The 115343-nt window shown below is 31.9% G+C and carries 117 protein-coding genes, 1 tRNA gene and 1 other RNA gene (2 of these 119 running past the window's edge); 85 read left to right on the forward strand and 34 right to left on the reverse strand.

Annotated features, from left to right (window positions below; all coding sequences use genetic code 11):
- A protein-coding gene (locus C8N26_RS05770; RefSeq protein ID WP_120186436.1) for a RagB/SusD family nutrient uptake outer membrane protein crosses the window boundary here: on the forward strand, positions 1-229 show its final stretch. 1424 nt of this gene lie to the left of the window's left edge; only the last 229 of its 1653 coding nucleotides appear in the window; the start codon falls outside the window, past its left edge; the stop codon is at positions 227-229.
- Between the two features lie 117 nt (positions 230-346).
- On the opposite strand, the gene pyrF is transcribed toward C8N26_RS05770, so the two are convergent.
- Complete coding sequence (pyrF, locus tag C8N26_RS05775) at positions 347-1159, reverse strand: orotidine-5'-phosphate decarboxylase (RefSeq protein WP_120186437.1); 813 nt, start codon at positions 1157-1159, stop codon at positions 347-349.
- A 63-nt stretch (positions 1160-1222) separates the two neighbouring features.
- On the opposite strand from pyrF, the gene C8N26_RS05780 reads away from it, so the two are divergent.
- The 8 genes from C8N26_RS05780 to C8N26_RS05815 all read left to right on the forward strand — a co-directional run bounded on the left by C8N26_RS05780 (position 1223) and on the right by C8N26_RS05815 (position 6175).
- Complete coding sequence (locus C8N26_RS05780; RefSeq protein WP_120186438.1) at positions 1223-2299, forward strand: ABC transporter permease; 1077 nt, start codon at positions 1223-1225, stop codon at positions 2297-2299.
- On the forward strand, positions 2300-2773 hold the full coding sequence (locus C8N26_RS05785) for a TlpA family protein disulfide reductase (protein WP_120186439.1): 474 nt from the start codon (positions 2300-2302) through the stop codon (positions 2771-2773).
- A gap of 60 nt (positions 2774-2833) precedes the next feature.
- The gene (tpiA, locus tag C8N26_RS05790; RefSeq protein ID WP_120186440.1) at positions 2834-3592 is read left to right on the forward strand and encodes a triose-phosphate isomerase; all 759 of its coding nucleotides are present in this window, start codon (positions 2834-2836) and stop codon (positions 3590-3592) included.
- Positions 3592-4425: a 50S ribosomal protein L11 methyltransferase gene (gene prmA, locus C8N26_RS05795; RefSeq protein WP_120186441.1), complete on the forward strand. Its 834-nt coding sequence runs from the start codon at positions 3592-3594 to the stop codon at positions 4423-4425. Before tpiA ends, prmA begins: the two co-directional genes overlap by 1 nt.
- A 5-nt stretch (positions 4426-4430) precedes the next feature.
- Complete coding sequence (locus C8N26_RS05800; protein ID WP_120186442.1) at positions 4431-4706, forward strand: ATP-dependent Clp protease adaptor ClpS; 276 nt, start codon at positions 4431-4433, stop codon at positions 4704-4706.
- A gap of 2 nt (positions 4707-4708) precedes the next feature.
- Entirely contained in the window at positions 4709-4993 is a 285-nt protein-coding gene (locus C8N26_RS05805) for a hypothetical protein (protein ID WP_028890622.1), read from the forward strand.
- Between the two features lie 417 nt (positions 4994-5410).
- On the forward strand, positions 5411-5746 hold the full coding sequence (locus C8N26_RS05810; protein WP_120186443.1) for a hypothetical protein: 336 nt from the start codon (positions 5411-5413) through the stop codon (positions 5744-5746).
- A gap of 3 nt (positions 5747-5749) precedes the next feature.
- Positions 5750-6175, forward strand: a complete 426-nt coding sequence (locus C8N26_RS05815) for a tellurite resistance TerB family protein (RefSeq protein WP_120186444.1) — start codon at positions 5750-5752, stop codon at positions 6173-6175.
- Between the two features lie 40 nt (positions 6176-6215).
- On the opposite strand, the gene C8N26_RS05820 is transcribed toward C8N26_RS05815, so the two are convergent.
- The 8 genes from C8N26_RS05820 to C8N26_RS05855 form a co-directional block, all read right to left on the reverse strand.
- Positions 6216-6476, reverse strand: a complete 261-nt coding sequence (locus C8N26_RS05820; RefSeq protein WP_120186445.1) for a hypothetical protein — start codon at positions 6474-6476, stop codon at positions 6216-6218.
- A gap of 12 nt (positions 6477-6488) precedes the next feature.
- A complete protein-coding gene (locus C8N26_RS05825) occupies positions 6489-6902 on the reverse strand; it encodes a VOC family protein (protein WP_120186446.1) in 414 nt (137 codons plus the stop codon).
- A gap of 10 nt (positions 6903-6912) precedes the next feature.
- A complete protein-coding gene (locus tag C8N26_RS05830) occupies positions 6913-7206 on the reverse strand; it encodes a hypothetical protein (RefSeq protein ID WP_120186447.1) in 294 nt (97 codons plus the stop codon).
- A gap of 3 nt (positions 7207-7209) precedes the next feature.
- On the reverse strand, positions 7210-8178 hold the full coding sequence (locus tag C8N26_RS05835; protein ID WP_120186448.1) for a deoxyhypusine synthase family protein: 969 nt from the start codon (positions 8176-8178) through the stop codon (positions 7210-7212).
- A 75-nt stretch (positions 8179-8253) separates the two neighbouring features.
- A complete protein-coding gene (locus C8N26_RS05840; protein WP_120186449.1) occupies positions 8254-9114 on the reverse strand; it encodes an RMD1 family protein in 861 nt (286 codons plus the stop codon).
- On the reverse strand, positions 9035-9973 hold the full coding sequence (speB, locus tag C8N26_RS05845; RefSeq protein WP_120186450.1) for an agmatinase: 939 nt from the start codon (positions 9971-9973) through the stop codon (positions 9035-9037). Before speB ends, C8N26_RS05840 begins: the two co-directional genes overlap by 80 nt.
- A gap of 16 nt (positions 9974-9989) precedes the next feature.
- Positions 9990-11381 carry an arginine decarboxylase gene (locus tag C8N26_RS05850; RefSeq protein ID WP_120186451.1) on the reverse strand — a complete coding sequence of 464 codons (1392 nt, stop codon included), beginning with the start codon at positions 11379-11381 and terminating at the stop codon, positions 9990-9992.
- 405 nt (positions 11382-11786) lie between these two features.
- Positions 11787-12314 (reverse strand): mechanosensitive ion channel domain-containing protein, encoded by a 528-nt coding sequence (locus tag C8N26_RS05855; protein WP_038005148.1) that lies wholly within the window; start codon positions 12312-12314, stop codon positions 11787-11789.
- A gap of 97 nt (positions 12315-12411) precedes the next feature.
- Here C8N26_RS05855 and C8N26_RS05860 point away from each other — a divergent pair, with 97 nt between their 5' ends.
- From C8N26_RS05860 to C8N26_RS05900, 9 genes are all read left to right on the forward strand, one after another.
- Entirely contained in the window at positions 12412-13245 is an 834-nt protein-coding gene (locus C8N26_RS05860; protein WP_120186452.1) for a universal stress protein, read from the forward strand.
- A gap of 2 nt (positions 13246-13247) precedes the next feature.
- Positions 13248-13622 (forward strand): hypothetical protein, encoded by a 375-nt coding sequence (locus C8N26_RS05865; RefSeq protein ID WP_120186453.1) that lies wholly within the window; start codon positions 13248-13250, stop codon positions 13620-13622.
- Positions 13623-13631: 9 nt separating this feature from the next.
- Positions 13632-14696, forward strand: a complete 1065-nt coding sequence (corA, locus tag C8N26_RS05870) for a magnesium/cobalt transporter CorA (protein WP_120186454.1) — start codon at positions 13632-13634, stop codon at positions 14694-14696.
- A 50-nt stretch (positions 14697-14746) separates the two neighbouring features.
- The gene (locus C8N26_RS05875; protein ID WP_120186455.1) at positions 14747-15166 is read left to right on the forward strand and encodes an HYC_CC_PP family protein; all 420 of its coding nucleotides are present in this window, start codon (positions 14747-14749) and stop codon (positions 15164-15166) included.
- A 107-nt stretch (positions 15167-15273) separates the two neighbouring features.
- A complete protein-coding gene (locus C8N26_RS05880) occupies positions 15274-19035 on the forward strand; it encodes an efflux RND transporter permease subunit (protein WP_120186456.1) in 3762 nt (1253 codons plus the stop codon).
- Positions 19036-19087: 52 nt separating this feature from the next.
- On the forward strand, positions 19088-20257 hold the full coding sequence (locus C8N26_RS05885; protein ID WP_245962529.1) for a TolC family protein: 1170 nt from the start codon (positions 19088-19090) through the stop codon (positions 20255-20257).
- A 4-nt stretch (positions 20258-20261) separates the two neighbouring features.
- Complete coding sequence (locus C8N26_RS05890; RefSeq protein WP_120186458.1) at positions 20262-21965, forward strand: efflux RND transporter periplasmic adaptor subunit; 1704 nt, start codon at positions 20262-20264, stop codon at positions 21963-21965.
- A 13-nt stretch (positions 21966-21978) separates the two neighbouring features.
- Entirely contained in the window at positions 21979-22425 is a 447-nt protein-coding gene (locus C8N26_RS05895; RefSeq protein WP_120186459.1) for a heavy-metal-associated domain-containing protein, read from the forward strand.
- Between the two features lie 124 nt (positions 22426-22549).
- Positions 22550-23128 (forward strand): YdeI/OmpD-associated family protein, encoded by a 579-nt coding sequence (locus C8N26_RS05900; RefSeq protein ID WP_120186460.1) that lies wholly within the window; start codon positions 22550-22552, stop codon positions 23126-23128.
- Positions 23129-23192: 64 nt separating this feature from the next.
- On the opposite strand, the gene C8N26_RS05905 is transcribed toward C8N26_RS05900, so the two are convergent.
- From C8N26_RS05905 to C8N26_RS05920, 4 genes are all read right to left on the reverse strand, one after another.
- Positions 23193-23636, reverse strand: coding sequence for a carboxymuconolactone decarboxylase family protein (locus C8N26_RS05905; RefSeq protein WP_120186461.1), 444 nt, complete (start codon positions 23634-23636; stop codon positions 23193-23195).
- A gap of 198 nt (positions 23637-23834) precedes the next feature.
- Positions 23835-23908 (reverse strand) — tRNA-Arg (locus tag C8N26_RS05910).
- 75 nt (positions 23909-23983) lie between these two features.
- Positions 23984-24217 (reverse strand): putative signal transducing protein, encoded by a 234-nt coding sequence (locus C8N26_RS05915; protein ID WP_120186462.1) that lies wholly within the window; start codon positions 24215-24217, stop codon positions 23984-23986.
- A 12-nt stretch (positions 24218-24229) separates the two neighbouring features.
- Complete coding sequence (locus tag C8N26_RS05920; protein ID WP_028890656.1) at positions 24230-24382, reverse strand: hypothetical protein; 153 nt, start codon at positions 24380-24382, stop codon at positions 24230-24232.
- A 588-nt stretch (positions 24383-24970) separates the two neighbouring features.
- On the opposite strand from C8N26_RS05920, the gene C8N26_RS05925 reads away from it, so the two are divergent.
- The 3 genes from C8N26_RS05925 to C8N26_RS05935 all read left to right on the forward strand — a co-directional run bounded on the left by C8N26_RS05925 (position 24971) and on the right by C8N26_RS05935 (position 29549).
- A complete protein-coding gene (locus C8N26_RS05925) occupies positions 24971-27355 on the forward strand; it encodes a TonB-dependent receptor (protein WP_120186463.1) in 2385 nt (794 codons plus the stop codon).
- A gap of 90 nt (positions 27356-27445) precedes the next feature.
- Positions 27446-28528, forward strand: a complete 1083-nt coding sequence (locus C8N26_RS05930) for a PepSY-associated TM helix domain-containing protein (RefSeq protein ID WP_120186464.1) — start codon at positions 27446-27448, stop codon at positions 28526-28528.
- Positions 28529-28607: 79 nt separating this feature from the next.
- Positions 28608-29549 carry a calcium/sodium antiporter gene (locus C8N26_RS05935; protein ID WP_120186465.1) on the forward strand — a complete coding sequence of 314 codons (942 nt, stop codon included), beginning with the start codon at positions 28608-28610 and terminating at the stop codon, positions 29547-29549.
- 74 nt (positions 29550-29623) lie between these two features.
- Here C8N26_RS05935 and C8N26_RS05940 read toward each other — a convergent pair whose 3' ends face one another.
- Positions 29624-30634, reverse strand: a complete 1011-nt coding sequence (locus tag C8N26_RS05940; RefSeq protein WP_028890659.1) for a glutamine synthetase beta-grasp domain-containing protein — start codon at positions 30632-30634, stop codon at positions 29624-29626.
- Between the two features lie 197 nt (positions 30635-30831).
- On the opposite strand from C8N26_RS05940, the gene C8N26_RS05945 reads away from it, so the two are divergent.
- Genes C8N26_RS05945 through C8N26_RS05960 form a run of 4 tightly spaced genes read left to right on the forward strand, consistent with a single transcriptional unit; the run spans position 30832 to position 35213 of the window.
- A complete protein-coding gene (locus C8N26_RS05945; RefSeq protein WP_120186466.1) occupies positions 30832-33012 on the forward strand; it encodes a glutamine synthetase III family protein in 2181 nt (726 codons plus the stop codon).
- On the forward strand, positions 33012-33473 hold the full coding sequence (locus C8N26_RS05950; RefSeq protein WP_120186467.1) for a GNAT family N-acetyltransferase: 462 nt from the start codon (positions 33012-33014) through the stop codon (positions 33471-33473). The genes C8N26_RS05945 and C8N26_RS05950 overlap by 1 nt, the downstream gene beginning before the upstream one ends.
- 19 nt (positions 33474-33492) lie before the next feature.
- Positions 33493-33987, forward strand: coding sequence for a GNAT family N-acetyltransferase (locus C8N26_RS05955; RefSeq protein WP_120186468.1), 495 nt, complete (start codon positions 33493-33495; stop codon positions 33985-33987).
- Between the two features lie 47 nt (positions 33988-34034).
- The gene (locus C8N26_RS05960; protein ID WP_120186469.1) at positions 34035-35213 is read left to right on the forward strand and encodes an AIR synthase related protein; all 1179 of its coding nucleotides are present in this window, start codon (positions 34035-34037) and stop codon (positions 35211-35213) included.
- 51 nt (positions 35214-35264) lie between these two features.
- Here C8N26_RS05960 and C8N26_RS05965 read toward each other — a convergent pair whose 3' ends face one another.
- The gene (locus C8N26_RS05965; protein ID WP_120186470.1) at positions 35265-35696 is read right to left on the reverse strand and encodes a hypothetical protein; all 432 of its coding nucleotides are present in this window, start codon (positions 35694-35696) and stop codon (positions 35265-35267) included.
- Positions 35697-35774: 78 nt separating this feature from the next.
- On the opposite strand from C8N26_RS05965, the gene prfA reads away from it, so the two are divergent.
- The 7 genes from prfA (at position 35775) to C8N26_RS06000 (ending at position 43275) form a co-directional block, all read left to right on the forward strand.
- Positions 35775-36851 carry a peptide chain release factor 1 gene (gene prfA / locus C8N26_RS05970; protein WP_028890665.1) on the forward strand — a complete coding sequence of 359 codons (1077 nt, stop codon included), beginning with the start codon at positions 35775-35777 and terminating at the stop codon, positions 36849-36851.
- A gap of 366 nt (positions 36852-37217) precedes the next feature.
- Complete coding sequence (locus C8N26_RS05975) at positions 37218-39938, forward strand: tetratricopeptide repeat protein (protein ID WP_170141629.1); 2721 nt, start codon at positions 37218-37220, stop codon at positions 39936-39938.
- A gap of 288 nt (positions 39939-40226) precedes the next feature.
- Entirely contained in the window at positions 40227-40646 is a 420-nt protein-coding gene (locus tag C8N26_RS05980; protein ID WP_147418485.1) for a hypothetical protein, read from the forward strand.
- A gap of 189 nt (positions 40647-40835) precedes the next feature.
- On the forward strand, positions 40836-41456 hold the full coding sequence (locus C8N26_RS05985; protein WP_120186472.1) for a hypothetical protein: 621 nt from the start codon (positions 40836-40838) through the stop codon (positions 41454-41456).
- 115 nt (positions 41457-41571) lie between these two features.
- Entirely contained in the window at positions 41572-42093 is a 522-nt protein-coding gene (locus C8N26_RS05990; protein ID WP_120186473.1) for a hypothetical protein, read from the forward strand.
- A gap of 540 nt (positions 42094-42633) precedes the next feature.
- Positions 42634-42822 (forward strand): 30S ribosomal protein S21, encoded by a 189-nt coding sequence (rpsU, locus tag C8N26_RS05995; RefSeq protein ID WP_028890670.1) that lies wholly within the window; start codon positions 42634-42636, stop codon positions 42820-42822.
- A 183-nt stretch (positions 42823-43005) separates the two neighbouring features.
- Positions 43006-43275, forward strand: a complete 270-nt coding sequence (locus tag C8N26_RS06000; protein WP_120186474.1) for a hypothetical protein — start codon at positions 43006-43008, stop codon at positions 43273-43275.
- Positions 43276-43376: 101 nt separating this feature from the next.
- Here C8N26_RS06000 and C8N26_RS06005 read toward each other — a convergent pair whose 3' ends face one another.
- The gene (locus C8N26_RS06005) at positions 43377-45518 is read right to left on the reverse strand and encodes a S46 family peptidase (RefSeq protein WP_120186475.1); all 2142 of its coding nucleotides are present in this window, start codon (positions 45516-45518) and stop codon (positions 43377-43379) included.
- Positions 45519-45962: 444 nt separating this feature from the next.
- Between C8N26_RS06005 and C8N26_RS06010 the strand changes: the two genes are divergently transcribed.
- The 7 genes from C8N26_RS06010 to C8N26_RS06040 all read left to right on the forward strand — a co-directional run bounded on the left by C8N26_RS06010 (position 45963) and on the right by C8N26_RS06040 (position 54802).
- Positions 45963-47207, forward strand: a complete 1245-nt coding sequence (locus tag C8N26_RS06010; RefSeq protein WP_120186476.1) for a tyrosine-type recombinase/integrase — start codon at positions 45963-45965, stop codon at positions 47205-47207.
- Between the two features lie 14 nt (positions 47208-47221).
- Positions 47222-48064, forward strand: a complete 843-nt coding sequence (locus C8N26_RS06015) for a hypothetical protein (RefSeq protein ID WP_120186477.1) — start codon at positions 47222-47224, stop codon at positions 48062-48064.
- 227 nt (positions 48065-48291) lie between these two features.
- Positions 48292-48588 (forward strand): helix-turn-helix domain-containing protein, encoded by a 297-nt coding sequence (locus tag C8N26_RS06020; RefSeq protein ID WP_120186478.1) that lies wholly within the window; start codon positions 48292-48294, stop codon positions 48586-48588.
- Position 48589: 1 nt separating this feature from the next.
- Positions 48590-48910 (forward strand): hypothetical protein, encoded by a 321-nt coding sequence (locus C8N26_RS06025; RefSeq protein ID WP_120186479.1) that lies wholly within the window; start codon positions 48590-48592, stop codon positions 48908-48910.
- 6 nt (positions 48911-48916) lie between these two features.
- A complete protein-coding gene (locus C8N26_RS06030) occupies positions 48917-50125 on the forward strand; it encodes a primase-helicase family protein (RefSeq protein WP_120186480.1) in 1209 nt (402 codons plus the stop codon).
- Between the two features lie 428 nt (positions 50126-50553).
- Complete coding sequence (locus tag C8N26_RS06035; protein ID WP_120186481.1) at positions 50554-53856, forward strand: Eco57I restriction-modification methylase domain-containing protein; 3303 nt, start codon at positions 50554-50556, stop codon at positions 53854-53856.
- A gap of 25 nt (positions 53857-53881) precedes the next feature.
- The gene (locus tag C8N26_RS06040; protein ID WP_120186482.1) at positions 53882-54802 is read left to right on the forward strand and encodes a hypothetical protein; all 921 of its coding nucleotides are present in this window, start codon (positions 53882-53884) and stop codon (positions 54800-54802) included.
- 109 nt (positions 54803-54911) lie between these two features.
- Here the strand turns inward: C8N26_RS06040 and ssrA are convergent.
- Positions 54912-55307, reverse strand: a transfer-messenger RNA (tmRNA) gene (gene ssrA, locus C8N26_RS06045).
- Positions 55308-55519: 212 nt separating this feature from the next.
- Between ssrA and C8N26_RS06050 the strand changes: the two genes are divergently transcribed.
- Genes C8N26_RS06050 through C8N26_RS06060 form a run of 3 tightly spaced genes read left to right on the forward strand, consistent with a single transcriptional unit; the run spans position 55520 to position 57369 of the window.
- Complete coding sequence (locus tag C8N26_RS06050; protein ID WP_120186483.1) at positions 55520-56728, forward strand: NAD(P)-dependent oxidoreductase; 1209 nt, start codon at positions 55520-55522, stop codon at positions 56726-56728.
- 41 nt (positions 56729-56769) lie between these two features.
- Entirely contained in the window at positions 56770-56991 is a 222-nt protein-coding gene (locus tag C8N26_RS06055) for a DUF3820 family protein (protein ID WP_028890694.1), read from the forward strand.
- Positions 56992-57000: 9 nt separating this feature from the next.
- Positions 57001-57369, forward strand: a complete 369-nt coding sequence (locus C8N26_RS06060; RefSeq protein ID WP_120186484.1) for a DUF1801 domain-containing protein — start codon at positions 57001-57003, stop codon at positions 57367-57369.
- On the opposite strand, the gene C8N26_RS06065 is transcribed toward C8N26_RS06060, so the two are convergent.
- Positions 57370-58320, reverse strand: coding sequence for a transglutaminase domain-containing protein (locus C8N26_RS06065; RefSeq protein WP_120186485.1), 951 nt, complete (start codon positions 58318-58320; stop codon positions 57370-57372).
- Between the two features lie 40 nt (positions 58321-58360).
- Positions 58361-59179 (reverse strand): 3-deoxy-8-phosphooctulonate synthase, encoded by an 819-nt coding sequence (gene kdsA / locus C8N26_RS06070; RefSeq protein WP_120186486.1) that lies wholly within the window; start codon positions 59177-59179, stop codon positions 58361-58363.
- A gap of 67 nt (positions 59180-59246) precedes the next feature.
- Here kdsA and C8N26_RS06075 point away from each other — a divergent pair, with 67 nt between their 5' ends.
- The 3 genes from C8N26_RS06075 to C8N26_RS06085 all read left to right on the forward strand — a co-directional run bounded on the left by C8N26_RS06075 (position 59247) and on the right by C8N26_RS06085 (position 62521).
- Positions 59247-60254 (forward strand): M28 family peptidase, encoded by a 1008-nt coding sequence (locus tag C8N26_RS06075; RefSeq protein ID WP_120186487.1) that lies wholly within the window; start codon positions 59247-59249, stop codon positions 60252-60254.
- Positions 60255-60416: 162 nt separating this feature from the next.
- Positions 60417-61901, forward strand: coding sequence for a S8 family peptidase (locus C8N26_RS06080; RefSeq protein WP_120186488.1), 1485 nt, complete (start codon positions 60417-60419; stop codon positions 61899-61901).
- 101 nt (positions 61902-62002) lie between these two features.
- A complete protein-coding gene (locus tag C8N26_RS06085; protein WP_120186489.1) occupies positions 62003-62521 on the forward strand; it encodes a DUF4136 domain-containing protein in 519 nt (172 codons plus the stop codon).
- 70 nt (positions 62522-62591) lie between these two features.
- On the opposite strand, the gene C8N26_RS06090 is transcribed toward C8N26_RS06085, so the two are convergent.
- Together C8N26_RS06090 and C8N26_RS06095 are read right to left on the reverse strand one after the other, a co-directional pair.
- Positions 62592-63089: a hypothetical protein gene (locus C8N26_RS06090; RefSeq protein ID WP_120186490.1), complete on the reverse strand. Its 498-nt coding sequence runs from the start codon at positions 63087-63089 to the stop codon at positions 62592-62594.
- 40 nt (positions 63090-63129) lie between these two features.
- Positions 63130-69195 carry an alpha-2-macroglobulin family protein gene (locus C8N26_RS06095; protein WP_120186491.1) on the reverse strand — a complete coding sequence of 2022 codons (6066 nt, stop codon included), beginning with the start codon at positions 69193-69195 and terminating at the stop codon, positions 63130-63132.
- 185 nt (positions 69196-69380) lie between these two features.
- On the opposite strand from C8N26_RS06095, the gene C8N26_RS06100 reads away from it, so the two are divergent.
- Positions 69381-70733 carry a UDP-N-acetylmuramate--L-alanine ligase gene (locus C8N26_RS06100; protein WP_120186492.1) on the forward strand — a complete coding sequence of 451 codons (1353 nt, stop codon included), beginning with the start codon at positions 69381-69383 and terminating at the stop codon, positions 70731-70733.
- Here C8N26_RS06100 and C8N26_RS06105 read toward each other — a convergent pair.
- From C8N26_RS06105 to trkA, 7 genes are all read right to left on the reverse strand, one after another.
- Positions 70717-71802, reverse strand: a complete 1086-nt coding sequence (locus C8N26_RS06105) for a nucleotidyltransferase family protein (RefSeq protein WP_120186493.1) — start codon at positions 71800-71802, stop codon at positions 70717-70719. The two genes, C8N26_RS06100 and C8N26_RS06105, sit on opposite strands and share 17 nt — an antisense overlap.
- Positions 71792-72898, reverse strand: a complete 1107-nt coding sequence (locus C8N26_RS06110; protein WP_120186494.1) for a phosphoenolpyruvate carboxykinase (ATP) — start codon at positions 72896-72898, stop codon at positions 71792-71794. The genes C8N26_RS06105 and C8N26_RS06110 overlap by 11 nt, the downstream gene beginning before the upstream one ends.
- Positions 72899-72960: 62 nt before the next feature.
- The gene (locus tag C8N26_RS13485; protein ID WP_170141630.1) at positions 72961-73134 is read right to left on the reverse strand and encodes a hypothetical protein; all 174 of its coding nucleotides are present in this window, start codon (positions 73132-73134) and stop codon (positions 72961-72963) included.
- A 17-nt stretch (positions 73135-73151) separates the two neighbouring features.
- Entirely contained in the window at positions 73152-76232 is a 3081-nt protein-coding gene (locus tag C8N26_RS06115) for a T9SS type A sorting domain-containing protein (RefSeq protein ID WP_120186495.1), read from the reverse strand.
- A 151-nt stretch (positions 76233-76383) separates the two neighbouring features.
- Positions 76384-76950: a phage tail protein gene (locus C8N26_RS06120; RefSeq protein ID WP_028890707.1), complete on the reverse strand. Its 567-nt coding sequence runs from the start codon at positions 76948-76950 to the stop codon at positions 76384-76386.
- Between the two features lie 280 nt (positions 76951-77230).
- Positions 77231-78730 (reverse strand): TrkH family potassium uptake protein, encoded by a 1500-nt coding sequence (locus C8N26_RS06125; protein WP_120186496.1) that lies wholly within the window; start codon positions 78728-78730, stop codon positions 77231-77233.
- Positions 78730-80076, reverse strand: a complete 1347-nt coding sequence (gene trkA / locus C8N26_RS06130; RefSeq protein WP_120186497.1) for a Trk system potassium transporter TrkA — start codon at positions 80074-80076, stop codon at positions 78730-78732. Before trkA ends, C8N26_RS06125 begins: the two co-directional genes overlap by 1 nt.
- Positions 80077-80168: 92 nt before the next feature.
- Here trkA and radC point away from each other — a divergent pair, with 92 nt between their 5' ends.
- The 4 genes from radC to C8N26_RS06150 are packed head-to-tail and all read left to right on the forward strand — an operon-like array spanning position 80169 to position 83671.
- A complete protein-coding gene (gene radC, locus C8N26_RS06135) occupies positions 80169-80855 on the forward strand; it encodes a RadC family protein (protein ID WP_120186498.1) in 687 nt (228 codons plus the stop codon).
- A gap of 31 nt (positions 80856-80886) precedes the next feature.
- Complete coding sequence (locus C8N26_RS06140) at positions 80887-82194, forward strand: polysaccharide deacetylase family protein (RefSeq protein ID WP_120186499.1); 1308 nt, start codon at positions 80887-80889, stop codon at positions 82192-82194.
- Between the two features lie 5 nt (positions 82195-82199).
- A complete protein-coding gene (locus tag C8N26_RS06145; RefSeq protein WP_120186500.1) occupies positions 82200-82880 on the forward strand; it encodes a YjjG family noncanonical pyrimidine nucleotidase in 681 nt (226 codons plus the stop codon).
- A gap of 41 nt (positions 82881-82921) precedes the next feature.
- Positions 82922-83671, forward strand: coding sequence for a hypothetical protein (locus C8N26_RS06150; protein ID WP_120186501.1), 750 nt, complete (start codon positions 82922-82924; stop codon positions 83669-83671).
- Between the two features lie 173 nt (positions 83672-83844).
- On the opposite strand, the gene C8N26_RS06155 is transcribed toward C8N26_RS06150, so the two are convergent.
- Positions 83845-85116: a replication-associated recombination protein A gene (locus tag C8N26_RS06155; protein WP_120186502.1), complete on the reverse strand. Its 1272-nt coding sequence runs from the start codon at positions 85114-85116 to the stop codon at positions 83845-83847.
- Between the two features lie 76 nt (positions 85117-85192).
- Here C8N26_RS06155 and C8N26_RS06160 point away from each other — a divergent pair, with 76 nt between their 5' ends.
- Entirely contained in the window at positions 85193-85903 is a 711-nt protein-coding gene (locus C8N26_RS06160; RefSeq protein WP_028890715.1) for a rhomboid family intramembrane serine protease, read from the forward strand.
- Positions 85904-85940: 37 nt separating this feature from the next.
- Here the strand turns inward: C8N26_RS06160 and rlmB are convergent, their stop codons facing one another.
- From rlmB to C8N26_RS06185, 5 genes are all read right to left on the reverse strand, one after another.
- Positions 85941-86678, reverse strand: a complete 738-nt coding sequence (gene rlmB / locus C8N26_RS06165) for a 23S rRNA (guanosine(2251)-2'-O)-methyltransferase RlmB (RefSeq protein WP_120186503.1) — start codon at positions 86676-86678, stop codon at positions 85941-85943.
- Positions 86679-86759: 81 nt separating this feature from the next.
- Entirely contained in the window at positions 86760-88244 is a 1485-nt protein-coding gene (locus C8N26_RS06170) for a RagB/SusD family nutrient uptake outer membrane protein (RefSeq protein ID WP_120186504.1), read from the reverse strand.
- An 11-nt stretch (positions 88245-88255) separates the two neighbouring features.
- Positions 88256-91465 (reverse strand): SusC/RagA family TonB-linked outer membrane protein, encoded by a 3210-nt coding sequence (locus C8N26_RS06175; RefSeq protein WP_120186505.1) that lies wholly within the window; start codon positions 91463-91465, stop codon positions 88256-88258.
- Between the two features lie 191 nt (positions 91466-91656).
- On the reverse strand, positions 91657-93090 hold the full coding sequence (locus tag C8N26_RS06180; protein ID WP_120186506.1) for a SusD/RagB family nutrient-binding outer membrane lipoprotein: 1434 nt from the start codon (positions 93088-93090) through the stop codon (positions 91657-91659).
- A gap of 4 nt (positions 93091-93094) precedes the next feature.
- Positions 93095-96307, reverse strand: coding sequence for a SusC/RagA family TonB-linked outer membrane protein (locus tag C8N26_RS06185; protein WP_170141631.1), 3213 nt, complete (start codon positions 96305-96307; stop codon positions 93095-93097).
- A gap of 351 nt (positions 96308-96658) precedes the next feature.
- Between C8N26_RS06185 and rpsL the strand changes: the two genes are divergently transcribed.
- The 34 genes from rpsL to carA form a co-directional block, all read left to right on the forward strand.
- Complete coding sequence (rpsL, locus tag C8N26_RS06190) at positions 96659-97039, forward strand: 30S ribosomal protein S12 (protein WP_028890722.1); 381 nt, start codon at positions 96659-96661, stop codon at positions 97037-97039.
- A 31-nt stretch (positions 97040-97070) separates the two neighbouring features.
- Complete coding sequence (gene rpsG, locus C8N26_RS06195) at positions 97071-97547, forward strand: 30S ribosomal protein S7 (protein ID WP_028890723.1); 477 nt, start codon at positions 97071-97073, stop codon at positions 97545-97547.
- Positions 97548-97553: 6 nt separating this feature from the next.
- Complete coding sequence (gene fusA, locus C8N26_RS06200) at positions 97554-99671, forward strand: elongation factor G (protein WP_120186508.1); 2118 nt, start codon at positions 97554-97556, stop codon at positions 99669-99671.
- Between the two features lie 5 nt (positions 99672-99676).
- On the forward strand, positions 99677-99982 hold the full coding sequence (rpsJ, locus tag C8N26_RS06205; RefSeq protein WP_024740605.1) for a 30S ribosomal protein S10: 306 nt from the start codon (positions 99677-99679) through the stop codon (positions 99980-99982).
- Between the two features lie 287 nt (positions 99983-100269).
- Complete coding sequence (rplC, locus tag C8N26_RS06210) at positions 100270-100887, forward strand: 50S ribosomal protein L3 (protein ID WP_028890725.1); 618 nt, start codon at positions 100270-100272, stop codon at positions 100885-100887.
- Positions 100887-101516: a 50S ribosomal protein L4 gene (rplD, locus tag C8N26_RS06215; RefSeq protein WP_028890726.1), complete on the forward strand. Its 630-nt coding sequence runs from the start codon at positions 100887-100889 to the stop codon at positions 101514-101516. The genes rplC and rplD overlap by 1 nt, the downstream gene beginning before the upstream one ends.
- Before the next feature lie 8 nt (positions 101517-101524).
- On the forward strand, positions 101525-101815 hold the full coding sequence (gene rplW / locus C8N26_RS06220; protein ID WP_028890727.1) for a 50S ribosomal protein L23: 291 nt from the start codon (positions 101525-101527) through the stop codon (positions 101813-101815).
- Between the two features lie 11 nt (positions 101816-101826).
- A complete protein-coding gene (rplB, locus tag C8N26_RS06225; protein ID WP_028890728.1) occupies positions 101827-102651 on the forward strand; it encodes a 50S ribosomal protein L2 in 825 nt (274 codons plus the stop codon).
- 6 nt (positions 102652-102657) lie between these two features.
- A complete protein-coding gene (gene rpsS, locus C8N26_RS06230) occupies positions 102658-102936 on the forward strand; it encodes a 30S ribosomal protein S19 (RefSeq protein WP_028890729.1) in 279 nt (92 codons plus the stop codon).
- Positions 102937-102945: 9 nt separating this feature from the next.
- Positions 102946-103350: a 50S ribosomal protein L22 gene (rplV, locus tag C8N26_RS06235; protein ID WP_028890730.1), complete on the forward strand. Its 405-nt coding sequence runs from the start codon at positions 102946-102948 to the stop codon at positions 103348-103350.
- A gap of 11 nt (positions 103351-103361) precedes the next feature.
- Positions 103362-104084, forward strand: a complete 723-nt coding sequence (gene rpsC / locus C8N26_RS06240; RefSeq protein ID WP_028890731.1) for a 30S ribosomal protein S3 — start codon at positions 103362-103364, stop codon at positions 104082-104084.
- Between the two features lie 19 nt (positions 104085-104103).
- Positions 104104-104535, forward strand: a complete 432-nt coding sequence (gene rplP / locus C8N26_RS06245; protein ID WP_028890732.1) for a 50S ribosomal protein L16 — start codon at positions 104104-104106, stop codon at positions 104533-104535.
- 13 nt (positions 104536-104548) lie between these two features.
- Positions 104549-104740: a 50S ribosomal protein L29 gene (gene rpmC / locus C8N26_RS06250; RefSeq protein WP_028890733.1), complete on the forward strand. Its 192-nt coding sequence runs from the start codon at positions 104549-104551 to the stop codon at positions 104738-104740.
- 18 nt (positions 104741-104758) lie between these two features.
- Positions 104759-105016 (forward strand): 30S ribosomal protein S17, encoded by a 258-nt coding sequence (rpsQ, locus tag C8N26_RS06255; protein WP_028890734.1) that lies wholly within the window; start codon positions 104759-104761, stop codon positions 105014-105016.
- Position 105017: 1 nt separating this feature from the next.
- Positions 105018-105386, forward strand: a complete 369-nt coding sequence (gene rplN / locus C8N26_RS06260; RefSeq protein ID WP_028890735.1) for a 50S ribosomal protein L14 — start codon at positions 105018-105020, stop codon at positions 105384-105386.
- Between the two features lie 14 nt (positions 105387-105400).
- Positions 105401-105709 (forward strand): 50S ribosomal protein L24, encoded by a 309-nt coding sequence (rplX, locus tag C8N26_RS06265; protein ID WP_028890736.1) that lies wholly within the window; start codon positions 105401-105403, stop codon positions 105707-105709.
- Positions 105710-105711: 2 nt separating this feature from the next.
- A complete protein-coding gene (gene rplE, locus C8N26_RS06270) occupies positions 105712-106263 on the forward strand; it encodes a 50S ribosomal protein L5 (RefSeq protein ID WP_028890737.1) in 552 nt (183 codons plus the stop codon).
- A gap of 4 nt (positions 106264-106267) precedes the next feature.
- Positions 106268-106537 (forward strand): 30S ribosomal protein S14, encoded by a 270-nt coding sequence (gene rpsN / locus C8N26_RS06275; RefSeq protein WP_028890738.1) that lies wholly within the window; start codon positions 106268-106270, stop codon positions 106535-106537.
- Between the two features lie 387 nt (positions 106538-106924).
- Positions 106925-107323, forward strand: coding sequence for a 30S ribosomal protein S8 (gene rpsH, locus C8N26_RS06280; RefSeq protein WP_028890739.1), 399 nt, complete (start codon positions 106925-106927; stop codon positions 107321-107323).
- 16 nt (positions 107324-107339) lie between these two features.
- Positions 107340-107885 carry a 50S ribosomal protein L6 gene (gene rplF, locus C8N26_RS06285; protein WP_028890740.1) on the forward strand — a complete coding sequence of 182 codons (546 nt, stop codon included), beginning with the start codon at positions 107340-107342 and terminating at the stop codon, positions 107883-107885.
- A 19-nt stretch (positions 107886-107904) separates the two neighbouring features.
- A complete protein-coding gene (gene rplR, locus C8N26_RS06290; protein WP_120186509.1) occupies positions 107905-108255 on the forward strand; it encodes a 50S ribosomal protein L18 in 351 nt (116 codons plus the stop codon).
- Between the two features lie 11 nt (positions 108256-108266).
- Positions 108267-108788, forward strand: a complete 522-nt coding sequence (gene rpsE, locus C8N26_RS06295; RefSeq protein ID WP_028890742.1) for a 30S ribosomal protein S5 — start codon at positions 108267-108269, stop codon at positions 108786-108788.
- Positions 108789-108799: 11 nt separating this feature from the next.
- The gene (rpmD, locus tag C8N26_RS06300) at positions 108800-108982 is read left to right on the forward strand and encodes a 50S ribosomal protein L30 (RefSeq protein WP_028890743.1); all 183 of its coding nucleotides are present in this window, start codon (positions 108800-108802) and stop codon (positions 108980-108982) included.
- A gap of 11 nt (positions 108983-108993) precedes the next feature.
- Positions 108994-109446 (forward strand): 50S ribosomal protein L15, encoded by a 453-nt coding sequence (gene rplO, locus C8N26_RS06305; protein WP_028890744.1) that lies wholly within the window; start codon positions 108994-108996, stop codon positions 109444-109446.
- A 12-nt stretch (positions 109447-109458) separates the two neighbouring features.
- Complete coding sequence (gene secY / locus C8N26_RS06310; protein ID WP_028890745.1) at positions 109459-110778, forward strand: preprotein translocase subunit SecY; 1320 nt, start codon at positions 109459-109461, stop codon at positions 110776-110778.
- 1 nt (position 110779) lies between these two features.
- Positions 110780-110995: a translation initiation factor IF-1 gene (gene infA / locus C8N26_RS06315; protein ID WP_004568721.1), complete on the forward strand. Its 216-nt coding sequence runs from the start codon at positions 110780-110782 to the stop codon at positions 110993-110995.
- 12 nt (positions 110996-111007) lie between these two features.
- Complete coding sequence (gene ykgO / locus C8N26_RS06320; protein WP_010181906.1) at positions 111008-111124, forward strand: type B 50S ribosomal protein L36; 117 nt, start codon at positions 111008-111010, stop codon at positions 111122-111124.
- A 106-nt stretch (positions 111125-111230) separates the two neighbouring features.
- Complete coding sequence (rpsM, locus tag C8N26_RS06325) at positions 111231-111596, forward strand: 30S ribosomal protein S13 (RefSeq protein ID WP_028890746.1); 366 nt, start codon at positions 111231-111233, stop codon at positions 111594-111596.
- A gap of 33 nt (positions 111597-111629) precedes the next feature.
- On the forward strand, positions 111630-112016 hold the full coding sequence (gene rpsK / locus C8N26_RS06330) for a 30S ribosomal protein S11 (protein ID WP_028890747.1): 387 nt from the start codon (positions 111630-111632) through the stop codon (positions 112014-112016).
- Positions 112017-112150: 134 nt separating this feature from the next.
- On the forward strand, positions 112151-112756 hold the full coding sequence (rpsD, locus tag C8N26_RS06335; RefSeq protein WP_028890748.1) for a 30S ribosomal protein S4: 606 nt from the start codon (positions 112151-112153) through the stop codon (positions 112754-112756).
- 103 nt (positions 112757-112859) lie between these two features.
- Positions 112860-113852 (forward strand): DNA-directed RNA polymerase subunit alpha, encoded by a 993-nt coding sequence (locus C8N26_RS06340; RefSeq protein ID WP_028890749.1) that lies wholly within the window; start codon positions 112860-112862, stop codon positions 113850-113852.
- A 62-nt stretch (positions 113853-113914) separates the two neighbouring features.
- Positions 113915-114391 (forward strand): 50S ribosomal protein L17, encoded by a 477-nt coding sequence (rplQ, locus tag C8N26_RS06345; RefSeq protein ID WP_120186511.1) that lies wholly within the window; start codon positions 113915-113917, stop codon positions 114389-114391.
- A gap of 110 nt (positions 114392-114501) precedes the next feature.
- A complete protein-coding gene (locus C8N26_RS06350) occupies positions 114502-115179 on the forward strand; it encodes a hypothetical protein (protein ID WP_120186512.1) in 678 nt (225 codons plus the stop codon).
- A 78-nt stretch (positions 115180-115257) separates the two neighbouring features.
- A protein-coding gene (gene carA, locus C8N26_RS06355; protein WP_120186513.1) for a glutamine-hydrolyzing carbamoyl-phosphate synthase small subunit crosses the window boundary here: on the forward strand, positions 115258-115343 show its 5' portion. Its footprint extends 1024 nt past the window's final position; only the first 86 of its 1110 coding nucleotides appear in the window; its start codon is at positions 115258-115260; its stop codon lies off the right edge, out of view.

Raw genomic sequence — 115343 nt, forward strand, 5'->3', positions numbered from 1 at the left:
GTTTCAAAGAAAATTAGAGTTATGGGGAGAAGGATTTGGGTATACAGATAAAATTCGTTGGGATGAAGGAATAGATCATGGAGCTAATGGAGGCTCTGGTGCTTCAGCTGTACTTTACCAAGGAGCTTATCAAGTAGAAAAGCCTTCAGTGAATAATGATTGGATTTTTAAAATTCCTCAAAAAGAAATTGATGCGAATCCAAATATTACTCCAAATGATCAAAACTAAAAGTAAGAGGAGTTGTGATTTAGATTTAGAAGCTAATTACATTAAATCTTTGTTTTCATTTAATGTAGTTATTTAAATTAATTAAAAAGCCAAGGAGTCATTAACCTTGGCTTTCTTTTATTTTAAAATAGTTTCCATTTGCTTTTGTAGCTCTTCAGCTTTTCTTGCAGCAACTTTAGCAAAATCATTTCCGTTAGAAGCATAAATAATTCCACGAGAAGAATTAATTAGTAGACCTACAGTATCAGTCATTCCATATTTGCAAACTTCTTCTAGGCTTCCTCCTTGGGCGCCAATACCAGGAACTAATAAAAAGCTTTCAGGAATAACCTTTCTGATGTCAGCTAAATATTCAGCCTTGGTAGCCCCCACAACATACATCAGGTTTTGAGAATTTTTCCAAGATTTAGAAGTTTCAATAACCTGTTTGTATAACTCTTTACCATCAACTGTTTTTGTTTGAAAATCAAAGGCACCTTGGTTAGAAGTTAACGCCAACATAATGGTGTGTTTATCTTCAAAAGCTAAAAAAGGCTCCACAGAATCTTTACCCATATACGGGGCAACAGTTACAGAATCAAAAGCTAAATCCTCAAAAAAGGCTTTTGCATACATAGTTGAGGTGTTACCAATATCGCCACGTTTAGCATCAGCAATGGTGAAAATTTCAGGATGCTTTTTATTTAAGTAGTTAATCGTTTTTTCAAGAGATTTCCAACCTTTAATACTGTATGCTTCATAAAAAGCAGTATTTGGCTTGTAAGCTACACAAAGATGATGCGTTGCATCAATAATAGCTTTGTTAAAGGCAAAGATAGGGTCTTCCTCTTGAAGTAAATGTGCTGGAATTTTGTCTAAATCAACATCTAACCCAATGCATAAAAATGATTTCTTTTTTCGGATTTCAGATACAAGTTGTTGTGTTGTCATGTGTTGTTGTAAAAGTTAGGCAAAAGTACATAAATTTAGCAGTTTCTGTTATCTTTGTTACATATGTTTCAATATATCATTAACAAAATTTTTTACGGGTTCTTAACACTGTTTGGGGTAGTTACTGTAATATTTTTACTATTTAATATCTTACCTGGAGATCCAGCTCGTATGATGTTAGATCAACGAGAAGATACTGAGCAATTACAAAATATCCGAAAGAAATATGGGTTTGATAAACCTGTGTTTACACAATACTTATATTATTTAAATGATGTATCACCATTATCGTTCCATAGTAAAAACAAAGAGAATTATACTTTTTTATCTGAAGGAAAATACAACGCTCAATCCTTATTCTCTATAGGGAATACTGAAGTAGTAATAAAAACTCCGTATTTGCGTCAATCTTTCCAAAAAAATGGTAAAAATGTTTCTGAAGTAATTAAAGAAACCTTACCAAATACTACAATTTTAGCTATTGTAGCCATAACAATAGCACTGTTTTTAGGGATCATATTAGGAATTTTTTCAGCCTTATTTAAGGATACTTTTTTTGACAGATTCATAGCTGTCATAAGTACTTTAGGAATGAGTGTCCCCTCATTTTTCTCAGCTATATTGTTTGCTTGGTTTTTTGGGTTTGTGTTAAATAAATATACAAATTTAGAAATGACGGGAAGTTTATATGAAGTTGATAATTTTGGTGAAGGAATGCATATTCAATGGAAGAATTTAATATTACCAGCAATAGTGTTGGGAATTCGCCCGTTAGCGGTAGTAATACAGTTAATGCGTAATTCATTGTTAGAAACCTTAAGTCAAGATTATATTCGAACAGCAAAAGCAAAAGGACTAACAATGTATCAAGTAATAAAAAAACATGCATTGAAAAACTCATTAAACCCAGTAATAACAGCAATATCAGGATGGTTTGCTTCGATGCTGGCTGGAGCAGTTTTTGTAGAGTATATTTTTAACTGGAACGGATTAGGGAAAGAAATAGTAAACTCGCTAAATACACTCGATTTACCTGTAATTATGGGAGCTGTTTTAGTAGTTGCTACATTATTTATAATCATAAATATTTTAGTAGATATATTATATAGTTGGTTAGACCCTCGAATAAGATTACAATAGATGAGAACATTTTTTTTACTGATTACCATAGTTTTTTTATCAAGTTGTGCTGTATTTCAACCAAAAGAATTTACGTTGAAACCTCTAAATGAAGAATTACTGACTTTAGATAGAAAACCAATTTTATTCAAAGAAGTTTTAGAGAAAAATAAAGGCAAAAAGATATTTGTACAAATATTTGCAACTTACTGTCCTTACAGTCAACGTAGTTTTAAAGATGTACTCAATTTTCAGAAGAAAAATCCAGAGCTTTCGTATATTTTTCTATCAGTAGATCATTCATATCATGATTGGAAAAGAGGTTTAGAAAGTATTCCTGTAGAAGGTCAACACTATTACATTCAAAAAAAAGGAAAAGGAGCGCTTGGCGAGTTTTTAAAATTAAAAACGATTCCGAGATTTTTAGTGATTGATGAAGGTAGAAATATTAAAGTATTTAAGTCATCGAAGGTGTCGGATAAATTAATTCGTTAAAGCCTAGAAATAATGTAATTTTGCAAACAGAAAATCAATAACCAGAAAAATAGAATAAACGTGAGACAAAAAATAGTTGCAGGTAACTGGAAGATGAATAAAAACCTTGATGAAGCAAAAGAATTAATCAAGGGAATAAAGAAAGAAGTACAAGCTGGTTTAGAAGATGGTACTAGAGTAATAATTGCCCCTTGTTTTGTAAACCTGCACTATGCAGCTAAAAAGACAAAAAAATCTACTATAGAAGTTGCTGCTCAAAATATGCACCAAGCAAATAGTGGTGCTTATACAGGAGAGGTTTCTGCAGATATGTTAACGAATTTAGGAGTTAACATAGTAATTTTAGGACACTCTGAACGTAGAGAATATTTTGGTGAAACTGATGAGTTATTAGCTCAAAAGGTAGATGCTGCTTTAGAAAACAAATTAGAAGTTGTTTTTTGTTTTGGAGAATTGTTAGAAGATAGAAAGTCTGGAAATCACTTTAAAGTAGTTGAAAACCAACTTAAAAAAGCGTTGTTTCATCTTCAAGAAGCTGATTTTAAAAATATTATTTTAGCGTACGAACCAGTTTGGGCAATTGGTACAGGAGAAACAGCTTCGCCTGAGCAAGCGCAAGAAATACATGCTTTTGTAAGAGAGCTTTTAACAAAAAAGTATGGAGTAGAAACAGCCAATGCTATTTCAATTTTATACGGAGGAAGTGTAAAGCCTGCAAATGCTAAAGAAATTTTTTCTAAGCCAGATGTAGATGGAGGTTTAATAGGTGGAGCAGCATTAAAAGCTGAAGATTTTGCAGCAATAATTAAATCAATTTAATGGATAATATTTATATAGAATATACTTTTGAAGTAACACCAAAAGAACCAACTACAGAAATTTTAATAGCTGAATTGGGGTCTTTAGGGTTTGAAAGTTTTGTTGAAAACGAAAAAGGGGTAGTAGCGTATATTCAAAAAGATGATTGGAGCGAAACTATTTTAGAAGATGTTTTTGTGTTGAAATCAGAAGAGTTTTCAATTCAATACGAGCATAAAGAAATAGAACAAACTAATTGGAATGCGGAATGGGAAAAGAATTTCAATCCTATTCAGGTAGATGATTTGGTAAGTATTAGAGCGCCATTTCATGAAAATCCGAATTTATCATACGATATCGTTATCGAGCCAAAAATGAGTTTTGGTACTGGGCACCATGAAACTACACACATGATGGTACAGCATTTAATTAGTTTAGATGTTGAAGGTAAGAAAGTGCTAGATATGGGCTGTGGAACAGGAATTTTAGCAATTTTTGCTGAAATGAAAGGAGCACACCCTATTGATGCAATTGATATAGATCCTTGGTGCTATGAAAACTCGTTAGAGAATGTAGAAAGAAATAACTGTAAACACATTTCGGTATATGAAGGAGAAGCTGCGTTATTAGAAGGTAAAAATTACGATGTAATTATTGCAAATATTAATCGTAATATTTTATTAAACGATATGAAAGCATATACAAATTGTTTAAATGAAGAAGGAGTTTTATTATTAAGTGGATTTTATAGCGAAGATATTCCAGTGATTGATAATGAGGTTTCTAAGTATGGTTTAACATTAAAAAATACCATAAAAAGAAATAATTGGGTAGCTTTGCAGTATCAAAAATAAAACCAATGAGTACGATAGAAAAAATTCAAGAAGAACTTGATGTCTTATTGCAAGGAACAACAGAGCATGAAATTGTTTTGTATAATGATGATGTAAATACCTTTGATTTTGTAATTGATAGTTTGGTTACCGTATGTGATCATACATTAGAGCAAGCAGAGCAGTGTACTATTTTAGTGCATTACAAAGGTAAATGTGCTGTAAAAACAGGAGAGTACAAAGATTTAGAGCCTAGATGTTCTAAACTATTAGAATTAGGTTTATCAGCAGAGATTGTTTAAGAATGGAAAACGTTTTTAGGTATTACGAGTTTTCAGGTTTTTTTATAGATAATTCTGGAACGTTTCAAGAAAATGATATTTGTTTTTCAGAATTAAATGAGCAACATTTTTTAATTTTTGAAAAACAATATAAAGGTACAGAGTTAACTTATAATTTATACGTGTCTAAATTCAACTCAAAAAAAGAAATAGGGCAAAAGCCACCTGAGATACTTGAGCTACTGGTTGATAATTATGACAAATCTATTCCAGAACATAGAATAGTGTTAAGAAAATATTTGTATTAAATGTATTTTAGAAAAACTCAAAAAAACTTTTTTTGAGTTTTTTTTATACGCTTTATGTGACGAGATAAAAAAAAGAGTGTCTTATATAATGTAAGTACAAGAATAGAAAAAGTAAAAGATATTAAAAATAGTAGTAGTTAGTTTTTATACTAAGTTTGGTTAGACGAAAAAGGCCTTGAACTCTTGTTCTTGGTCTTTTTTAATTAAACGTTATTTTTTCTAAAAAGTTACTGAAGGTCTATTATTTCAATGAAAAATAACGTATCTTTAGTAAGCAAAAAATAGAAGCCTATGTAACATCATTTTCTTTATATCCACGAGTATAACCATAGAGGATTTATGCTAAAAGCAACTTGGGCTTGTTGTGGTTAATAACCAAGTTAATTTAAAAAGTATTAATTATAATTTATAAAGGAAATGAAACAAGGAATTTTAAAAGCAGTTTTTATATTATTCATAGGTGTAAACTTAGCATTAACAATAAACAAAGAGCACTCAATAGAACCAAAAAAAGTGGTTGCAACTTTTAATGGGTATGATGAAAATGGATATACCTTTTCGTTTTTAAACGAAGATGATTATGAAGAAGTAATTACTTTCGAAATAGTATCAGAAAAGATATTAAGTGCTTATAATTTAAAAGATAATAAATTTATAGATCAGGAGTTTGAGATTACTTATGACTATCAAATTACAGATAGTGATGATGAAGTTGAAGTTCCTGTATTACAAACAATAAAACTAATAGAATAATTTATGAGTATAGTAGATTTATACGAGTCAAGCAAACATAGAAATAACGTAGCTCATTTTAGTGCCATAGTTAATATAGCTATGGTTGATGGTGATTTAAATGAAAATGAAGAAGCATTAATAAATCGTTTTGCAAGAAAGTTAGATATTACAGAAGCAGAATATGAGGATATAGTAGAAAACTCAAAAAAATATCCAGTAGTACCGCAAGCACAAACGGATGATAGACTTGAGCGATTACTAGATTTGTTTAAAATAATTTATTCAGATCACGAAATAGATGAGCCTGAGCTAAAATTAGTGTTGAAGTATGCTATCCAGCTTGGTTTTTCTCAAGAAAGAGCTGAGGAAATAATTAAGAAAACTACTAAAATATTTAGTGGTAAAATAGATCTTGATCAGTATAAATTGATACTAAACATCTTATAAAAAAGTAAAATCCCATTCTGAATAGAATGGGATTTGTTTTTTAAAGTAATTGTAGATCGTGTAATTTAAAAATAACCAAATCCTCGTCATCTACATCGTCAAAAATTTCTTTATAGGTTATTTCAAATTTTTTGTTTTTAAAGGTTGATGATTTTAAATCAAAATGTTCAAGGTTCTTTTTGTTAATTTGTTCAAAATCGATAATATCACCATTTTCCAATTCAAAAACATAGTAGCCGTTTGTATATCCTTGATACACGCCAACTAAAGTAACTGTTTGTTGTGAGTTGTAATAAGCCATTATTATTAGCGTTTACATCATAAACATTTCGTCGTCTTCTATAAAGGTTTTAAGTTCTAAAGTGTATCCATTTGGGTCTTTTATAAAGAAGGATACATGTTCTCCGTGTTTATCTTTTAAAAACGTTTTTTTTACACTATGATCTGATAACCAATAATTAACTCTATCATACATTTCTTCCCATATATCACTACTTACAATTATGCCAAAATGGAAAGTAGGTAAAGCATGGTTTTCAAACTGGTACTTAGGATAATCGAATTTAAATTGATCAACTAACACAAAAGTAAGCTGATTATTAAAAAGATTAATATCTACCCATTCGTTTGTTGTTCTCCCAACACTAAAACCTAATTCATCAGTGTAAAACTTTATCGTTTCCTCAATACTTAAACAAGGAAGTGACATGTGAAATGTTGGGTTCATAATTTGTTAATTATTCATTATCGAAATTATCAGATACTTCAATTTCATCAAACTCATCATCTCTATTATCATCATCATCATCGTCATCAGAATCATAGTCTTCCATGGTTTGCTGTAATTGAGAACTGATTTTTACCAAAAATAAGGTGTCGTCAGTGCGTACTTCTACAGCTTTTACGGTTTCTCCTTTACTGTTTTTAAAAGAGATAATGTCTGAATGATCGTATCCGTCAGGATACTTTTCTACCAATAAATCCAAGATATCGGTAGTTAACTTTGAGTAGTCTACAATAACTCGTTTCATGTTTTACATGTTTAAAAGATACGCAAAAATTAACGGAGCAACAATAGTTGCATCACTTTCTATAATATATTTTGGAGTATCAATGTCTAATTTACCCCAAGTAATCTTCTCGTTAGGTACTGCACCGGAATAAGAACCATAACTAGTTGTCGAATCAGAGATTTGACAGAAATAGCTCCAGAAAGGAGTGTCTTCTCTTTCTAAATCTTGATATAACATTGGTACTACACAAATAGGGAAGTCTCCAGCAATTCCACCTCCAATTTGGAAGAATCCGATTCCTTTTTCTGAGTTGTCAGTATACCAATCAGCTAAAAAAGTCATGTATTCAATTCCAGACTTCATAGTTGATGCTTTTAATTCTCCTTTTACCACATACGAAGCAAATATGTTACCCATTGTGCTATCTTCCCATCCAGGAACTACAATTGGTAAGTTCTTTTCTGCAGCAGCGTACATCCAAGAGTCTTTTAAATCGATTTCGTAATACTCTTCTAAAACTCCAGATAATAATAATTTGTACATGTATTCGTGTGGAAAATAACGTTCACCGGCTTCTTCTGCATCTTTCCAGATTTTGAAAATATGCTTTTGTAAGCGACGGAAAGCTTCTTCTTCAGGAATACAAGTATCTGTAACACGGTTTAACCCTTTTAATAATAAATCCCACTCATCTTGCGGAGTTAAATCACGATAGTTAGGTACTCTTTTATAGTGAGAGTGTGCAACTAAATTCATGATGTCTTCTTCAAGGTTTGCACCTGTACAAGAAATGATATCAACTTTACTTTGACGAATCATTTCCGCGAAAATTTTACCTAATTCTGCAGTACTCATAGCCCCAGCTAGAGATACTAACATTTTAGATCCTTGCTCTAATTGTGCTTCGTACCCTTTAGCGGCATCTACTAATGCTGCAGCGTTAAAGTGTAAGAAGTATTTTTCTATAAAATTGGTTATAGGTTTGTCCATTTTATTATTTTTTGTGAGTTTATGAAATTGCTTCTGCTATGTTAGAAGGGATGATTTCATAAACTCTTGTGTTTTTTAAATTAGTTTTTCAATAATAACTTGCACCACTTCAAAAAGGATTAAAATAATAATAATCCATTCTAGCATACTGCTATATCTGTGTTGTAGTATATCGTTGAATAAATCTAAATTTTCTTTAATTACGTTTAAACTATTTTCAATTCCTTGATGACGTTTTATAATGTCTAATTCATCTTTTAATTTATAATCTAAATCAGATAAATCTTTGTTATTCCAAGCTACATCTGGCGAGTCAAAAACAAATAGGTTCTCTGCAATGTTGTTTTTTAAATTTAAGGTTTTCCCAATAAATTTTCTCATTTGAACTTTGGAAAGTTTAAAGTTTCCAGTTCTTTCTAATTGCTTCGAGTACACTAATGTTTTATCGTGCAAATCAGATGTTTTGTTTACATAATTCATCAATGCTACTGATTGTGCTAAATTGAGCATGATAGTATGTGCTACATCATCGTTTAATTCTTTAATTTGGATACTTCCAAAATCAACTTCAATTGTATCAGAAAAAGAAATCGCGTACTTTTCTGAAGGTAATTGACTGAGGATTGCTGTTTCTTTTCCAGCTAAAAAATTAACAACTTCATTTATTAAAACATCTTCACAATTAATGAAAACAACACTTCCGTAGTCTTTTACATAAATATACGAGTTGTTTTCAGTTCTATATAGCAAAAAGGAATGCTCTCTTTTTACTAAGTTGAATGATTTAAATTGTTTGCGGACAGTACTGAGTAAAATCCGCTTTTCTAAATGATACGCAATGGTTTCTAAGCGCATTTTAATAATCGTCGTCGTTACTTTTAAACTTTGATAATTTATTAAATGGTGAGCTGTCATCATCGCTGTAATCTTCTTCATCTTCCATGTTAGAAGTGAATTTATAGCTCAACATTTTATAGTATAATTTAGCCGCTAAAAAGTCTGAAGACTTCTCATTTTCGTTAGGACATAATTCTACGATATCAAAACCTACTACGTTTCTTTCAGTAAATACTTTCTTTAAGAACTCTAGTGTTTCATAATAGAATAATCCTCCTGGTTCTGGTGTTCCTGTACTTGGTAATAAAGATGGGTCGATAGCATCTAAATCAAACGTAATAAAAACGTTTCCTGTTAATTGATCAATTACATCATCCATCCAATATTCGTTTACTGCCATGTCATGAGCAAAGAATACCTTTTCCATATTCATAGAAGACTTTTCAGTAATATCCATACTACGAATTCCTACTTGTACCAAGTTGGTAGTTTGACTTGCTTCGTAAACAGCACAAGCGTGGTTACACTTGGTTCCTTCGTATTCTTTACGTAAATCAGCATGTGCATCAATGTGTAATACTGTTAAGTTATTAAAACACTCGTTGAATGCACGGATTGTTCCTATAGAAATTGAATGCTCTCCACCAAAAAGGGTTACAAACTTATTTTTGTTAATGTACTTTTTGGTTGTTTCATGTACTGCTTCAACCATTGTTTCTGGAGAAGTGTTTTCGGTAACAGCAGGAGCTAAATAAACTCCTTCTTTATATACTTCGCTATCAGTTTCTATATCGTATAACTCCATGTTCTCAGAAGCGTTTAAAAACGCTTCTGGACCTTTGTCCGCTCCTTTTTGCCAAGTACTAGTTCCATCATAAGGAACAGGGATTAGTACTACTTTAGCAGTTTCTAATTTTGCGTATTGATCAGGAATACCTGCGTAATTTCTTTTTTCCATTTTTATTAATATTAAACTAGTACCCTAGGATTGATAATAGTTCTTCGCTTTTTTGTTGTTCTTTAAATAATTTAGTGGTGAAATCACCATTTTCGTTTTTATCAATTAACACGTGTTTTGGAGTTGGAATTAAACAGTGTTGTAATCCGCCAAAACCACCAATAGTTTCTTGATAAGCTCCTGTGTTGAAAAAACCTACATATAAAGGAGATTCTTTTTCGTATACAGGTAAATATATAGCATTTACGTGTTGCTCTGAGTTGTAATAATCATCACTATCACAGGTTAATCCACCTAATAACACTCGTTCGTATCTATGATTCCATTTGTTAACAGGAAGCATGATAAAACGTTTATTAATAGCCCAAGAATCAGGTAGAGTGGTGATGAAAGATGAATTAATCATATTCCATTTTTCACGATCATTTTGCCTTTTTTGGTACAAAACTTCGTAAATAGCACCTCCAGCTTCTCCAACAGTAAAACTTCCAAATTCTGTAAAAATGTTTGGAACATCTACTTCAGCTTGTTTACATGCCTCATTAATTTGATTGATGATTTCATCTACCATATACTCATAATCAAATTCAAAAGCCAATGAGTTTTTAATAGGGAAACCTCCTCCTATATTTAAACTATCCAAGGTTGGACATACTTTTTTTAGTTTAATATATACACTTAAACATTTCATTAATTCGTTCCAATAGTAAGCGTTGTCTCTAATTCCTGTATTGATAAAGAAGTGTAACATCTTTAATTCAACTTGAGGGTTGTTAGCGATTTCACGCTCGTAAAAAGATACGATATTTTTGTATCCAATACCTAAACGGCTAGTGTAAAATTCAAACTTTGGTTCTTCTTCCGAAGCTATACGAATTCCTACTTTGAATTTACTTTTAGTTTCGTCTAAAATTAAATCGAGTTCTTCATAATTGTCTATGATAGGAATACAGTTTGTATGTCCACCATCAATTAAACTAACAATATTAGCAATGTATTGATCGCGTTTAAAACCGTTACATAATACATAGGCATCGTCTTTTAATTTTCCTTCTTTTTTTAAGGATTTTACAATGTCAATATCAAAAGCAGAAGATGTTTCGATATGAATATCGTTTTTCAAAGCTTCATCTAGCACATATTTAAAATGAGAACTTTTAGTACAGTAGCTGTAATTGTAGTTTCCTTTGTAATTGTGCTTTTCAATAGCATTATGAAACCAGTTCTTAGCTTTATTTATGTTTTCTGATATTTTTGGCAAATAAGTGAACTTTAATGGCGCACCGTATTGCTTCACTAACTGCATTAAATCAATGTCGTGAAAAAATAAATTGTTGTTTTCTGTGTGAAATTCCTCTTGAGGAAAATCAAACGTTTGTTCTATTAAGTCTTTATATTTAGTATTCATTATTATTTTTAGTTGTATCTGTTTTTTAAGTACAGAAAGATTATTCAAAAAGCAGTTAAGGCATGTGCCAAAACTTTTTTAAATAAATTGTATAACAAGTATCATTGTTGTTTATAACAAGATTGTTAGACCAAAATAATATGAATAGTTAGACTCTTAAAGCTAAGCAATCACCGCACTGTTTATAAAAATTCAGTGGTAGAGAGTATTGAGGAATGGAAGAATCCTTAATTTTTTCGTTGTGTTTCCAAAACACTAAATAACTCTTAATCTTCCCGTAAAAGTTATTACCGAAATAAGTAAAACGTAACATTCGACTTATATAATAAGATGTCGTAAATGTAAACTATTTTTTAATACAACAAACTTTTTTTTATTTTTTTTAAAAAATTAATTTACAGTGGTTTAACTATTGTTTTGTTTCTTTATGAGTTCAATTCCTTTGTATAATATAATTGTGTTAGGCACAGTTATTTCTCTTTTTTCTTCTGGCATGTATAAAAGAACGTAGAAACCTGTAATGTTTTTTACCACACCTTGTAAATCGAAGTCTTTATCAATGATTTTTATGGTGTCACCTATACGCATTGGATGGTAAAAAAATAAGATGATACTAGCTGTTAAGTTTGATAAAATTGACCACTGAGCAAAGAAACCAACTCCCAATACAGCGAGTATTGAAGAAGCAAAAACAATTACTTCTTTAAAATTAATACCAAAAATAATTAATGAAATAAAGAGAGCTAATGTATAATATAAAAAATAGCTTAGGTTTAATATAAGTTTTCTCCTATGAGGTTCAATAGCGTTTTTTACGATATACGATCTAGTAAGTTTTTTGGTAATATAAATCAAAAAAAATAGTGTTGCTACTAAAAGCAAGAACTGAATAAAAGGATTGTAGAAAGACAATTCTAAAAAACGATTTTTCATGATTAAGTTTTTTTAATACAAATATACTTCTGGTTTTGTAAATATAATATCGAAATAAAAAATTATATTTGATAGGTAATCATAATTCTATTTCATTATGAAAAACATCTTAATTCCGTATAATTTTTCTGAAGCAGCTATCAATGCGTTGAATTATACTAAACAGTTATTTAAAGGAGTTGAAGCAACTATTTATTTGTTAGATGTGTATGTAAGTCAACCTTCTGAATTGTTAAGTGATGAAAAAAATGATAAATGGTTTAATGAAATGGATAATGAAATTGAGGATGAGCTAAAATATTTATTAGAGGTTTTAAATAGAGAAGAAAGTTCGTTTACTTACAAAAGTTTGGTAGCATCAAATTCATTAACTAAAGCAGTAACGAAAACAATTGAAGAAAAGAATATTGATGTAGTTGTTACAGGAACCAAAGGGGCTAAAAGTTTAGCAGAAACCTTTATAGGAACCAATACTATGAAGATGATTAATGCTATTGAAAACTGTCCTTTAATCGTAGTTCCAATGAACTATAAATACAAGTCACTAGGTCAAGTTATATTCTCAACAAATTATAAAAGATCGTACGTAAAAAATGAATTACAATTTTTAATTAACCTAAGTCTTGTAAAAAAGTGTGGATTAGAAGTTGTAAATTTATCAGAAGAAAACTTTCTAACAGAAAATCAACAAAGAAATAAAGTGAAATTAAGAGAGTTACTGCAAGATTTAAATGTGACTTATAAAAAGATAGATTGGGAAGGTTCAGAAACAGAAACTATAGAAAAACATATAGATAAAACCCAAAGTGAATTGCTGGTATTGTTAAATCATAAACATAACTTTTTTAATCGTTTGTTAGAAGAAAATGTAATAAAAAAATCGGCATTTCATAGTAAAATACCGATATTAATATTACCAGAAATAGTTTAATCATGAATTTTACAGAAGAATTTTACGAAGGTTTAGCCAATTTGTTTTATGCCGTTTCAATGGCAGATAAAAACATGACCGTAGAAGAGAAAAAGAGTATTGTTAAACGAGTTGAAAAAAACTGGTCTAACTCAAACAAATCTGGTAGCGAACAAGTTTATGAGACTTTGCGAAGTCTTATTAAAGATAAGTCAAGTTCAGAAGAAGCTTATGAGAATTTTAAAAACTACTATTTAACGCATCAAGAAGAGTTTTCTAAAGATGTAATTCACGATTTATTGGTGGCTGCACACGAAATCTCTAATTCTACAGCAGGTAAAAATAAATCAGAACTTATTATTCTTGCTAAATTATATAAGCTGTTTAAACTTGCTTAAAAAAAGAGGATGACGCGATTTATCACCAAACAAAAACACACAAAACATGTAATTCCTGGAAACCCAATTTTTGTTGGAAATCAAAAGGAAGAAAATACAAGAATACGATTAATTGGTTATGATACAGATACAATAGTTGAAGTAGAATTGCAAACTATAAGCGAACTTTCAAATTTTTTAAATAAGTATGAAAAAATATGGATTAATATTGATGGGTTGCACGATGTTAAACTGCTTGGAGAAATAGGAAAACTTTTTACTATTCATACACTTGTTCTTGAAGATATTGCAAATACAGGTCAAAGACCAAAAGTAGATATTGGTGAAGATTACATTTTTACGAGTATTAAAATGATGTTTTTAGATGAAAAAAAACATCGACTAGAAGCGGAACAAATTTCCATGTACTTAACAAAAAATATACTGATTACATTTCAGGAAAAGCAAGGCGATATTTTTGAGCCAGTAAGAGAAAGATTACGCAATAAAAAAGGAAGAGTTCGTAATTATAATATTACCTATTTAAAATATTGTTTGTTGGATTTGATAGTAGACAATTACAATTTCTTAATGGAAACTTTTGGTGAAAAAGTAGAGGATTTAGAAGACAAAATTTTACTAGAACCTAATAAAGATATTTTAGAAGAGATTAATAAAAATAAGATAGAACTTAACTATTTTAGAAAAGCAATACGACCAGCTCGTGAAGCGATAAGTAATTTCAAAGATTTTAAAACGGATCTGATTACTAAAAAAGAACAGCCCTTTTTTAATGATTTACAAGATTTAATTCAACGAAGTTATGATTTGGTTGAAAATTACAAAAATATGTTAAGCGAACAACTTACTGTATATTCAACCAATGTGAACAATCGTTTAAACGATATAATGAAAATACTCACTATTTTTTCGGTTGTTTTTATACCAATAACATTTGTAGCAGGTGTTTATGGAACTAATTTTGAGTATATTCCAGAACTGAAATATCGTTATGGATACTTCACGATGTTAGGTGTTATTTTGCTAATCGTTTTAATAATGTTGGGCTATTTTAAACATAAGAAATGGTTTTAAGGATTGTTTAAGTTTTTGAAAATTAATTTTTTGTACTTTTGTGATGTAAAATGAAAAAAGCATTTGGTAAAATAGCATCTATTTTAATGTCTTTTGTAGTATTGTTGTCTACAATGTCATTTACCGTTAATAGTCACTTTTGTGGTGATATGTTAGTGGGTACAAGCTATTTTGTTAAGGCCGAATCTTGTGGTATGGATATGCAACAAGAAAAAAGGTCTGATGAGTGCTCTGTAATAAAGAAAGATTGCTGTCAAGATGTTGCTTCTGTAGTTGAAGGACAAGATACTCTAAAGCTTACTTCTTTTGACCAATTGTCTTTTGATCACCAAGTTTTTATAGCTTCATTTTACTTTAGCTACATTAATTTATTTGAAGGAATTCACGATAAAGTAATTCCTTTCAAAGATTATACACCTCCACTCGTCGTCAAGGATATTCATGTACTTGATGAGGTATATTTAATATGATTTTTAAACAATAATTAGTTTTCCTTTTGAAAAATTCATTAGGATGATTTGTCGTATTCGATGTTTTTAAAAACATCAATGTTTAATATTGTTTAAAATCATTTTTTATGCTAAATAAAAGCATCAAATTTTTAATAGAAAACAAACTGGTAGCAGTTATATTACTTGTTTTATTTGTAGGATGGGGAACTGTAAATGCACCATTTAATTTAGATACAGGTTTTTTACCAAGCAACCCTGTAGCTGTTGATGCTATACCAGATATTGGTGAAAATCAACAAATTGTTTTCACAAAGTGGGACGGACAGTCTCCGCAAGATATAGAAGACCAAATAACCTATCCTTTAACAACATCTTTATTAGGAATTTCAGGAGTAAAAACCATCCGAAGTTCTTCTATGTTTGGGCTTTCAAGTATCTATGTCATTTTTGATGAAGATATCGATTTTTACTGGAGTCGCTCAAGAATTCTTGAAAAGTTAAATTCACTACCAAGTAACTTATTACCAGAAGGAGTAAGCCCCTCTCTAGGACCAGATGCAACAGGTTTAGGTCAAATTTTTTGGTATACGCTTGAAGGACGAGATGAGAGTGGAAATGTTACAGGTGGTTGGGATTTAAACGAGTTGCGTAGTGTACAAGATTATTATGTAAAATATGCGCTTTCGTCTGCAAATGGAGTATCTGAAGTAAGTTCTATTGGTGGATATGTTCAAGAGTATCAAATTGATGTAAAGCCAGAACTAATGCGTCAATACAATATCAGTTTACAGCAAATTGTAGCAGCAGTAAAGCAAAGTAATCAGGATATTGGAGCACAAACTATAGAAATAAATCAAGCAGAATACTTAGTCCGTGGTTTAGGATATGTAAAATCTATAGCAGATATTGAAAATGCTGTAGTAACTGCTAAAAATTATACTTCAATACGAGTAAAAGACATTGCAAAAGTATCGTTAGGAGCAGAACCTCGCAGAGGTATTTTAGATAAAGAAGGAGCTGAGGTTGTAGGAGGTGTAGTGGTAGCTCGTTATGGAGCAAACCCCTTAGAAGTAATTACTAATGTAAAGGAAAAGATTAAAGAACTAAGTGCAGGTTTACCAAGTAAAGAGTTAAAAGATGGTAGAACTTCTCAGTTAACAATTGTTCCGTTTTACGATCGTACAGAGTTAATTCATGAAACTTTAGATACGTTGAACGAAGCACTTACGCTAGAAATACTGATAACTATTTTGGTAATCGTAGTTATGGTTTTCAATTTACGGGCTTCTGTACTAATTTCAGGACTATTGCCCGTGGCAGTCTTAATGGTTTTCATAGCAATGAAAGCCTTTGGAGTTGATGCTAACATTGTGGCTTTATCAGGAATTGCCATTGCTATTGGAACCATGGTAGATGTCGGGGTTATACTCTCCGAAAATATCATTAGTCATTTAGAGAAAGATGAGAACAAGTTGCCAATAAACAAGTTGGTTTACAATGCAACAGCAGAAGTTTCTGGGGCAATTGTTACAGCGGTAATGACAACTATTATTAGTTTTTTACCTGTGTTTACAATGATTGGAGCTGAAGGAAAACTATTCCGCCCATTAGCATTTACCAAAACTTTCGCTTTAATAGCAGCTATTGTAGTTGCCTTGTTTTTAATACCACCATTTGCGGCTGTTCTATTCAAGAAAAAAGAGTTAACAAAAAACTTTAAATATATTATAAATGGAGTTTTAATAACTTTAGGAAGCATTGCACTTTTTTATGGATATTGGTTAGGTATTGTGTTAGTTGCCTATGGAGCTATACAGTTTTGGAGTAATTATTCAGGTAAGACAACAATTCATTTCTCGTTTTTCAACTATAATTTCACATTGTCAGTAAATACCATTAATATCATTATATCTGCATTGGCAATTGTTGGTTTGTTAGCAGAATACTGGAGACCTCTGGGAGTAGATAAAAGTATTGTTACCAATCTTTTATTTGTAGCACTTGTTTGTTTCGGGCTGTTAGGTTTTTTCAGTTTACTTCAAAAATATTACAATCAAATATTACAATGGGCATTGAATAACAAACTTCTGTTTTTAACCATTCCGCTAACAGTATTAACTTGTGGATTCTTAATATTTAAAAATACAGGAAAAGAGTTTATGCCTTCGCTAAATGAAGGGTCATTTTTATTGATGCCGACTTCTATGCCACATTCAGGAGTAGAAGAAAACAAACGTGTATTACAACAATTAGATATGGCGGTTGCTAACATTCCAGAGATAGCAACGGTAGTAGGTAAAGCAGGAAGAACAGATTCAGCGCTAGACCCAGCTCCTTTATCAATGTACGAGAATGTGATTAACTATAAGCCAGAATATGCGTTAAATTCTGATGGAGAGCGTCAACGTTATCGAGTAAATGAAGAAGGGTTATTTATGCTGAAAAACGGTAAAACGGTAGCAAACCCAAGTTTGACCGATAAAACATCGGAGGTTGTTTTTTATGAGGTTTCTACAAATGAATTAATAGAAGATGAAGACGGAGAGTTTTATCGTAACTGGCGACCAAACATTAAGTCTCCTAATGATATTTGGAATGAAATCGTAAAGGTAACCAAGTTGCCAGGAGTAACATCTGCACCAAAATTACAACCTATTGAAACTCGATTGGTAATGTTACAAACAGGAATGCGAGCTCCAATGGGGATAAAAGTAAAAGGTCAAGATTTAAAAGAAATTGAAGCTTTTGGAGTACAACTTGAGGGAATTTTAAAAGAGGTTGAAGGAGTAAAAAAAGAAGCAGTTTTTGCTGATAGAATTGTAGGTAAACCGTATTTATTAATTGATATTAATAGAGAAAAATTAGCACGCTACGGAATAGCTATTCAAACGGTACAAGATGTATTGAAAGTAGCAGTAGGAGGTATGCAATTATCGCAAACGGTGGAAGGAAGAGAGCGTTATGGAATTCGAGTTCGTTACCCAAGAGAATTACGCTCTAGTCCAACGGATTTAGAAAACATTTATGTGCCAGTATCCAAAGGAGCTCCAATTCCGTTGAGTGAATTAGCAACGATTCGATATGAACAAGGACCACAAATGATTAAAAGTGAAGATACTTTTTTAATCGGTTATGTATTGTTTGATAAATTAGATGGTTTTGCAGAGGTAAACGTAGTAGAAGCTGCTCAAAATGCAATTGAACAAAAAATAGATTCAGGAGAGCTAATTGTTCCTAAAGGAATATCGTATCAGTTTACAGGAACTTATGAAAATCAAATAAGAGCAGAAAAAACACTATCAGTAGTAGTGCCATTGGCGTTGATGATTATCTTTTTAATACTGTATTTTCAGTTCCGTTCAGTAGCTACTTCATTAATGGTATTCACAGGAATTACTGTAGCTTTTGCAGGTGGATTCATAATGATGTGGTTATACGGACAAGATTGGTTCTTGAATTTTAGTGTATTTGGAGAAAACTTGAGAGAATTATTTCAAATGCATCCAATAAATTTAAGTGTTGCTGTTTGGGTAGGATTTATCGCATTATTCGGGATTGCAACCGATGATGGTGTAGTAATGGCAACGTACTTAAAGCAAACATTTGATAAAGATAAACCCAAAACTATAGATGCAATACGTGCAGCCGCGCTACATGGGGGGAACAAACGTATTAGAGCTTGTTTAATGACCACAGCAACAACCATTTTAGCTTTGTTACCAGTATTAACCTCAACAGGAAGAGGTAGTGATATTATGATTCCAATGGCAATTCCTGCTTTTGGAGGAATGATTATAGATGTTACTTCGTACTTTATAGTGCCTGTATTATACAGTTGGAGAGAAGAATTTTTATTAAAACGAAAAATGAGAAATAATGAGTTTTAACATAAAAAATAAAATAAGTTTGTTTTTGCTTTCTTTTTTCATTGTTCTTACAATGCAAGGACAAGATTTACAAGAATATATAAAGATAGCTTTAGAAAATAGTCCAGAAGTACAGCAGTTTGAGGCGCAATACAAACGTATTTCAGAAAAAAAGGAAGAAGTAAATACTTTGCCTAACACAGAGTTTGGAGCAGGATATTTTGTAAGTGAACCAGAAACACGTACAGGTCCACAGCAGTTTAAGCTTTCAGTAAAACAAATGATTCCTTTTTTGGGAACTATATCGGCACGAGAAAACTATGTGTCATCATTAGCTGACGCTAGTTATCAAGATATGGTTGTTGTTAAGCGTAAGTTGATGACTTCGGTTGCACAATTGTATTATAAACTCTATGAAATTAAAGCAAAGCAAAAAGTATTAGATGAAAATATAGAATTGCTGAAGACGTATGAGAAACTTGCATTAACTTCGGTAGAAGTAGGTAAAGCATCTGCGGTAGATGTGTTAAGGTTACAGATAAGGCGAAATGAATTAAACCAGCAAAATGAAGTACTAGCAGAAACTTTTTCAGGTATAGAAAAAGCATTTAATAAATTGTTAAATCAGGATATTAGAACTTCTGTTAGGGTTGTAGATAGTTTACCGATTCCAGCGGAGGCTGCTAAAATACAGCCGAGTAATTTACAGTTGCACCCAGAGTTGGTTAAGTTTGATAAAATGTATACTTCAGTGGAGAAATCTGAGTTGTTAAATCAAAAAGATAAACAACCTATGATTGGTTTTGGTCTTGATTATGTAAATGTAGCCAAACGTACAGATATGGATATGCCAGAGAATGGGAAGGATATTGTAATGCCAATGGTGTCATTATCAATCCCTATATTCAATAAGAAGAATAAATCTATAACTAAGCAAAATAAGTTACAGCAAGAAGAAATTCTTTCGCAAAAACAACAACGATACAATACGTTAGAGACTGTATTGTATAGAGCTGTATCAGACAGAAACGCAGCAATGATAAGTCATCAAACACAACTTAAAAATTTAGAACAAGCAAAAAATGCTGAACAAATTTTAGTTAAAAGTTACGAGACAGGTACAATCGATTTTAACGATGTGTTAGATATTCAAGAGTTACAATTAAAGTTTCAAACAAACATGATTACATCAGAAGTAACTTATTACACACAAAGTACCATTATTAATTATTTAATAAAATAAACAGATGAAAAAATATATAGTTTATATAGTAATTTTAATTGTTGGGGTAGTGTTAGGATGGTTACTCTTTGGAGGTTCTTCACAAGGAGGAAGTCATGACCATGCAAGTGAAGTAGCAGAAGGAAATAAAATGTGGACCTGTTCTATGCATCCACAAATTATGCAACCAGAACCAGGGGATTGTCCTATTTGTGGAATGGATTTAATCCCTGCGGAAGCAGGAGCTGAAGGACTAGCAGCAAATCAGTTTAAATTGACTAAAAATGCAATGGCATTGGCTAATGTACAAACAACTGTGATTGGTAATGCTATAAGTACAGATAATACAATTACATTATCCGGAAAAATAGCAGAAAACGAAAAATCAAATGCAGTGCAGGTAAGCTATTTTGCAGGAAGGATAGAACGTTTGAACGTGAATTTTACAGGAGAGAAAATAAGAAAAGGTCAGTTGTTAGCAACGGTATATTCTCCAGAATTGGTAAAAGCACAACAAGAATTATTAACAGCAGCGTCAGTAAAAGAAAATCAGCCAGCATTGTATAAAGCAGTTAGAAATAAACTGAAATTATGGAAGCTTTCTGAAAACCAAATTAATCAAATTGAAAAAACAGGAAAAGTAAAAGAAAACTTTCCTGTATATGCTACGGTTTCTGGTACAGTATCAGAGAAACTAGTTGAACAAGGAGATTATGTAAGTCAGGGACAAGCATTGTTAAAAATAGCTAATTTGAATTCAGTATGGGCAAACTTTGATGTATATGAAAATCAAATCAGTAATTTTAAAGTAGGTCAAGACATATCAATAACCACCAATGCGTACCCTAATGAAACTTTTAAAGCAAAAGTTTCGTTTATTGATCCCGTGTTAAATCAAGAAACTCGTACGGTAACTATGCGTGCTGTTCTTAATAATAGTAAAGGGAAGTTTAAACCAGCCATGTTTGTTACAGGGAAAGTGGAGGCTACAGAAAAACAAACAGAACAACAATTAAATATCCCTGCAACAGCAGTTTTATGGACAGGAAAGCGTTCAGTTGTATATGTAAAGCCAGAGGCAAGTAAACCTGTTTTTGAAATGCGAGAAGTGGTGTTAGGAGGAAGAGCAGGGGACAACTATCAAGTAGAAAAAGGATTGAAAGCTGGAGAAGAGATTGTGACTAATGGAGTGTTCACAATAGATGCATCAGCACAATTACAAGGAAAGAAGTCAATGATGAACCATGCAAAAGAAATTATGGAATCTTTTAGTACTCCTAAAGAGTTTAAAGAGCAGTTACAAAAAGCCTATGAAGCCTATATAGACTTAAAAGATGCCTTGGTAAAAACGGATGCTGATGCGGCAAAAAAGAGTGCTGAAAATTTGCAAAAAGACTTATTGTTAGTTAACATGAAGTTGTTAGCCAATGAAGAAGCACATAAACAGTGGATGCAGTTAATCCCTGCGCTAAAATCAAGTAACGCAGAAATTGCAAAAGCTACAGATGTAGATGTACAACGAAAGCACTTTAAAGTGTTGTCAGAGCATTTTATTATGGCAGTTCAGTCTTTCGGGATAAATGAGGTGACTTATAAACAATACTGTCCTATGGCTGATAGTGACAAAGGAGCTTATTGGTTAAGTAAAGAAAAACAAGTGTTAAATCCGTATTTTGGTGATATGATGTTAAAATGCGGTGAAGTAAAAGAAACAATTAATAATAATTAAATATCAATTCAAAATGAAAAGAGTAATCTTAGGGGTAGCTATGTTGGCTACTATTGGTTTAGTAAGTTGTAAAAATGAAGCTAAAAAAGAAACAGAAACAAAAGAAGTACAAACAGAACAAACTACTACTAAAGAAGTAGTAATGACTGACGCAACTTTTGGAGTAAGAGGTAACTGCGGAATGTGTAAAAGTACTATCGAGAAAGCTGTAAATGGTGTAGATGGAGTAGCATCGGCAGAATGGAATAAGTTAAGAAAGCAAGTTAATGTATCGTTTGATGGTTCTAAAACAAATGTAGATGCGATTCATAATGCTATTGCAGCTTCAGGATATGATACTGATAAAGTAGCAGGAAATGAAGAAGCTTACGGAAACTTACCAGGATGTTGTCAATACGATCACGGTATGGAAATGAGTTTAAAAGGTGAGGTAAAAGCAGACGAAACGTCTAATCACTAATTTTTAAAAAAAAGTGTAACGAAATTTTAAAATCGTTACACTTTTTTTGTTTTATCATACTTTCAAGAAAATTAATAACTTTAAATGAAGTTATATATTTAAAGTGAACACAAATAAAGTTGCAATGGAAAAAGTAGATAAGTATATAGAAAATATAAAAAAATGGAAAGAAGAAACAATATTGCTACGTCAAATTTGTTTGGATTGTGGTCTTGAAGAAGATTTTAAATGGAAGCATCCTTGTTATACTTTTCAAGGAAAAAATATTGTGTTAATTCATGGTTTTAAAGATTATTGTGCATTACTTTTTTATAAAGGAGTTCTGTTAAAAGATACTGACGGAATTTTAATTCAACAGACAGAAAATGTGCAATCTGCTCGTCAAATTAGGTTTACTAAACCAGAAGAGGTTGTTGATTTAGCATTAACTATTAAAACCTATGTTTTCGAAGCGATAGAAGTTGAAAAAGCAGGTTTAAAAGTAAAAACTAAGAAGACTTCAGAATTTGAAATGGTAAGTGAATTTAAAGAAGTGTTACAAGAAAACTCAGATATAAAAACAGCTTTCGAATCCCTAACACCAGGGAGGCAAAGGAGTTACTTGCTGTATTTTTCTCAAGCTAAGCAATCAAAAACACGTTTATCAAGAATAGAGAAATCAATACCAAAAATGATCCAAGGAAAGGGTCATAATGAAAGATAACAAACAAAGCTACCCAAACAGAATAGCTTTATTGGAAATTTAGGTAAAATGTTATTGCAAACTTTTATGATGGGTGATGAAACATTAGTGTAGATACTGCAATACGATTCCAAATATTAATTTCTCCTATTTGTATAATAATTTGTGCTATTTCATTGTGGCTAAAGTAACTTTTAAGCTTCTGAAAAGTATCTTCTGTTAATCCATTATTACTTACTTGTGTTATTTCACCAGTAGCCGCTAACAAGGCTTTTTCTTTTTCAGAAAATAAAGGAGATTCTTTCCAAGCGCTTAAAGCAAAAATTCTGTTTTGTTTCTCACCATTTTTTAAAGCTTCAGTAGTGTGTATTTCTATACAATAAGCACAAGAATTAATTTGAGAACTTCTTATTTTTATAAGGTTCTTAATGTTTTTTGAAAGGGATGTTGTTTCAAGATATTTAAAAATTTCTAAGATAGCTTTGTAAGCATCAGGCTCTAATTCTTGAATGTTTAATCTTTGTTTCATGGTTTTAATTTTATAAAACCAAAGGTATTATTATGACTATTATTATAACTTAAGCTGGTTTAAGAAAGGGAGAATAATACTTTTCTGTTAAAAGAACTTTAACAAAATCAATTTGATTTTATGTAGTGTGTTAGGATAGTTTTAGAGGAAATAATAAAAAAATAAAACCCTGTTAGTAAATCTAACAGGGTTTTTTTGTGACCTCGGCAGGATTCAAACCTGCAACCTCTTGAGCCGTAATCAAGTGCACTATTCAGTTATGCTACGAGGCCTTTTTGCGGGTGCAAATATAAGAATGTTTTTTAAAATCTAAAGCAAAAAAATAATTTTTTTTCAACCTTTTTGAATTATTTGTCAGCTTCTATTTCTTGTTTAAAATCGTCGATAGTGTTTTGAGCTTTTTCAAGGTCTGATTCATAGATAAATACATCAACTGAATTACCTAAAGTACCGAAACCAGCTAATCTTCCAGATTCTTTATTGTCTTTAATTAAATATGGAACTTCAATTTCATCAAGTAATTGACTTAATCTGTTTGCAAAGATTTGAGATCCTGAGAAAACTTTAATATGCATGTTCATAATGGTAAATTTTTAATCCAACGAATTTATTGTAATATAAGCTCGCCATCCAATAATTGCTAATTGAAATTTTGAGGCTTTGGTAACATCCAGCTCTTTTTTAGTAAAAGAGGGTAATAGCGCTTTGTTTAGTTTAGCTAATAACTTAAAAATGCTTTTTTTCATTAGTTGTTGATTCTATATCAAAAATAACGAAAAATTATTAGTTATGATGAGCGAAGCTTACTTTACTTCGCTCAAAATGACATTGTTTTGCAAATAATAATAAAGATTAAAAAATCAAGTCTAATAGTAAGTAAGCAATTTTAATTGTTAATAGAATTAGTTTTAATGCAATTGTAATCATTTAAGTTTTAATGTTTTTTAGTTGATAATTCTTTATCAATTCCGGAATCGTTTTATGAATATATAGCAAGGAGAATATGCTTACCAAATTTTTAGATAGGATTTAATTAATTTAAATATATAATTGAAGTTGAAAAAGTTATTATGGTTTTAATATGTAACTATAAAATCTTTAACAAGGTTTTTATTTGTAATTAAAAAGATTACTTGTTGTTTTAAGTAGTAATGTTTTAAAGGGTGTTTTTTATGTTAGTTTAAAAAGTAAAGGAAATAAGGTCTTTTTTTTACCTCATTTTTAGTGGTTTTATTTTTTTGTTTCAGGTTAGAAGTAAGTTTTTTTAATTAATGTTTGCTAATAAATTCAGAGAAGATATATTTGCAATTTAAATTAAATCTAAATAAAAACTAATGAGAATTTACGTGTTTATAACTACGTTATTATTAACCTCTGGGCTGTTTGCTCAATCTAGTTTAAAAGGGCAGATAAAAGATGAGCAAGGTCAACCAATTTATGGAGCGAATGTATTTATATCAGATCTTCAAAAAGGAACAACTTCTGATTCTAACGGTAACTTATTATTAACAGATATTAAAGAAGGTGTTTGGAAGGTAACATTTAGTATGGTAGGATTTCAAACTATAACAAAAGAGATAACATTTACTCAAAATAGTGCAGTTGAGATAGTACAAGTACTAAAAGAAAATGAAGAGAGTTTAAACGAAGTTGTTGTTTCAGCTAGTAGGCGTTCAGAATATCTCTCAGAGATACCAGCATCAATAACTGTTGTCAACCAAAAACAGTTAGTAGATTTATCAAATTCAACAACCAATATTAATGAAATATTAGAATTTACAGTTCCTGGTTTAGCAGTATCTACAGGAACTTTTTCTAACTGGGGACAAACATTACGTGGTCGTTCTTTGTTGGTGATGATTGATGGTGTTCCGCAATCTACTCCGTTACGTAATGGTCAATTAGGAATAAAATCGGTAAGTCCTAACGATATTAGTCGAGTAGAGGTTATTAAAGGAGCAACGTCTATTTTTGGAAATGGAGGAAATGGAGGTTTTATAAATTATATTACCAAGAAGCCAAATGCAAGTAAAAAAATTGAAGGAACTACCAATATTTGGGGAACTTCTAATTTGGCAAAAACCAAAGGAGCTCTCGGATTTGGAGCTTATCAATCACTGCGTGGAAAAATAGATAAATTCAACTATTATGTAAGTGGAAGTTATGAGGAAACAGGAAATAAATATGATGCAAATGGTAAAGTTATACTTCCTACTTATGGGTTGGATAATACAAGAATTTATACTGCTTTAGCTAAATTAGAGTATGAAATATCTGATAGGCAAAAAATAAGTATTGGAGGAAATTTATATAATTCTTTACAAGACACACCTTTTATACCTGTTCAAGGATCTTTTGAAGTATATAATGAGAATGGAGATTATACCTTGACACCTGGTTATGGTGTTGAAGGATCTATTGAAGGACAAGAACCTACAGGATCTAAACTGTATAATGGTAATTTAAAATATAACTTAAATAATATTTTTGATGGTACAACAGATTTTACAGCTGATGTGTATTATCAAAAAACAAAAAACATATTCTTTTATTCAGACAAATTTGAAAATGGAGGTCAATCAGTAATTAATGCAGAAAAGTATGGTTTAAGACCAAATTTTAACACTACACTTACTCCAAGTGAATCAACTGAAATCACATTAACCTATGGTTTGGATTTGTTAAAAGATAAAACCAATCAAGGATTGTTAGATGGTAGATTATGGGTGCCAAATATTGATATGTTTAGTTGGGCACAATACGTACAATCTACAATTAAATTTAACGATGAATGGGTTTTAAAAGTAGGGTTAAGATATGACGATATGAATCTTACAATAGATGATTATAATACCTTACCATATTCACCTTTAGGAGACGGTAATTTTAATTCGTCTGTGGCAGTAAAGGGAGGAGAAATAGGGTTTGATAATTTAGCTTTCAATGCTGGTGTTAGGTATATTAAACATCAAGAGTTTATTCCTTATGTAAGCTACTCTCAAGGTTTCTCAATTGCTGATTTAGGTTCTGTTTTACGTTCTGCGACGGCTGATAATATTGAAGATATTCAATTAGAACCAGCTGTAACTAAAAATTATGAGTTCGGGTTTTTATCAAAGTTCAAAAACTTTAGATTAGAGGCTGTAGGATATTACAGTGTTTCTAATTTAGGAACAGGGGTTGTATTTGATGAAAATATAAATTCTTTTGTGCCATCAAAAAAGCCACAGAATATTTATGGTGGAGAAGTAGCAATTGACTATACTGCTTTTGATAATAAATTACAAGTAGGAACATCATATTCTTACGTTGAAGGTGTTACTCATAATGTGGGGGATGAAAACAACTTAACTTATTTAGGAGGAGATGTTATTTCAGCACCTAAGTTAACAGCTTATGTAACATGGTTACCAACAAATAAAATAAGTACCTCTTTACGAATGACTAATTTAGGAAATAGAAGTCGTTTTAATTCGTATTTAGATGCAAACGATAATTATACGTTTAGACATACACAATTTCCAGTAGAAGGATACACTTTACTTAATTGGTCTATGAACTATAAACTGCAAGAAAATATATCGGTTTCATTAGCCGTAAATAACTTGTTAAACGAATATTATTTACCAGCAAGATCACAATGGGCAGCACCTTTAAGAACTTTTACTGGTACAGGTGAAGGAACAAACGCTAAATTAAGTGTATTGTATAACTTCTAAGAGAGTTAATAAGGTCTTACATTTGCAAAAATTATAAACCCAGTGTCTATTTTATTTTAGGCTCTGGGTTTTAAAAATAAAAGATATCAATTGCAGCAGATACATAAAATAATTTGGAAAATACACCTATGGCTGGGTCTTAGCTGTGGGATTATTGCATCATTTTCAGGCTTAACGGGATCATTGTATGTTTGGCAACCTGAAATAACTTCATTACTGAATTCCAAATTATTAAAGGTTGAAGATTTTTCTAAAATAAAAGAAAAAACAATTTTAAATTCTGCGTATTTTTTAGCTGCGCAGAATGAAGGAAAAGTAAATATAGTTTTTTTGCCTTACAGAGAGCAGCAAACAATTTCAATAAATTATAAAAACGGAAAAACATTGTATTATCACCCGAAAACAAGAGTTTTTTTAGGTGAAAAATCGGTATCAATACAGTTTTTTGAAATACTTTTGAAGTTACACCGTACATTAGGAATACCTACAATAGGTAAGTATATTATAGGCACAAGTGCTTTGTTATTCTGTTTCTTCTTGTTAACAACAGGGTTTTACATGTGGTGGAAAGCATATAAAAATAACCTATCAAAAGGATTTACGATGAAGTGGAAACCTAAAAAGAAACGTTTTCATTTCAATTTACATAAAGTATTCGGAATTTATTTTTTGCTGCCATTAATGATAATTGCATTTACAGGAGGTTACTTTACGTATCATAAAACCTATAAATCAGCTTTGTCTATTTTTAATGGTTCAGATAAAATAATCTTGGATAATGAAGCAAAACAAGCTAAGATTTTTTCCTTGGAAGAGGCAGTATTACAAACCGATGGAAAATATGTATTAAGAGCTATTTATTATCCGAAAGACAGTTTAGGAGTTTATAAACTAAGATATATAAAAGATCGATTTATCAAATCAGGACTTAGAAGAACAAAAGAAATGGAGCTAAATCAACAAGGTAAGTTGCGAACGTTATCAAGTTTTGATTTTGATCCAAATAATAATAGGATAGCAGCTCAGTTTTATCCAATACATATAGGAGAAATAGTTGGGATATTAGGTAGGGTTCTCGTGTTTATATCAGGCTTGGTGCCATTGGTTTTGTTAATCACGGGGTTTAAGGTTTATAGTTCAAAAACTAAACGATTAAAAAAGATTGTTAATTAACATTTTTCTTAGAGGTAGTAGCTGAATTTGTTTTCATATTTGCTTACTAAAAATCTTATCTTCGCCCAAAAAATATTTTATGAGCATTCTATACATTATTATTGGTTTAACATTGTTGGTTTTAGGAGGGAATTGGCTGTTGAAAGCAGCGGTAGGTTTGTCGCTAAAACTACATATACCAAAAATAGTAATAGGTATGACGGTAGTGTCTTTTGCTACTTCAGCACCAGAATTAATAGTAAGTATAAAATCAGCTTTAGATGGAGCTACAGGACTAGCTGTAGGAAATGTAATTGGTTCTAATATTGCAAACTTAGGTTTAGTGTTAGGTATAACAGTAATACTATCTTCAATTGATGTAGAAAAAAGTTTTTACAAGACTGATTGGCCAGTAATGATGATTGCTTCTGTAATGTTGTATTTTTTTATTGTAAATGATAAAACAATTCAATTTTATGAAGGAGTGATTCTGTTTACAACACTTATAGTTTTTTTAATTTACCTTTTACGTTTTCAAAAGCAAGCAGTTGTTGATGAAATGCCTGAAGATGATGAGGATTTACCATTGTATAAAATAGCGTTGTTTTTAGCTATTGGAGGAGTAGGATTATGGGGTGGTTCAGAATTATTGATTAATGGTTCGGTAGCTATGGCACAACATTTTGGAGTGAGTGATGCGATTATTGGAGTTACAGTTGTTTCAGTAGGAACCAGTGTTCCTGAGTTAGCGGCATCAATTATTGCAGTATTAAAGAAAGAAAAAGCAATATCATTGGGTAACCTAGTAGGGTCTAATGTGTTTAATATTTTAGCTGTATTAGGAATTACGGCAATGATTACTCCAGTAGAAGTAAAACCAGATGCTTATAGTTTAATTAATAATGATATTTATTGGATGTTAGGTGTTTCGTTTGCAATATTGCCGTTAGTGTTTATTCCTAAAGGATTACGTTTAGGGTGGAGAGATGGAGTTTTATTGTTGGCTTCTTACATCATTTTTGTATATCTAACAATCTCATAAAGATAAAATCAAGACATAAAAAAGCCGCTTTTAAGCGGCTTTTTTTAGTTGGTTGTGTTGTTGGTGTATGTTAATTATATCTTAGCACTTTTTACAGTCTTGATAATTCTTCCAGCTACTTTATATGGATCAGCATTTGAAGCAGGTCTTCTGTCTTCTAACCAACCTTTCCATCCTTTTTCAACTGTGATAATAGGAATACGGATTGAAGCACCTCTATCAGAAACTCCATAACTGAAATCAGATACGTGGGCAGTTTCATGTAATCCAGTTAAACGCTCATCGTTATAAGCTCCATAAACATCAATATGCTTTTCAGCAACAGGTCTGAATGCTTCACAAATAGCTTCATAAGTTTCTTTAGAACCACAAGTTCTTAAAGTAGTGTTAGAGAAGTTAGCGTGCATACCAGAACCGTTCCAGTCTCCTTTAATTGGTTTTGGATGGTATTCAATGTAGTAACCGTACTTTTCAGTTAAACGATCTAATAAATAACGAGCTACCCAAATTTCATCCCCAGCTTTTTTAGCTCCTTTCGCGAATAATTGGAACTCCCATTGTCCTGGAGCAACCTCTTGATTAATTCCTTCGAAATTTAATCCTGCTTTGATACATAAATCAGCGTGCTCTTCAACAAAATCTCTTCCCCAAGTGTATCTTCCACCTACAGAACAGTAATATTTTCCTTGAGGTCCAGGGAATCCACCACGTGGGAATCCTAAAGGTAAATCAGTTTTAGTATCCATTAAGAAATACTCTTGTTCAAATCCGAACCAAAAATCATTGTTGTCGTCGTCAATAGTAGCACGAGCGTTAGATGCGTGTGGAGTTCCGTCAGCATTTAAAACTTCAGCCATTACTAAGTATCCATTTTCTCTCGCAGGATCAGGATAAATAGCAACAGGTTTTAATAAACAGTCAGATGCTCCTCCTGATGCTTGCTCAGTAGAACTTCCGTCAAAAGACCACATAGAGCAATCTTCTAATTTACCGCTAAAGTTTTCTTCAACTTTAGTTTTACTACGCATGTTTTGAGTTGGTTCATGACCATCTAACCAAATGTATTCTAATTTTGATTTACTCATGATTTTTGTTTTTGTGTTGTTATGGAATTAAATACGATGCAAAAGTGAGTATTTTTTTTGTTAGAGCAAAATTTTTAGGGGTATTATTGTTTAAAATTAACTTTAAGTTAATTTAACCCCTGTTTTTTTAGGGGTATGTGTTTTAAAGGTAAAAATTATGTATTTTTGAAATGTTTAACTTTTATACCTTATTATATATGTCAGTTTTAAGATTCAGTGCATTACAAGAGGTTTTACATAGAAAACCTATCGTTGTAGAAGAAAAAGAACGCCGTTCGGAATTGTTTGGCAAAAACGTATTTAACGAACAAGCGATGCGTCAACATATGACAAAAGAAGCTTACCAAAGTGTTATGGATGCAATTGAGTTTGGGACGAAGATAGATAGAACAACTGCAGATCAAATTGCAGTAAGTATGAAAGATTGGGCCTTATCTAAAGGAGCAACACATTATACACACTGGTTTCAACCATTAACAGGATCTACGGCAGAAAAACACGATGCATTTTTTGAAACTATTGATGGAGGTGCGATGGAAAAGTTTGGAGGAGGTCAGTTAGTACAACAAGAGCCAGATGCATCGAGTTTTCCTAATGGAGGAATCCGAAATACTTTTGAAGCACGTGGTTATACGGCATGGGATCCAACATCACCAGCATTTATTTATGGTACTACCTTATGCATTCCTACAGTTTTTGTAGCATATACAGGTGAAGCGTTAGATAATAAAGCACCATTATTAAGAGCATTGCAAGCAGTTGATACAGCAGCTACTGCCGTTTGTAAGTATTTTGATAAGAATGTAAGTAAAGTAAATGCAACTTTAGGTTGGGAACAAGAATATTTTTTAATTGATACGGCATTAGCAGCAGCACGTCCTGATATTATGATGACAGGAAGAGCGTTGCTAGGACATGCTCCGGCAAAAGGTCAGCAGCTAGATGATCATTATTTTGGGTCAATACCTACAAGAGTATTGAACTTTATGCGTGATTTAGAACATGAATGTATGTTGTTAGGTGTTCCAGTTAAAACACGTCATAATGAAGTGGCACCAAATCAGTTTGAATTAGCCCCGATTTTTGAAGAAGCCAATTTAGCGGTAGATCATAATTCATTATTAATGGATGTGATGGAAAAAGTATCGCAACGTCATAAGTTTAAAGTGTTATTCCACGAAAAGCCATTTGCAGGAATTAATGGTTCAGGAAAACATAATAACTGGAGTTTATCTACTAATACAGGAGTTAATTTGCTAAGTCCAGGCAAAACCCCGATGAAAAACTTACAGTTTTTAACTTTTTTTGTAAACACGATTAAAGCAGTTCATGATTACGAAGAGTTAATCAGAGCATCAATTGCGAGTGCAAGTAATGATCATCGTTTAGGGGCTAATGAAGCACCTCCTGCTATTATCTCAGTTTTTATCGGAACACAATTATCTGAGGTATTGGATGAATTAGAGAACGTTACCAAAGGAAAATTATCACCAGAAGAAAAAACAGATTTAAAATTAAATATTGTAGGTAAAATTCCTGAGATTTTGTTAGATAATACGGATAGAAACAGGACTTCACCTTTTGCTTTTACAGGAAATAAATTTGAATTACGAGCAGTAGGTTCATGGGCTAACTGTGCAGGTCCAATGACTGTATTGAATACCATCATAGCAAGACAGTTAAATGAGTTTAAAGAAGAGGTTGATAAGTTAATTGATACAAAGAAACTTAAAAAAGATGAAGCAATCTTTAATGTGTTAAGAGAGTATATTAAAGCATCTAAGAATATTCGATTTGAAGGAGATGGTTATGGAGAAGCTTGGGAAAAAGAAGCAAAAATGAGAGGTTTATCAAATAATAAAACAACTCCAGAAGCTTTAAAAGCAAAAATTTCTAAGAAAGCAATTTCTCTTTTCGAAGAAATGGGCGTAATGAATAAGGTAGAGGTAGAAGCTCGCCATGAAATCGAGTTGGAAGAATATTCAAAAAAGATTCAAATTGAAAGTAGAGTATTAGGTGATATCGCTAGAAATCATATTATACCAACGGCCATTCAATACCAAAATACGTTGATAGAAAATGTAAGAGGCTTGAAAGAGATTTTTGGAAATAATTTTGAAAAATATGCCAATGAGCAAATCGATTTAATTCAAAAAATATCGCTTCATATAGCTGAAATTAATTCTAAAGTAGAATTAATGATAGAAGAACGTAAAAAAGCTAATAAGCTAGAAGGGCAGAAAAATGCAGATGCATATTGTAATAAAGTAAAACCTTATTTTGATGAAATTCGTTATCACTGTGATAAGTTAGAGTTAATGGTTGATGATAACCTTTGGCCTTTAACTAAGTATAGAGAGTTATTGTTTACTAGATAATGAATGATAAAATAAGTTTAGAAAGATTAAATTCCACTCACGAGAGTTTTATTCGTCTAGTAAAAGAACTAGACGAATACCTCTCAGGAATTAACGGCGATCAAGATGCTTTTTTTAAGGAATTTAACAGGATAGATAAACTACAGTATGTAGTGGTGTGTTACATAAATAAGGTGGCGGCAGGTTGTGGTGCTTTTAAGCGAATTGATGATAGAACTGTTGAGGTTAAACGTATGTACGTTAAACCAATATACAGAGGAAAAAATATAGCAACCTTGATTTTAAAAGAACTGGAAGAATGGGCAAGAGAAGAGCAGTTTAGCTCTGTTGTTTTAGAAACTAGTAAAACCATGCAGCCAGCGGTACATTTGTATAAGAAAAATGAATATGATGTTATACCGAACTATGGCCCTTATAAAGTTGTAGAATCAAGTATATGCTTTAAAAAAACATTGAACTAAATAGTTTAAGGTAAATAATATGATAGAGGTAGTTAAACTTACTCAAAATCATTGGAAGGAAGTAGCTGAAATTTATAAAGAAGGTATCGCTACAAAAAATGCTACGTTTAGAACAACAGTTCCTAGTTGGGAGGAATGGGGTGTGTCACATCATCAACATTCCCGATTAGTGGCAGTAGAAGAAAATAAAGTGTTGGGTTGGTGTGCTATAGCTCCTGTATCAACAAGATTTGAATATAGAGGAGTAGCAGAAGTAAGTGTTTATGTGAAGTTAGGAGTATTAGGAAAAGGTGTAGGAAGCTTATTGATGGATGCTGTTGTAAAATCTTCAGAAGAGAATGGTATTTGGACGTTATATTCAAGTTTATTTCCCGAAAACGAAGCAAGTGTTAAACTACATGTTAAATATGGCTTTCGAAAGATAGGTTATCGAGAAAAAATAGCAGAATTAGATGGAGTGTGGAGAGATACCGTATTGTATGAAAGACGAAGTAAAAAACAATATTTACTTTGATAGTTTCCTGTTTTTAAAGTAATTTCGCGGCAACAACAACACAACACATGAGTAACGAAGTATCTAAACGCTACGCGCAACGCGGAGTATCGGCATCTAAAGAAGATGTACACAACGCAATCAAGAATATTAATAAAGGATTATTTCCAAAAGCTTTTTGTAAAATAGTTCCAGATTACTTAACCAATGATGATGATTACTGTTTAATCATGCATGCTGATGGTGCAGGAACAAAATCTTCTTTGGCATACATGTACTGGAAAGAAACAGGAGATGTTTCTGTATGGAAAGGTATTGCTCAAGATGCTTTAATCATGAATATTGATGATTTATTATGTGTAGGTGCTACCGATAATATCATGTTATCTTCTACTATCGGGCGTAATAAAAGTAATATTCCAGGAGAAGTTTTGTCAGCAATTATTAACGGAACTGAAGAGTTAATTAATGAGTTGAAAGAATTCGGAGTAACCATTCACTCAACAGGAGGAGAAACTGCCGATGTAGGTGACTTAGTACGTACTATAATTGTTGATTCTACTGTAACTGCTCGTATGAAACGTGCTGATGTAATTGATAATGCAAACATTAAAGAAGGAGATGTAATTGTTGGTTTAGAGTCATTCGGACAAGCAACTTACGAGAAAGAATATAACGGAGGTATGGGAAGTAATGGATTAACGTCTGCACGTCACGATGTGTTTCATAAATACTTAGCAGAGAAATATCCAGAAAGTTTTGATGCTTCAGTACCTTCTGATTTAGTGTATTCAGGAAATGTAAAGCTAACGGATGAAGTGGGAAATTCACCAATTGACGCAGGTAAGTTAGTATTGTCTCCAACAAGAACATATGCACCAATCATCAAAGAAATCTTATCAAAATATTCTTCTGAAGATGTACACGGAATGATTCACTGTTCTGGAGGGGCACAAACAAAAATTTTACACTTTGTAGATAACTTACATATTGTAAAAGATAATATGTTCCCAATTCCACCATTATTCAAATTGATACAAGAACAATCAAAAACCGATTGGAAAGAAATGTATCAAGTTTTCAACTGTGGTCACAGAATGGAATTATATGTATCTCCAGAAGTGGCAGAAGATATCATTGCTATTTCAAAATCATTTAATGTAAACGCACAAGTTGTTGGTAGAGTAGAGGCGTCTGATAAAAAGCAATTAACTATTAAAAGTGAATATGGAACTTTTGAATATTAATTCAACAAGATAAAAGTAATATAGAATTCTCAGAGAAATCTGAGGATTTTTTTATTTCATTTTATCAAAAACAAAATCAATAGAAAACTCATCGTTAGCTACGGAAGCTTTTAGTTGACCATTCTCTTTCCAGTAATAGATAGAAGTAGGGAATTCATTCAGTTTATTTTCCGCAGTAAAAGAAGTATCTGTTTGTTGTGTAAAGGCAAATAAAGTAGGATTTTCATTTACACCAGTTACTTGTAAAAACAACGAATCGTTTTTAGTAATGATGTGTAAGGTCTCTTTAAATACAGTATAGTTTTTTTGTAAGGAAAAACCAATTCCAGAAAAATCATTTTCCCAAAACTCGTAAGTCCTTTTATCAGCTTCGTTATGAACACGTTCCCATTTACCAAACAACCAAGTAGGTTTTGTGATTTTCTTTTCTTGCTGACAAGAAAAAAGTAGTGCACAAGTAAAAAATAAGATTAAAATTCGCATAACAAAAGCCTTAATGAACTAAAGATATGAATAAAATTCGATAAAAAATCGTAAATTCGCACCCCAAGAAAAGATACTATGCTAGATAAATTACAGATAGTTAAACAACGTTATGATGAGGTTTCAGACTTAATCATCCAACCAGATGTTATTTCTGATCAGAAACGTTATGTACAATTAAATAAGGAATATAAAGATTTAGGAAAGGTTGTAAAAAAAGCAAACGAGTACGAAACTTTATTAAACAATATAGAAGAAGCCAAAGAAATTATAGCAGACGGTTCGGATGCAGAAATGGTTGAAATGGCGAAAATGGAAATGGATGAAGCAAAAACTCGTATTCCAGAATTGGAAGAAGAGATTAAGTTTTTACTAATTCCAAAAGATCCAGAAGATTCTAAAAATGCCGTAGTAGAATTACGCGCGGGTACTGGTGGAGATGAAGCGAGTATTTTTGCAGGTGATTTATTTAGAATGTATACCAAGTATTGTGAAAGCAAAGGGTGGAAAGTTTCTACGGTAGATTTTTCTGAAGGTACTAATGGTGGATTTAAAGAAATTCAATTTGAAGTTACTGGAGAAGATGTGTACGGAACGTTAAAGTTTGAAGCGGGTGTGCACCGTGTGCAACGTGTACCACAAACAGAAACTCAAGGGCGTGTACATACATCAGCTGCAACTTGTATGGTATTCCCAGAAGCAGAAGAGTTTGATGTAGAGATTAACCCTAAAGATGTACGTATCGACTTTTTCTGTTCATCAGGACCAGGAGGTCAGTCGGTAAATACTACCTATTCGGCAGTACGTTTAACGCATATTCCTACTGGGTTAGTGGCGCAATGTCAAGATCAAAAGTCGCAGCATAAAAACAAAGAGAAAGCGTTTAAGGTATTACGTTCTCGTTTATACGATATGGAGTTGGCGAAGAAGCAGGAAGCAGATGCTGCAAAACGTGGTTCGATGGTAACTTCAGGAGACCGTTCTGCAAAAATTAGAACGTATAATTATCCTCAAGGACGTGTAACAGACCACAGAATAGGATTGACCTTATACGATTTATCAAACATTGTAAATGGAGATATTCAGAAAATTATAGACGAGTTAATGCTCGCAGAAAATACTTCTAAACTAAAAGAATTAGGAGAAACAATTTAATAAGAAGACGCTACCAAATGGTAGCGTTTTTATTTTATCGAAAAAGAAGCCTCTACAACCCTATAGAGCGGATAAATAAACCTTGATTTTCAGGTGCGTTAATGTTTTATCCCTATTTCAAAAAAAAATCGACAAGCCTTTATATTACCTTTCTTTCAACTAGTTTTTTTATTTAATTTAGTCTTTTGAAAAAGATTAACTATGTTTAGCTCCTACACCATTCGTTATAGTATATTATTTTCTACTTTTTTAATCAACCTTACACTCTTTGCGCAAGAAAAAAGTCAGATTCAACAAAAAAAAATAGACTCGCTTACGGCTATTCTTGATAAACAATCTTTTTCAGATAGTCTGACAGTAATCAGAATGAACACACTTGCTCATCTTTTGGTAAGGGAAATGCAATTAGATTCAGCGATAAGTTATGCTCAAAAAGCAAAAAAAATATCAAAAAAGCTAGGTTTTAAAATCGATGAAGTAAATGCTTACAATATCATTGGGATTGCTAATGTGTACAAAGGCGAGTACCCCGAAGCTCTGGAAAATTATTTCGAAGGCTTAAAAATATCTAAAGAAATTGATGATAAATGGGGGATAGCAAATTTATATAACCACATCGGGATTACTAATATGTATAGAGGGAACTATCCTGAAGCAATAAAAAGTTATTTTGAATGCTTAAAAAGATTTGAAGAACTCGGGCATAAAAAAGGAATTATAAATGCTTACAATAACATTGGGATTGTTTATAAAAATCAAGGTAAGTACCCCGAAGCACTAAAAAATTACTTTGCAGCCTTGAAAATGTATGAAGAAATTGGGAATAAACATGGAATAGGGATGTCTTACAATAACATCGGGAATGTTTATCAACTTCAAGGTAAGTACCCAGAAGCTTTAGAAAATCACTTAAAATCTTTAAAAATAAAAGAAGAACTGGGTATTAAGCAGGAAATAGCAGGTGCCTATAATAACATTGGAGTTATTTATAAAGAGCAAGGTAAGTATTCCGAAGCAATGGAAAATTATTTTAAATTTTTAAAAATAAGTGAAGAAATCGGGGATAAATCGGGAATAGCACGAGCTAATAATAATATTGGGCTTGTAGAATTAGAATTAAGCCGATTGGCTTCAGCCAAAAAACATTTTGAAAAAGCCTTAGCTCTTTCTCAAAAAATAGGAATGAGCAGTCTTGTTAGAGATGTTTATTACAATTTTGCACAAGCTAATAGCGCTCAAGGTGATTACAAAAATGCTTACGAAAATTACAAGCAGTACATCGTATATCGCGACAGCTTAATTAACAAAGAAAACGAAAAGAAAAGCCTGCAAGCATCTCTTGGATACGAATACGAGAAAAAGACTGCAGTTATTCAAGCAGAACTTAAAACCAAAAAACTACAGCGCAACGTAGCGTATGCAGGTTTAGGGGTTATGGTAGTATTAGCCATTTTTAGCGTTTATTTTTTCAGACTGAGAAATAAAAAATTAGCTGTAGAAAAACAAAATCTAGAATTACAACGTAGAGAGGTGGAGACTATTAAGGAAACCGAGCAGTTTAAATCTCGTTTTTTGGCAAATATTTCACATGAGTTTAGAACACCGCTTACTTTAATTAACGGACACCTAGAAGTATTAAAAGAAAACGGGCGGAAAGAAGATTTTTCTCATTTTGATGAAATGGAACAAAACGGAAAAAGGCTTCTTACTTTAATCAATCAGTTGCTTGACCTCTCGAAAATGGAAAGCGGACAATATAAGTTGAAATACAAAAAAGGAAATGTACTGAACGAAGTAAGTATGTTGGTACAATCTTTTCATTCGTATGCAGAACAACACGGAATTTCGCTGATACTGCAACAAACCGAAAGTGCAAAAACTTTGATTGAAACCTCGTTTGTCTACTCACCAGAAGCTTTGGCTGTTGTTATAACTAATTTAATTTCTAATGCCATAAAATATACGCCTTACGGAGGAAGTGTAAAGGCTACTATAGATTATAGAGAAGGCAAGTTATTTGTAAGCATTTCCGATACCGGAAAAGGTATTTCAGCGGAACATTTACCTAAAGTTTTTGATCGCTTTTATCAAGTGGATGAACCAGGACAACGTGCTTATGCTGGTTCAGGTATCGGACTAGCTTTGGTTAAAGAGTTAGTAATGCTACATGGAGGTGATGTTATGGTAGAATCTCCTTCCGAAAGAGGTTGTGTTTTTACTTTTTGGCTAGAAATTTCAGAAGCTGAAGATGTCGAAAGTACATCATCAATCGCTCAAAATGTTGTGTTTCCAGTTAAAGAAGAAAGCTATATTACTAATGATGAAGAAGGAGGTACAGAGCTTCCTTTGGTGCTTGTTGTGGAAGATCAATCTGAATTAAGGAGCTTCATAGTTCAAAATCTAGGAGATGAATACTGTTATTTAGAAGCGTCAAATGGTAAAGACGGAATTAGGTTAGCACAAGAATTATTACCCGATTTGATTATCAGTGATGTTATGATGCCTGACACAGATGGTTTTGAATTGTGTGAAACACTAAAAAGTAATGTGGTTACTTCTCATATTCCAATTATGTTATTGACTGCAAAAGCAGAACAAAAAGATAAACTTATTGGCTTGGAAACAGGAGCTGACGATTATTTGACTAAACCTTTTTCACTGAACGAGCTAAAGCTCCGTGTAAGAAATATTTTGAGTTTTAAAGAATTGCTCCGTAAAAAATTTGAAGGAAATACTATTCCTACGGCAGAAGAAACTTCAGAATTGAATAGCAGAGATAGAAAATTTGTAGATGATATAACACAATCAGTAGAAAAAAATATTTCCAATTTACAGTTTGGGGTAAATGTTTTGGCAGAAGACGTATTTCTGTCAGTAAGTCAGCTTACTCGAAAGCTTAAAACTATCACAGGAAAAACTCCTGCCGACTTCATCCGTAATATTCGTTTAGAAAAGGCTGTTGAACTATTGAAAAACGGTGAGAGTGTAGCAGATGTTACTTGGGAAGTCGGGTTTAAAGATTCAGTTTATTTTAGTAAGGTTTTCAAAAAACATTTTGGCTTTTCGCCTTCTTCGGTAAAAAGATAAAACACATCATTTAGCGTATTAATTTTACAAAATTTTAGACCTGATAAGTTTTTAAACTTATCAGGTCTGTTTTTTCTATGTGTCTGGTATTTATTGTTTTATGGTTTTTTTTAATTGAAGAATGCGTAAAAAACACCAAGTTTTTGCATGATTTTTACCAAAGGGAAATAATGAAACACCTGTACATTTGAACCTATAAATTCAAACAAAAAACATTTGTATTTATTCATGTATAATTTAACAAAATTCAATTCTTAAAAAATGTTTAACAAACTAATTATTAAAAAAATGATGAAAACAAAAGTACTTCTAAGATTAACAATACTGATTTTAGCAACGACTATGTTAGGTTCTTGTGGTAGTGTGACACCATATCAAACTGGAATTAATTCTCAAACTCAACGAGTAGATTCAAAGTTAAAAAGAAGTGATTATAGTTTGATTGAGAAACCATTTACAGGAACTGTGGTGAACAAGAAAAGGTTTAAAAAATACACAGTAGATCAATTAAAAGAGGCTGCTTTTATGGAAGCAGAAAAGGCAGCTATAAAAAGTGGAGCAGATGGTGTGTTGAATCCTGTATTTATGGTTGATCAAAAACGTAAAAGGTTTTTTGTTACAGCTCGTGTAAAAGGTTATAAATTGAAGAGCGATGATGAATATCTTGATATGGAGAACAACTTAAAGCATAATCCAAATAAAAAGTAATCTTTTACTTATTAAACTTAAAAGAGCTAAAATAACAAATGAGATTTTAGCTCTTTTTTCAAATTAATTATGATGAAATAGAAGTGCTTAGTCTTACTGTTTTCTTTGCTATTTATTTTTTACTAAAGTTAAAAAGGAAAACTTAAAGATCGAAAATTAGATTAAGCTGAATCAATTAAATTTATAAAAATGACAAAAATTAAAATTATAATGCTAGCAATGCTAGTAATAGTCTTTACCGTTAGTTCATGCAGTAATAGTGATGACTCTTGTATTGAGTCTGTTTGGTATGAGGATAGTGACAAAGATGGCTTTGGGAACTCTGAAGTAACTCAATTATCATGTACTCAGCCAGAAAACTTCGTTTCTAATTCAGATGATATTGATGATACAAATGCCACTCTAAATCCTAATACCGTTTGGCAAGGGAGTAAAATTACTTTTACAAAAGCAGATAATGCTGACTGGACACAAGAAGCAAACCAAGATAGGATAACTGACAATGTTTGGATTACTAGAGCAGATTATCATGGTATTTTTAATATTGCGGTAGAAGATTATTATACTAGGGCTTTAAACCCTCCATCAGATACTCAATGGGCAATTGGAACAACAGCAGATATTGGGAGCTTAACTTTTCAATACTGGGAAGACATGAAAAATAGTTACCCGTACCCGGATAGTATAGTGAATCAAGATTTGGTTGTTCATTTAATAACTGATAATATTTACATAGATATTAAATTTACAGCTTGGTCTATATATGATAATGGAGGAGGGTTCAGTTATGAACGATCTACAAAGAATTAACTTTTACTGAGAAGATGTGAATTCAATGGCTACAAATAGCTAAGTTTTGTGGTCATTGTTTTTATAAATTAATAACTAAACTGAAACTTAGACTAAACCGTTTAACAGACTAATTATGATGAAATACAAGTATTTAATCTTACTATTTTTTCTTTGCATTTTATCTTTTACAAAGGGACATGCACAAAATCTTAAGCTCGAAAATCTGATTAAGCTGAACCAGTTAAATTTGGAAGAATTTCAAGAATATATGTATGGAAATCAATTCTCTTTTCTTCACGCTAAAACAAATAGCAAAACAGACACCATTTCGTTTGTTAATAAAAAGGATATTATAGCAGGATTTATTGTGTCCAAAAAAACGAATACGGTATTCGTAGAAAACATAAAAGAAGATTATTTTAAGGAATTAAATAGTGATTTGAAATACCCTGACTTTATTTTGGTTGAGACCAAGATAAAAACAGAAAATATATTAGAGAAAATATATGTCAATAAAAAAACAGAAAATATTATTCAGGTGTCTGTGATTTCAAATAACAAAAAATCAAATCAGATTGAGAATTTGTACAAACTTACAGTAGTTAAACCTACTACATATGTTTACAGAAAATTTTTATCAAAAGTTAAAAAATAATTTGTAAAAATTAAGTTACAGGGGGATGACTATACAGCTTGTTTTGGTTTTAATATCATTCATGATAAGTTAGTTATAGTTAATTTAAGTGTTTTCTGTTTCACCACAAAAAACTATTCGATTCTCGAACCTTACATAAACTTTTACCCTTTAAGTAAAGCTTTTTTGTATAAGGGGGTGACTTATTTAAATATAAACAAATGTATTGGATAGGGTACTAAGTAATAGTAATCAGAAATAATAACGCCTTTTTTATCAAAATAGAATTAGAACTCGGAATTCTTGTAGAGCCGATAAAGAAACCCTACCTTTGTAGTGTATTAATGTTCTATTCCTTTTTCAGGAGAAAATCTACGAGTCTTTGTACTATCTATCTGTTTTTACTTCAGTTTTTTAGTCTTCAGTTGCTTTATAAAGCATTTTCAATAGAATTTTTAATCTAAAATAGTATCGTATAAAATCACAGGCTGCATTGTGTAGTGCTGTGAGATAATTTGTATGATTTAAAATTAAAATGTCTAATAATTAAAATCACATCATATGTTAAGAATAGTTGTAAAAGAAGGTGAAAATATTGACAGAGCCTTAAAACGTTACAAGCGTAAGTTTAGAGATGTAAAAGTTTTACAAGAGTTGAGAGAGAGAAAACAATACACTAAACCTTCTGTAACTAAAAGAGCTCAAGTGCAAAAAGCAGCTTATAAAGAGCAATTGTTTAAAGAAGAATAGTTTTAAAACTATATAAAATAGAATAAGCGCAACCAAATTGGTTGCGTTTTTTGTTGTAGGAGTGCCATATAGTAAGCTATTCTATAAATAAAAAGATATTTTCCTTAGGGTTAATTTAGTGTCCTATTTTAAGAAGTAAGTTCTTTAGTTATTTGTCTTTTATGAATTTTAAAAATATTTAACATGAAGATTATTATTTCAAAGCTATCAGTTGAAAATACAGATTTAAGGGATTATTACTTGATAAATGATGTTTCAATAGGATTAGAATTAGCACTAAAGCAAAAAAACATAATTGAAAATAAAGAAGTGTTTAATAAGTTAGAGGCTTTAAGTAAAGAAGCAAAAAAGTTGCCTATTTCTTTATGGAAAGAATTAGATTTTAATAATCAAATTAAAGCACGTAATATTGGGCTTGAAGCGTTAGAGATTATTAACGAAATGACAGAGTGAAAACTTTTTTCAGAAAAAAGAAAGTTAGTTGCAATCTAATAGAATATAAAAACCGCAACCAAATTGGTTGCGGTTTTTATTATTTTTAATAATAATTTAAATTATTCTACAATAGATAATTCGTCTACAATACGTTTAGCACCAGCATATTTGTCGATTAACCAAAGTACATATCTAATATCTACGTTGATAGTACGTTGTAAGTTAGAATCGAAAATAACATCACCAGCCATTGCCTCAATGTTACCATCAAATGCTAAACCGATTAATTCACCTTTTCCGTTTAAAACTGGTGAACCAGAGTTTCCTCCTGTAATATCATTATCAGACAAGAAGTTAACAGGTAATTCACCTTTACTGTTGGCATATCTACCATAATCTTTTTTCTCATAGATGTCTAACATATCTTTAGATAAATCAAACTCGCTATCGTTTGGCTTGTATTTTTTTACCATTCCTTTTAACGTTGTGTAGTTGTTAATACTAGCATCGTTACTAGGGTCTTTAGGTAAAGCTCTTACTTTTCCGTAAGTTAAACGTAAAGTAGAGTTAGCGTCTGGATATTTAATATTACTTAAACCAGACTTACGTAAACCATCTACTAATAATCTAAATGACTTTTGGTAATCGTTTAATGGTTGTACTAAGTTTTCAGGTTGCTCTCTATATTTACCTAATAATTGAGAAGATAAGATATATAATGGGTCGTTAGCTAACAATTCTTTAGTTGGGTATTTTAAGAAAGCTGTTGCACGTTCTTTAGATGTGAAAATACTTAATTCGAAAATAGAATTTACATAATCATTAATGTCTCCATCTTTAGCGATTTCAGCTACAATCTCTGGTAATTCGTAATTTGCTTTAGCTGCATATAATTTAAGTTGCTCAGCTAAAATTTCTTTTTCTAAAGGTAAATGGTAGTTTGTGTAACTACTTTCTATAAAAGCATTCAATCTAGGCATTAAATTCTTACGAGCAGCTTCGTTAGCATTAATATAAGATTCTAATCCTTTACCAATTTGATATGGTAAAACAGCGAATTTACTAGAACGTAATAATAACATTAAGTAGTTGTCGTGTTTTGCCTTGTTGTTAGTTAAGCTATAGTAATTGTTAATGTTAGTAACAACATTTCCGTAAGTAGCTTTGTTATACTTTTTGTTAGCCCATTTGTCAAATTTCTTTTCAACTTTACGTTTAGTTTCGGCAGTTTTATGAGCTGTTAAAGCGTCAATCATACCTTGTCTGTTTTTCCAATAGTTGGCAATTCTAGCATATTGAGAAGCATACATTAAGTTGATAGAAGCATCTTCATCCATATATTTCTTCATGACATCCATACTAAGTTTAGATCCTTCTACCCAAGCAGGATATGCGTAGTTTACGTTTTGCTCGATTCCTTCTGCTGGCATCCAACGGTTTGTTCTACCAGGATATCCTAAAATCATTGCAAAATCATTTTCTTTTACCCCTTTAATATTTACAGGTAAGTGGTATTTTGCTTTTAATGGTACGTTGTTTTCAGAATACTCTGCAGGATTTCCTTTAGCATCGGCATACACTCTAAATAAAGAAAAATCTCCTGTGTGACGAGGCCACTCCCAGTTGTCTGTATCTCCACCATATTTACCAACTTTATCAGAAGGCGTACCTACTAATCGTACATCTTTATAATCTTCGTATACAAAATAGTAGTACTCATTACCTTGGAAAAAAGAACGTACAGAAACTGTGTATTTACCACCTTCGTTGTTTTCTTTTTCGATTTTAGCAATTTCTTTGTTAATAGTAGCTTCACGTTCTTTTTCTGTCATAGAATCGTTTACTTTAGATAAGATACGTTCTGAAACATCATCCATTCTAACAAAGAACCTTACAAAAAGACTTTCTGGTTTAAGTTCGTCTTTTAGTGTTTTAGCCCAATAGCCATTTTTAAGGTGATTTTGTTCTTCTGAAGATAATTCTGCAATAGCATCATAACCACAGTGGTGGTTTGTAAGTACTAAACCGTTATCTGAAATAATACTAGCAGTACAACCACCGTTAAATTGAACGATAGCATCTTTAAGGCTTTGGTTGTTAATGCTGTAAATTTCCTCAGCTGTTAACTGAAGTCCCATTTTTTGCATATCACGTTCGTTTAAACGTTTAATATGCATTAAAAACCACATTCCTTCATTGGCAAATAATGAAGCAGGAAGTAAGATTAAAAAAGCAATTAAAAAAAGGCTTGTTTTTTTCATAATATAATTTGAATAATAAAAAATTAGGTTGATTTTTTAATTAGAAAATTGTCTTTAAAAACTGAATAAGGTTAAGGTACCTGTTTCAGAACTTCACTAATTAAACAATCAGTTTGTAAAAATACTTAATAATTCATTTAAGGTAAGAAGAGGAAACGTTAAAAAAATGGAAGAAAGCATATGTTGAATTAAAATAGTTTTAACTGTATTGATAGTGAAGAAATGGGTTATTATGGTTTAAAAATAAAAAACCCTTACAAACACTGGGCTTATAAGGGTTAAAAGTGGAGACGCCGAGAATAGACCTTTTTTTACCTTAGTATATCTCATCCCTTGCTGTATCTACTGAAAACGTTGGGTTTGTTAAATTTTTATAATTATTTTTATGGTGGTTTATATAGAGAATATTACCTTTATTGACACCTAAATTGACACCCATTAGCTATGACATGTACATTTAACCTTAAGGATAAAAATAAAGATGGACTAACCTTAATTTATCTAAAAGCCTATTTTAAAAAAGAGGGAAAAAGGTTTGTTTATTCAACAGGAGAATCTATTCATCCCAAGGAATGGGATTTTAAAAATAGATTACCTAATAATTTAACAGGAAGAACTTCGCAAGCAGATAGTCATAGGACTATAAAAAGACAGTTAGACAGATATTCTAATTTGTTTTTGCTCATTACGGAAACTTATAAGAATACAAATCAAGAGTTAACAGTAGAGAAAATTAGGCAAGAATTTGATAAAGAATTTAAAAGAGTTACTGCTGGGAAAAATAAATTTTATGAAGCTTATGACGAGTTTATGGCTTTTAAGCAAAAAAATCAAGAATGGTCTAACGCAACGGTTAAAAGATATAAGAACATAAAAAAACTACTAGAAGATTTTGAAAAAGTAAAAAAGTACAAAATTACATTTGATACTATTAACCAAAAATTTTATACTGAGTTTACCGATTTTTGTATGGTAAATCGAGGGCATATAAATAATACGTTTACTAGAAATGTAGGATTGGTTAAAACTTTTCTTTTTTGGGCTTTGAAAAACGGTCATACCTATAAAGCAGATTTTATAAACTTTAAGAAAAAACCTAAAGTTATTACAAATCAGATAGCTCTTAGAAAAGAAGATTTAGAAACTTTATTAAAATCAAAAATGCCTTCTAAGAAATTAGAACGAGTGAAGGATGTTTTTATCTTTTCATGTGTTACAGGTATGAGGTTTGGTGAATTAAAGTTTGTTTCTAAAAATATTATAGACGGGAAAACATTATTACTTAAAGAAGAAAAAGGGTCAGGTAAAAAGAGTAGAGAAATTCCTTTAAGTGGTATAGCTTTACACGTTTTAGAAAAATATGATTATACTTTGCCTATGATTGCTAATCAGAAGTATAATGATTATATAAAAGATGTTTTTGCAGAAGCGGGTTATACTCATGATGTTGTAAAAACCTCTACTAGAGGTAAAGAAGTAATACGAGAAACAATACCTTTTAACAAAAGAATAAGTTCTCACACAGCTAGAAGAACATTTATTACCATGATGAAAAGAAATGGAAAAAGTGATAAACTTATTGCTGAAATATCAGGTCATAATGATATGAAAACACTAAATCAATATTACCAAGTATCAAATGAAGATGTAAAAGATGCTGTAAATGAAACTTTTGATATAGAATTTTAAAAAATAGCTTAATAATGAATTACGGAGAAAAATTTGTTGACTCATTTAATGAAAAATTTGAAGAGATATGTATTCATGCTAAAGAAAAGTTTGAAAGTTGTTATGATACAAACTACTCATTTAGAAAAGTAGAATTAATGATTGTTAATTCTCTAGGGGATGAAAAAAGCAAAATAGAAAAATCAATAGACCTTAATCAAGAAGTATTTGATAAATGTCATAATCATCTAAATTGGTTTACTGCAAATTATACTTCTGATGTTTCAGTTTCTTTGATTAATGATGAAGTAAGAGAGGAGTTTTTAAGGCAAATAAAAAAAGAAAGCGAATCGGTTAATTACTCTAAGTTTATAGACTTATTTTCAAAATGGGAAGCTATTCGTCGTTATACCATTTTTGTAAAAGAAAATAATAGTGAATTAGCTAAAAAATTTAAGTCAAAAAAGATTGGAGATTTTTTAAGTGTTGTAAAGACAAAAAGAGAATTACATAGCCTACAAAGCCTTAAAAAAACAAAAAAAGAAATTGAAAGATCAAATTATGATTTAACAGAGAATGAGAAATTGATTCTTTTACATGTTTTAATGCATCGATTCGTTAAAGAAGATTATAAGAAGCCAAGTCCAGTATATTTTAGAGTTTTGTCTTTAACCTCAGGGGTTTTGAATGAAGACGATTTTAATAGAGCAACAACAGGTAATAAGAAGTATGATTATTTCTTAAGTGGGAAAAACGTTTCTAAAAAATCTGATTATGACAAAAATAAGATGATTGATGAAATAATAAGAAAAATTGAAGACATAAATAATATAAGTAGCTTTATATCATGTCTTAAAATGTATAAAATTAAAAAATAACACCGTTAAATTTGCGCTATAATTCTGTGTTTTAATGGGTTTAAAGTGTTGGTTTTTTGAGTTTTACATATTTTTTTAAGGGTGCTAAACTTCCATTAAACTGATGTTCTTTATAACTTAATCTACAATCTTTGCAGTAATAAAACATAAATATTCAATCCATGGATATTAGTAATTACTGAATATGATGTGTTTTTAAATATTAATTAAAATAAAAAAAGCATATTATGAAAAGTAGTATAATAGTAACAACACCAGAAGAACTTATAGGTATAATTGATACAGCAGTATCATCAAGAATTAACCCACTAGAAGAGTTAATCAACAGTAAGTTAAATCCTAAAAAAGAAAATGTAACAGTTAAAGAAGCAGCAAAAAGGTTAAATGTTACAGAGCTTACAATAAGAAACTATATTAAAAAGGGTGTGATTGATGCTTCAAAAATTGGAAGAAGAATTGTTATAAACCTTGAAGCTTTGGAGAATACATTAAAGGAGGTTAAATCTTTAAAATATCGTAGATAGTATGGAAGATTTAAACACACAAAGCGAAGTTTTTAAAAACAACTTGATTTTTATTGCGGATAACCTCCAATCTGAAATGTATAAATTAAAAATTAATAGAGCGACTGATTTTCTTTTAAACAAACATTTAGATTTTTATACCAATGAGCTGGATAGGATTAAAGAATTAACAACTAATAATCCAAGGTTTAAATGGCAACTTTTAGAGCAAGAAATTGATTCTAATTTTAAAAAAGATAAGTCATTAACAGGAGCAACTATTTTTTTTGATTGGAAACATAACGTGAGTCCTAATAGGTTAGTAGTAAACTTTAAATTATAGGTAGTTATGGATTACGTTAGAATTGGTACAGATTATTACAAGATTTGTAGTGTGCCGCTTTATAGTGGAGACGCAACTAGAACATTGCTTAAATGGTCTAAAGGAGAAATAATTACTGATAAAGGTAAAGATTTTTTAAAATCAATCAAGAAGTATGATGGCTTTATTACTATACCAGATCATCAGAACTATAAGCAAGAAATAAATTCTTTTTACAATCAATATGAAAAGTTAGAACATAAATTGGTTGAAGGTAAGTTTGATAAAACAAAGGAGTTTTTGAAACATATTTTTGGAGAACAATATGAGTTAGGTTTAGATTACCTTACAATATTATGGCAAATTCCAACGCAAATTTTACCTATACTATGTTTGGTTAGTAATTCTCGGAACACAGGAAAAACTTCTTTCTTAAAATGGTTGAAACTTATATTTCAAGGAAATATGACTATTAATAAAAATGAGGATTTTAGAAGTCGATTTAATAGCGACTGGGCATCTAAATTAATTATTTCGGTCGATGAAGTTCTTTTAGATAGAAGAGAAGATAGTGAACGAATTAAAAACCTTTCTACTGCGGGTACATATAAAATTGAATCTAAAGGAAAAGACAAAGTAGAAACTAATTTCTTTGGTAAGTTTATATTGTGTTCTAATAATGAAGAAAATTTTATTCAAATAGATGAAAACGAAATTCGTTATTGGGTAATTAAAGTAAACTCTTTTCAAGTTGAAGATGTAGATATGTTGGAGAAGTTAAAAAGTGAAATTCCGTATTTTCTATACTTTTTAAATAGTAGAAAAATAGTTTCTGAAAGAATGACTCGAATGTGGTTTACAAAACAGCAGATTTATACACCTGCGTTAGATAAACTTGTAAAAGGAAACAAAACATATTTAAGTCAAGAAATCAAAGAAATTATAACAGATGACTTCATTGCGTTTGAAGTTGATGTTTTGTGTTACACCGCAAAAGATTTAGTTGAAAAGTTAAGTAAAGGATTAAGAACCACTAACTTTAAAGTTTCAAAAACTTTGAAAGACGATTATAAATTAAAATCTTTTAATGGATGTTATAGAAAATACTATTTCTCCCTTAGCACTTCACAAAAAACAATTGTCGATTATGAAACAGAAAGAGGAAGGTACTATGAATTTTTGAAAAGTGATTTCATAGATAGCTCGTTGACTGTTGACAAAGCAACCCATTCGTGAGTAAAATAGCAACATTCAGAGGGTAACAAGAGTTCAACAGTTAGTCAACACAAAATGTAAAAAGCGCATGTTGACTAACTGTTGATTTTTTGTTGAGCTTATAAGCCCTTATTTTACGGTGGTTTGTTGCAGTTGTTCAACGCAACAACGAAAATTTAACTGTTTGTTTCTTTTTTTTTAAGTGTATTGTTGCGTTTTGCGTTATTTATGCAAAAACCAACTATCAAATTCATTGTTGGTTTCTTTGTGCCGTATTGTAAGCTTTTAGTTATACTTCTTTGCTAATTGCGTTTTGCTCTTTCAAAGAAAATTAAGGGTTTTATTCTGTGTAAGAAAGCAATGCTACATCAGGATTACTAAATATTAATAATAATTGCATATTATTTTTTTTAAAGTAATTTTATAGCTAATAAAAAAAATAGCTATTAATGGCATTATATCAACCGTCAGTACTTAAACACTATTTAAAATTACAAGATAGTGATGCACTAAATAAAGCCTATAAAAAATATACAAAGTACTTTCTTAATCCTACTATTCAAGATAATATACGTAGTTCTAAAGAAGAAGAATATCAAGGTATTTTTTTAACTGAATTATTCGTAAATGTATTAGACTATACATTAAAGCCTAATGCAAATTATAATTTGGTTGCAGAGTATAAAAACCAAAACAATGCACGTAAAGCAGATGGAGCTATTTTAAGCAATGAAACTGCAATTGGGGTTATAGAACTAAAAGGTACAAATACAAAAGATTTAGAAAGTATTCGTAAACAAGCTTTTGATTATAAAACCAATCAAAAAGGATGTGTTTATGTAATAACTTCAAACTTTGAAAAATTACGTTTTTATATAAATGACGCAACCGAGTTTGAAGAGTTTAACTTGTTTGCACTAACGCAAGACCAATTTGCGTTGTTGTATTTATGCTTGCAAAAAGATAATATTCTTAATAACGTGCCACTAGCAATAAAAGAAGCATCGGTAGTTGAAGAAGAAAAAATTACCAAACAATTTTACAAAGACTACTCACTATTTAAACGAGAGTTATATAGAGATTTAGTAAAACGTAATGCAAGGCAATTAAAAAACGAAGCGCAATTGCGTATAACTGCAACGCAAACGCAAGAAGCAACAGAGGAAGAGCAAAAAGAATTACTACGTTTAGAGAAAAATGTAAAACTTACGTTGTTTAAGAAGTCGCAAAAATTAATAGATAGGTATTTATTTATCTTTTTTGCGGAAGATCGTGCGTTATTACCTCCTAATAGTACACAGCAAATCCTAGACAAGTGGAAAAATGATGTAGATTTTGGAGATGAAAGACCGTTGTATGATTTATTTAAGCAATATTTTAATTTTTTAGACCAAGGTAGGGCAGGAACTAAAAGTAGAGCAGAAATATATGCCTATAATGGAGGGTTGTTTAAACCTGACACAATACTTGATGCACTTGAAATAGATAATGAACTGCTATACAAACACACCAGTAAATTAGCAGCTTATGATTTCGAGAGTCAAGTAGATGTAAACATACTAGGTCATATTTTTGAAAACTCATTAAACGAAATAGAAAGTGTTAATGCAGAAATTGAAGGTGGAGAATTTGATAAACAAAAATCTAAACGTAAAAAAGATGGTGTTTTTTACACACCTAAATACATAACAAAATACATAGTAGAAAATACAGTTGGTAAACTGTGTGAAGAAAAGAAAACCGAATTAGGCTTTAAAGAAGAAGAATATTTTAAAGGACGCAAAAAGCGACAAAAAGCAACGATTGAAAAGTTAGTTGGTATTTTAGATGCCTACCGTGATTGGTTATTGCAACTCACTATTTGCGACCCCGCTTGCGGTTCGGGTGCGTTTTTAAACCAAGCTTTAAACTTTTTAATTGCTGAGCATAATTATATAGATGAGCTTAAAACAAAAGTGTTAGGTGGTGGTTTCCAGTTTCCTGATATTGAAAATACCATTTTAGAAAACAATATTTACGGGGTTGATTTGAATGAAGAATCTGTAGAAATTGCGAAATTATCCTTATGGTTGCGTACCGCACAACCACGACGCAAATTAAACGATTTAAGTAGCAACATTAAATGCGGTAACAGTTTAATAGATAGTAAAACTGTTGCGGGCGACAAAGCTTTTAATTGGCAAGAGCAGTTTCCGCAAGTGTTTGCAAAAGGAGGTTTTGATGTCATTATTGGAAATCCGCCTTATGTTAACCTTGAAAGAATGAAAGAAGTGTCTATAGCTCTTCAAAAGCAAGGTTATTTAACATATAATAAAAGAGGCGACTTATATATTTTGTTTGTTGAAAAAGCATTTAGTTTAGTAAAAGAAAATGGTTATTGTTCTTATATTATGCCAAATAAATGGCTTCAAGCTGGTTATGGAGAAAATTTAAGAGCATTTTTTTTAACTAAAGAATTACAGCAATTAATTGATTTTGGAGATATTCAAATTTTTGACGGAGCAACAACGTATCCATGCATTTTTATTGCAAAAAATAATGAGCCAAAGAAAAAAATTAATGTATCAGTTTTAAAATCCACAAATGCATTTGACTTTGAAACAATTGTGAATAGTAGTAATGAATCTTTTGAAATTACAGACTTTAGCAAAGAGACATGGGTTATATCTTCTAAATTAGAAAAGAGTCTTTTAAATCGTTTAACCAAAAATAAATCTTTAGAAGAGTTTGTTAATGGAGAAGCTAACTACGGTATCAAATTTGGTTTAACAGAAGCATTTTTAATTGATAGTAAAAAAAGACAAGAGCTAATAAATCAAGATATAAACTCAGAAAAAATAATTGGCTCTATTTTAAGAGGAAGGGACTTAACAAGGTATGGTAAACCTATAAAAGATAGCCTAGATTCTATAATTTTAGCAGGTTTTGGTACTTATAAATTCATTGAAAAAGATTATCCAGCAATTTATAATCATTTATTAAAATATGAAGATAAGTTAAAAAAAAGAGGTCAATGTAATGGAAGTAAAATGTCAGATGAAAAACCTTTTTTAGGACAACATCATTGGCTTGAGTTAGACAATAATCCATCGGAAGCATATTTGTCTTTATATAAGAAACCAAAAATAATGTACCAAGCATTTCAAGTAAAACCTTGTTTTATTTTTGATGAGCAAGAATTGTATTGTAATAATTCTATGTGGATAATACCAACAGATAACAAAGCTTTGTTAGGTGTATTAAATTCTAAAATGGGTTGGTTTTTAATTACCAAATATTGTACTCAAATTCAAAATGGTTGTCAATTAATTTGGAAATATTTTGGTAAAATTCCTGTTCCTGAACTAAATAATTCTGATTTAGATTTAAAGGTTGATGAAATGCTTTTATTAAACGAAAATTTTCAAATTATTAATAACAAATTTCAAAAATACCTTCAACAAACTTTCCAGCTAGAAAAACTACCTAAAAAACTTCAAAACTGGCACGAGTTAGAATTTGGAGACTTTATAAAAGAGCTTAACAAAGCAATAAAAGCAAATAACAAACAACGTGTTAAAGATGGTTTAGAAGAAGTGCCAACGCTAACCAAAAAAGACGAGTTTGAGTGGTTAGACCTATTTGAAGAGAACAAACAAAAAGCACAAGCCTTACAAAACCAAATAACGCAAACCGACGCAGCAATTGATGCTATGGTGTATGAGTTGTACGGTTTAACTGAAGAAGAAATAAAAATTGTAGAGAATAGTTAATGTTAGTGATAAAAAGAGTATAAAAATGTCAACAAGTTTATATGCAATATCAAACATAACATTATCTAAAAAGGTAAACGTTGAGTTTTTAAATGCCAAAATTCAAGAGCTTAAAGCGTTAAATTGGAAGTTTATAAATAGCCTTTTTATTAATGAAAACGGAGAAGAAACAAGTATACAAAATAATGAAGACTGGCATTATGAGGTAATTAATGAAGATGGTTTTTTAGAAGTAGATTTTACAGGAAGTTTTTGTTTTACTATTACACTAATGCCTAATATAGCTTTTGTAAGTACAATTTACAAGTATCGTATGCTATATGAGTTAAATGAGCATCAAGATATTTTAGAAAATTTCAGAGTAAACTTATATAATTTAATCACAATTTTTGGTGGTACTGAAGTAATTTTTTTAGCAGATAATGCAACTAATAAGCTAAATAATTATTTAGAGTTAATGGCTTGGGAAAATGTGCCTTACAACGATATAAAAAATAAAATGATTAATGAGTTTGGGCAGCCTATTATAGATTACAGTTTGTTGGATTATAGTAAATTATCGTATAGTAACATTAACGAATTTGTATTAGATGATTTAAGCAATGTTTTACCTATAACGTTGTTTAAAGTTGGTACAGAAGGCGGAGCAATATCAATTTATAAATCTAAGAAGGAAAATACCAATAGCTTTTATTATTTCTTTAAAGTTAATGAAGGCATTTATGAATCAGATAGTGGAGGTATAGGATTACCTAGAATAGAATATGAAGAATTTGATACCTTTACATCAGCATATAAAAAATGTAAGGAAAAATACAATTATTTACTACAATTATACCCTGTTTATGTTGATAGGGAAATTCATGAGTTTATTAAAACAGAATTAGAAAAAGAAAGTTTAAGCAGTAGTAGTTTAGACAATTGGGAAAGAAAATTAAAAAATTGACTTAGATTATTTTGAAGAATAATTAAGGTGTGAGGTTAAATATTTTTTGACACCTAAATTGACACCTTAAAAACAAAAACCCTGTAAAATTAGTATTTACAGGGTTTATTTGTGGAGACGCCGAGAATCGAACTCGGGTCCAAACAAGCAGCTCAAAGGCTTTCTACATACTTAGTTTTTGTTTAATTTTAGATTAAAACCTGACCAAAAACAGCCCATTTTTAACTTAGCTTCTTAAATTTCGAAAACCTATCGAAGCACTAAGTTTTCTATGTTTACTTTTACGATGCCCAAAAATGAAACGCCGTAAACCAAGGCTTTTCGTGGACATTTAGCTTGCGCACCTAGTGCGCCGAGGCTCTATCTTACTATAAATTCAGATTAAGCAGCTAAAGCGTAGTTATCTTCGCCGTTTAAATGTTTGAAATAAGTTTAACGAGTTATCATTTCACTCCTCGGTATGCTTACATTTTCACTCGTCTTGCTGTCAAAACCAGTCGTCCCCAATATGTCAAAGATATGTCAAAAACCATTCCTTTCTATATAAAATAACAGAATGTCAGGTTTTATGATTTAATTTGTATTTATAAAATACAGATAGGTGGCAAATATAAAAAAATACTATTTGTACAATCACTTTAAAACAAGTATTTTCGCTACTATTGTTATATATATAACATTATATGTAAAGTTGTTTAATTTTAATACAAGTAAAGAATGAAATTCGGAATTATAAAAGAGCGTAAAAATCCACCAGATAGAAGAGTTGTATTTTCACCTGAAAAGTTGCAAGAATTTAAAAAGCAGTTTCCTCAAGCGGAAATAGTGGTAGAAAGTTCTAATATTCGAGTTTTTTCTGATAAAGCCTATAAAAATGCTGGGTTCGAAGTAACCAATGACGTTTCAGATTGTGATGTGTTATTAGGTGTAAAAGAAGTTCCTGTTGACGAATTAATTCCAAATAAAAAATACTTTTTCTTTAGTCATACTATCAAAAAACAGCCATACAACCGTAAGTTGTTAAAAGCGATGCTAGAAAAAAATATTGAAATGTTTGATCATGAAACCATTGTGCAAGAAAACGGAGCACGATTAATTGGTTTTGGTCGTTATGCAGGTTTAGTAGGTGCATATAATGGTTTCAGGGCTTTGGGCTTACGTGAAGGTTTATTCAATTTACCTAAAGTAGAAACCTTAGCCGATTTAGATGCGGTAAAAGCTGAATTAGATAAAATTAGTTTACCTAACATAAAAATATTGCTAACAGGAACAGGAAAAGTAGCTAAGGGGGCTCAAGAAATATTAGACCATCTAAAAATTAAACAAGTAAGTGATGCTTTGTATTTAACAAGTGAGTTTACTGAGCCAGTATATTGTATAGCTGATGTAATGGAATATGCAAAACGTAAAGATGGTAAAGTAGGAGATAAGTTTGAGTTTTATAAAGATCCAACTGGTTACGAAAGTAATTTTATGTCGTATGCTAAACAAACTGATTTCTTTATAGCTGGTCATTTTTATGGAGATGGAGCTCCGTATTTATTTACACGTGAAGATGCTAAACATCCTGAGTTTAGAATAAAGTATGTAGCTGATATTTCATGTGATATTGACGGACCTGTAGCATCAACATTAAGAGCTTCTACAATAGCTGATCCTATTTATGGTTACAATCCAGAAACGGAATCAGAAATTGATTATAAAGATGAAAAAGCCATCACGGTAATGGCTGTAGATAATTTACCTTGTGAGTTACCTAAAGATGCTAGTGAAGGTTTTGGAGAAATGTTTTTAGAGCATGTAATTCCTGCATTTTATAACAATGATAAAGATGGAATTTTAGCTCGATCAAAAATGACAACAAATACTGGTAAATTAACTGAACGTTATGCATATTTGCAGGATTACGTAGACGGAAAAGAATAACACAATTTAACTTCCGCTTCGGCGGGATTTTTTATTTAAATATGATACCAGACAAGCAATTTTTAATTGATACAGCAAACATGAGAATGCCTTTTGGTAAATATAAAGGAACGTATTTAATTGAAATTCCTGAATATTATATTGTTTGGTATAAAAATAAAGGTTTTCCTAAAGGTAAATTAGGTACAATGTTAGAGTTGGTTTATGAATTGAAGTTAAACGGACTAGAAGATATTTTGAGGAAAATTCGTCGAGTTTCTTAAATTTGGTAAATGAAACCAGCTGAAGAATATATACTCAAACAACCAGAACCATTCAAGTCTATTTTACTGCATCTGCAGGTATTGATAGAAAGTAATTTTCAAGATTTAGAACTAAAGTATAAGTGGAAAATACCAGTATATTATATTAACGGTAAACAACTGTGCTATATGAATGCATCCCATAAAAAAGGTTTTGTTGACGTTGGATTTTGGGCAAAAGGTATTTTAGAAGATTTTGATGCTTTTTTAGTTTCGGAAGGAAGAACAGTGGTAAAATCACTCCGTTATTCATCAATAGAAGAAATTAACGAAGAAATACTACTACAAGTTTTAGAAGAAGTAGCAAAACACAATCATAAAGGTTTTTGGAGGAAATAATTACTGAATCAAGAATTCAAGCATAACCTCTTTATCTATGATTAAAAATAGCTGTTTGCTATTTTCAAGAGGAGAGGTTGTAATTGTGGCAACATTATTTTTGATAGATATGCTGTGTGGTTTTACTGCATATCGGTATCCACTATATCCAAAGAAAACTGATTGATTAGGACGTAGATTTTTTATTTTTAATTCAATAATAGAATCTTTTTCTAACAGCCCTTTAGAAGGAGTTATTAATTCTAAATCTGATTTTAAAAAGGCAGCATCATAAATTGGTTGGTTATAAAAATCTTTTTTATCCATTCTACCAACTCTTAATTGCCAAAGTTTCTTTTCAGGGAAATGAGTTTTAAAGTATTTTTTTTTTGGAAAATTGAAGTAGTAAGCATTAAATGAAGGTTGCCATCTGTTATTATTCACAACACCAGCTGCCCATGTAGCATCAATATAAATCCATTTATCATTCAGCTTAACAGCGTTCCAAGCATGATTTGAGCTGGTTTTAGGATTAGCTATATCGTTTGAGGAATTTCTGATATATCCTTTTATAACTTCATTCTCAATCTGAAGTATTGAGCAAATTTTCGCAAAAGTTTGCGCATATCCCTCACAAATGGCTTTTCGAGTCAATAAAGTTTCGTTAACAATATCGTCTTTTATAGCCTGTAGCTTTTCTAATTTTTCTTGCTCATTCCTGTATCTAAAGGAGATTCTTTTTTGCTTCGGGTTGTAATATCCTTCCAAATCATATCTAATATTATGAGCAAGCCAATAAAACGCAGCCTGTACTTGCTGTTCTTCAGTTTTAAAATCGTTTGCAATCTGCTGAGCTAGACGTTCTACTTCACTAAATTTAGGGTAACTATTAACTTTCTCTTCAATTAAAGAAAAGTCTTGTGCACTTACGATAGTAGTAACTAGAAAGAATAAAAAAAGAAGTTGTTTCATATATGAGTTTAAAAACAACTTTATAAAACAAAAATTGTGCCTATAAATTATTAATGGTTTTTCTAATTGTTACTAAGTTGGTAAGTAAACCTTCTAAATAATCAAGGTGTAACATGTTTGCTCCATCACTCTTTGCATTGGCAGGATCAAAATGAGTTTCAATAAATAACCCGTCAACATTGTTAACCACACCTGCACGAGCAATTGTTTCAATCATATCTGGACGTCCACCAGTAACACCACTTGATTGATTAGGCTGTTGTAATGAATGTGTAACATCTAATACAGTAGGAGCATATTGACGCATGGTTGGAATTCCTCGGAAATCAACAATCATATCTTGATATCCAAACATGGTACCTCTATCAGTTATCCATGCTTTTTGGTTACCAGCATCATGTACTTTTTTTACCGCATGTTGCATAGCTTCAGGACTCATAAATTGTCCTTTTTTTAAGTTAACAATTTTACCAGTTTTCGCCGCAGCTACGACCAAATCGGTTTGACGAACTAAGAAAGCAGGTATCTGTAATACATCTACATATTGAGCTGCTTTTTCTGCATCAGAAACTTCATGAATGTCGGTTACGGTAGGAATATTAAAAGTTTCAGAAACTTTACGTAAAATTTTTAATGCTTTTTCGTTACCAATTCCTGTAAAACTATCTATTCTACTACGATTTGCTTTTTTAAAACTTCCTTTAAATACATAAGGAATTTCTAATTTATCTGTAATGGTAATTACTCTTTCAGCAATTCGCATTGCCATATCTTCTCCTTCAATGGCACAAGGACCAGCAAGTAAGAAAAAATTGTTTGAATTAGTATGTTTTATGTTTGGAATATCAGTTAAAGCCATCCTTAAAAATTTTCAACAAAATTAAGAAATTAAATTGGTTATATTTAGGCTTTTAAATAAATAAAGAATGAAAAGATTTTTATATCCATTAGCACTTGTAAGTGTATTAATTTTATTATCGTGTAAGCAGACTAAAAAGACTAGTAACGAAGTTGCTATGAATGTTGTAGAGGTAACTCAGAAAAAACAAAGTAAAGAAGAGTTAATTGATTCTATTTTAGTAAGAAAACACTTATATACACTTGCTTCAGATGAAATGGAAGGTAGAAAACCTGGTACTGAGGGGATGGAAAAAGCAACTCAGTATATAGAAAATGAATATAAAAGAATAGGTTTAAAAACTTTTGATACATTAACTACATATCGCCAAAACTTTGAGTATAAAGGAATCAAAATGAGCAATATTATAGGCTTGTTAGAAGGAAAGTCTAAAAAAGATGAGTTTGTTATTGTATCTGCACATCATGATCATTTAGGTATAAAGAAAGATGGAGAAGGGGATAGAATTTTTAATGGTGCGAATGATGATGCTTCTGGTGTTACCGGTGTATTATCATTAGCTGAGTATTATGCTAAAAAAGGAAATAACGAACGTAGTATTTTGTTTGTATGTTTTACAGCTGAAGAAATGGGATTAATAGGTTCTGAATACTTTGGAAAAGGGATTGATGCTAGTAAATTTGTAGCTGGAATTAATTTAGAGTTAATAGGAAAACAACCAAAAACAGGACCTAAAACTGCATGGTTAACAGGTTTTGATAAATCGGATTTTGGAAAAATAATTCAAAAGAATTTAGAAGGATCAGGATACAAGTTATTTCCAGATCCATATCCGAAATTTCAATTGTTCTTAAGATCGGATAATGCTTCTTTAGCACGTTTAGGTGTGCCGTCTCATACATTTTCAACCACTCCAATTGATATTGATGCAGATTATCATAAAGTAACAGACGAGGCTGAAACGTTAAATATGACTGTTTTAACAGAAACTGTTAAAGCAGTTGCTAGAGGAACTCAAAGCATTATTGAAGGAAAAGATACACCTACTAGAGTTAATATGGAGCAAACATATTGAAAACTTAAAGTAAAAAAGGAGCCATGAGCTCCTTTTTTATTGGGATCAGGTATTGTGTTTTTAGTAAAATGTTAATTTTGTGTTAGTTAAATCAATTAAAGTGTTAAAATTGTATTAAAATTTTACTATATTCGAAAAGTTTTAATTTAAACCCCTTCGAAAATGAAAAAAATACTTTTAAGCTTAACGGTTGTTTTAACTATGATTTCATGTTCTAAAAATGATGAAACATTAGAAACAGAAAAAGAACAAGATATACTTACCAAAAAAGAAATTAACGCAATAATAAATACTTCTTTACAAGAAACAGGAGATTTTAACTGGATGTCGCAAGATGCACATATAATTTGGAGTGCAGTAAGTCATGGAGAAAATATTTTAACAATAGGCTATGGTAATTCCAAAAATAATTTTGCAAAAAATACAGAAACAGAAAATATTAAAGAAGCTTTAATAGCTTTAGTAAAAAATAATGAACCAACTTCGGCAAAAGGAAGTTCGGAATTATATGTAGATGAGAATATCAATTACCTTGACATAAAGGTAACGAGTAAAGAAACTATTAGCATTTTATTAAAAGATAGCAGAGTACGTTATATTGAGCCAGCAGCGTATAATTTTTTAGAGGCAACTGCTCAAGCTAAATCAGATTCATCAGGTTCTTCAGGGTGTGGGTATGGCAATACAACTTTAAATACGGGTGATTACCGTACAGTATCTCCAGGAGCTAGATTACCTTGGTCCTTCGATGCACATAATATTTCTCAAGCTTGGAATTATAGTACTGGATCGGGAGTAACGGTGGCAATTGTGGATTCAGGTTTATCACCAGAGCAAAAATGGATGAACCAATATTTTAATGATGGCTATTCATCAGGAAGAACAGTTCAGAAATATGGAACCTTTGTAGATTCTTGGTGGGCATGGTCTAATAATTATGACGGAGTAAATGATAAATGTGGTCATGGAACTAAAATGGCAGCAGTAGCCACAGCTCCAAGAAATAATGATAACTTACCTGTAGGTGTTGCTTATAACGCAAACCTAGTAACATATAGAGCTGTTGAAAATGTAGTAATAGATGATTATCATGAAAAAAGAGGAGTTGTAGAAGCGTTAACAGCTTTAGCAAATAGAAATGATGTAAAAGTAATTTCTATGTCAATTGGCTATCCGTTTAGTATTGGAAATGTGTCGGATGCAGTTAAGTATGCACATAGCAAAGGAAAGATGATTTTAGCAGCTGGAGGAACTTCTACTTCATTTACTACTTGGTATGGAGTAATTTTTCCTGCAAGTATGCCTGAAACTGTTGCGGTAACAGGTGTTAAAGAAGGACAATATAGCAAGTGTGATGTATGTCATACAGGATCACAAATTGATTTTACTGTACAAATGCAACGTACTAACGGAACGGATAATAAAATACCTGTATTAAGTTATTATGACGGGCAGGAAAATTATATTGGAGGTTCATCTGTAGCTACAGCTACTACAGCAGGTATTGCTGCATTGGTATGGGCAAAAAATCCTTCTTGGTCAAGAGAACAAGTTTTACAAAAAATGAAAGAATCCGCTGATTTTTATCCGAACAAACATTCTGAGTTTGGATATGGAAATATTGATGCTTTAAAAGCAGTTCAATAAAAATCAACTAACTAACCTTAGAAAAAGTCTCGTTTACGCGAGGCTTTTTGTATTTTTATAAGGTATAGTTTTTGATTAAAGACACCGTAAAGAGTTTATATATGAAGTATTACAAATATTTTTTTCTGCTAGTTATTATTGGATGTTCCTCTTCTAAAATAGCATATGACTACGATAGTCAAACAGATTTTAACCAATACAAAACTTTCAATTTTTTTGAAGATGCTGGTAAAGGTTTAAATGAGTTGGATATAAAAAGGGTTACATACGAAGTAACAGCGGCTTTGGAAGCTAAAGGAATGCAATTGACTGAAAACCCAGATATGTATATCAATATCTTATCTGAAGAAAGAGAATCTCTTAATAGAAATACGATAGGTGTTGGCTTAGGAAGTGGAGGAAGAAATGTTGGGTTTGGAATTTCAGGAGGCATACCCATTGAAAGTAGAAAAATAAATCAGCAATTAACAATAGATTTTGTTGAAAGTAAATACAATCAGTTAATATGGCAAGGGATTTCTAATAGTGAAATTAAAGAAAAAACTACTCCTGAAGAAAGGAGAGTTTATTATCAAAAACTAATACAAAAAATTATGAGTAATTATCCTCCTAAAAAATAGAAACAGTTAAAAAAAGAAAAACCTCCAAAATAACTTGGAGGTTTTTTTATAGAACTTTATTACTGTCTTTTTAGAATTGGTAGCGTATACCTAAACCGAAGTCAGAATTAAACCCATCGTAAGCATCATTAAAACCAATTTCTGGTCTAAAGTCTAAAGATAAGATTAAAGGAATATCAAAGTTATATTCGATACCTACAACTCCAGAAACAAAAACAAATGTTTCAGAACCTCCTTTATAAGTTACGCCTCCAGCTGTATAATCATCAATACTCCAGAAACCTAAACCACCACCAGCACCTGCATACCAGTTAAAACGGTTTTCTATTTGCCATACCCATTGGTATAAACCTGTGGCTTTAAACCCATCATAATTATTACCGTTTCTCAAACCTAGGTCAATCTCTAAACGATTGTTATCGCTTAATCTACGTTGGTAAGATATTTCTCCACCGAAACCATCATTGTCACCTAAACGAAGACCGATAGCGTTGTCAGAAATTTCTTGGGCATTTGCTGTAATAAACGAAAGGGTTAAAAAACCAATGAATAAAAAGATTTTTTTCATAATTTTTAATTTAATGTTATGTGTTGCTAAGATAGTTATTTTATTTAATTAGTAATCTCTCTCCTTTTGAATGACTACTAAATTCAGGTGCATACATGCTCTGAATAGTAGTAATCCCATTGCTGAAATAACCAGCGTTATTTATGCGAACATCATATTCAAAAACATATACGCCTTTAGGTAAACGATCAAAAAAGAAATTTGTTGCCGCATCTTTTGTACTTTCATAATACCCTAAACCATCCTGCCATTTGTATTGTGATAATACGTTAATTGGTTCAACACCACTTGCTCGCATATCTTTCATGTGTACAAACTCCATATCTCTATCTGAACGAAGTTCTATTCTAACGGTAACTATATCTCCAACTTTTAAGCGTGTGTCTTTGGTGATTTCTTGCAGTTTTTTTCCTGTGTCTGTGTTAATTTTTTTGAACAATTTTTTGTTCAAATTTAACGGATTTTTAACGGAGGTGATTTTATCTAAATCTTCAAAATACTGCCAATACAATCCACCCCAAGCAATACCTTTTCCTTTTTTAGAAATACTAACAGTACTCATATTAGGAGTGATTTCAGAACCATTCCATGAAGTTTTAAAATAACCAGTACCCGCTTCAATTTTTGTGTTTTCTAATTTTGTTGGATTGATAGTCTGGTTTCCTATTTTAATATCTAACATATCAGTTACCGAGATCCAATCACTACCTTGTAATAATAAAGCATATACAGCCTCAGTAGTTGCTTTGGTGGTTTTCCAACGATTGGTTTGTTTGTTTTTTAGTAACCATATTTTTAAGTTATCAACCGTTTCTGTGTTATTTTCAATTTCTGAAAAAGCTTCAATTAACAACGATTGGGTTTCAATAGGGGCTTGGTGCCAATACCAACTCGGTTGATTTTCTTTCCAATACATTCCTAATTCATCAGAAGTAATACTGTTCTCTCTTAAAGATTTTAAAATTTTAGAAGAAATTTGTGTATTACCATTTCTAAACTGTAGCAAGGCAATTTGTCCTTTTCCATATAAATTAAACTCTTTCCAGTAAGTTGCTGTTTGACTTTTATAGTATTCAAAAGCGGTTTTTGTCGTATCGTTAATTTCAATATTAGTATAAAAAGAACGCATGTATAAATACTGAATAATGAAATAGTTTAGATGGTTTTTCTTTAAGTACTCAGTATATTTTTTTTGACCTTTTTCAGCTTTAATACGTTCAGCGCTTTCTAATAATCTTTTGTACGTATGTTCAATTTCAGCATCTAAAAAGTGGATAGCATCCACAAGCATTTTTTGTAAAGAATCATCTTTATTATCAATACCTAATTTTTGTAAATGTCCAAAACCAGTAGCAATATGATTTGTGATATAAACATTAGGATTATCATTCCCTTTAAACCAAGGGAATCCTCCATTGTTTAATTGCATTTGCAATAGTTTATTAATGGCGTTTTGTTGCTCGTTTTTCATTTTGTTTAAATCAAATAACAAAGCAATACGCTTCTTTTGTTCGGTTTCAGATTGTGCATCACGTAACCAAGGCGTTTCTTGAATAATCAACGATTTTAATTCTTGATTTTTTTCCAAGTTGCTCAACAAAGCATCTGAAGATTTCCAAGCATTAAATACTTCTTGAATTCTTGGATTTGAATTCGCTATATGACTAGCCAAAGTATTTGCATAATAACGCGCAAAGGTTTGTTCACTACACTCGTATGGGTATTCCATTAAATAAGGTAAAGCTTGTACCGCATACCATGCAGGGTTAGAGGTTACTTCTAAAGTAAGTTTGTGATTTTTTAAAGAGCTAGAAGTATTATTTTTTAATTTATCCAAAGTGAATGTTTTGGTTTGATTGCTACGTACCCATATTGGTAGTGTTTCGGTAACTAACATTCGGTTTGATAAGACAGGTAACACATTTTGCTCTCCATCAGAAAAATCTCCTGCTTTGGCAACTACTTTATATTGAATAGCTTGGTAAGTATCAGGAATAGACAAGTTCCAAGAAACTTGTGTGTTTCCATTTGCATCAACATTAAAAGATTGATTTTTTGATGAATTAACTAGCAAATCAATGTCTTTTCCAGTAATTACATCGGTTAGTATAAGTTGTGCATTACCTTGTAAGTTTTTGTCAGAAATATTAGCAATTTTAGTACTGAATGTAATTTGATCTCCTTCTCTTAAAAATCTAGGTGCATTTGGTATTACCATTAACTCTTTTTGGGTAACGGTAGTTAATGTTTTAGTTGCTGATTGTACTTCCTTAGTATGAGCTAATAATTGTAATTTCCATCGTGTTAATGATTCAGGTGTGGTAAAACTAAAGGTTACATTTCCCTTTTCATCTGTTTTTAAGTGTGGATAGAAAAAAGCTGTTTCTTGAAGGTTTTTACGAATTTGAACTCTATCTAAAGAAGCTTTTTCTTGTTTATATTCTTTTTTAGGAGGTGGACTATAAGAAGCATCTTTAGAAGAAAAAGGAACATTACTATCTTCAATTTCAGCTTCTTCCATAATAGCTTCTGGTTCTGAAATTTCATTTTTTAACCTTCTAGAAGCCCCTCTTAAAAGAATATCTTTATTCCTTCCGAAGTAAAAACCAAACCAATTCAATTGGTCATATCGTTGTGTTTTAAAAGATGATAGGTAAGTATTGTTAAAAACTCTGAAATGTTCATTACCAAAACTTTGATAAGCGTTTGCATTACCAGTATACGAGTAATATGTAGAAGTAGAGATAGGTGAAAACTTCCAAAGATGTGGTTTAAACTCATCTAAAGAAACATCATACATACTCGCTAATACTTCAGCGGTTACTTTATTGTTTTTATCATTTTTAATGGTAAAACTCCAAGTTTCTTCTGCTCCGGGTTGTAGTTTATCTCTAAATGTATTGGTTTCTATAGTAATAGTTTCTTGCTCATTCGGCACTGAAATAGGAATAGTTCCACTTACAAAGCTGTTATAGTTTACAAAGTAGTATTTGATAGCAAATCCGCCTATATCTTCTTTCGTAACAGGAATTTTGATAGTTTTTAGGTTGTTACTTAGATGAACAAATTCGGTTTTTATAATTTCCTGACTTTTTTCTATTTGAACTATTATAGTTACATCTTTTGAAGCAGAACCAATTTGTAATTCGATTTTATCGTTTGGGTTGTAAACTGTTTTATTAGTGTTGTAAATAAATAACTGACTATCTGCTATACTTCTTTCATCTTTAGAAGTTAATGTGAAACGAGTTTTGTCAGTAACTTTTTGACCGAATTCATCTTTAGACTCTAATACAACTATATACTTTCCTGAATTCCACTTTTTATAATTAGTAAGAGTAATTTCTTTTGATTTTTGAGTGTTGAAAGTTTGCTCAAAAACTAGTGTTCCCTTTTTCCAATTATCAGGGTTTTCTTCTTCTGAAGTGTAAGCATCATGAGGAAATAGTTTTCTGAATTCAGTTTCAGAGATATCTTGATAATCTGGAGTGTCCCATGGTCTTTCACGTAACGGATTTTTAGGTGCTTGAAGTTTATAAACTTTTATACTTCCTTCCGCAGGAACAAACTCTCCATTTAAATTTTTACTCGAGATTTTAATTTTGGAGCTCTTAGCATCCTTATTGATAGTTGAAGGAATTTGTATACTAGCAAGTAGTGCATGATACCCAACTTTAACAATAGAGGTTGCTGAGCGAGTTTCTCCATTTACATCGGTAACATCAGCAGTAACTTCGTACTCAAAAACAGGTAAACTTTTTTTGTCAACACTTTCGTCAGGTAAAGATTTGAATGTAATTTCAAAATTTCCTTGAGAATCGGTTGTTAACTCACCATGTGTAATCTCTTGAGCTTCTGAAATAAACTGAGGTTTGCGCCAATACCACCAAATAGGGTATTGTACTTTACGATGTACTCGATATACAACTTTAGCATCTGTAATATTTGAACCAGCAAAAGCTTTGGCAAATCCATTTACAGTTATGCTATCGTTTACTTTGTAGGTTTTGGTAATGGGTTTAAATTCGGTTTCAAATTTTGGTCGTTTGTATTCTTCAACTTGAAAAGGAAAAAAGTTTAGTTGATTTTCTATACTAGTCCTAATAGAAAATTCACCAGTTAATCCATTGTTGGGAATAGTAAACGTCCCAGAAAATGACCCAAATTCATTAGTTTTTAATTTTAGGTCTGTGATATTATTTCTTGAGGCGTCAACGACTTTTATGTTTACATCTTTGTTAGATACGACATTAGAGCTGTTTTTAGAAAACTTAATGGAAATACCTTTAAAATATACAGTTTGACCTGGTCTATAAATGCTTCTGTCTGTAAAAATAAAAGATTTTATACGTATTTGTTCTTTGTTGTTGGCTAACTCTTGTTCATGATGTTTGTACAAGTAATAGTTGCCAAAAATAGCAGTATCGTCTTTTGTAGTAACTGTAATGTAAACATTACTGTAGTTCACTTCACTTTTAAATAAAGCAAAACCATTTTTATCAGTGGTTAATAGTTTATGAATTTTTTTTCCGTACCGAGATTGTTTGTTTTGAAGAAGTAATTGGGCATTTTTAATAGGTGCTCCAGTCATTCTATCAACAACTTGATAAGTTCTTATTCCTTTACTACTATTTTCAATCAAAGCTAAGTTAGTTACTTGTACATTAGCGGTAGCATATAAGTCGGCAGTATTGAAAGCAGCATTTTTATGTGCTACAATTAAATAATTTCCCTGAGTAAGTTTAGGGACAACTACTTCAGTTGTATGTTGTAAGTAATCTTTTTCGTTTCGTAAATTACTATTCCAAGAAGTAGCTTTTGTAAGTTTTTTTATGAAGCTAGCTTTTTCTTCTTCTTTGTAAATTTTTTGAAGTTCTTCTAATTGTTTTTGATTGATTTTATATGCCGAAAAGTAAAGTTTATCAATATTGTTATAAGTAACTAATATTCTTGAAGGAGTATTTGTTGGAACAAATTTTTCAGAAAGAAGATTCAACGATGCTGTTGTAATTTGTTGTTGTAATGTTTTACACTTTTTAGCAGCTAGACTTTTAGGAAATTGCTGTATAACTTTATTACAAATGGCTAAAGCTTCTCTATTTTTAAAACGGAAGTCTTTATTTTTATCAGTTTTGTATAAGTTAACTTGTTGATTGTAAATTCGAGCAATTTCATAGTTGTATAAGCTACCAATTTCTTTGTTATTATAATTAGTAACTGATGTAGTTAAGGTTTGTAAAAACAGTTCTTGTTTGTCACTAAAAGTTGCATGCTGATTAACAAAATGTAGTCGTTGAATGTCAACATCTGCCAAAGCATCTAAATTGTTGTTTTTTAAATGAAAACTGATGAGTTTTTGATAGATTTTTAAAGCATTAAACTGTAGAGATAAATCGTCTTTAGAAGTAAGTTTTAAAGCTGAAAATTTTTTAACACTACTTATATATTGTGGATTATCTATTTTAAATTGATAAGTAGGTTTTGTAATATTAGTTTCTGTAGTCTTATAGAAAGCTAAAGCATTATGAGCTAAAAAATCAAATAGGGTAGGACGATACTTCTTAGAATCTTTTTCAGCATGAATGATATCACCAAAGGTGTATATATCTGTTTTTTGAAGTTCACGTTCATTTTCTAGAGAATTTTGATAATGACAATGAATTTCAGCAAAAAGTGTATCTAAATCCCAAGTTCTAAAATCGTTTTCATCAACCTTATTTTGTGTTTGTGTTCGATTGTAAAATTTCCATCTATTTTCATTAAAATATTGCCAATACAAATTGGCTAGAATGTTTTCTAACACATTTTGTATAGGAAAACTACTTTTATCAATTTGTTTTTTGAATTGATTAATAATTTTCAACTGTGCATTTTCCTCTAGAGTCAATGAGTATTTACTTTTATAAAATAGCGATTTTATAATTTGAGGCGAGTTGTTGCTTTTTTCAGCTTTTTCATAAATGGTGTTTACCACTTTTAATGCTGATTTAGGTAAATTATCCAATTCGTACTTGTGAACTTTTTCCCACAAGTCTTTATAATTTTCTTGAGCGTTTACTAAGGTTGAAAATAAAATCATTAGCAAAATAGAAGTCAATTTTTTCATAACGTGATTATTCATTTATTCCTACAAAGCACCAAAAAATGACAATTTATCACAAGTTAAAGTTTGTAATAATAGCATTTGAGTGAGTGTATGTAACTTTTCAATGAGTTTCGATTTAAAGATACTTAAAATTCTTACTTGGTTTTGTATTTTTGGGTTTTTATACACTACAGATAACTTAATATATGAGAATTCATTTTATAGCCATTGGAGGTAGTGCAATGCATAATTTAGCTATTGCTTTACAACAAAAAGGATACCAAATAACAGGAAGTGATGATACGATTCATGATCCGTCAAAAACCCGTTTAGCAAACAAAGGGTTGTTGCCAGAAGAGTTTGGATGGTATCCAGAAAAAATCACTACCGACTTAGATGCTATAATTTTAGGAATGCACGCTAAAAAAGACAATCCAGAGCTGTTAAGAGCAGAAGAATTAGGGTTAAAAATTTATTCGTATCCAGAGTTTTTATATGAACAGTCTAAAGATAAAACACGTGTAGTTATAGGTGGTTCTCACGGAAAAACAACAATAACGTCAATGATTTTGCATGTGTTGAATTATCATGATAGAGAAGTAGATTATATGGTAGGGGCACAGTTAGATGGTTTTGACACTATGGTACATTTAACTGAAGAGAACGAGTTTATTGTGTTGGAAGGAGATGAGTATTTGAGTTCACCTATAGATATGCGCCCGAAGTTTCATCTGTACAAACCAAATATTGCATTGTTGAGTGGTATTGCTTGGGATCATATCAATGTATTTCCAACGTTTGAAAATTATGTAGAACAGTTTTCAATTTTTACAGATTCACTTACTAACGGAGGAATAATGGTGTATAATGAAGAAGATGCCATTTTAAAAGAAGTAGTTGAAAGCTCAACGCACCCAATAAAAAAATATCCATACAAAACTCCTGATTATTTTATAGAAAATGGAATAACCTATTTAGAGACACCAGAAGGAGATTTACCATTGGAAATATTTGGAGAGCATAATTTACAGAATTTAGCAGGAGCAAAATGGATTTGTCAGCACATGGGAATTGATGAAGACGAGTTTTACGAAGCTATAGCTAGTTTTAAAGGAGCGAGTAAGCGATTAGAAAAGATTGCTGAAAATTTATCAGCTGTTGTGTTTAAAGATTTCGCACACTCGCCATCTAAAGTTGCAGCAACTACTGCAGCGGTTAAAAATCAATATTTAGATAGAACTTTGTTAGCATGTTTAGAGTTACATACATATTCTAGTTTAAATGCTGAATTTTTATCGGAATATAAAGGCGCTTTAGATAAGGCAGACAAAGCAGTTGTTTTTTACTCTCCATATGCAGTAAAAATTAAACAATTAGAAGAGGTTACAAAAGAGCAAATAGCGAAGGCTTTTGAACGAGATGATTTAATAATCTATACGAATCCACAAGAGTTTAAAGAGTTTTTATTCAGCCAAGACATAGATAATACAGCCTTGTTGTTAATGAGCTCTGGTAATTATGGTGGATTAGACTTTGAAGAGGTTAAGAGTTTGGTTTAAAACCTAGTTTTGTTTTTATCCAGTTAATATCTGTTATTTTAGAGGTAACAAACAGAAAGTATGATTTGTTAAATAAAGCTTTGAATAAAATCTGAAGCCTTGTTGATGTTTTCAAATAGCGTTTTAATGCTACTTTCTTCATTTTGTTATATTGATTTAGAGATAAGTTCTGTAGACAATCAGATACATACTGTTGGCTTTTTTTATCCGAAGTGTATTCAAGATTTTGAGGTTTTGATAAAAGGTTACAGTATAAATCTAAGCCAGCATTTAGCTCTTTAGAAAGATTGTTGTCAAATACTTCAGTTTTTACTTTTAATTTATAACCTAATAAAAAGACATCGTAAGTTCCTCGGAGGTTAATGTTTTTTAAAAAGTAAGCGTTATCATTAATCAATTTAGAAAACACGGTTAGCTTAATTTGGTTTTCATAAGAGAGAACTGTAATGTTATTAGTTGTAAGGAGAGAATTTTCTACAGTTTCATAATTAAAAAATGTAGCTTTTTCCTTTCGTAACATATCCTTATGAATTTCTAAAGCAGCTATTTTATTCGGATGAGTAATTCTGGGTATATGTCTGTGATCTTCAAAAAGCTCAGAAACCTTATTTGTGTAACCATTTTTTTTTAGGATTTCAAAAGAGGTTTTAACATGTTTTTTCTCTACTAAAAAATCAATATCACCCACCATACGTTCTGCAATATCTTCGTATAGTCCTTCTAATAAATTACCTGTTCCTTTTAAAAAAACAGGAGTGATGTTGTTTGAGAGTAAAAGCTTGTTGATTTCTTTAGCTTCTTTTATGATTTGTTGATTACGTTCTCTGTTTAAATCGGTAATATGCTTCATATATTCAACTAAATCAACAGGTAGATAGTGTAATAAATCAGCTCGTTTTAAATTACAATACAAAGCTGGAAATACATATTGACCTGTACTTACTTTAACTACAGCATCCCAATTAATTAATCCCGATTTAATTGTTTCTTCTATTAATTCTTGATGAATTCTTTCATGTGTTATGGTTAAACACCTAGCAATAAATAACAATGTTTCTTTATAATTCATCAGCAAATATTTTTTTTACAGTTGAAATCATTTTTTCATTATTTGAATAAGTTAGCTGATAACAAGGCAATTTTTCAAACCAATCTAAAAATAGCTCAGCATTTTGAGGTAATGGAGATAACCAAGAATCAGGAATCAACTGCTCGAAAGCTGTAATGCTTGAAATTTTATTAATGATTAAGTCACTGTCTTTTTGATATTTAATGAAAATTAGAGCTTTACAAGGAAGATTTAGTGAATAATCATAATTGTTTGTAGGTAAGTAGCGAACAATTTTATTTAGCTTTTTAAAATGATATTCAGCAGATGTTTTTAATTCAGGATAGATTGGAAGTAGCGTTTCTAAACTATTTTTTTTAATAGATATAGCAGAAGGAAAGCTATGTACATTTAAAGAGTTGTCAACAGGTACAAAATCATCAGCTAAACAAGTAAAACCATTGGCTTGTAACAAAGCTAGTGATGTGCTTTTTCCGTTTCCAGAGTCTCCTAAAAATAAAATAGAATTATCATTGTTACTAACTGCTGAAGCATGAAAAGTACCTATCCATTCTTCTTCATTTTTTTGATGTATTTTCTGTACTAACTCCATTGAAAACTTCCCTTGAAAGTAATGCACTTCTTTTAAGTTCCAGGTACCAATAAGGGTATTGTCAACAGAAAAAGAAATAGCATTGTCGTTACTATATACTTCAAATAGATGATTGATATTAGTAATATTTTCAACTTCTAAATGAGCAAACTTTGGATGTATTAAGAAAGCTTCGGCATCAGAAGCATAGCTTACTTTAAAATATAAACTATTTATGTTATAGTATTTTACTACTTCAAAAGTCTTAGGCTTAGTTACAGGTATTAGCTTTTTATTGTTTTTATTTTCTGAAGAAATAAGTAAAGCTTCAATATCGGAAACAAGGTAAATTGCTTGTTGGTAAGGTATGTTAACTTGCTTAGTTATTTGAGAAACAATTTCTTTTTTGCTGATTTTTTTGTTTAAAAGAGATAATGTTTCGGCAACCAAAGGTTCTACAACAAGATATTCGTTATTGTCTTGAAACCAAATAACTTGTTTATTTTCTAGTTTTTTTATGGTCATATACTTGTCAAAATACAAAACCCCGAAAAGTTTTCGGGGTTCTTTTGAATGAAAATATTTTTTTAAAACCCACCACCTGGAGCTTCAGGTACGCTTTGTGCCTGAGCCTTTTGTGGGTTTAAGATTATATAAGTACCTAAAGCTGTTAAAGCTGCATATTTACTGTAGCTGCCTATTTTTTTTAAAGCCTCTTTTCTAGTTATATCTTTATTGTTGTTTTCAGTTTGTTTTTTCATGATTCTTAGAGTTTAAATTAGTCTAAAATAATTTTAGCAGGAATTTTGCCTAGATCTGAAACTAACTCAACAAGATAAACACCTGAAGCTAGTTTAGGAATTGAAATTTCAGAGTAACCGTTAGAATTAATAACAGTATCAAAAACTTGCTTACCTGATAAAGAAAATATTTTTAAAGTAGCATTTTTACTTTGAAGTCCTTTAACTATAATAACTTGGCTGTTTTTAGGTTTAAATAATTCAATACCTTTTGTTTCATTCGGTAAAGTTGGACTTGAACTTTTAGCACTAGTATGTAAATAAAATTGACCTGTAGAGTTTGAGTTGTTATTAAGTGTTACGGTATACTCTTTCTCCGACAAGTTGGTAAATGTATTATTCACTTTATCTTCTAAGTACACATTTAAGTTATCTGGTAAGTTTTTAATATCTGCAGAAAAAGTTATTTCTTTACCGCTTAAAGCTCTTAAACCAACAGGAATTATCATGTTTTCATAATCATTATTTGGTAATGTTTGAATAGCTAATTGTTTTCCTTGGTTATTGGTGAGTAACTCAGTAAAAATAGCTAAACCAGAAGTATCTTCTCCAAACATTTTCGAATCATAACTTCTATCATAGCCTGTAGTTTTTCCTGAAATATAAAAGACTTGTGTAGATCTTTTTGTGTTACCATTTTCGACAGATAATTCAATTGAAGGAATAGGTTCTTGCTTCATGAATGTATCTGAATTTTGATGACTTTGATTAGAGAAAGCAAAGATAAGATTGTTACTTGCTGCAGCTTCCACAAAGAAAGCTTGACCAGGAGCAATTTCAATTGGGTTAGCTGCGTTTCGGGTAGTGTATTGTGTTCCGTTCCATAACCAAATGGTCTCACTAGTAAGTATAGCTGTATTCGCAGCTGCAAAATTAGCAGAGTTAATGTAAGATGTATACGGATTCCCTACAAGGTTGTAATTAGTTCTACTACCTGTAGTAATTGCTTTAACAATATTAGAAGTATTAGCTGTTCCACTTATTGAAGCCTCTCCAGGAGTGGCTAACTTAATAGAAACACCTGTTCCATTAGTTATTGTTCCTGTACTACCACTTTGAGCGTATAACCATGCAGGTCCAGTAATATTACTATAAGGAGCTAACCCTAAATTACCACCACTTCCACTAGCCAAGGTATGGTTAGCAATAATATCCTCTAAAGTTTCACCAGCAACAGGAGGTGATACCAAGTACCATAATGTAGTTGGTAAACTTCTTTTATAAGTAACAGTACCAGTAACAGTACTTTGTGGTATAAATGAAGCACCACTGTTTATGGTTAATGAGTTAAAGGTAACTGCAGAGTAGGCAGTTGGATAATTTGATAAACCAGAAGGAACAACAACATTTGCATTGGTTGGAGGAACTATATTAAGATCCCAGTTTGAAGCTGTATTCCAATTGTCATCAGTAGACCCTGTCCAAGTAACGGTTCCTATACCAACAAGAACATTGGTGGTACTACCTACACTGTTTAATGTCAAAACAGCATCGTTAGAAGCGGTATCTTTTAACGTCCCTCCATTTGCAGCTAATGTACCAAGAGCTATACCATCAGTATCTGAATCACCTGATTGTACTGTGTATCTAAAAACTAAGGCACTAGTTCCGCTTCCGCTTTGGTAAGCTGCTTGACGCGTAGTGGCTCCAATAGTGATAGCTATTTGAGGAGTTCCCCCTGTAGTATTTACAGTTATATTCTCATCAAAATTTACAGTAAAGTCCAAGTTTTGACCTGTAAGATAATTACCGTTTATAGGAACACTAACACTTGTAACAGTTGGAGAAACAGCATCTACTAAAACAGCGGCTGTAGAACCTATACTATTTAAAGTCAGGTTTGCATCTTTTCCTCCAGCATCTTTTAAAGTGCTTCCATTGGCAGCTAACGAACCAACAGCAATACCGTCAGTGTCAAGATCTCCTGTAAGAATTGTGTGTCTAAAAACTAAAGAACTTGTTCCGCTGCCACTAATATAAGTTGCTTGGCGTGTGGTAGCTCCGATAGTAATAGCTATTTGTGGTATTCCTCCTGTAGTATTAACGGTTACATTTTCATTAAAGTTAACAGTGAAATCTAAGTTTTGTCCCGTAACATAAGTAGCATTGGCAGGTACACTCACACTAGAAACAGTAGGTGCAACTGCATTTGAAATTACAGTTGTAGTGTTGTCCGTATCATCAGTGGTACCATCATTAATAACTACTGTAAAAGTGGTTGTTTCTGAAGTAGCTGTTCTGTTGTCAGTTGGGTTGAAAGATAAAGCTCTTAGTTTTGACTGTAAATCAGTAGGTGTAGTACTCGCTATAGTATAAGGACCAGAACCAGAAAGCCCTGTACCTGTTAGTATTCCTTTTGCATCATTATCTAAAGTAATAGTAGCAGATAAATTATCATCATCTGCATCCATGGTTGTAATACTAGAAAAAGGAGCAATAGTGCTATTATCATTTACACTTTGACCAGCACTTGTACCTCCAATTACTGGTGCTGTGTTTATTACAGGTGCAGTAATTGAACTTAATGTTATGTTTTTAAACTCAATATTATCAGAATTTGAGGATCCATCTAAGTCGGCAGTAATTATAACTTCAGCAACATTAGCTACTGAATTAGTTTCACCAAAAATTGTTTTAGCGGAGACCTCCGAATCAAAACTTAAAAGGGCTTGATAGGCAGCTGAAAGAGTCCATGTATCAATAGTATTACCAGAAGAATCTTTAAAGACAATTTGAGTATTAGTTAAAGTTCTCGAACCAGTGAACGGTCCCCATAACATATCATCAAAAGTAAATGTTCCTGTATTAACACCATCTCCCTTAATAGTACAGGTAAAACTAGCGGTACTGGAAACACCAACTGTTATTATTGGATTGTAAAAAGTCATATTATCAGAAACAATAATATTTGCTCCCGATGGACTTGTTGTTATTGTTTTAAAACCATTACTACTACTACCTAGTGCTGAAAAAGTATAAGTTGTTTGTGCAAAAGAAGAGTTAATTGTAATAGAGTATATAAAAAATAATATATACGAGATAAAATAGCTTTGTTTCATAATGCCTTAATTTGTAAATGAGTCATATAAATTCAATAAAAACGTTATTAACAGAGAGGTAGTGTTTCTTTATTGAAGCTTTTTGAGTAAAAACAAACATTGATACATTATATATCAATGCTTGTTTATCTATTTTAAAAGTTAATTATAATTAGTTTCTAGAAGGAAAAATACCAACTAAAGCAATAATGTAATTAACAGCCAAATAAGGTTGCAAATTGTTTATTGGTTGATTTCCTCCTGTATTTCCAACAGTAACAGTTACTTCATTTGCAGCCATGTTAGTATTTGGGGCTGGACTAGTATAGATGTTAGCATCAACTATATTAGATCTATCTATCGGGGCTTTTCCAGTGGCTAAAACATTTCCTGTAGGGTCGTTTGTAGTTCCGTCAGAGCTTGAAGCTTTAACGGTCCCTGTCGCAGCATGATTATGGCTAGGAATTTGGGTTACATTTAAAATGTTAGTTTGTGCCCCTCCTCTTTGACCTAATCTATAATCAGATAAACCAGGTCCCTGTCTAGGACCTATTGGGGCTCTACCTCTTAAATCAGGTAAAGCAAAAGTTGTTCTTCCGTCTCCACCATAAGTGGTTCCTAAAATTGAAAATAAAGCAGTGTTTTGTGATATTGGTAATAATTGGCCGTCGCATAATGCCCAACCTCTTGGAGCAAAGTTTCCTCCGAACATAACAATTTCTCCTATAAATGGATCCATAAGTAATAAAAGTTTAGTAGTTAGTGTTTAGATCAACAATTTAGTAAAAAAAACAATGTGTTTCACGTAACTATCTAATTATTTGTTAATTACATTGTTTGTTGCAAGTTTGTGAAATTACTAAATATTGAATATTTTTTTCTAAAATCAAATTTAAAGACAAACTAAACTAAACTTTAATTCTATTGTTTAAGCGTGTTTGATTGATATGCGAACGTATATTTTTAAGGTATATACGTTTAAGGAGAAATGTTATTTATTGGTAAGTGTATTAGCTAAGTTAGTTTTTTCTCCAGAAAAAAGGAGTTAATAAAATTAACACAGTAAATAGCTCTAAACGACCAATTAACATTAAAAAAGAACAAAACCATTTTGCGCCTGCTGATAAATGATTAAAATTATCTACAGGACTTACGCTTCCTATAGCAGGTCCAATATTACCTAAGGAAGAAGCACAGGCACCTAAAGCAGATTTTATGTCTAAACCTAAAAGGGCTAACACAACTGTACCTATTATAAATATTAACATGTATAGGATAAAAAATGAAAGTACATTAAATATAATCGTTTGATTCACAGCTTTACCATCATAACGAACAGGGATTATAGCATTTGGGTGTAGTGATTTTTTAAACTCTAAAAAACTGTTTTTCAGCATTATAATGTGTCGAACAATTTTTACCCCTCCAGAGGTAGATCCAGCTGAGCCTCCTAAGAAAAATAGAGAGAAAAATATAGCGGTAACAAAAAAGCTCCACATGGTAAAATCGGCAGTAACAAAACCTGTAGTGGTAACTACTGAAATTACAGAGAATAATGAATGGCGAATAGCACTTTCTACTTCTCCCCATACTTTTGGGTGCTCTATTGTTGTTTGTAAATTAGGATCTTGAAAAAAGATAATCATTACAGCAACAATAGCAGAAATACCAATAATTCCAAATAAATAATATTTAAATTCTTCACTTTGTATAACTTTTCTCACTTTTCCTTTTAATGCAAAATAGGTAAGTACAAAGTTAGTACCAGCTATAAACATAAAAAAGATGATGATGTATTGAATTAGAGGAGTATCATTCCAATGAGCCACACTTGCATTTTTGGTTGAAAAACCACCTGTACTAACTGTAGCCATTGCATGGTTTATAGCATCGAACCAAGTCATTCCAGCTACCTTTAATAGTAAAAACTCAACAGCAGTTAATAAAACATAAATTAACCATAAACGTTTAGCTGTATCGGTAATTCTTGGATGTAATTTATCAGCTGAAGGCCCAGGAGCCTCTGCCATAAAAAGCTGCATTCCCCCAATACCTAATAAAGGTAAAATAGCAATAGTAAGAACAATAATCCCCATACCACCAATCCAGTGAGTAGCACTACGCCAAAATAAAATTCCTTTTGGCATTGATTCAATATCAGTTAAAATAGAAGAACCAGTTGTTGAATACCCAGATATTGTTTCAAAAAATGCATTGGTAACACTTGGAATAGTTTCAGTAAGTAAATAAGGTAACATTCCTGTAAAAGATAATGTTAACCACCCAAGAGTTACAATAAGGTATCCTTCTTTTTTATGAATATTATTGTTGTCTGGTTTATTAAAAAAGTAGAGTAAAGCACCAAGGGTAATTGTAATTATTCCTGCGTTTAAAATCCCTAATTTAGCAGTTTCATCATAATAAATACTAACAGGAAGTGCTAGCCACATAAATAACCCGTTAAGGATAGCTGTAACTCCTAAAAAGCGATAAACTAATTTTAGATTAAGATTTCCCATTAGTTAAATAAATCTTCTACAATTGTTATTGCTTCAGGTAAACAAAAAACAATAGCCTTGTCTCCACTTTGTAATTGAAAATCTCCAAAAGACATTAAAGGTTCGCCATTTCTAATTACACCTCCAATAATAGCTTCTCTAGGAAAGCGTAATTCACGAATTATTTTTTTGGTAACTTTTGCGTTAGGTTTTACTTCAAATTCAAAAACTTCAGCGTCAACATTATGTAAGTTAGCTAAGGCAACAATTTCTCCTTTTCTAATATGGCGGAAAATATTACTAGCAGCGATTAACTTTTTATTAATTAGAGTATCAATTCCTATGGTTTGAGAAATATTTATATAATCCATATTTTCAACCAAAGCAACTGTTTTTTTAACTCCTTTAGATTTTGCTACGAGGCAAGACATAATGTTTGTTTCAGAATCACCTGTTACAGCTACAAAAGCATCCATTTCTCTAATACTTTCTTCTTCTAACAATTCCAAATCTCTACCATCTCCATAAATAACCAGAGTGTTGCGAAGATCTTCTGCTAGTTGTAAAGCTTTGTCTTTGTCTTTTTCAATAAGTTTAACTTTAAAATTGTCTTTGCAAAGTTTTCTAGCTGTTTTTCGTCCAACACGACTCCCACCTAAAATCATTACGTTAGTAATATCTATATGATCTTTACCAATAATAGGGTAAAGCTTATCAATACTATATTTAGGGACAGAAAAATAAACTTGATCGTTTATTTTATATTCGGTATCTCCTCTTGGAATTATTGTTTGAGAGGTACCTTCACGCTTTATAGCTATGGTAATAAAATCTACTAAACAATATTTTTCTTTCGTCTCTTTTACTGTAAGATCAAGAATAGGTGACTTATATCCTAAAGTTGTCCCCATAATGTTAAAAACACCATTTTCAAAGGCAACGGTATCGTTAAATGAAGACTGATGTAGGAGTGATTTAATTTCTTCTGCAGCTAATTCTTCAGGAGAAATCATAAAATCTACCCCATAATCTTTAAAATTAATACAAGGATTATCTAAAAACTCAGGATTACTAATTCTAGCAATAGTTTTTTTTACGCCTAGTGCTTTTCCTATTACTGAAATAGTGAAATTTGTATTAGGACTCTCAGTAACAGCTAATAATAGGTCAGCCGAACTAACTCCTATTTCTTTTAGAAGTTTAATTGAGGTAGCGTCACCTTTTTTAGTGATAACATCTAGGTGATTGTTTAGGTATTCTAATTTTTCACCGTCAAAATCAATTACATAGGTGTCTTGTGCTTCGTAAGAAAGGAGTTTAGCCAAATGAAAACCAACGTCTCCAGCCCCGGCTATTATAATCTTCATAGTAAAATTTAAAAAAAGACTGACTGCAAAGATACTGTGCTTCTTTTGGTTGTGCAAAAAATGTTATCTTTATAAATCTACCAAGAAAAAAGATGAAAAAGATTTCAATTAAATCATGGGCTTTAGATGATAGGCCAAGAGAAAAGCTATTGTTAAAAGGAAAATCAACTTTGTCGGATGCAGAGTTAATAGCAATTTTAATAGGGTCAGGCAATAGAGATGAAAGTGCTGTTGGATTGGCTAAAAGAATTTTAGTGTCAGTAAATAATGATTTAAGTTCGTTGGCTAAGCTATCTGTAGAAGAATTAATGAAGTTTAAAGGAATAGGTGAGGCTAAAGCAATATCAATAGTTACTGCTTTAGAATTTGGAAAAAGAAGACAGTTTGAAGAAAAAGTAATAACACCAAAAATAAGTAGCTCTAAAGATGTTGCAAAAATTATGCTACCATTAATAGGAGATTTACAGCATGAAGAGTTTTGGGTGTTGTACCTAAACAATTCGAACAAAGTTTTAGCAAAACATCAATTAAGTAAAGGCGGATTTACTGCTACATTGGTAGATATACGCTTATTATATAAAAGAGGACTCGAGTTATCTTCTATCGGAATTATTGTTTGTCATAATCATCCTTCAGGAAAGTTAGAACCTAGTAGATCAGATATAGAGCTAACTCAGAAGATAAAGAAAGCAGGAGAGACTTTAGATATTAAATTGTTAGATCATTTAATTATTACTGAAAAAGCGTATTTTAGCTTTGCTGATGAAAGCATCTTATAGTTGTAGGTTTTACAACTAATATCTAATGAGTATGATACTGATTTACACCCATAAAGTTACTCCTCGAGTTCGTTATATTTTCAAACAAATTTTTACACGCATTTTACAGGTTGAAATAGATTTTACAGGTAAAGTAGAAGAGTTTGTTGCTTTTAACGGACCAAAATTTTCATATACTAACGTACCTTTAGGTAAAGAATTTTTTGTTCAGAGTAATGAGTTGTTATTTCAACAAGGTATAAAAGATGTTGAAGTTAACATACAAGAGTGGGAAGGAGTACCTTGCTTTTTTTCTGCAATTGAAGCTTCAGAAATTCCATTTGATATTTTTGCTGCTAGTTTTTATTTAATTACTAGGTACGAAGAATATTTACCACATATTAAAGATAAACATGGGCGTTTTTCGGCAAATCAAAGTATTGCTTATCAGAACGGATTTTTAGAAAAACCTTTAGTTGATGTTTGGGCATACAAGTTTTTAGAGGTTTTAAAACATAAATTTCCCGATTTTGAAAACGAAGCAAGAACATATCAATATATTTCAACTATAGATGTTGATAATGCCTATGCATACAAACACAAAAGTTTTATAAGAACTATAGGAGGGTTTTTAAAAGATGCTTCACAATTTAAAATTTTTACAATTTGGGATAGGTTTGCGGTACTTTTCAATCTAAAAAAAGATCCGTTTGACACTTTTGAAAAGATTATAGAATTAAAGAAAACGTATAACGTAAGAACTATTTTTTTCTTTTTAATAGGAGATTACACAACATTTGATACCAATGTTTCTGCTTCAAAAAGAAAATTCAAGTTGTTGATAAAAGATATGGTAGATTATGCTCGGGTAGCTTTGCACCCGTCATATTACAGCATGAACGATGTTTCTTTGTTAAAGAAAGAAAAAGAACGTTTAGAGGCTATTACCAATATTCCTATTAAACGATCGAAACAACATTATTTACGAGTTTCGTTGCCTGAAACTTATCAGCAATTAATCGATTTAGAAATAGAAGAAGATTATTCAATGGGATATGCTAGTCATGTCGGTTTTAGAGCAAGTACATGCACTCCTTTTTATTTTTATGATTTAGATTTTGAAATTCAAACGCCGTTAAAAATATTTCCATTTGCGTTGATGGATGCAACGCTTAATGACTATATGAGGTTTACACCCAAGCAGTCACTGGGAAAAATTAGAGATTTAAAAAATGAGGTAAAAGCAGTCAATGGTACTTTTATTACGGTTTTTCATAACGAAAGTTTGAGCAACTATTTGAGATGGAGAGGTTGGAGTAGGTTCTATAATTCAATGCTTAAAATAGTTAAAGAAGGATAAAAAATATGGAAATAAAACACTTGTTTTTTGATTTAGATCATACACTTTGGGATTTTGATAAAAATTCAAAACTAACTTTTCAAAAAATTTTCCAAGAGCAAAATATTGCAATTTCTATCGATGATTTTTTAGAAGTATATATGCCTGTAAATCTAAAATATTGGCGATTGTATAGAGAAGATAAAATAGAAAAAGCTGCGTTAAGATATCATAGATTAAAAGAAACATTTGATGCTTTAAATTATAAGGTTTCTGATAATATGATTGATGTAATTTCTGAAGATTACATTCGTTATTTGCCTAGTTATAATTATCTTTTTTCTGATGCTGTAGAAGTTTTAGAATATTTAGAAAATAAATATCATTTACATATTATAACCAATGGTTTTGAAGAGGTACAGAATTTAAAACTTCAAAAATCAGGGATTGATAAATATTTTAAGCAAGTAATTACTTCGGAATGTGTTGGAGTAAAAAAGCCTAATCCAAAAGTTTTTGAATTTGCTTTAAGCAAGGCAGAAGCAGAAGCTCACGAATCGATTATGATAGGAGATAGTTATGAAGCAGATATAATGGGAGCTTTAAATTCAGGAATGATGGCAATCCATTTTTCAGAAGAAGCAAAAAATAAAAATAAAGGAGTACAGAGAGTGGCCTCATTAATAGAATTAAAAAAATATTTATAAGTTTATCAAGAATAAAGATATCATAACTAATAAGACATAAAATGAAAAGAATACTTTTAGTAGCATTGTTTATTTCAACAGCAAGTTTTGCACAGAAATCCATCAATAATTACAAATACGTAATCGTACCAAGCAAGTTTGATTTTGTAAAAGAAAAAGATAAATATCAAACAAGTTCATTAACTAAATTCTTATTTAATAAATATGGATTCACCGCTTTTTTAGATGATGAAGAGCTACCTACAGAAATTGCTAATAATAGATGTTTAGCTTTAACAGGAACTGTAAAAGATGAATCAAGTATGTTTACCACTAAAAGTGTTATTGAACTAACTGATTGTTATAATAAAGTTGTATTTACGTCAAAAGAAGGAAGAAGTAAAGAAAAGGAATATAAAAAAGCGTATCAAGAAGCAATTCGTAATGCTTTTAAATCGATTGAGGCTTTAAAATATACATATATTCCGTTACAAGAAGATGTTGTAACTAAAAACAAAGAAGTACCACCAGTTGTAACTGTCGTACCAACAGTAGTTAAAAACACACCAGCTGAGGTTGTTGAAAAGCCAGCTAAGGCTAAAGAACAATTATTCGCACAGCCTGTAGCTAATGGATTTCAATTAGTAAACATGAAACCAGAGGTTGTTTTTCAAGTGTTAAAAACTAATGTAAAAGATGTTTTTGTGATAAAAGATAAAAATGGAGTCTTATACAAAAGTGGAAATTCTTGGTTTGCTGAATACTATACAAATGATGGCAAAGTAACTGAAGAATACCAAGTGAAGTTTTAATTATTTTTCTATTAGATATTTAATAATAGCTAAGAGAAAAAGGCTAAAACCAATTACTAAACAAGTATAATATAAATAGCTCCTTTCTTCTTTAAAGACTATTGAAGAAGGGAGTATTATTCCAGATAATAAATACAAATAAACAGGTTTAATTTTCGTTAAATTCATAGGTTTTAATAGTTGTATTTATCCTTCCAACGTTGTTTTAACAATTCTCTAAACTGATTTTCACGAGCATTATTTCCAGGCTCATAAAATTTAGTATTCTTAATTTCATCAGGTAAAAACTCTTGATTTACAAAATTACCTGCATAGTTATGCGAGTACTGATAGTCTTTTCCGTAATCTAAATCTTTCATTAATTTTGTTGGAGCATTTCTTAAATGCAACGGAACAGATAAATCTCCAGTTGTTCTAACCAAATTTTGAGCTTCTCCAATTGCCATATAAGAAGCATTACTTTTAGCTGAATTAGCTAAATAGACAGCACATTGACTTAAAATTATTCTAGATTCTGGATATCCGATAACTGAGACTGCTTGAAAGGTGTTATTAGCTAAAATTAATGCTGTTGGATTAGCATTACCAATATCTTCAGAGGCAGCAATAAGCATTCTTCGTGCAATAAACTTTACATCCTCACCACCTTCAATCATTCGAGCTAACCAATATACTGCAGCATTAGGATCACTTCCTCTAATCGATTTGATAAATGCAGATATTATATCGTAATGTTGTTCACCAGTTTTATCGTATCGTACTGTATTTTTTTGAATTTTCTCTAGTACCAGTTTATTAGTAATGTCAATTTCATCGTCCGCTGCTACTAATAATTCAAATATATTAAGCAGTTTTCTAGCATCTCCTCCTGAAACTTGTAGTAAAGCATCAGTTTCTTTTAGGTTGATTTTTTTCTGAGAAATAATTTCATCCTTTTCCATTGCTCTATGTAAGAGAGCTATTAAATCATTTTTATCAAAAGAATTTAGAATATACACTTGACAACGAGAGAGTAGGGCAGGTATAACTTCAAAACTTGGGTTTTCTGTAGTAGCACCAACCAAAGTTACCCAACCTTTTTCTACAGCACCTAACAAAGAATCTTGTTGCGACTTACTAAAGCGATGAATCTCGTCTATAAATAGAATAGGATTTTTTTGTGTGAACAATCCTCCACTTTTTTTAGCTTTTTCTATTACTTCGCGTACATCTTTCACACCAGAACTAATAGCGCTTAAAGTATAAAACGGACGTCCAGATTCATTAGCAATAATGTTTGCTAAAGTGGTTTTGCCAATTCCTGGTGGTCCCCATAATATTAGAGAAGGAATAATTCCTTGTTTAATATGGTTGGTTAAAATGCCATTATCTCCCACTAAATGTTGCTGACTAATATAGTCGCTTAAATTTTGTGGACGTATTCTTTCTGCCAAAGGTTGATTCATTTTGTAAAAATAGCAAAGATTTATGACAGAACTTCAGAAATACTATTTTGGATTTATTTTTGTTATTTTCATGTTTATGAAAACAGAGCCACAATTAAAATTTTCTTCAACGGTTTTTACAATTCCCCTTATTTTTGTTTTTGCAATATGGTTTGTGTATTGGTTAGAAATTAAATTTGGATGGAATTTTAATAAATTTGGGGTGTATCCTAGAAATTTTAGTGGTTTAAAAGGGGTTTTTTGCTCTCCTTTTATTCATAGTGATACAAATCATCTTTTTAATAATTCTGTTCCTTTATTTGTGCTCTCTGCATGTCTTTTTTACTTTTATAAGGAGATTTCAGTGAAAGTTTTGATTTATGGGGGAATGATAACCGGATTATTAACATGGTTAATAGCTCGTGAATCGTATCACATAGGAGCCAGTGGGATTGTGTATCTACTTTTTAGTTTCGTTCTTTTTAGTGGTATTATAAGAAAGAACTACCGTCTTGTAGCGGTTTCTTTCATTACTATTTTTTTATATGGAAGCATGGTTTGGTATGTATTGCCAATTAAAGAAGGCATGTCTTGGGAAGGGCATCTATCAGGTCTAATGACTGGATTTATTTTCGCCCTCTTATATAGAAAAAGAGGGATTGTAAAAGAAAAGTTTGAGTTTTCTAAAACAGAATTTGATAAGATGTTTGATGAGGATGGAAATTACATTCCACCAGAAATTATAGAAGAAAATGAACTAAAAGAAATTAATTACAAGTACATTTATAAAGAAAATGATGAAGAGTAAGAATAAAAAATCCTGCGATAAAGCAGGATTTAATTTTTTATAAACGTTGTCTTACGGATTCATATAAAAAAGCGCCACAGGCAACCGATACATTTAATGATTCGATTTCACCTAATAATGGTAGTTTGGCTTTATAATCCACCAGCTTTAAAACAGATGTACTTACTCCTTTGTGTTCAGACCCCATAACAATAGCTATTGGTTGATTAAAATTGATATCGAAAACCGAATCTTCAGTTTTTTCAGTAGCAGCAACTAATTTTATGTCTGCAGCTTTTAATTGAAAGATAGCATCTTTTATATGATCTACTTTACAAATTGGTACTTTAAAAGCAGCACCAGCTGAAGTTTTTATTGTTTCAGCATTTACAGGGGCACTACCACTTTTCTGGATAATAATTCCGTTAACACCTGTACATTCTGCTGTTCTAATAATAGCTCCAAAGTTTCTTACGTCAGAAACCTGATCTAATAATAGAAACAGGGGAGTGCTATTAGATTCTAAAGTTTCTTCTATCAAAGTATCTAAATCTTCAAATTCAATAGGAGAAATTTTGGCAACCGCTCCTTGGTGATTATTGTGTTTAGATAAACGATCTAATTTTTCAGTAGGAACTACACTCGTTGATATTTTGTTTTTTTTCAACAATTTGTCTAATTGAAAAAACAAGTCTCCTCGTAAGCCCTTCTGAAGGTATACTTTATTTATTGAAGCTCCACTTTCTATAGCTTCAATAATAGCTCTAATACCAAAAATGTTTGTGTTTTGTTCCATGCTGCAAATGTAGTTCATTTTACGGTATAAAAAAACCACCTCAAAGGAGGTGGTTTAAAGTTTAAGAAATTTTAATTCTTATTAATTGTTGATATTTGGGTTGTTCTGAATCTCAGCTTGAGGAATATCCCACGTTAAACGATCGTCGTTATAAGCAACACTAACACCACTTTGTGCATAATGGTTAGTACCACGTGTTATCGTAGCTTGGTTTCTCTTCATTGCTAAATAACTTTTACCTTCTCCCCATAATTCAATTCTAGTTTGTAAGTAAGCTTCATCAACTAAAGCTTGACCTGATAAACCAGCAACATAAGCATAATCCGCAGGATCATCAAATCTCTCAGCTAATAATGCGTTAAGATAAGTATGGGCAGTAGTATCATCACCAATTTTAGCAGCAGTTTCAGCAGCTAATAAATAAAGTTCATCAATTCTCATGTATAGGTAATCGGTAACAACTACTCTTTGACCTCCTATTTCTCTACCTGGATGATAAAATTTATTTATAGGTAAAAGGTTATAATAACCAGAGCCAGGATGAAACTGTCCCTTTCTAACATCATTAGCATTTATTTGAGCATAAAGATTAGAGTCAATAGCTTTAGCGTCACCAGCCCAAGCATAGCTATAAGTAAATACATCCATTTGCCCCCACCAAGATATTAAGTCTAAACCTTGTTCTGTTGTTAAGTCAGCTCCCCACATCCAACTTCCAGTAGCTACATCATTAAAACCACCAGTAGTTTCTTCTTTTGTAGTCAATGGAAATTCTCCAGATTGAATAACTTCGATAGCTAAATCTCTTGCCATTTGATTAGAGGCAGGAGTATCCATAGCAGCATAAGTGTATGCTAAAAGTGATTTAGCAACATTTTGATTAATTTTACTCTTATTACTTCTGTTAAAACCATCTAACATTGTAATAGCTTGACTTAAATCTTCAATAATTAAATCAAAAACCTCACTGGTTGGGCTTTGAGGTTGAGCAGGTTGCCCAACTTCTGTATAGATAGGTAATACAGCGGTATTAGGGTTGTATTCTTCAATAAAGAATTGAGTTAAATAAAAGTAAGCATAAGCTCTCATGGCCTTAGCTTGAGCAAAATTATAAGCATTATCACCAGTTGGTTGAGCTTCATTTCCACCTAAAGCATCAATAACAAGGTTAGCTGAACGAATAATTCTGTAATAGTATCTCCAAGGCATGTAATTATCAGTATTAGTATAGTCTACTGTAGATTGATAATCAGTAAAACCAGCATACCAACCGTAGGTACTAACACTTAAAGCCATGTCTCCACATAACATATCACTAAAGATATCATAACCTTTTTGACCGAAATCATCGTGACCACCATCACCACCTGTTCCTGTTAAAAACATCATTTCGTACATACCGTTCACAGTACCAGCTAATACCTCAGGTTTAAGAGCACCAGAAACAGCAACGTCATCAGATTTTATAAATTGACTAGGTGAAGTTTCTAAAAAGTCTTCGCTACAACTATAACTTAATGCTATAAAAGCGCAAGCAGCTATAGATTTTAAAAAATTTATTTTCATTTTATATTGTATTAAAATTTAACATTAACACCTAAAGTAATGGTAGTTAAAGGTGAGTATCTGTATGTATTAGCAGCACCAGTCTCAGAAGTAGAAGGGTTGAATCCTTTTCTATCACTTAATAAGAACAAGTTATCGCCAGACATCCAGATGTTTACATTTGAAACTCCTGAATTTTCAATAAACTTTTTAGGAATAGTGTAACCTACTCTTAAATTGTTTAAAGATAAATAATCAGTTGAAGTAATAAATCTACTAGATAAAGAGTTAACTTGAGGGTTTCTATTACTCATTAATCTAGGAACATCAGTAATATCTCCAGGGTTTTGCCATCTATTTCTTATGTCAGTATGCCAGTTGTTATTACCAACTTGATCGTTATCCATTAAAGCAGCATAAGCACCATCATATGCATACCCTCCTAAGCTATATGTAAACTGAGTACTGAAGTCAAAATTATGAATTTGACCAGATAATCTAAATGCTCCTCTAACATCAGGTATTACAGATTTTCCAATAAATTTTTCTGTAGCTTCATCATAAGTACTAGTAGTTGTTTTACTAACAGCGTTATTAGGATTAGCAGTTTGATATTCATATAAACTTTGAATACCCTCACCAGCGTCTAAACTACCATTATTATTTGCATCATGATAGTATTGCGTCCATAAAGGATAACCGTTTGTAGGATCAACTCCTGCCCACTCTCTCATGTAGAAATCATAAATACTATGGCCAACAGCTCTACCGTAACTTCCAGCAATATCAAGAACTTTTTGTTCTCCTGTTGCAGGGTCTATAGGCATTGCAATTAATTCGTTATTTGCTATTTCTCCATTTATACTAAAATCTAACTTGAAGTTATCTTTTTTGATAATGTGAGAAGTTAAATCAAATTCTAAACCAGAGTTTCTTAGTTGTCCATCGTTCACTGTTAAAATAGCATCTCCAGTTGAAGGAGCGTCTCTTCTTTCAAAAATCAAGTCATCAGTATTTTTAACATAGTAGTCAACAGATCCATCAATAATGTTATTGAATAAAGTGAATTCAGTACCTACTTGAAACATTTTAGAAGTTTCCCAAGTTAATGCAGGGTTTCCAATAGGTCTAACGCTTAATGAGATTTCATTATTTAAGTTACCTATATCATAATTGTTTTGGTAGTTATATAAACCAACACCTGCTTGATCACCTATAAGTCCATAACTAGCTTTTAACTTAAGGAAGTTTACAAAGCTTGAAGAAGCCATGAAGTTTTCTTTACTTAAAATCCATGAAGCACCAAAAGAACCGAAAGTACCCCATTTGTTATCAACAAATCTTGAAGAACCATCTCTACGAACAGATCCAGTGAAATAGTATTTATCATTAATACTGTAGTTAACTTGTCCAAAGTAACTTTCAATATTAGCTTCGTTGGTATAACCTGTAGAAGGTGAAGAAGTAATGATGTAGTTGTTTAAAGATTCGTTACCACCCCAAATATTAACCAAGTTTTCTTTACTTGCTGTAGAGGTATCAAACTCATACTGGTTAGTTTCATGAGCTAAAAGAATTTCTAAATTATCATTACCAAGTTGTTTTTTATAACGCAATAAGTTTAAGAAGTTTTGAGATGTTACTTCAGAAAATCTTCTAAAAATACTACCTCCTTGTCCCTCAGCTGAACCGTAAAATGGGTTGTTGATATTATCAGCTTTTATCATAAAATACTGAGCACCATAAGTGTTCTCAAAAGTTAAGCCATCTGCAATTTGGAAGTTTAAAGAAATATTTCCATTTAACTCGTGACGCTTACTTTGGTTTGTGTCATATTTTGCATCAGCAATAGAGTTTGTTAAAGCTCCAAAACCACGACCAACTCCATAATCATGTTTAAAACCACCAAAGTATGGGTCATTAATTAAAGCTCCATTAGCATCTCTTTCATATAAAGGATAAATAGAAGGGATATTATCAACAAACCAAAATATACTTCCAGAGTCAGATGATTGACCATTAGTAGTGTTTTTAGAATAAGCATAACCAATATTAGCTGTAGCAGTTAACCATTTTGCTGGTTTGTGGGTTAAGTTCAATCTTGTAGTGTACCTATTATAATCAGAACCGATGATGTATCCTTTATCATTTAAATAACCAAATGAAGAAAAATACTTGGTATCATCATTACCTCCACTCATGTTTAAATTTGTTTCAGTTCTAAACGAAGTTTGAAAACCGTAATCTCCCCAGTTTTCTGGGTCGTATTTTCTGGTAACACCAGCTCTCACTTTACCAGTAGCAGGATCAATAAGATCGCTAACACTATTTACATTCCACATGTTGTATTTAGCATTAATACCTCTACTAGAGAAAAGGTTAGTATTAGCATAAGCAGCACCATCTGCATTAGGGTTAATATCTAAACCTCTATTTGCCATTGCTTCCCATGAAGTTTCAATATATTCCTCAGGAGATTTTATTACATCATATCTAGGTAAACCACTAAAGTTAACACCAGATTTAATACTAACATCTATGCTAGATGATCCAGCTCTACCTTTTTTAGTTGTAATTAAAATTACACCATTGGCACCTCTAGCACCATAAATAGCAGTTGCTGTAGCATCCTTTAAAATAGTAGTACTTTCAATATCACCTGGGTTAATAGAGTTTATACTTCCTGAGAAAGGAACTCCATCTACTACATATAAAGGGTCTCTGTTTCCATTTACAGAACCAAAACCTCTAATTCTAATTGTAGCAGTAGAACCAGGTTGTCCTGAAGTGTTAATAACATTTACACCAGCAACCTCACCAGCTAACGATTGTGAAACGTTAGAAAAACTCTTAGCAGCAATGTTTTCTGTTTTAACTACTTTTGCGGTACCTGTGTACGACTGTCTAGTAGTTGTACCATAACCAACTACTACAACTTCATCAAGTAAGTTGTCCCCTTCTAAAAGTACAGAAATCTGATTAGAAGCGCCTACTGTTCTTTCAGCTGTCTTCATACCAACAAAACTGAAAACTAAAACATCGCCAGTTTTAGCATTGATAGAGTAGTTTCCATCGAAATCAGTTTCAGTACCCTGAGTGGTACCTTTTTTTAAGATTGTAACCCCAGGCAATGGTCCTGTTTCGTCAGAAACAGTACCTGAAATTGTTCTGTCTTGTGCAAAGGATATTTGCACAACCAACGCTAGTAATAGCGTTAGAATTCCATTAAACTTTGTTCTCATTGTGTAATTATTTGAATTAATTAGGCGCTAAAATCATAAATATATCTTAAATAAACAATTTTTTAACATAAAAGAGTTTTGGTTTTTTTTAGATGTAAGAAAAATAAAGGTAAAAATTATATACCCTATAAAAACCAAAAGGTTATAATCTTTTGGTTTTTATAGGGTATATAGGTGATTTTTGAGTAGGCTTAGTCTACAGCCCACCAAACTTTTGTGTCTAAATTATCTGGACCTTGAATAGCAATTGCTTTATCATAGTTTTCTTTATTTGTACCTAAAGCAGTTAAAGGATAAGCTTGTCTATTAGGTATGCCAGCAGTTGTTGCAGCTGTAGGTTTAGTTAAAGGAACTTGATTAGAACCATGTTTCCTCCAATCAAACCAAGGCTCATAACCTTGCATAAATAAAGCAACCCATTTTTGATATGCAATTGTCTTTAAACCATTAAAAGCAGGTCTGTTACTGATATATGTGTTTATATCAGAGCTATTAACACCCCATTGCTCCATTGAAGCTTCTATACCGTCATTAGTAAACTCTTCAGCTGTTTGTTCAGTAGTCCAATTTAATTGAGCAGCTTCTGCTTTGTTTAATAATGTTTGAGCATATGTGAAAATATACCCCTTGGCAGTGGCGTTGTAAATAATGTCATCAGTAATAAAAGAAAAGTCTTTTACTTCTGGATTTCTTTGTCCATAAGGAGCCCCCACATAAACACCAGCATTTTGTGACTTGCTTCCATATTTTTCTAATCTAGGGTCTTCAGGAGCGGTGTTAGAACCAGTTCCAATTAAAGCATCTACAAAAGGTTTACTAAGTATTTCATCTTCTCTATTGTCTGTTACAAATGAATCATACCATAAGTTATCATAAATAGATGTAAACTGGAAATAGATATTATCACTATTGGAATTAATTACACCATTTTGAATAGCTTTATCATAATACTTTTTACCTAATGTAGGGTCTTTTTTAGATAGACGTAATGCCATGTTTAACATAAGCGTGTTACCAAATAATTTCCACTTATTCATGTCTCCATAAAATAAGATATCACCAGAAGGGCCTTCAGTAGAAGTATTTATAATACTTAATGCATTTTCTATTTGGTTAAAAAGATCTTGGTAAATATCTAATTGCTCATCAAATTCATTATATTGATTTTCAATACCTTTGTTAGCGTCAAAATAAGGGATCATCCCCCAGTTATCTGTCATGAAATTAAAATAATAGGCCTTAGTAAGCATAGCAACTGCTTTTTGATTGTTGTTATCACCATAAGCGGCTGCAGCTATTTGAGTATCAGGATTACTGTTTAATTCTATTACTTTGTTTAAATCAGTGATATGAGCATAATATCCTGCATAGTCATATCTTTGTGTGGTGTATACAGAAGCGTCTTCGTATTGAGCATTAGAAACATATTGGACATAAAGAGCAGGTCTAGTAGCTCCATAATGTATGGTTCTGAATCCTAATTGACCTCCTGCTAAAAGAGAAGAAGCTATGGCTGTATTAGGTGAGTCTGGATCGGTGTTTATATCTCCAAAATCGACTTTTGTACAGCTAGATATAGCAAACAAAAGTGTTAGAGCTAGTATATATATATTGTTTTTTTTCATTGTTTTAAAATTTTATTTGAATATTAAATCCATAAGTTCTGTTTCCTGGTAGCTGTCCACCCTCCATGAAGTTAACATAGCCTAGGGCATTGCTTCCGTAGGCTTGCTCTAATTGAGAAGGGTCAATTCCGTCAACAGATTCAAAGAATAAGAAAGCGTTGTTTACGTAGGCACCAATTCTTAATTGAGTTAAACCGAATTTTTCTACAAGTTCTTTGTTAAAAGTATAGTCAAATCTAATGTTTCTAATAGCTAAGTAATCTGCGTCTTTAGCAAACTCGCTAATGTTACCAAATTGACCTCCCCAGTAATTTTGTGTGTCTTTGTAGAAAGAAACAGGATTTCCGCTTTCGTCAACCCCAGAAACTAAAGTACCTCCTGAGTTGGAACCAGCACTAGAAGCTGAAACATAATCTATATATTCACCTTCTATATTGTATTGAATGTTTCCGTCACTTCCTGTTACTGGATCTCTACGTGGATTACCTTGTTGATTATTTCCAACAGTTGCAAGACCTAATCCTGAAGAATTTACGAACATTTCACTGATTGAGAAGTATTTACCACCAACTTGAAAGTCAGTGTCTACGGTCATAGAGAAATTTTTATATTTAAAAGTATTAGAAAAGCCTCCTGTGAAATCAGGTAAATAGTTACCTAAGTATTGGTTGTCTTCGGTAATGTAATTTCCTTTTGAATCTAAAACTTTTTGACCATTTATTTCTTTGATTTTTCTTCCGTAAACTCTACCCCAGTCTTTACCAGCTTCATTTCTTATTAATAATCCTCCCCATCTAGAGCTTAAGAATGAATAGTCAGAACTAGTAGCTGTATTACTCACTTTGTCTACAAATCTGTTTAATGTAGCGAAGTTTAGATTAGAGTTCCATTTAAAGTTTTCAGTGCTTATAGGAGTGGCTCTTAAAGCTACTTCAAAACCTGTGTATGTTTGTTTTCCTTCATTTTTGAAAACAGAACCATAACCACTTGTAGGATCAAGGTTTACAGAAACAGGAAGTTTGTCGTCAATTTTATTGAAATAAGTTACATCAAGACCTATTCTATTGTTTAAGAATTGTAGCTCGGCACCTACTTCAAATTCTCTTCTTGTCCCTCCACCTAAACTTGGATTTGGTATTGAACTAGGAATAGATGATACGGGAATTACATCTCCTGAAGGAGTGACGTAAGATTCTCCTGCAGGGTAAATACTCGATAATCTGTATACAGAAGGGAATTTAGGGGCTTCAGCCATACCTCCTCTTATCTTTGCATAACTTAAGATGTCATTCTTTTCAAATAAATCAGAAAGAACGAAACTCAAAGAAAGTCCTGTCGTTAAAACTCCATTATCTTCAGGGTTAGCGGTAGAACTCCAATCTTTTCTTACGCTTCCTTCGATGAATGCCCAATCGTCATAACCGAATGATCCTGTAATATAAGCGGCTCTACCCTTGGTTCTAATTAAATCACGAACAAGTGTAGGTCTTTCTTTTGATGTAGAAATACTGTAAAAACCTGGAACAGTTAAGCCATTGTTTGTAGCGGCATAGTTGTATTCTTCAGTGTAGTCTGTCATTTCAAAACCAGTAATTGCAGAAATATCAAACTTGTCTTTTAGTCTTGTGTTATAGGTTAAATTACCTGTAAATAAGTTTCTGTCTTTAGTTGTAGATTCTTCAGAGTAGCCTTCTGTGTTAAGTCCTCCAAAAGCAACTATTGCGTTATATTCTGATATTTCATAGGTCTTTTTTAAAGATAAGTTAGCAGCTAAATTATCGCTGATTTTGTAATCTAGATCAAAATTACCGTATGTAGATTTTCTTTTTCCTTTTTTAAGGTTTTCATATAATTCAAAATATGGAGAATCCCAATACTTAGGTTCAGGATCTCTTGGCCCTTTGATGTTCCAACTTACAATTTTTCCTCCTTGTCTATATTCTTTAAGTTTAGTGACATCTAATTGATTTTGCCACCACTGGGCAAGGTTTGAACCAAGAGTGTTGTATCCTTCAGTGGGGTTGTTTAAAGTTTCTTGATCAATGAAGTATACATTAGCAGAAGCTCTAAGTTTAGAGGTGATGTCAAGATGAGTAGCTACAGAAAAACGATTAGTAGTTCTGTTAGCGTTAGGAATTGTTAATTCTCTGTCATTTCTTAAGAAGTTTATTTTTATTCCGTAATCTTCACCTCCCTTAGAGAAGTTAATGTTATGTTTACTATTAATACCAGTTTTGTAAAAATTAGCTAAACCACCATTGTATTTCCAAGGTGTTAATTTTCCAAAGTTAGGATTGCCAGGTATCCAACTATCCCATTGTCTAACTAATGTACCGTCTAATCTTGGTCCCCATGATTCATCAGCACCATAGTTTACGATTTTGTGACCATCAAAAGCTGACCATGAAGAAGGGTCTCTAGATGGGTCATATGAAAAAGTGTCAAAATTTTGACTATACCCTCCTCCATATTCAGTTTGAAAATCTCTTAAGTAATCAGCATTACTAAACTCAACAGCTCCATCATAGGTTACGCTAGTTCTTCCTTGTTTAGCTTTTTTAGAAACTAGAATAACAACACCATTAGCACCTTCAGGTCCGTAAAGGGCAGTTGCAGCAGCTCCTTTTAATACAGACATTGATTCCATGTCTTCTGGGTTGATATCATCAGGACTTTGTAGGCGTACACCGTCCAATACGTATAAAACGTTGATATTTCCTCTAAGTCTAATTTTAGAGGAGTTAAACCCTGAAGAAGCAGCACCAATAAATTGAACACCAGAAACTTTACCTGCTAAAGCATTTGAAATGTCAGTTTGTTTTGTTGTTACTAAGTCTTCTGCTTTTACGGTTTGTTGTGCGTAACCAAGACTCTTTTTTTGTCTTTTGACTCCAAGTGCAGTTACAACAACTTCATCTAAAACATTGTCGCTAGTCATAACAATATTTATTTTGTTTGAAGAACCAACTGTTTTTTCTTGAGTTTTCATTCCGACAAAACTAAAGACTAATATGTCTCCAGTACTGGCTGAGATAGAGTACTTTCCATCAAAGTCCGTTTCAACACCTTGTGTTGTACCTTTTTTCAAGACGGTAACACCAGGTAAAGGTCCTGATTCGTCAGATACTATACCTGAGATAGCTTTGTCCTGCGCAAAGGATATTTGCACAATAAACGCTAAGAGTAGCGTCAAAATTCCATTAAACTTTGTTTTCATTATGTAATTATTTGAATTAATTGAGCCAAAAATCATAAATAAATCTTAAAAAAACAAGGTATTTGTTAATTAAATCTAAAAAAACAACACTTGATTGGAGTTAAGTGTTAAAAAAATGTGAAGTATTTATTGTTTTTGTTAGCTTGGTTGCTTTTTTTAAATAGATGTGTAGTTTAGGTTGTATGGTTTGGTTGTGTTTCTTGAAATAATTACAAGGTAAGGGGTAGGGTTTGAGGTGTTTTGTTAAAAATAACTTCTTGATATTTGAATAATTAGAAAATTATCGTACATTTGCAGCCTCTAAAAATTAGAGTAATTTAAGTACAAATTAAAAATAAGTAATAATTTAGTATGCCAACTATTCAACAATTAGTTCGTAAAGGAAGAGCCAAAATAACTAAGAAGAGTAAATCGGCTGCTTTACAAGCATGTCCACAAAGACGTGGAGTTTGTACGCGTGTGTATACCACTACTCCTAAGAAACCTAACTCAGCAATGCGTAAGGTGGCAAGGGTTCGTTTAACAAATGGTAACGAAATCAACGCGTATATTCCAGGTGAGGGACACAACTTGCAAGAGCACTCGATAGTATTAGTTAGAGGTGGAAGGGTAAAAGATTTACCAGGTGTTAAATATCACGTGGTACGTGGAGCATTAGATACTGCAGGAGTTGAGGGTAGAACCCAACGTAGATCTAAGTATGGTGCAAAACGCCCAAAAGACAAAAAGTAAAAATAATTAGTAACTTTTTTAATGTAAAGACATGAGGAAAAGAAGAGCTAAAAAAAGAGTTTTGTTACCGGATCCAAGATTTAACGATCAATTAGTTACACGTTTTGTGAATAACTTAATGTGGGACGGTAAAAAATCTGTAGCGTTCAAAGTGTTTTACGATGCAATGGATATCGTAAATGAAAAGAAAACTGACGAAGAAAAGTCGGCTTTAGAAGTGTGGAAAGATGGTTTATCTAACGTGATGCCTCACGTAGAAGTGCGTTCTCGTCGTGTAGGTGGAGCTACATTCCAAATTCCAATGCAAATTCGTCCAGACCGTAAGGTTTCTATGGCGATTAAATGGATGATCTCTTATGCGCGTAAGCGTAATGAAAAAACAATGGCACAACGTTTAGCGGCTGAGATTTTAGCTGCTGCTAAAGAAGAAGGTGCTGCTGTTAAGAAAAGAGTTGATACTCATAAAATGGCTGAAGCGAATAAAGCATTCTCACACTTTAGATTTTAATAAGAAATGGCAAGAGATTTAAAATATACAAGAAATATCGGTATTGCTGCTCATATTGATGCTGGTAAAACAACAACAACTGAGCGTATCCTTTTCTATACAGGGGTAAACCATAAGATAGGGGAAACTCATGAGGGGTCTTCTACAATGGACTGGATGGAACAAGAGGCTGAAAGAGGTATTACAATTACTTCTGCGGCTACAACTTGTACATGGCAATTCCCTACAGAAAATGGAAAGCCTACCGCTGATGCTAAAGGATACCATTTTAATATTATTGATACTCCAGGTCACGTTGATTTTACCGTAGAGGTAAACCGTTCATTACGTGTATTAGATGGATTAGTGTTCTTATTCTCTGCAGTAGACGGAGTAGAGCCTCAATCTGAAACTAACTGGCGTTTAGCTGATAACTATAAAGTGCCTCGTATCGGTTTCGTTAATAAAATGGACCGTCAAGGAGCAAACTTTTTAGCAGTTTGTCAGCAAGTAAAAGACATGTTAAAGTCTAATGCAGTGCCAATCGTATTAAACATTGGTGATGAGGCAGATTTTAAAGGAATTGTTGATTTAGTTAAGAACCGTGCTATTGTATGGCATGACGAAAATCACGGATCAACTTTTGATGTTGTTGATATTCCAGAAGATTTAAAAGAAGAAGCTCGTGAGTTACGTGGTAAGTTAATCGAAGAGGTTGCAGCTTATGACGAAAACTTATTAGAGAAATACATGGAAGATGAAGATTCTATTACAGAAGAAGAAGTGCATGCTGCATTAAGAGCTGCTGTAATGGATATGTCTATCATTCCTATGGTTTGTGGTTCTTCATTCAAAAATAAAGGTGTTCAGTTCTTGTTAGATGCTGTATGTCGTTATTTACCTTCTCCAGTAGATAGAGAAAATATTATCGGTACTAATCCTGATACAGGAGAAGAAATTTCTCGTAAACCAGATGCAAGTGCACCATTTTCTGCCTTAGCATTTAAAATTGCTACTGATCCTTTCGTAGGACGTTTAGCATTCTTCCGTGCGTATTCTGGTCACTTAGATGCAGGTTCTTACGTTTTAAACAATCGATCAGGTAAAAAAGAGCGTATTTCTCGTATTTACCAAATGCACTCTAATAAACAAAACCCAATTGAATACATTGAAGCAGGAGATATTGGAGCTGCTGTAGGATTTAAAGATATTAAAACTGGGGATACGTTATCTGACGAAAAACACCCAATCGTTTTAGAATCTATGGACTTCCCAGATCCAGTAATCGGTATCGCTGTTGAGCCTAAAACCAAGGCTGATGTTGATAAATTAGGTATGGCTTTAGCAAAATTAGCTGAAGAAGATCCTACATTTACTGTAAAAACAGATGAAGCTTCAGGGCAAACTGTAATTTCAGGAATGGGTGAGTTACACTTAGATATTATTGTAGACCGTTTAAAGCGTGAGTTTAAGGTTGAAGTAAATCAAGGACAACCACAAGTAGAGTACAAAGAAGCTTTAACTGCTACTGCAGATCACAGAGAGGTTTATAAAAAGCAATCTGGTGGACGTGGTAAGTTTGCTGATATTGTATTTACTATGGAGCCTGCTGATGAAGGTGTAACAGGATTACAATTTGAGTCTATTATTAAAGGTGGTAACGTTCCTAAAGAATTTGTTCCTTCTGTAGAAAAAGGATTTAAAGAAGCAATGAAAAATGGTCCATTAGCAGGATACGAGATGGATTCGATGAAGATTACTTTAAAGGATGGATCTTTCCACCCTGTAGATTCTGATCAATTATCATTCGAATTAGCTGCTAAAATGGGTTACAAAGCTGCTGCAAAAGCTGCAAGAGCTGTAATCATGGAGCCAATGATGAAGTTAGAAGTGTTAACTCCAGAAGAAAACATGGGTGACATCGTTGGAGATTTAAATAGAAGACGTGGACAAGTTAATGATATGAGCGACCGTGCTGGATCTAAAGTAGTAAAAGCTATCGTTCCATTATCAGAAATGTTTGGATATGTTACTTCATTAAGAACATTATCTTCAGGTAGAGCAACTTCTACTATGGAATTCTCTCACTATGCAGAAACTCCTAGTAACATTGCTGAAGAAGTAATCGCTAACGCTAAAGGTTAATTAAGATGAGTCAAAAAATTAGAATAAAGTTAAAATCTTACGATTATAATTTAGTAGACAAGTCTGCTGAGAAAATCGTAAAGACAGTAAAGAGTACTGGTGCTGTAGTAAACGGGCCAATTCCTTTACCAACAAATAAAAAGATTTTTACAGTATTACGTTCACCACACGTAAACAAAAAATCAAGAGAGCAATTTCAATTATCTGCTTACAAAAGATTATTAGACATCTATAGTTCTTCTTCAAAAACTATTGATGCTTTAATGAAACTTGAGTTACCAAGTGGAGTTGAAGTTGAGATCAAAGTATAAGTAAATCAATAACTTTCGGTTTAATTTTGTTAAGCCGAAAGTTTTTTATACTTTTGCACACCGAAATTTAGGTTTCGGAGTGTAAATATTTCTGTAATGTATGCAGAAATGACATGTCCTGAGGGTTTCGCGAAGGAAAAATGGTAAAAACAAATTCAGAGTGAAGGCGTTTTTCGCTCTTTTTTTTTGAAAAATTCAAAGGAAAAACAGAAACATTCGTTTCAAAAAATCATTTATTAATAGACGCGCTGGATAAATTAAATCTATTCGTCTGAAAATTAACAAATATGTCTGGGTTAATAGGAAGAAAAATTGGAATGACCAGCTTATTCGATGAGAACGGGAAAAATATTCCTTGTACTGTAATCGAAGCAGGTCCTTGCGTTGTTACCCAAGTCAGAACCGAAGAGGTTGACGGCTATAACGCTTTACAACTTGGTTTCGATGACAAAAAAGCAAAAAGCTCTAATAAAGCTTTAGATGGTCACTTTAAAAAAGCTGGTACATCTGCTAAGAAAAAAGTTGTTGAATTCCAAGAGTTTGATGGTGAGTACAAATTAGGTGACTCAATTACTGTTGAATTATTTGCTGAAGGAGAATTCGTTGATGTATCAGGAATTTCTAAAGGTAAAGGTTTTCAAGGTGTTGTTAAACGTCATGGTTTTGGCGGAGTTGGACAAGCAACTCACGGTCAACATAACCGTTTAAGAGCTCCTGGTTCAATTGGTGCAGCATCATACCCTGCAAGAGTATTCAAAGGAATGCGTATGGCAGGTCGTATGGGTGGAGACAAAGTAAAAGTTCAAAATTTAAGAGTGTTAAAAGTGGTTGCTGATAAGAATCTTATCGTAGTAAAAGGAGCTATTCCTGGTCACAAAAACTCTTATGTAACTATCGAGAAATAATGAAAGTAGCAGTATTAGATATTACAGGAAAAGATACTGGTAGAAAAGTTGAACTTTCTAACGAGGTATTCGGAATTGAGCCAAATGATCATGCAATTTATTTAGATGTAAAGCAGTATTTGGCTAATCAAAGACAAGGTACTCACAAATCGAAAGAAAGAGCTGAGATTGCTGGTAGTACAAGAAAGATAAAAAAACAAAAAGGAACTGGTACAGCTCGTGCGGGTAGTATCAAATCTCCAGTTTTTAGAGGTGGTGGACGTATTTTCGGTCCAAGACCAAGAAATTATTCTTTTAAGTTAAACAAAAACTTAAAGCGTTTAGCACGTAAGTCTGCTTTAAGTATTCAAGCAAAAGAAAACAATTTAGTTGTTATTGAAGATTTCAATTTTGAAGCTCCAAAAACTAAAGAGTTTATCAATGTATTAAAAGCTTTAGAATTAGACGCTAAAAAGTCTTTATTCGTATTAGGTGAAGAAAGTAAAAATGTTTACTTATCATCTCGTAACTTAAAAGGTTCTAAAGTAGTAGATGCTTCAGGAATTAACACTTATAGCGTTTTAAATGCTAACAAAGTAGTTATCGCTGAGAGCTCTTTAGAAGGAATTGAGTCTAATTTAAGTAAATAGGGAAGAAAATGAGTATTTTAATTAAACCTATTATTACAGAAAAAGCTACAAATGATAGCGAGTTAAACAACCGTTATACATTTGTTGTAAACAAAAAAGCTAACAAGTTAGAAATCAAAGGAGCTGTTGAGGCTGCTTATGGTGTAGCGATCGAGTCTGTAAAAACTATGAACTATCCAGCATTAAGAAAAACTAAATACACTAAAAAAGGTTTAGTTACTGGATTAACAAGTGGATACAAGAAAGCAATCGTTCAGTTAGCTGAAGGAGAAACTATTGATTTTTATAACAATCTTTAAGAAAAGACAGAATGTCAGTTAGAAAATTAAAACCAATAACACCAGGTCAGCGTTTTAGAGTTGTAAATGGGTTCGACACCATTACTACTGATAAGCCGGAGAAATCTTTATTAGCTCCGAAAAAACGATCTGGAGGTCGAAACAATCAGGGTAGAATGACTACACGTAACATTGGTGGAGGTCATAAACAAAAATACCGTATTATCGATTTTAAAAGAGATAAGCAAGGTGTTCCTGCAACAGTAAAAACTATCGAGTACGATCCAAACCGTACTGCATTTATTGCATTAGTTAGTTATGCTGATGGTGAAAAGCGTTATGTAATTGCACAAAACGGATTAAAAGTAGGTCAAACAATCGTATCAGGAAAAGAAGCTACGCCAGAAGTTGGTAACGCTATGTTCTTAAGCGATATTCCATTAGGTACTACAATTTCTTGTATTGAGTTACACCCAGGACAAGGAGCTGTTATGGCTCGTTCAGCTGGTTCATTTGCTCAATTAATGGCAAGAGATGGTAAATATGCAACAGTAAAGTTACCTTCAGGTGAAACAAGATTAATCTTATTAACTTGTATGGCAACTATCGGAGTTGTGTCTAACTCTGACCACCAATTATTAGTATCTGGTAAAGCAGGTAGAAGTAGATGGTTAGGTAGAAGACCAAGAACGAATGCTGTTCGTATGAACCCAGTTGATCACCCAATGGGTGGTGGTGAAGGACGTTCTTCTGGAGGACATCCAAGATCTAGAAACGGTATCCCTGCGAAAGGATTTAAGACTAGATCTAAGACCAAAGCTAGTAACAAGTATATTATAGAACGTAGAAAGAAATAATAAACCATGGCAAGATCATTAAAAAAAGGACCTTACGTTCACTATAAGTTAGAGAAAAAAGTGTTAGCTAACGTAGAAGCAGGAAGTAAGTCAGTTATCAAAACTTGGTCAAGAGCAAGTATGATTACTCCAGATTTCGTAGGGCAAACAATTGCAGTTCACAACGGACGTCAGTTTGTACCAGTTTACGTTACTGAAAACATGGTAGGTCATAAATTAGGCGAATTTTCACCAACACGTTCTTTTAGAGGGCACGCTGGTGCAAAAAATAAAGGTAAAAAATAGTAGGAAATTATGGGAAGTCGTAAACATAACATGGCAACACAGTTAAAAGAAGCTAGAAAGTCTAGAGCTTTTGCTAAATTAACTAATTGTCCTACATCACCAAGAAAAATGCGCTTGGTAGCAGATTTAGTAAGAGGAGTTGAAGTTGAAAAAGCTTTACAAATCTTAAAATTCAGTCCAAAAGAAGCATCACGTAACTTAGAAAAGTTATTGTTATCAGCTATCGCTAACTGGCAAGCTAAAAACGAAGATGCAAGCATCGAAGATGCAGGATTATATGTAAAATCAATTTGTGTTGATAGCGCAGGTATGTTAAAAAGGTTAAGACCAGCTCCACAAGGACGTGCTCACAGAATTCGTAAGCGTTCTAATCACGTAACTTTAGAGTTAGGAACTAAAAATAACAGTAATTAATCAAAGTAGAAATGGGACAAAAGACAAATCCAATAGGAAATCGTTTAGGAATTATCAGAGGATGGGAATCTAACTGGTATGGTGGAAATGACTACGGAGATAAGATTGCTGAAGATGATAAGATAAGAAAGTATATCAACGCTCGTTTATCAAAAGCAAGTGTTTCTCGTATTATTATTGAGCGTACTTTAAAGCTTGTAACCGTTACTATCACTACTGCACGTCCAGGTATCATTATTGGTAAAGGAGGTCAAGAGGTAGACAAGTTAAAAGAAGAGCTTAAGAAAATTACAGGAAAAGAAGTTCAAATTAACATTTTCGAAATTAAGCGTCCAGAATTAGATGCAAACTTAGTTGCAGCTAGTATCGCACGTCAAATCGAAAACAGAATTTCTTACAAGCGAGCTACAAAGATGGCGATTGCTGCTGCAATGAGAATGAATGCAGAAGGAATTAAAGTGCAATTATCAGGTCGTTTAAATGGAGCTGAAATGGCGCGTTCTGAGCATTATAAAGAAGGAAGAATTCCTCTTTCTACCTTCAGAGCAGATATCGATTATGCACTTGTTGAAGCACATACTACATACGGAAGAATCGGTGTGAAAGTATGGATTATGAAAGGTGAGGTTTATGGAAAACGTGAATTATCTCCATTAGTAGGATTATCTAAACAAAAAGGTAATTCTAACAAAGGTGGTGGTAATGCAAAACGTCAACCTCGCAGAAGAAAATAATTTTTAAAAGAAATTAAAAATGTTACAGCCAAAAAGAGTAAAATACCGTAAGGTACAGAAGGCGAAAGGAAATATGAAAGGTAACTCTGGTAGAGGTACTCAACTTTCTAACGGAATGTTTGGTATTAAATCATTAGACCAGAACTTACTTACCTCTCGTCAAATTGAGGCAGCTCGTATTGCGGCAACTCGTTATATGAAAAGAGAGGGGCAACTTTGGATTAAAATTTTCCCAGACAAACCTATCACTAAGAAACCATTAGAGGTACGTATGGGTAAAGGTAAAGGTGCACCTGATCATTTTGTTGCTGTTATTAAACCAGGTAGAATTTTGTTTGAAGTTGGTGGTGTACCAATGGAAGTAGCAAAAGAAGCTTTACGTTTAGCAGCTCAAAAACTTCCTGTAAAAACGAAGTTTGTAATAGCAAGAGATTTTGATTATAACGCTTAATTCTATTTAGATCATGAAACAATCAGAAATTAAAGAATTATCAACAGCTGACTTACAAGAAAAGCTTGGAGCGTTGAAGAAAAATTATACTGATCTTAAGATGGCTCACGCCATAACTCCATTGGAAAATCCATTAGAGTTACGTAGCTTAAGAAAAACTGTGGCAAGAATTGCTACAGAGTTAACTAAAAGAGAATTACAATAATTCTAGTCAGTTTTAAAGATGGAAAAAAGAAATCTTAGAAAAGAGAGAATCGGTGTAGTATCTAGCAACAAAATGGAGAAATCTATCGTAGTTAGCGAGGTAAAAAGAGTAAAGCACCCAATGTACGGAAAGTTCGTATTAAAGACTAAGAAGTACGTTGCACATGACGAGAATAACGATTGCAACGAAGGTGATACTGTAAGGATCATGGAAACACGTCCTATGAGTAAATCTAAGCGTTGGAGATTAGTAGAAATCCTAGAAAGAGCTAAATAATATGTTACAGACAGAATCAAGATTAAAAGTCGCAGATAACACTGGAGCAAAAGAAGTTTTAGTGATTAGAGTTTTAGGAGGAACAAAAAAGCGTTACGCTAGCGTTGGAGACAAAATCGTTGTTACGGTTAAATCTGCAACTCCAAACGGAACTGTAAAGAAAGGTCAAGTATCTCGTGCAGTTGTTGTTCGTACTAAGAAAGAAGTTAGACGTAAAGACGGATCATATATCAGATTTGATGATAATGCTTGTGTACTTTTAAATCCTTCAGAGGAAATGAGAGGAACACGTGTATTCGGTCCTGTGGCTCGTGAATTACGTGAGAAACAATTTATGAAAATAGTATCATTAGCACCTGAGGTGTTATAAAATCAGATTTTAAAATGAAAAAATTTAAAATTAAATCAGGAGATACTGTTAAAGTTATAGCAGGAGATCACAAAGGATCTGAAGGTAAAGTTTTACAAATCATCAAAGATAAGGATAGAGTTGTAGTAGAAGGTGTAAACATGGTGTCTAAACACACTAAACCAAGTGCTGCAAATCCACAAGGAGGAATTGTAAAAAAAGAAGCTCCATTACACATATCAAACGTTGCTTTAGTTGAAAACGGTGAAGCAGTAAGAGTTGGTTATAAAGTAGAAGGAGATAAGAAAGTAAGAGTATCAAAAAAATCAGATAAAGCAATATAACCATGAGTTACGTACCAAGATTAAAAGAAGAGTACAAGAGCAGAGTTATCAAAGCTCTTACTGATGAATTTGGTTATAGCAATGTAATGCAAGTACCTAAATTACAAAAAATTGTTGTAAGTAAAGGTGTAGGTGCAGCTATAGCAGATAAGAAATTAATAGAATACGCTATTGACGAGTTAACTACAATTACAGGTCAAAAAGCAGTATCTACAATCTCTAAGAAAGACGTTGCAAACTTCAAATTACGTAAAGGAATGCCAATTGGTGCAAAAGTTACGTTAAGAGGAGACAAAATGTACGAATTTTTAGATAGATTAGTTACAGCTTCTTTACCACGTGTAAGAGACTTTAACGGTATCAAAGCAAATGGTTTTGATGGTAGAGGTAATTACAACTTAGGTATTACTGAACAAATCATCTACCCAGAGATTAATATTGATCAAGTGAAAAAAATTAGTGGTATGGATATTACATTTGTAACATCTGCTAACACTGATAAAGAAGCTAAATCATTATTAGGAGAATTAGGATTACCATTTAAAAAGAATTAATAAGATGGCTAAAGAATCAATGAAAGCGCGTGAGCGCAAAAGAGCTAAAATGGTTGCAAAGTATGCAGAAAAGAGAAAAGCTTTAAAAGAAGCTGGAGACTACGAAGCATTACAAAAGTTACCAAAAAACGCATCACCAATTAGAATGCACAACCGTTGTAAACTAACTGGACGTCCTAAAGGATATATGCGTCAGTTCGGAATTTCACGTGTTACTTTCCGTGAAATGGCTAACCAAGGATTAATTCCAGGAGTAAAAAAAGCAAGCTGGTAACAGCTCTTTACTATACAAGCAAAAGGTGTATAACGATAAAACGTTATACGCCTTTTTGTATTTAAAAAAGCAAGTTATTTTAGATGATTACCATACTATTTTAAAGGAAGGAATTTAGTTTTTTAAAACTGAAATATCTGCAATAAATTAGTACTCAAAATGATAATTATTAAAATGGTTTGATTTTTAAAAAGTTTATGTATATTTGCACACTGTTTTTATAGGGTAAATTGTGCCTTGTAAGTAAATACTTGTTATAAGTATAATACCTATGAGATTTTACCTAAAAAACGAACTAAATAAATATTAACTGGTTTCAGGTTTAGTATCAGTAGTTTACCAAGTAAAGTAAGGTTGCTAAAAACCAAAACCACAATTTAATTAACTATGTATACAGATCCAATCGCGGATTTTCTTACTCGTGTGAGAAATGCTATTGCAGCTAACCACAGAGTAGTTGAAGTTCCTGCTTCAAAATTGAAGAAGGAAATGACGAAAATTTTGTTCGATCAAGGTTACATTTTAAGTTATCAGTTCAATGACGATAAAGTACAAGGAACTATTAAGATAGCTTTAAAATACGATCGTGATACGAAAGAATCAGTAATCAGAAAGATTCAAAGAATTTCAACACCAGGTTTACGTAAATACGTTGGCGCTAAAGAAATGCCAAGAGTATTAAACGGTTTAGGTATTGCTATTGTTTCTACATCTAAAGGTGTAATGACAAACAAAAAAGCAAGACAAGAAAACGTTGGTGGAGAGGTATTATGTTACGTTTACTAAAAAAACATTTTGTAAGATGAGTAGAATAGGAAAAAATCCAATCGCATTGCCACAAGGTGTTGAAGTTAAAGTAGACGGAAACGTGGTAACAGTAAAAGGTAAATTAGGAGAATTAACTCAAGAGTTAACTTCTGGTATTACTGTAAAGGTAGAAGATGGTACGATCACTTTAGAAAGATCATCAGATAGTAAAGATCATAGAGCTGCGCATGGTTTATACCGTGCTTTAATCAATAACATGGTTGAAGGTGTAAGCAAAGGTTTTACTAAAGAGTTAGAGTTAGTAGGTGTTGGATATAGAGCATCTAACCAAGGTCAAAAATTAGATTTAGCCTTAGGTTTCTCTCATAACATTATTTTAGATTTAGCTCCAGAAGTTAAGGTTGAAACAGTATCTGAAAAAGGTAAAAACCCAATCGTAAAATTAACTTCACATGACAAGCAATTAGTTGGTCAAGTTGCAGCAAAAATTCGTTCTTTCCGTAAGCCAGAGCCTTACAAAGGAAAAGGGATTAAGTTTGTAGGAGAAGTATTAAGAAGAAAAGCAGGTAAATCTGCATAATAAATTAAGAGAAATTATTATGGCATTATCAAAGCTTGAAAGAAGACAACGAATTAAGCATAGAATTAGAAAAATAGTTACTGGTACAGCTGCTAAACCAAGATTATCAGTTTTTAGAAGTAACAAAGAAATCTATGCTCAGTTAATTGATGACGTTGCTGGTGTAACATTAGCATCTGCATCTTCAAGAGATAAAGAAATTACATCTGGTTCTAAGGCAGAAGCAGCAACAGCAGTAGGTAAAGCTATCGCTGAAAAAGCTGTAAAAGCTGGTGTTGATACTGTTGCTTTTGACCGTAACGGATATTTATACCACGGTAGAGTTAAAGTATTAGCAGACGCTGCTAGAGAAGCTGGTTTAAAATTTTAAGAAATTATATTATGTTAGGATATAAAAACGTAGAAAGAGTAAAACCAAGCGGATTAGAGCTTGTAGATAAATTAGTAGGAGTACAACGTGTTACTAAAGTAACTAAAGGAGGTAGAGCATTTGGTTTCTCTGCAATCGTAGTAGTTGGAGATGGTAACGGTGTTGTAGGTCACGGATTAGGGAAATCTAAAGATGTTTCTTCTGCAATTGCAAAAGCAGTAGAAGATGCAAAGAAAAACTTAGTGCGTATTCCTATTTTAGACGGAACATTACCACACGAGCAAAAAGGTAAATTTGGTGGAGCTAAAGTATTCATCAAGCCAGCTTCACACGGTACCGGGGTTATCGCCGGGGGTGCTGTACGTTTGGTATTAGAATCTGTTGGAATAAAAGACGTATTATCAAAATCTCAAGGATCATCAAACCCTCACAACGTAGTAAAAGCAACTTTTGATGCTTTATTACAATTACGTAGCGCAGCAACTATTGCTAAGCAAAGAGGTATTTCTTTAGAGAAAGTTTTTAACGGTTAAAATTTAAGACGATGAGTAAAATTAGAGTTACACAAGTAAAAAGTCAAATCGGTCGCCTTAAAAATCAAAAAAGAACGTTAGAGGCGTTAGGTTTACGTAAAATGAACCAAACTGTAGAGCATGATGCAACAGCTACAATTTTGGGTATGGTAAATAAAGTTTCACACTTAGTTTCTGTAGAAGAAATTAAATAAGACAATAAAAGATGAGTTTACACAACTTAAAACCAGCAGCTGGAGCAACTAAGAACAAAGGGAAGCGTGTAGGACGTGGAGAAGGTTCTGGTAAAGCTACTACTGCAGGAAGAGGACACAAAGGAGCTAAATCTCGTTCTGGTTATTCTCGTAAAGTAGGATTTGAAGGAGGACAAATGCCACTTCAAAGACGTGTGCCTAAATTTGGATTCACTAACATTAACCGTAAAGAGTATGTTGGTGTAAATTTAGACAAGTTACAATCATTAGTAGATAACGGAAAGATAACAGATACAGTTAATTTAGATGTTTTAGTTGAAAACAGATTAGCTCGTAAAAACGACTTAGTAAAAATATTAGGTGGTGGAGAGTTAAAAGCTAAATTAAATATAACTGTACATAAGTATACAGCATCAGCAAAAGCAGCTATCGAAGCAGCAGGAGGTGAAGCAGTAACTTTATAATAATTGTAAATGATGAATTTTATAAATACTTTAAAAGACATTTGGAAGATAGAAGAGTTAAAAGAAAAATTACTTTTAACCTTAGGTTTAATTGCTGTTTACCGTTTTATGGCAGCTGTTCCATTACCAGGAATTGATCCAACTCAATTAACAGCATTAAAAGACAGTACTTCTGATGGACTTTTAGGTTTATTAAACGCATTTACAGGTGGGGCATTTGCTAGAGCGTCAGTAATGGCACTTGGTATAATGCCTTATATTTCTGCTTCTATTGTAGTTCAGTTAATGGGTATTGCGGTACCATATTTACAAAAACTACAAAAAGATGGAGAAAGTGGACGTAAGAAGATTACGCAAATAACAAGATGGCTTACAATTGCTATTACCTTGTTTCAAGCACCTACTTATATTGGAGTTATCCAAAATCAAATGGGGTTACCAGCTGAAGCATTCTTAGTAACAGGAGCAACATTTTGGGTATCATCTATTATTCTTTTAAGTGCAGGAACAATTTTTGCAATGTGGTTAGGAGAGCGTATTACTGATAAAGGAGTTGGTAATGGTATATCATTATTAATTACTGTAGGTATTATCGCAAACTTCCCAGCTGCATTTATTCAAGAATTAGTTTCTAAGCAAACTGCTGGAGCAGGAGGAATTATGATGATTTTAATCGAATTAATAGTTTGGTTTGTGGTAATCTTGTTAACCGTATTATTAGTTACCGCAGTGCGTAAAGTAGCAGTTCAATATGCACGTCGTACAGCAGTTACAAACATTAAAGATGTTGATGGTGCAAGACAGTACATTCCATTAAAGTTGAATGCTGCTGGTGTAATGCCAATTATCTTTGCTCAAGCAATTATGTTTTTACCAATTGCATTAGGGCAAAAATACCCAGCATTAAACAGTTTAACTGATATTAACGGTTTATGGTATAACGTTATATTTGCTTTATTAATTATTGTCTTTAGTTACTTTTATACTGCTATTACTATTCCAACGAATAAAATGGCAGAAGACTTAAAGAGAAGTAATGGTTTTGTTCCAGGGTATAAACCAGGTGAAGAAACAGCTAACTTTTTAGATTCAGTATTGTCAAAAATTACATTACCAGGATCAATCTTCTTAGCAGCTTTATCTATTTTACCAGCAATCATTGTAAAGTTTGGAGTTACTCAAAACTGGGCAATGTTTTACGGTGGAACTTCATTAATCATTATGGTAGGAGTTGCAATAGACACTATTCAGCAAATAAACTCGTATTTATTAAATAGTCGTTATGACGGTTTAATGAAAACAGGAAACAGTAACAGAAAATCATTAAAATAATATGGCTAAGCAATCAGCAATTCAACAAGACGGGACTATTACAGAAGCTTTATCAAACGCTATGTTTCGTGTAGAATTAGAAAACGGACATATTGTTACGGCACACATTTCGGGAAAAATGCGTATGCATTATATCAAATTATTACCTGGAGATAAGGTAAAATTAGAAATGAGTCCGTATGATTTATCAAAGGCAAGAATTACTTACAGATATTAAAAACACACACTGATGAAAGTAAGAGCATCATTAAAGAAAAGAAGTGCTGACTGCAAAATTGTACGCAGAAAAGGCCGTTTATACGTAATTAACAAAAAGAATCCTAGATTTAAACAAAGACAAGGATAATAAATAAGACACTAGTCATTAGTAATTAGTAGTTAGATGAATCTGTTTGAAATAGAAATGTTTAGGATTCTAACAACTAAAAGCTAACAGCTAAAAACTAAATTATATGGCAAGAATCGCAGGTATAGATATTCCAAAGAATAAAAGAGGTGTTATCGCTTTAACATATATCTTTGGTGTAGGAAGAAGCAGAGCTAAAGAGATTTTAGCAGCTGCTAACATAGACGAAAGCATCAAAGTTCAAGATTGGACTGATGATCAAATTGCAGCAATTCGTGAGCAAGTAGGAACTTACACTATTGAAGGTGAGTTACGTTCTGAAGTTCAATTAAACATTAAACGTTTAATGGACATCGGATGTCAAAGAGGTATTCGTCACAGACTTGGTTTACCATTAAGAGGACAAAGAACGAAGAATAACTCTCGTACAAGAAAAGGTAAGAGAAAAACTGTAGCTAACAAGAAAAAATAATCATTGATTATTTTTTACTAATAGTAAAGAATTATGGCAAAGTCTAAAGTAACAAAAAAACGTAAAGTTATAATTGAATCAGTTGGTGAAGCTCACGTAACTGCATCATTTAACAATATTATTATTTCTTTAACAAACAAAAAAGGTGATGTAATTTCTTGGTCATCTGCAGGTAAAATGGGTTTCAGAGGTTCTAAAAAGAACACTCCTTACGCAGCTCAATTAGCAGCAGAAGATTGTGCAGAAGTTGCAAAAGAAGCTGGTTTACGTAAAGTAAAAGTGTATGTTAAAGGACCAGGTAACGGTAGAGAATCTGCAATCAGATCTATCCACAATGCTGGTATCGAAGTAACAGAAATCATTGATGTTACTCCAATTCCACACAACGGATGTCGTCCACCTAAAAGAAGAAGAGTATAAGTTGAAGTAATTCAACTTATACTTTATTTAGTGTACCTTTGTGCACAAAAAATTAAGTATTTTAACAACAGTAGGATTAAAAGATTATCGAAGGAGTACGCCTTAATTCATAATCCCTACTAAATTAATTAGAAATGGCAAGATATACAGGACCAAAAACTAAGATTGCTCGTAAGTTTGGCGAAGCAATTTTCGGAGATGATAAAAACTTCGAAAAAAGAAATTACCCTCCAGGACAACATGGTGTTGCTAAACGTAGAGGTAAAAAATCGGAATATGCTATCCAGTTAATGGAGAAGCAAAAAGCAAAATATACTTATGGTATTTTAGAGCGTCAATTCCGTAACATATTTAAGAAAGCACAAGCATCAGGAGGAATTACTGGTGAGGTGTTATTACAATTATGTGAGTCTCGTTTAGATAATGTTGTGTTCCGTTTAGGTATCGCTACTTCTCGTAGAGCTGCTCGTCAATTAGTTTCTCACCGTCACATCACAGTTAACGGAGATATCGTAAACATTCCTTCTTACAGATTACAAGCAGGAGATGTTGTTGCAGTAAGAGAGAAATCTAAATCATTAGAAGCTATCGAAAATGCATTAGCTGCTAATAGTTCTGTTTACGAGTGGTTAACTTGGAATGCTGATTTGAAATCAGGAACTTTTGTAAAAGCTCCAGAAAGATTACAAATTCCTGAGAACATTAAAGAGCAATTAATCGTAGAATTATACTCTAAGTAATAAATTAATTATATTGGTATTTAGCCAAAGGGTTTATTCGTATTTCTTCAAACCTATAAACCGCGCAACTGAATAACAATTAAAACGAAGAAAACAAATTAATATGGCAATTTTAAATTTTCAAAAACCTGATAAGGTAATTATGATTGAATCTACTGATTTTTCAGGAAGATTCGAATTTAGACCTCTTGAACCAGGTTTTGGATTAACAGTTGGTAATGCTTTAAGAAGAGTATTATTATCTTCATTAGAAGGATTCGCTATTACATCATTACGTATCGATGGAGTAGATCACGAATTTTCAACAATTCAAGGTGTTGTAGAAGACGTAACTGAAATCATCTTAAACTTAAAACAAGTTCGTTTTAAGAAACAGATTGAAGAATCTGACAGAGAAACAGTTTCTATCGCAATATCAGGACAAGAGCAATTAACCGCTGGAGATTTACAAAAATTTATTTCAGGTTTCCAAGTATTAAATCCAGATTTAGTGCTTTGTAACATGGATAAATCAGTAACGTTAAATGCTGAAATTACCATTGAAAAAGGTAGAGGTTTTGTACCAGCAGAAGAAAACAAAAGAGCTGGTGCACCTTTAGGAACAATTTTCACAGATTCTATTTACACTCCAATTAAGAATGTAAAATATGCAATTGAAAATTTCCGTGTAGAGCAAAAGACCGATTATGAAAAATTAGTTTTCGATATCGATACTGACGGTTCTATCAATCCTAAAGATGCCTTAACCGAAGCAGCTAAGATTTTAATCCACCACTTTATGTTATTCTCTGATGAGCGTATAACTTTAGAGGCAGATGAAATCGCACAAACTGAAACATATGATGAGGAATCATTACACATGCGTCAGTTATTAAAGACGAAATTAGTTGATATGGATTTATCAGTTCGTGCTTTAAACTGTTTAAAAGCTGCAGAAGTTGATACTTTAGGAGACTTAGTATCATTTAACAAAAGTGATTTAATGAAGTTCAGAAACTTTGGTAAAAAATCATTAACTGAATTAGACGAGTTAGTGGCTAACAAAGGATTAAATTTCGGGATGGATTTAAGTAAATACAAATTAGATAAAGATTAACCTTTCATATTTTGCTCCCCTAAACTAGGGTAGTAGCAAGATGAGAGCTAAAACCAAATGTCATGAGACACGGAAAGAAATTTAATCATTTAGGTAGAAAGACAGCGCACAGAAAAGCGATGTTATCTAACATGGCTTGTTCTTTAATTGAGCACAAGCGAATCAATACTACTGAAGCTAAAGCAAAAGCTTTACGTAAGTTTGTTGAGCCTTTAATTACAAAATCTAAAGACGATACAACTCACAACCGTCGTGTAGTATTTAGTTACTTGCGTAACAAAGAGGCTGTTACAGAATTATTCAAAGAAGTTTCTGTAAAAGTAGGAGACAGACCAGGAGGATATGTACGTATCATCAAATTAGGAAACCGTCAAGGAGATAACGCTCCTATGGCTATGGTTGAGTTAGTTGATTATAACGAGTTATACAATCCAAAAGGAGACAAAGCTAAAAAGAGTACTCGTCGTAGCCGTCGTGGTGGAGCGAAGAAAACTGAAGCTGCTGCTGTTGAAACTCAAACTTCACAAGAAGAAGAATAAAAATGAAAATTTTTATAAATTAAATCAAAGGGATAAACATTTTAATGTTTATCCCTTTTTTTGAAATAAAAATTTTAAATTGGTAGATAATTAATTAAAATTTTTAAAAAATGAAAAAGAATGTTTTTTTAATCACACTGTTATTTACCTTTAGTGCTATTTATTCGCAATCCTCATTAGTTACAATAAATAGAAATCAAGATCTAGGTCTTTTTAATTCATCTTCTGGTGTTTATGAGATGATGAATAATGTAAAACAAATTAAAAAACTGTATTATTTTAAAAGTTTTAATAATAAAACTATAATTAATATTAAAAACGGGAAGAAGTATAAAATTAATAACTTTAATCTGGATTTGGTAGATAATCTTTTTGTGTCTAAGGTAAACAATGATAGTTTGTTTGTTTTTTCAAGTATAGAAAGTGCAATTATAAACAATAGAGAATTTATAAAACAAGATGGTGGAATTTATGAAGTTCTGGTTAAGGGAAAAAGAGTTAATTTTAAAATTAGATATTATTCAGAAAAAAAAGATGAAGTAATTGATAGACTTAATGGTAAGGTTGTTAAACCAATGCGCTTTGTGCTAAAAAAAGAGTATTATTTAGTAAACAATAAAACATCGTCATTGAAAATATTAAATAAGTTGAACAAAAAAAAGTTGTTAAAATTCATTGAAGACAATAAGTTGGAAAATGAAGTATTAAATTTTATAAAAAAGAAAAAATTATCTTTTAAAAAAGAAGAAGAAATTAAACAGATTCTAAATTATTATAATTCATTATAAGAGAACTAAAAAGGACAAACATTTAATGTTTGTCCTTTTTTTATATATTTTTGCAAACAAATTACACAACACCACTAAATGAAATATCAAACACGTAAAAAAGCATTAGTTTTATTAGCAGACGGAACTATTTTCTACGGTAAATCTATTGGGATAGAAGGAAC

This window comes from Tenacibaculum lutimaris, from assembly GCF_003610735.1.
GTDB lineage: Bacteria > Bacteroidota > Bacteroidia > Flavobacteriales > Flavobacteriaceae > Polaribacter > Polaribacter lutimaris.

What these genes read in the sequence shown, in the direction of transcription:
- pyrF (WP_120186437.1), bottom strand. Translation starts at nt 1,159, where the DNA reads ATGACAACACAACAACTTGTATCTGAAATCCGAAAAAAGAAATCATTT.
- C8N26_RS05780 (WP_120186438.1), top strand. Translation starts at nt 1,223, where the DNA reads ATGTTTCAATATATCATTAACAAAATTTTTTACGGGTTCTTAACACTG.
- C8N26_RS05785 (WP_120186439.1), top strand. Translation starts at nt 2,300, where the DNA reads ATGAGAACATTTTTTTTACTGATTACCATAGTTTTTTTATCAAGTTGT.
- prmA (WP_120186441.1), top strand. Translation starts at nt 3,592, where the DNA reads ATGGATAATATTTATATAGAATATACTTTTGAAGTAACACCAAAAGAA.
- C8N26_RS05800 (WP_120186442.1), top strand. Translation starts at nt 4,431, where the DNA reads ATGAGTACGATAGAAAAAATTCAAGAAGAACTTGATGTCTTATTGCAA.
- C8N26_RS05805 (WP_028890622.1), top strand. Translation starts at nt 4,709, where the DNA reads ATGGAAAACGTTTTTAGGTATTACGAGTTTTCAGGTTTTTTTATAGAT.
- C8N26_RS05810 (WP_120186443.1), top strand. Translation starts at nt 5,411, where the DNA reads ATGAAACAAGGAATTTTAAAAGCAGTTTTTATATTATTCATAGGTGTA.
- C8N26_RS05815 (WP_120186444.1), top strand. Translation starts at nt 5,750, where the DNA reads ATGAGTATAGTAGATTTATACGAGTCAAGCAAACATAGAAATAACGTA.
- C8N26_RS05820 (WP_120186445.1), bottom strand. Translation starts at nt 6,476, where the DNA reads ATGGCTTATTACAACTCACAACAAACAGTTACTTTAGTTGGCGTGTAT.
- C8N26_RS05825 (WP_120186446.1), bottom strand. Translation starts at nt 6,902, where the DNA reads ATGAACCCAACATTTCACATGTCACTTCCTTGTTTAAGTATTGAGGAA.
- C8N26_RS05830 (WP_120186447.1), bottom strand. Translation starts at nt 7,206, where the DNA reads ATGAAACGAGTTATTGTAGACTACTCAAAGTTAACTACCGATATCTTG.
- C8N26_RS05835 (WP_120186448.1), bottom strand. Translation starts at nt 8,178, where the DNA reads ATGGACAAACCTATAACCAATTTTATAGAAAAATACTTCTTACACTTT.
- C8N26_RS05840 (WP_120186449.1), bottom strand. Translation starts at nt 9,114, where the DNA reads ATGAAGAAGATTACAGCGATGATGACAGCTCACCATTTAATAAATTAT.
- speB (WP_120186450.1), bottom strand. Translation starts at nt 9,973, where the DNA reads ATGGAAAAAAGAAATTACGCAGGTATTCCTGATCAATACGCAAAATTA.
- C8N26_RS05850 (WP_120186451.1), bottom strand. Translation starts at nt 11,381, where the DNA reads ATGAATACTAAATATAAAGACTTAATAGAACAAACGTTTGATTTTCCT.
- C8N26_RS05855 (WP_038005148.1), bottom strand. Translation starts at nt 12,314, where the DNA reads ATGAAAAATCGTTTTTTAGAATTGTCTTTCTACAATCCTTTTATTCAG.
- C8N26_RS05860 (WP_120186452.1), top strand. Translation starts at nt 12,412, where the DNA reads ATGAAAAACATCTTAATTCCGTATAATTTTTCTGAAGCAGCTATCAAT.
- C8N26_RS05865 (WP_120186453.1), top strand. Translation starts at nt 13,248, where the DNA reads ATGAATTTTACAGAAGAATTTTACGAAGGTTTAGCCAATTTGTTTTAT.
- corA (WP_120186454.1), top strand. Translation starts at nt 13,632, where the DNA reads ATGACGCGATTTATCACCAAACAAAAACACACAAAACATGTAATTCCT.
- C8N26_RS05875 (WP_120186455.1), top strand. Translation starts at nt 14,747, where the DNA reads ATGAAAAAAGCATTTGGTAAAATAGCATCTATTTTAATGTCTTTTGTA.
- C8N26_RS05880 (WP_120186456.1), top strand. Translation starts at nt 15,274, where the DNA reads ATGCTAAATAAAAGCATCAAATTTTTAATAGAAAACAAACTGGTAGCA.
- C8N26_RS05885 (WP_245962529.1), top strand. Translation starts at nt 19,088, where the DNA reads ATGCAAGGACAAGATTTACAAGAATATATAAAGATAGCTTTAGAAAAT.
- C8N26_RS05890 (WP_120186458.1), top strand. Translation starts at nt 20,262, where the DNA reads ATGAAAAAATATATAGTTTATATAGTAATTTTAATTGTTGGGGTAGTG.
- C8N26_RS05895 (WP_120186459.1), top strand. Translation starts at nt 21,979, where the DNA reads ATGAAAAGAGTAATCTTAGGGGTAGCTATGTTGGCTACTATTGGTTTA.
- C8N26_RS05900 (WP_120186460.1), top strand. Translation starts at nt 22,550, where the DNA reads ATGGAAAAAGTAGATAAGTATATAGAAAATATAAAAAAATGGAAAGAA.
- C8N26_RS05905 (WP_120186461.1), bottom strand. Translation starts at nt 23,636, where the DNA reads ATGAAACAAAGATTAAACATTCAAGAATTAGAGCCTGATGCTTACAAA.
- C8N26_RS05915 (WP_120186462.1), bottom strand. Translation starts at nt 24,217, where the DNA reads ATGAACATGCATATTAAAGTTTTCTCAGGATCTCAAATCTTTGCAAAC.
- C8N26_RS05920 (WP_028890656.1), bottom strand. Translation starts at nt 24,382, where the DNA reads ATGAAAAAAAGCATTTTTAAGTTATTAGCTAAACTAAACAAAGCGCTA.
- C8N26_RS05925 (WP_120186463.1), top strand. Translation starts at nt 24,971, where the DNA reads ATGAGAATTTACGTGTTTATAACTACGTTATTATTAACCTCTGGGCTG.
- C8N26_RS05935 (WP_120186465.1), top strand. Translation starts at nt 28,608, where the DNA reads ATGAGCATTCTATACATTATTATTGGTTTAACATTGTTGGTTTTAGGA.
- C8N26_RS05940 (WP_028890659.1), bottom strand. Translation starts at nt 30,634, where the DNA reads ATGAGTAAATCAAAATTAGAATACATTTGGTTAGATGGTCATGAACCA.
- C8N26_RS05945 (WP_120186466.1), top strand. Translation starts at nt 30,832, where the DNA reads ATGTCAGTTTTAAGATTCAGTGCATTACAAGAGGTTTTACATAGAAAA.
- C8N26_RS05950 (WP_120186467.1), top strand. Translation starts at nt 33,012, where the DNA reads ATGAATGATAAAATAAGTTTAGAAAGATTAAATTCCACTCACGAGAGT.
- C8N26_RS05955 (WP_120186468.1), top strand. Translation starts at nt 33,493, where the DNA reads ATGATAGAGGTAGTTAAACTTACTCAAAATCATTGGAAGGAAGTAGCT.
- C8N26_RS05960 (WP_120186469.1), top strand. Translation starts at nt 34,035, where the DNA reads ATGAGTAACGAAGTATCTAAACGCTACGCGCAACGCGGAGTATCGGCA.
- C8N26_RS05965 (WP_120186470.1), bottom strand. Translation starts at nt 35,696, where the DNA reads ATGCGAATTTTAATCTTATTTTTTACTTGTGCACTACTTTTTTCTTGT.
- prfA (WP_028890665.1), top strand. Translation starts at nt 35,775, where the DNA reads ATGCTAGATAAATTACAGATAGTTAAACAACGTTATGATGAGGTTTCA.
- C8N26_RS05975 (WP_170141629.1), top strand. Translation starts at nt 37,218, where the DNA reads ATGAACACACTTGCTCATCTTTTGGTAAGGGAAATGCAATTAGATTCA.
- C8N26_RS05980 (WP_147418485.1), top strand. Translation starts at nt 40,227, where the DNA reads ATGATGAAAACAAAAGTACTTCTAAGATTAACAATACTGATTTTAGCA.
- C8N26_RS05985 (WP_120186472.1), top strand. Translation starts at nt 40,836, where the DNA reads ATGACAAAAATTAAAATTATAATGCTAGCAATGCTAGTAATAGTCTTT.
- C8N26_RS05990 (WP_120186473.1), top strand. Translation starts at nt 41,572, where the DNA reads ATGATGAAATACAAGTATTTAATCTTACTATTTTTTCTTTGCATTTTA.
- rpsU (WP_028890670.1), top strand. Translation starts at nt 42,634, where the DNA reads ATGTTAAGAATAGTTGTAAAAGAAGGTGAAAATATTGACAGAGCCTTA.
- C8N26_RS06000 (WP_120186474.1), top strand. Translation starts at nt 43,006, where the DNA reads ATGAAGATTATTATTTCAAAGCTATCAGTTGAAAATACAGATTTAAGG.
- C8N26_RS06005 (WP_120186475.1), bottom strand. Translation starts at nt 45,518, where the DNA reads ATGAAAAAAACAAGCCTTTTTTTAATTGCTTTTTTAATCTTACTTCCT.
- C8N26_RS06010 (WP_120186476.1), top strand. Translation starts at nt 45,963, where the DNA reads ATGACATGTACATTTAACCTTAAGGATAAAAATAAAGATGGACTAACC.
- C8N26_RS06015 (WP_120186477.1), top strand. Translation starts at nt 47,222, where the DNA reads ATGAATTACGGAGAAAAATTTGTTGACTCATTTAATGAAAAATTTGAA.
- C8N26_RS06020 (WP_120186478.1), top strand. Translation starts at nt 48,292, where the DNA reads ATGAAAAGTAGTATAATAGTAACAACACCAGAAGAACTTATAGGTATA.
- C8N26_RS06025 (WP_120186479.1), top strand. Translation starts at nt 48,590, where the DNA reads ATGGAAGATTTAAACACACAAAGCGAAGTTTTTAAAAACAACTTGATT.
- C8N26_RS06030 (WP_120186480.1), top strand. Translation starts at nt 48,917, where the DNA reads ATGGATTACGTTAGAATTGGTACAGATTATTACAAGATTTGTAGTGTG.
- C8N26_RS06035 (WP_120186481.1), top strand. Translation starts at nt 50,554, where the DNA reads ATGGCATTATATCAACCGTCAGTACTTAAACACTATTTAAAATTACAA.
- C8N26_RS06040 (WP_120186482.1), top strand. Translation starts at nt 53,882, where the DNA reads ATGTCAACAAGTTTATATGCAATATCAAACATAACATTATCTAAAAAG.
- C8N26_RS06050 (WP_120186483.1), top strand. Translation starts at nt 55,520, where the DNA reads ATGAAATTCGGAATTATAAAAGAGCGTAAAAATCCACCAGATAGAAGA.
- C8N26_RS06055 (WP_028890694.1), top strand. Translation starts at nt 56,770, where the DNA reads ATGATACCAGACAAGCAATTTTTAATTGATACAGCAAACATGAGAATG.
- C8N26_RS06060 (WP_120186484.1), top strand. Translation starts at nt 57,001, where the DNA reads ATGAAACCAGCTGAAGAATATATACTCAAACAACCAGAACCATTCAAG.
- C8N26_RS06065 (WP_120186485.1), bottom strand. Translation starts at nt 58,320, where the DNA reads ATGAAACAACTTCTTTTTTTATTCTTTCTAGTTACTACTATCGTAAGT.
- kdsA (WP_120186486.1), bottom strand. Translation starts at nt 59,179, where the DNA reads ATGGCTTTAACTGATATTCCAAACATAAAACATACTAATTCAAACAAT.
- C8N26_RS06075 (WP_120186487.1), top strand. Translation starts at nt 59,247, where the DNA reads ATGAAAAGATTTTTATATCCATTAGCACTTGTAAGTGTATTAATTTTA.
- C8N26_RS06080 (WP_120186488.1), top strand. Translation starts at nt 60,417, where the DNA reads ATGAAAAAAATACTTTTAAGCTTAACGGTTGTTTTAACTATGATTTCA.
- C8N26_RS06085 (WP_120186489.1), top strand. Translation starts at nt 62,003, where the DNA reads ATGAAGTATTACAAATATTTTTTTCTGCTAGTTATTATTGGATGTTCC.
- C8N26_RS06090 (WP_120186490.1), bottom strand. Translation starts at nt 63,089, where the DNA reads ATGAAAAAAATCTTTTTATTCATTGGTTTTTTAACCCTTTCGTTTATT.
- C8N26_RS06095 (WP_120186491.1), bottom strand. Translation starts at nt 69,195, where the DNA reads ATGAAAAAATTGACTTCTATTTTGCTAATGATTTTATTTTCAACCTTA.
- C8N26_RS06100 (WP_120186492.1), top strand. Translation starts at nt 69,381, where the DNA reads ATGAGAATTCATTTTATAGCCATTGGAGGTAGTGCAATGCATAATTTA.
- C8N26_RS06105 (WP_120186493.1), bottom strand. Translation starts at nt 71,802, where the DNA reads ATGAATTATAAAGAAACATTGTTATTTATTGCTAGGTGTTTAACCATA.
- C8N26_RS06110 (WP_120186494.1), bottom strand. Translation starts at nt 72,898, where the DNA reads ATGACCATAAAAAAACTAGAAAATAAACAAGTTATTTGGTTTCAAGAC.
- C8N26_RS13485 (WP_170141630.1), bottom strand. Translation starts at nt 73,134, where the DNA reads ATGAAAAAACAAACTGAAAACAACAATAAAGATATAACTAGAAAAGAG.
- C8N26_RS06115 (WP_120186495.1), bottom strand. Translation starts at nt 76,232, where the DNA reads ATGAAACAAAGCTATTTTATCTCGTATATATTATTTTTTATATACTCT.
- C8N26_RS06120 (WP_028890707.1), bottom strand. Translation starts at nt 76,950, where the DNA reads ATGGATCCATTTATAGGAGAAATTGTTATGTTCGGAGGAAACTTTGCT.
- C8N26_RS06125 (WP_120186496.1), bottom strand. Translation starts at nt 78,730, where the DNA reads ATGGGAAATCTTAATCTAAAATTAGTTTATCGCTTTTTAGGAGTTACA.
- trkA (WP_120186497.1), bottom strand. Translation starts at nt 80,076, where the DNA reads ATGAAGATTATAATAGCCGGGGCTGGAGACGTTGGTTTTCATTTGGCT.
- radC (WP_120186498.1), top strand. Translation starts at nt 80,169, where the DNA reads ATGAAAAAGATTTCAATTAAATCATGGGCTTTAGATGATAGGCCAAGA.
- C8N26_RS06140 (WP_120186499.1), top strand. Translation starts at nt 80,887, where the DNA reads ATGATACTGATTTACACCCATAAAGTTACTCCTCGAGTTCGTTATATT.
- C8N26_RS06145 (WP_120186500.1), top strand. Translation starts at nt 82,200, where the DNA reads ATGGAAATAAAACACTTGTTTTTTGATTTAGATCATACACTTTGGGAT.
- C8N26_RS06150 (WP_120186501.1), top strand. Translation starts at nt 82,922, where the DNA reads ATGAAAAGAATACTTTTAGTAGCATTGTTTATTTCAACAGCAAGTTTT.
- C8N26_RS06155 (WP_120186502.1), bottom strand. Translation starts at nt 85,116, where the DNA reads ATGAATCAACCTTTGGCAGAAAGAATACGTCCACAAAATTTAAGCGAC.
- C8N26_RS06160 (WP_028890715.1), top strand. Translation starts at nt 85,193, where the DNA reads ATGAAAACAGAGCCACAATTAAAATTTTCTTCAACGGTTTTTACAATT.
- rlmB (WP_120186503.1), bottom strand. Translation starts at nt 86,678, where the DNA reads ATGGAACAAAACACAAACATTTTTGGTATTAGAGCTATTATTGAAGCT.
- C8N26_RS06170 (WP_120186504.1), bottom strand. Translation starts at nt 88,244, where the DNA reads ATGAAAATAAATTTTTTAAAATCTATAGCTGCTTGCGCTTTTATAGCA.
- C8N26_RS06175 (WP_120186505.1), bottom strand. Translation starts at nt 91,465, where the DNA reads ATGAGAACAAAGTTTAATGGAATTCTAACGCTATTACTAGCGTTGGTT.
- C8N26_RS06180 (WP_120186506.1), bottom strand. Translation starts at nt 93,090, where the DNA reads ATGAAAAAAAACAATATATATATACTAGCTCTAACACTTTTGTTTGCT.
- C8N26_RS06185 (WP_170141631.1), bottom strand. Translation starts at nt 96,307, where the DNA reads ATGAAAACAAAGTTTAATGGAATTTTGACGCTACTCTTAGCGTTTATT.
- rpsL (WP_028890722.1), top strand. Translation starts at nt 96,659, where the DNA reads ATGCCAACTATTCAACAATTAGTTCGTAAAGGAAGAGCCAAAATAACT.
- rpsG (WP_028890723.1), top strand. Translation starts at nt 97,071, where the DNA reads ATGAGGAAAAGAAGAGCTAAAAAAAGAGTTTTGTTACCGGATCCAAGA.
- fusA (WP_120186508.1), top strand. Translation starts at nt 97,554, where the DNA reads ATGGCAAGAGATTTAAAATATACAAGAAATATCGGTATTGCTGCTCAT.
- rpsJ (WP_024740605.1), top strand. Translation starts at nt 99,677, where the DNA reads ATGAGTCAAAAAATTAGAATAAAGTTAAAATCTTACGATTATAATTTA.
- rplC (WP_028890725.1), top strand. Translation starts at nt 100,270, where the DNA reads ATGTCTGGGTTAATAGGAAGAAAAATTGGAATGACCAGCTTATTCGAT.
- rplD (WP_028890726.1), top strand. Translation starts at nt 100,887, where the DNA reads ATGAAAGTAGCAGTATTAGATATTACAGGAAAAGATACTGGTAGAAAA.
- rplW (WP_028890727.1), top strand. Translation starts at nt 101,525, where the DNA reads ATGAGTATTTTAATTAAACCTATTATTACAGAAAAAGCTACAAATGAT.
- rplB (WP_028890728.1), top strand. Translation starts at nt 101,827, where the DNA reads ATGTCAGTTAGAAAATTAAAACCAATAACACCAGGTCAGCGTTTTAGA.
- rpsS (WP_028890729.1), top strand. Translation starts at nt 102,658, where the DNA reads ATGGCAAGATCATTAAAAAAAGGACCTTACGTTCACTATAAGTTAGAG.
- rplV (WP_028890730.1), top strand. Translation starts at nt 102,946, where the DNA reads ATGGGAAGTCGTAAACATAACATGGCAACACAGTTAAAAGAAGCTAGA.
- rpsC (WP_028890731.1), top strand. Translation starts at nt 103,362, where the DNA reads ATGGGACAAAAGACAAATCCAATAGGAAATCGTTTAGGAATTATCAGA.
- rplP (WP_028890732.1), top strand. Translation starts at nt 104,104, where the DNA reads ATGTTACAGCCAAAAAGAGTAAAATACCGTAAGGTACAGAAGGCGAAA.
- rpmC (WP_028890733.1), top strand. Translation starts at nt 104,549, where the DNA reads ATGAAACAATCAGAAATTAAAGAATTATCAACAGCTGACTTACAAGAA.
- rpsQ (WP_028890734.1), top strand. Translation starts at nt 104,759, where the DNA reads ATGGAAAAAAGAAATCTTAGAAAAGAGAGAATCGGTGTAGTATCTAGC.
- rplN (WP_028890735.1), top strand. Translation starts at nt 105,018, where the DNA reads ATGTTACAGACAGAATCAAGATTAAAAGTCGCAGATAACACTGGAGCA.
- rplX (WP_028890736.1), top strand. Translation starts at nt 105,401, where the DNA reads ATGAAAAAATTTAAAATTAAATCAGGAGATACTGTTAAAGTTATAGCA.
- rplE (WP_028890737.1), top strand. Translation starts at nt 105,712, where the DNA reads ATGAGTTACGTACCAAGATTAAAAGAAGAGTACAAGAGCAGAGTTATC.
- rpsN (WP_028890738.1), top strand. Translation starts at nt 106,268, where the DNA reads ATGGCTAAAGAATCAATGAAAGCGCGTGAGCGCAAAAGAGCTAAAATG.
- rpsH (WP_028890739.1), top strand. Translation starts at nt 106,925, where the DNA reads ATGTATACAGATCCAATCGCGGATTTTCTTACTCGTGTGAGAAATGCT.
- rplF (WP_028890740.1), top strand. Translation starts at nt 107,340, where the DNA reads ATGAGTAGAATAGGAAAAAATCCAATCGCATTGCCACAAGGTGTTGAA.
- rplR (WP_120186509.1), top strand. Translation starts at nt 107,905, where the DNA reads ATGGCATTATCAAAGCTTGAAAGAAGACAACGAATTAAGCATAGAATT.
- rpsE (WP_028890742.1), top strand. Translation starts at nt 108,267, where the DNA reads ATGTTAGGATATAAAAACGTAGAAAGAGTAAAACCAAGCGGATTAGAG.
- rpmD (WP_028890743.1), top strand. Translation starts at nt 108,800, where the DNA reads ATGAGTAAAATTAGAGTTACACAAGTAAAAAGTCAAATCGGTCGCCTT.
- rplO (WP_028890744.1), top strand. Translation starts at nt 108,994, where the DNA reads ATGAGTTTACACAACTTAAAACCAGCAGCTGGAGCAACTAAGAACAAA.
- secY (WP_028890745.1), top strand. Translation starts at nt 109,459, where the DNA reads ATGAATTTTATAAATACTTTAAAAGACATTTGGAAGATAGAAGAGTTA.
- infA (WP_004568721.1), top strand. Translation starts at nt 110,780, where the DNA reads ATGGCTAAGCAATCAGCAATTCAACAAGACGGGACTATTACAGAAGCT.
- ykgO (WP_010181906.1), top strand. Translation starts at nt 111,008, where the DNA reads ATGAAAGTAAGAGCATCATTAAAGAAAAGAAGTGCTGACTGCAAAATT.
- rpsM (WP_028890746.1), top strand. Translation starts at nt 111,231, where the DNA reads ATGGCAAGAATCGCAGGTATAGATATTCCAAAGAATAAAAGAGGTGTT.
- rpsK (WP_028890747.1), top strand. Translation starts at nt 111,630, where the DNA reads ATGGCAAAGTCTAAAGTAACAAAAAAACGTAAAGTTATAATTGAATCA.
- rpsD (WP_028890748.1), top strand. Translation starts at nt 112,151, where the DNA reads ATGGCAAGATATACAGGACCAAAAACTAAGATTGCTCGTAAGTTTGGC.
- C8N26_RS06340 (WP_028890749.1), top strand. Translation starts at nt 112,860, where the DNA reads ATGGCAATTTTAAATTTTCAAAAACCTGATAAGGTAATTATGATTGAA.
- rplQ (WP_120186511.1), top strand. Translation starts at nt 113,915, where the DNA reads ATGAGACACGGAAAGAAATTTAATCATTTAGGTAGAAAGACAGCGCAC.
- C8N26_RS06350 (WP_120186512.1), top strand. Translation starts at nt 114,502, where the DNA reads ATGAAAAAGAATGTTTTTTTAATCACACTGTTATTTACCTTTAGTGCT.